Origin of the sequence: Shewanella colwelliana ATCC 39565, assembly GCF_000518705.1 — a bacterium.
GTDB lineage: Bacteria > Pseudomonadota > Gammaproteobacteria > Enterobacterales > Shewanellaceae > Shewanella > Shewanella colwelliana.
The window spans coordinates 115,344-226,472 of sequence record NZ_JAEC01000007.1 but is presented as its reverse complement, the minus strand read 5'-3'; the positions used below and the strand labels follow the sequence as shown (position 1 = coordinate 226,472).

Genomic DNA, 111,129 nt, shown 5'->3' with positions numbered 1-111,129 from the left:
CAGAGCACTTAGCAATCTAACGCCACTGTTTAAGCGGTAAGATAACAGGATTTTGAAATTTTAGATCGCTAGAAGTGAAACGCAGGAGGTGATTAAGCTTTTGAAACTATAGGCTTACTTATTGGCTGTCAGTGCTAAGGGATAGCTATGGCTAGCCAAAAGTGTAAATTAAGCTCCCCGACCTAAACCAGCGTGAGCTCTCACGCCGCTATTTACTATATAAAGGTATCACTTCCTACAAACCCGGGCTTGTTCAACACTCGGGATAAGGACGCGGCTACGCGCGGCCTATCCTTATTTGTTATGTTTTTTTGCTAAGCCCATTTAGAAAACCTTGTGGATTAAGAACGAACTTAGCCGCATTTGACTCTCTAATAGCCTTTTTTATTTCAAATTCATTCGCATCAACAATTGACTTAAACTCTGGAAAGAAAAATGAGCAACTGAGGGATTGAGCAGCATTAACTATTTTGTCGATAATATCATTTAAATTCTGATTTAAATCTAAACGAATATGTATGCCATCAATCTCATCATTTTCAAACCAAACTTGAATATCATTACCCTTCTCATTTCCCCAAATCAGTAAGTCATCGTCCCATGATTCTGATGGAGAGAGAATATCATCAAGAAAAGACTTAAATCCTGATTCAGGCTGTCTATCTTTCCAAGCAATCTCAGCATCATAGCCATCCTCATCATAAAGTAATGAAGAATTATAACTATTTCCCTTAACCCAAGAAGTTGGAATTAATACTACTGAAAATTGCCAGGTAGCCATACCTCTCCTTAAACATAACGCCGCAAACATAGGCGAGCGCAGCGAGTCCTAATGCTTTGCCTTTTTATACGTTTTTTATTGAACCACATAGGATGCCGCTGCCTCTGCCCACAGCCCTTGCCTTCTATCTTGCCACCTAATGTCATCAGGCATGAAATCACATAACTCTAAATGGACTATACCTTCTTCAACCCATTTAGCTCCTTCATGGCGTAACTCTAATACCAATATATTACCAGTAGTTGAATCTACAGTTATAGATTTAGGCAATTTAATAACAGCAGCAAGTTCTGAGTTTTGGCCAGGAATAAATTTAATTACCTCACCAATAACATGCTCGTCATAAGGAAGCCATTTAGGTTCGTAATCATATCCTCCTGATAGCTTGACTGAGTTACCTATTTTCATAGCTCTCTATCTTTTTCGTATAACGCCGGCAACAGCGGTGAGTTAAACTGGCGGTTTTTGTGCGGCTCCATGCACAAAAAGTGACAGTTTGACGAGTCCGTTGCTTGCCCTTGTTAAGTGCCACCCTTTTTATAATTGTAAACATCTAATTCGAATCCATTTGCATGAAGAAACCACTCGTACCATGGAGTTGTATTTTTGAAACCATCGAAATGAAAAACACCATTTTCAAAAGAAGCATTCATAATTTCATCGAGTGGATAATCTGGTTCAGGGTGACTTATTGGAGCAACATCATTCTCCCAGAATTTCGCGACTTCAGATGAGACTCCTACAATTTTTAGCTTACAATCTTCAATGAACAGGTTATCGCCTTGTGACATAGGGTGATCTTTGAGGACAAGTACACCTCTTATGCTCAATATAACATCATCACCTAGCCGCTCAACCTTTTCGATTGATGCATCATGTAAATCTAATTTTTCGAAATATTCTCTAATTATCATTAGCACTTAACATTTTATTAGTGCGCATGCGCGTTTACCTCGTTGGACCAGTGAAAACGCGCACAGTTAACTATCTGTATATAATGAACTTATCAGCATTTTGCTAAATATACCATCTGGAAAAACGCGCATGCGCGTTTTCCAAACCTATTATCTACTTAACAAATAGTATAAGTGATTAATTCTAATGCCATTTATTAAAATCAACATGAGAAAACGCGCACGAATACAGGATGAAAATCGTTCAAAATCCTGATAATTTGAATATGACTGTATAGTTATCCAGTTTTTGGTTGGGAAGTAGTGAATTACATCTCGCTGGTGTAGCGATGAAAATGTCTAGGCCAGAAAGCCCGTTAGGTACTGATCCACCGACAACGTGTTAACTCATTTTGGGGCAAAAGCACGTTAGCTTTTAATGCGTTATTAGTCCCAAATGAAGTTAAATCGAAGAGATAAAATAACCCAGTGTAAGCGCGGTTTTGGCCCTTGGTGGCAGGGATGCCACCGTGGAGCGTATAGGGACATATTCACAGCGAGCCAAAAGAGCGCTTGCACATAAAGCCTGCGGCAGGCAATTAACAGTCATCAAGGTGCGTTTTCAAAGCCAATCAATAAGTGAGAATTCAGCATAACGCTACTCAAGCAAACTTAAAAAAATGCCAAACCTTCATTCCAAGGCCACCCAACTTTGGGGAAAAAAACCTGTTAACTTTTATCAAAAAAAAGCGGATTAGCTTGTGATTGCTCACTTAACCCGCGTTCAGGTTACCTAGTCACAACGCTAATCGGCCTCAACATAAACGAGTCATTAACCGACACTAAGCTACTCGATGAAGTGCACAAATTTTATTTCCTGAAGGATCTCTTAGATAAGCCAAATACAACTGACCTACCGCTCCTTCTCTAAGGCCTGGAGGCTGTTCACAAGCAGTACCACCATTTGCCAAGCCAGCAGCATGCCAAGCATCGACTAAATCGGTATCTTTTGCATTGAAGCCCATAGTGCTTCCATTTCCGTGAGTCGCGGGTTCGCCATCAATAGGTTTTGTTAACGCAAACACCCCACTTGCAGAAAAATAAAAACAGCGACCTTTCTCATCAAAAACACCAGCGTCATAACCTAGCGCACCGAGTATCGCATCATAAAATAGTTTTGATTTTTCAATATCATTAGCACCGAGCATTACATGGCTAAACATTACATCTCCTTATGAAATTATTCATTGTGCTAGCCACACTAATGGATTTCAGATCTATCAACAATCTAATTTTTCGTAAAAAATCAAACACACTAATGCTTTCAGCTTATGTTCATCTTCACTCATCTACTATCGAGGTAAATCAAATGACAGTGAAGAGTTGGAGACGATATGAACAGTATCAAACAAGGAACTTTAATCCTGCTTGTCGCCCTATCGCAGCTACTGCTGGCACCTTCAGCATTAGCACTGAACGACCCAGCAGAGCGTATCGAAGAGATACAATTTAGTGAAGCGGAACTTGCGCAGGTATTAGCACCGATCGCGCTCTACCCAGATAGCCTACTGACGCACATACTGATCGCCTCGACCTACCCTTTAGAGGTGGTACAAGCCAACCGCTGGCGCAATAAATATCAAGCCCTCGAAGCTGAAGCCGCGGTTAAACGCGCCGAAGATAAGGGCTGGGACCCGAGCATTCTAGCGCTATTGGCCTTCCCCACGGTACTTGAAAAACTCAGTGACGATTTAGATTGGACACAGAAATTAGGTGATGCCTTCTTACAAGATGAAGCGCGTGTACTGGCCAGTATTCAAACCCTGCGTCAGCAAGCTGATAACGCCAACACCTTTGATGATATGGACAATATGAAGGTGACTAAGGTGAATCAGCAGATCATCATAGAACCGGTGCAAAAAGAGATTGTTTACGTACCTGTGTATGATACACGTGTGGTTTATGGTCATTGGCGCTGGTATAACTATCCACCAGTGTATTGGGTCTACCCACCGCGATATCCTGTGCACTACCCTAGCCATTACTCAAGCCGCTTTTATTGGCATAGTGGTATTCACATCAGCTTTAACTATTACTTCAGTGCGTTCCATTGGCACAAACGCCATATCGTGGTCACTCACCACCATAGCGCTAATCGCTATCGCTCACATAAACGTATTGTGACCAGCAGTGGCGCACAGCGTTGGAACCATAAACCGGCTCATCGCCGCGGTGTGGCTTATCGCTCAACCAGCGTAAAACAGCGCTATCACAGCCATAGACCCTCAACACTACAAACTAAGCAATTAAGAAGTGTCGAGCGTCACGGAAACAGTGCTAAACCTAAGCACTACAGCACAGCACAAGTAAAACAAAGCCGTGAGCAAAGATTCAGCCAAAAACTGGCTAAGGCACAGCACAGTAATATTAATAACAGTCAGCATAAAGGTGTTAAGCAAGGTGCTAAAGAGAGCCGCCAACAGCGGAATAACAATCACCAGCGAGATATGAGGCACCAGCCAGATAAGAGCCATCAGCAGTATAAAAGTACTCAGCGAGAGAGGAGCCAGCAGCCATACAAAAGTACTCAGCGAGAGAGGAGCCAGCAGCAATACAAAAGTACTCAGCGAGAGAAGAGCCAGCAGCCATACAAAAGTACTCAGCGAGAGAGGAGCCAGCAGCCAGAAAGGAGCAAGCAGAAGAGTAAAAATACTCAGCAATCGCGTCAACGAGCTTCTGATCAGAAAAAAGATTATCGTCAACAGCAAGCCAAAAGCCAGCAGCGCAGCCAGTCGGCACAGGCTCGCTCACCACAGCGAAGCCAACCCTCTCGCACTAAACAGCGCGATCATTAAGGCTGAAGCTTGCCATAAAAAATAGGCTCAAACCAATGTTTGAGCCGATGTTCATTATTGATACACAGTGATAGTCAACGACGCCAGTGAGTATGCCAAGCTCAAGCCATCTGACTCTGATTATCTAACTCACAGATTATCTAACTCACAGGTTATCTAAATCTGGCCATCTAGCTCACTTAACGGAGAAAAGCCAAAGCCTGTCACCTCATCATCGCTCAAGTAGCGCCACGCACCGCTGGCCACATCGCACTGAATATTACCAACTCGCTCTCGGTGTAACGCCTTGACTCGGTTACCCACGGAGGCAAACATCCGCTTGACCTGATGATAACGCCCCTCACCAATCGTCAGTAACACTTCGTGGTCACTGACATAAACCAGCGTAGCCGGCAAGGTAGGCTTTGTCTCACCGGGTAACTGTAACCCCTGTTCAAACCTAGCCACCAGCTGGCGATCAATCTCACCTTTGCGCTCACCTTCTATGCTATTTCTCAATCTTACCCGGTACACTTTTTGGCAATGATACTTGGGGTTAAATACATTAAACGACCATCGGCCATCATCGGTGATTAGCACCAATCCAGTGGTGTCGGCATCCAGCCTGCCAGCGATATGCAGTTCATGAGGATTAGGCACATCAATTAAATTAAAGATGGAGGGGTAATCACCGTCAACATTAGAGCAGAGCGTATCCATTGGCTTATTGAGCAGTAGATAACGAAACGGCCTCAATACCAGTAACCGACCACCTAACTCAATACAATTACTTTCGTGCACCTGCATGCCTGCATCAAATGCAACCTTACCATTAACGGTTAACTCTCCTGCTGTAATCGCCAATAGCGCCTGCTGGCGATTAAGCGCGGTACTCTTGCACACAAATTTGTCTAATCGCATTGAATCTGCCACTCAGCCTTGGGTGATTAAGCTCTGCATTATGAGTATTGTTGGTCTGATATCCAAGCATTAATCTAGCGCTAACCGTGTGCCATAAAACCGGTAATAGCCCACCAAGTTACTAGCAATAAACAGTAACTCCATCAGTACAGCTGTTGGTGATCCAACGAGAGTATTGTTGAGTAACCAAAGGCTAGTACCTATGATCATTAGCTGGCGTAAACGTTGATCGCTTTGGCTAAATGCCGCGACGGTTTGCGTGGCACTGCCAGCAAAACTAATCAGGCTAAGTGGGCCTGCAAAGGTCACTAAAGTCACAAAGCTACTAATGGCCAAGAATAGTGACATCAATAACTTTGAATGGCTAAAAATAGTGACAACATAACGTATCGCTGCCACCAGCATTAAACCTGCAGCGGTCCATTGCTGCAGCAGAGCAAAGTGGCTACTAATGAGCACACCCGACACAGCTAGACACGCGACAATATGGCGCTTTTGTTTAAACTGAAATGACACTAGGTCAAAGATAATTGCAATGCCTATAAGCCATTGCGATACCATAAATTCTGACATAAACCACCTGTTGAAAACATCGCCCTAACTCAGTTGAGACAATGGTAAAAGAAGTGGTCAAAGTATGATTATTACACCAAGTCTAAGCATTAACTTAAGTTAATAACGACAGGCTACGCCCGGTTTTAACAGTAAATAGTTCAACGGTAACGATTGAGATGAAGTTGAGTGATAAAACATCGCCGCTGATAGCAAACCTCCCGCCAATATTGGTTACAGAACAAAGACAATAACGGTGCAGGCGTATTAGCTAGCAGACGGCGACATTAGATTCGCCAGCAAGCCGCGCTTTTAGTCGAGACAAGCTCACAGGGCTAATCCCGATATAATAAGCCAGTTGCTGATTATTCAATCTATCAAGCCATATCGGCCTATGTTCAAGCAAGTGGAGATAGCGCTGCTCAGGCGTATGCAGTAACAAAAAGGCTTCTTTTTGCTCTTTGTAGATCAGTTGTTGACTCAGTAAGCTGATTTTAACCTTGTGCAAACGGGGATCATCAAGCAGCGCTAATGGAAGCCTGACAACATTGGCTTCTTGCATCACCTCAATCTGATACTGCGCAAGCTCGCCTGTTAACCAACTGCCATATAAAAAGCATAACTCCTGTTCAAAATAATACTCCTTGACCAAGGGGGCACCTTTGTCATTGTAGTGACAGGCCTTAAGCAAACCTTCACTAATAAAATAGGCAAACTCTTGGCGACGCCCTTGATGTAACAGTACCTCGTCAGCAACCAGTCGCAGCGGCTTCGCCTGCCCTGTAACCGTTGCCATTAAGCTGTCGTCTAGCCCGTTCTGTTTTAGATAGCGCTTAAAATCCTCTAATTGACACACTAACGTCATTCCTTAGGCCCTTGAGGGAATCGCTGCATTAAAGTTTGAACTCTATCATTACTTGTATCGATGACCAATATATCAACCCTAGAGCGCTGACCCATCTTGGTTTACACTCTTGGCTTACAATCTCGCTTTTACCAAAGAAAAGGCCACGCTATGTCATCACGTGTTTTTGTTATTGCTCAATTTCGTCCCAAAGCAGGTAAAGAAGCGCAACTGTTTGAAGTACTTAAAGCTTTAGAGCCCGACGCACTGCGAGAGCAGGGTTGCATTCAGTACATTTTGACTCGTCAAATTGACCACCCAAGTGCCACACGTACCGACTACCCTATCGTGTTTAATGAGATCTGGAATGACGGTGAGAGTTGGGCGGCCCATGGACGCCGTAAACAGATACAGCACTTTTTTGACACCCAAGTTGCTGCCGCTGACGGCTTAGTTGACGATGCGATTGTTACCGCTTATACAGACGAGGGTTATGACTACGACGCTCCCGTTTTTCTTTAACGGCGCCCGCTTAAGATAAAGAAACGCAGCCATTGGCTGCGTTTTTTATTGGACCACCGATTAAACCACCAGCATGGCCGATGTGTGATTAATCAGGATTAATTAGCTACACCCGTTGCCGCTAAGTTGGATGCAGACCAAAGCGTCACTCGCGCCCCGCTATTGAGACCGTTCTGCATACGAGCAACTTGATCTTGGGTAAAGTTGGCATATTGATCTGAGTAGGCCATAAAGTTCTGCCAGTTAATGGTCTGTCCCATACAGTTGAGAATACCACCGTCACCAGGGTTCATTTGCCAGCTATTTTGCTGTGGCGTATCACAGTTCTCATCACCCGTTATCGCACAGCGACGTTCAAAGCCACGCTTACAGCCTCCTTCGAAGGTATGAATTAGATCGAGGAAATGACCAAACTCATGGGTCAGCACAGAACGAAAGTTTTCATCAGTATTGGTACCAAGGTAGGCCCCATTATATGCCACACGTGCCAAGCCTTCATCAGACATGCCTGAGTCAGGGTACCAAGCGACGCCTGAGTTATTAGTTACGCCATCGGCATAGAGATCATTTTGGATATACACATTCATGTACTTGTAGTTATCCCAATGATCGCGTTTTACATCAGAGCTAGAATAGTTACCAGCCCCAGAGGATTCGGGATGGTAAATAATACCAGAGGTTGGATTACCATTTGGATCTATGCTGACTAAGCGGAACTCAATATTAAGTGCGTCTTTTACGTTTTCAAACTCAGGGTCAATATCGGCAAAGTCCGCAGTACGGCCTTGAAAATCTTCATTCGTCTTGTTCAGTGCATCAATGATCACGGCATCGTTAACCGTATCACCATTGTGTACCGTACCATAAACGTGGAAAACCACAGGAATAATAAAAGTTGGATTGTCAATAATCGCTAACGCATCAGGCGTTGTGCCATCTGATACCAGGTCACCACTACCAGGCTTAGCTTGGGCTTGATTAGCATCTTTGAGCTTAGCATGACGCGCTTTGGCTTCGGTCAGTGCAGCGGGAAAATTACGATAATGCTGAGCATTGGTCTCTGCGGCTTTACAATGGTTAGCAGCAAATTCAGGCTGCTTCGCCTCAACTGCGCTAGAGGTAGCCATGAGTGCGGCTAAGATCGAAAGGCTTAGTTTACTAATCATATTATATATCTCTCTAATTATTCGTTTCAGGGTACGTGGGCGGTTAATCGCCCTCCTGCGATCTCACCCTTTTTGAATAACAACATTACCAAACCGATAAAGTATTCTTTATACAATATACGTAACTTTTGAATGATGTAAACCCCAAATGTAAACAGAATGTAAATAGCGGGCTGACGTTAATAATAGAATCTCAGCTAAAACAAAGCGTGGTCAATGCCATATTGCTGCTTTTTAAGACTAGGATGGTTGGCCGATAACGATTTTAATTCCTTTAATGAACAAAGAATTATCCGCTTACAAATCCTTTGACGACTCACCTCTGTTCAAGCACTGCCCCCACCATTAAATAACCTGTAGGCACTACACTTAATGAGTCAAACAGGTACAGCGTAAGCATCAATAGGAGATAAGATAATGACTAGCCTTTATGAACGCCTAGGCGGCGAACCCCAAATTGCCAGCATGGCAGCTGACATTTTTGATACCCACGCCGCTAACCCAACCATTGCAAGCCGTTATATTGATTCAGACCGAAGCAAAGTCGTCAGACGCGTCACTGAATTTCTTTGTATGGCAACGGGTGGACCGCAGGAGTACAAAGGCAAAAACATGAGTGATACCCACAAAGGCATGAATATCAACGAGCGAGAGTATATGGCGGTGATTGATGATATTTTAGCAGTACTCGACAAACATGATGTCGGCCAACAGGAGCAGCAGGAACTCTTAATGGCGGCCTACTCATTAAGAAGTGAGATCTTAGGTAAATAGCTTCCCAAAAACTAGCTTAACATTTAGCGGGTCCATTATGGCAGTACGCGGCTCGCTCCCCAATTAGGGCCATTGCACATCATGGTTAATAGCCAGTCTGCTGACCCGCCCTCGCCCGCAGTAATTTAAACTTATGGAACCCCAAACCACTGAGCCTAGCTATATCAAAATCTATCATTCCTTGCATCTCACGCACTTTGAGATCTTGCGAACACTTAAACTCCCCCCCTCACCTTTGTTCAACTTGGAGATTGATTTGTAGCAGATCTTAGCTGGGCAGGTATACGCGCACCCCGCATTAGCAAACAGGCGTATTCTATCTTTTTGCTTAAGATGAGTGAGTAACTCGTCATCATCATTGAGCACCATGGGCAATACCACGGTGTCGTAGAGAGCCAATGCTTCTTCAATCTGCTCCGCTTTAGTCAGGTTCTTAATCACACTGGCCTCGATATCGTAGTCAGGAAACTCCTGTTTTATCCAGTATGCTAAATCATCATTGGTACAGATGATGGAGTTTCGGCGATGGTGATATTTTGCTAATAGGCCACGGTTGTCTTCAAACTCAGCCTTGGTGGCAAAATGATTGGTCAGTGGAATACGTAAACCTAACCCATTGTCGCGCAGTTGCCCTACATCTCGGTCGGACAGCTGACGCATCAGATAAAACCGCCCCCCGTAAAGGGTCGACCGCTCCACAAAACCAAATACACTCTCAACTTGTTTAAGTGGCACTGAACCAAAGTTTTGTCTGAGAAACTTCATCACAGATTGATGATCGGGCTTACCTCGCACGGAAATCGTGTAGGTATTTAATGGTGGCTGGCACTGCGCCGCAAGATTAACTTGGCTAATGGGTAGAGTCATAATGGTCGCTGTTAGTTTTTTTTAACCTTTAAGTAACAATCCACTATAAAGCGCACGCTTTCTAAGCTCCATGACATGGATCAAGCATAAGTGGTCATAACAAATGAAAGACAAAAATTAAATATTGCTTTGATAGGTAAGCATTTATTCTTTAAGACCAAAACGATATGATTGGAAAGTTTTACAACTATGTTAAAGGAATAGTATGTATCGCCCGATCCCACTGCTCGTATGCATAAGCCTTTTGGCCGCTTGTACATCTACAAACGAAAATAAAAATTCCCATATTGATCTAAACACACCCTCAACAGAACGACTTGCTATGACAAGTCAAGAAAAGCTATTGCTAGCGGAAGATTACTACAACAATAACATGCCACAGCAAGCCCTCGAACTATATCAACAAGCAGCTAATGAAGGACATCCTAGAGCCCAAAGTGAGCTAGGGCTGATATATGATGTAGGCGCGCTGGGTACCACTGAGAATAATGAACTCGCTTTCCAATGGTATCAACGCGCAGCTAAGCAAAATGATCCTCAAGCTTTCGTAAATCTCGCGGCTTTCTATCGAGAAGGTGAATTCGTCGAACAAAATCTCGACCAAGCAATCGACTACTATCGACAAGCAATAGCGCAAGACTATTCCATGGCAGCGTGTGAACTCGGTTTTATCTATTTAGATGAGCCAAGCCATAAAGATCTTACACAAGCCAAACAGACATTTTTACGCGGTGCAAATGAACAGCAAGCTTCCTGTTATTTAGGCTTAGCTTATCTCTATGATTTCGAACTGCAACAAAATGAACAGGCATTTAAATGGTACAAACTCGCTGCAGAGGGTGGTGAACCAGGAGCGCAATATAATCTCGCCAATATGTACTTAGAAGGCAGAGGCACAAACATTGACATTAAGTTAGGTCATCATTATCTAGACTTAGCTGCTGAACAAGCGTACCTCCCTGCAATCAGCTATTTAGCAAGTATGTATGACTTCGGGTGGAATGTCCCTGTAAATAAAGGGTTTGCTATAGAACTCTACCATCAAACAGCAACGCTAGGTGATGCTGATGCCCAAGTCAATTTAGGTACTTTTTACGAATCTGGTGAATATATTAACCAGAACATTGAGACTGCCCTACAACTTTATACTTTGGCAGCCAAGCAAGGAAATGCGCTAGCTATTAATAATATTGCCTCAATCTTTTTTTATGGCGAGCAAGTCAAAAAAGACACGAAAACGGGGTTAGCACTCTTTTATAAAGCGGCATCGCTTAACAACCCAAATGCAATGAATAACTTAGGTATAATCTATCGAGATGGCAACGCAGTAGAGCAAGACCATGAAAAGGCTTTGACCTTTTTCACGCAAGCAGCCGACTTAGGTTATGAAAAAGCATATCGAAGCGTTGGCAGAGCCTACCATTTAGGGATAGGTACAGAAAAAGATGACCAAGCAGCACTCCCTTACCTATTAAAAGCAGACAATTCGAGCTCCCGCTCAGCACACTATCTAGGGGAGATCTACTTTAAAAGCCCAGTCATCGAGCATGACATTGATAAAGCCATTAGCTATTTCGAGAAAGCTTATGCTCAAGGAGAAGGAGATTCAGCAGCTTACTTAGGTCTTATTTATGAGTCAGGCAGTAAACCTCACCACAATATCGCGCTGGCAATAGATTGGTACAACAAGGCTATCGAAAAAAATAATGGGTTTGCCTATAGCCGTTTAGCTAAGCTCTATCTCACCGGCAATGGTGTCCCCAAAAACATTGAGCATGGTTTAAGCTTATATCGAAAGTTCTCTCTAATTCGAAACCAAAATGCTGACCAGATGATTGGAAACTTATACTTTTTTGGCAATTACGTGACACAAGATTACCAAAAAGCCCGTCACTACTTTGAGATAGCCATCGAGAAAAAAAGTTCTATTGCAGCAAACAATTTGGGTGAAATGTATCGTTTAGGCACAGGTGTAGAGCAAGATATTCAACAAGCGATTGGACGCTATATCTCAGCAGCAAACTGGGGGTCAACGACTGCGATGCTAAACCTGAGTGAAATATATTTAAACGGTGAAGGCGTGCCTGTCGATGATGTTAAAGGATTAGAGTGGTTGAAAAATGCGGCCGAAAACAATGACAGTGAAGCACAATTTATACTGGGTAAACGGTTACTCTCAACTGAAAACCGAACGCTCGGCGAGAGCTGGATAAACAAAAGTGCAAAAGCCGGTAATGAAAACGCCTTAAAATATCAAAGTACAAACCTTTAGATACAAAAACGCAGCCATTGGCTGCGTTTTTTCATTGAGCTAGATGTGACTCAATTGAGTCTAATCACCAAAGTCATCGAGTAAGATATTCTCTTGCTCAACACCTAGGCTTTCCAGCATGCTGATCACTGAAGAGTTCATGATTGGAGGGCCACACATGTAGAACTCACAATCCTCTGGCGCTTTATGATTCTTCAAGTAGTTCTCATAAAGCACATTATGAATAAAGCCTGTGTAGCCATCCCAATTATCTTCTGGGAGCGGATCTGACAGGGCAACATGCCATTCAAAATTGTCATTCTCTGCAGCTAGGGTATCGAAATCCTCTTTATAGAAGATCTCACGGCGAGAACGTGCACCGTACCAGAAGGTCATCTTACGTTTAGTCTGCTCACCCTTTAGCTGATTAAAGATATGTGAGCGCATCGGTGCCATACCAGCACCACCACCAACAAACACCATTTCAGCATTGGTTTCTTTGACGAAGAACTCACCAAATGGACCTGAGATAGTCACCTTATCACCCGCTTTAAGGTTAAAGATATACGAGGACATTTTACCAGGTGGTAGACCTTCTGATGGCGGCGTAGCGATACGCACGTTCAGCATGATCAGTCCTTTCTCTTCTGGATAGTTTGCCATTGAGTAAGCACGCAGTACATCTTCATCGCAGGTTGAGACTAAATCAAACAACTGATACTTTTCCCAGTCATCACGATACTCAGCAGGAATATCGAAATTACTGTATTTCACCTCATGAGCAGGTGCTTCAATCTGAATATAACCACCGGCCTTAAACTTAACATCTTCGCCTTCTGGTAGTTTTAAGAGTAACTCTTTAATGAAGGTGGCTTGGTTATCGTTAGAGATCACCTCACATTGCCACTTCTTCACGCCAAAGATCTCCTCTTCAATCTCAAGCTCCATGTCAGTTTTAACCGCCACTTGGCAGGCTAAACGACAGCCCTCTTTAGCCTCTTTTTTAGTGATATGGTCAAGCTCTGTCGGCAGGATATCTCCCCCACCAGATTTAACTGTCACGCGGCACTGACCGCAAGTACCGCCACCACCACATGCCGATGGAATAAAGATATTTTTACCTGCAAGTGCGCCCAGTAGCTTATCGCCAGCGCCAGTGGTAATGCTTTTTTCTGCATCATCGTTGATGCCGATAGTGACATCGCCACTGATCACCAACTTGCTTTTGGCGAGTAGTATCACCATAACCAGCACACACACCACTATGGTGAACATGCCTATGCCTATTGCCATTTCCATCTAATAACCCTTTTCTTTAATGCATCTGAATTAAGTTGGAAAACACACCACTTAAAACGAAATCCCAGAGAAAGACATAAAGCCTAACGCCATCAAGCCCGTAGTTATAAAGGTGATACCTACGCCTTGCAGCCCTGCCGGAATCGCATGAAACTTCATTCGCTCACGCAGACCCGCCAGCATCACAATTGCCATTGCCCAACCTAAACCAGAACCCGCAGCAAAAACGGTTGACTCGGCTAAGGTATAGTCACGGTTTGCCATGAAAATTACCCCTGCAAAAATCGCGCAGTTCACGGTTAACAGTGGCAAGAAGATACCTAGGCTTTGGTAGAGGCTCGGAATGTACTTATCTAAGAACATTTCCAAAATCTGTACCAAGGCAGCAATCACTCCAATAAAGGTGATCAACTGTAGATAGCTCAGATCCAGTTCAGGGTAGCCAGCCCAGGCAAGCGCGCCAGGCGCTAACACGTTGGCATAGATCAACTGGTTTAACGGTACCGCTAACATCATCACCACGATAACGGCGATACCTAGACCAAATGAGGTTGATACCTTTTTCGATACCGCAAGGAAGGTACACATCCCCATAAAGAAGGAGAGCGCCATGTTGTCGATAAAGACAGCTTGAACAAAAAGATTAATATAGTGTTCCATATCCGTTCCTTACCCTCGCTTACGCTGAATGACGTTGATGGCCCAAATCATCAAACCAATCAAGAAGAAAGCGCTCGGTGGCAACTTAAACATCTCGTTAGCCAAATACCAGCCGCCATTTTCAATCGTGGCAAAAATCTCATGGCCAAACAGGGTGCCGCTACCAAGTAGTTCTCGGACAAAAGCCACCCCTAATAAGATCACGCCATACCCCATTGCATTACCCAATGCATCGACCACAGCTAGGTGCGGCGGCATCTTCATGGCATACGCTTCGGCGCGGCCCATGATGATACAGTTGGTGATAATCAACCCAACAAAAACCGATAGCTGACGCGATAGCTCATAGGCCACGTCTTGCAAAATCATGTCGACGATAATCACCAATGAGGCGATAACCGTCATCTGCGCAATAATCCGCACGCTGTTAGGGATAAAGTTACGAATAGTAGAGATGATCAGGTTTGAGAACACCAATACAAACGTCACGGCTAATGTCATCACCAATGCTGTTTGCATTGAGTTACTGACCGCTAGCGCCGAACAGACACCCAGTACCTGCATCGCAACAGGGTTGTTAGCAAAAATAGGACTGGTCAAAATATCCCGAGTCGCTGTCATACTTTTACTCATCTTAAACCTCCGACGCTTTTAGCTTGTGTAGGAAGGTTTCAAAACCTTCGCTGCCAAACCAGAACTGCACCGCACGCTGTACGCCGCGTCCTGTCATGGTTGCACCGCTCACCGCGTCCACCCCGTGAACATCGCCTGCTTTCGCGCCGCCTTTAACCACTTTGAATGAGACTTTACCTTTCTCATCAAATAGCTGCTTACCTTTAAACTTGTCAGTCCATTCGGTATCGTTAAGGAAATCGCCAATACCAGGGGTTTCACCATGCTCATAAAACACCACATTTTCGATGGTATTAAAGTCAGGCTTCACCGCCACATAACCATAAATCATCGACCATAAGCCTTTTCCGTAAATAGGCAGTACCACGGCATGGAGCTGGCCATTGTCGTCAAACACCTTAAATGCACGCGCCTTGTCAGCACGACTACGAATTTTCGCAGTATCTTTTTTCGGCTTGCTTGATGTCTCTGGATTAATCGCCGCCATGCGGTCATCGAAGTCGAGCACGTTGGCTTCGGTATCAACCACACCTGTGTCCAGCTCAACTAACAATGGTGTGACTGACTTTTCAAAAATCTGACGAAAATCTTTGTCACCACTGATGTCGACATCTGCAGCCATCAAGACGTAACGTTTTAATTCATCACGTTTTTTCGCCAGCTTACGTTCTTTAAGTACCTCGGCTGTCCCGGTGATCATGAAAGAACAAGACAAGCAAAGGATAATAGTGAAGATCATGGTCCCCACAACGGTATCTTTCTTAAATGCCATTACGATTTATTCTCCGTATTGACGCGCTCAGAGCGGCTAGAAAGGCGAAACAAAAAGGATGCGAATATTGATGACCACAAGTTTGCGGTTTGCACCCTAAGCATATGTTCTGATTTATAAGGCATTACGTTTTAGCCTCCGCTTCATGTTGCTGCGTGCAACCACGTAGTCAAACAGCGGTGCCCAAAGGTTGGCAAATAGGATGGCGAGCATTATGCCTTCTGGCATTTTCAGGTTAAGTACCCGAATCAGCACTGTCATAAAGCCGATCATGATGCCGTAAATAAACTTACCTTTGCGGGTATAAGCTGTAGTAACCGGGTCTGTTGCCATAAACATCATACCCAGCGCAAAACCGCCCGTGACTAGGTGCCACGTCCAAGGCATAGCAAACATCTCATTTTTTGCCGAGCCAATCAGATTAAACATCACAGCGGTCAAAATCATACCGAGCATGACACCCGCAACAATGCGCCAATCTGCTAAACGCGTCAGAATCAGCATCAGGCCACCCAGTAAAATGGCAAGCGTACTGGTTTCTGCCATCGTACCTACGGTGAAACCAAAGAAAGCATTCCACCAAGTTGGGTCACTAAACGCCTGGTACCAGCTATAGTCAGCAAAGCTCAAGTTACCTGCTGCAGCTTGCGTTAACGTTGTTGCGCCAGCAAATCCGTCAACCGCCACAAACTGAGATAATGCGGCCACTTCTGTTGGGTAAGCAAAATAGATAAAGGCATAACCAGCCAGTGCAGGGTTGAGGAAGTTATACCCCATACCACCAAACACCTCTTTGGCCATGATCACCCCAAAGGTGATACCTAATGCCACAATCCAAAGCGGCGTCGACACAGGTAAAATCAGGGTAAACAGCAATGCGGTAACAAAGAAGCCCTCATGGAGTTCTTGGCGGCGCACTTTTGCAAACACCACTTCCCAGAACAGACTCACCACCAGCGCGGTAAAATAGATAGGAAGGTAAAAACTTAAGCCGTAGCCAAACAAACCAATCAAACCTGATTGCTCTGTTAATCCACCCGTTAAGCCGTTAAAGACAAACAGCTGCCATACATCTGGCGTGCTAAGCCCAGAAGTCAACGCCACTTGTGCTTGTACGCCTAAATTGTAGATACCAAATAAAATAGCTGGCAGCAGGCATAAGCCGACCAAGGTCATGGTGCGCTTTACATCAATTGCGTCGCGTACATGCACCTTCCCCTTGGTGCTGCGGCCATGCAAATAGAGTAGTGAACGGAAGAAGCTGCGCATCGACTGACCATGTGCATAGTAGTCAGATTGAACGTCAGGCTTTTTATCTTGCTTACTCATTAACCTTCCCTCTCAATAATATCTAGGCAGATACGTAGTTCTTGTCCGTAGTCATATTTACCAGGAGAAACAAACGTACATAACGCCAAATCTTCTTCATCTAACTCTAATGCGCCAAGCAGTTGCGCCTCATCGGTATCTCTTACCACAAGGTCACGCATCAATAGCATAGGTAAGATATCGAGCGGCATGACACGGTCTAGTTGACCAAATGCGATCATCGCGCGTACCGAACCGCCAGCATGAGTAGTTAAATTAAATAATCGCTTGGTACCGCGAAAACGCGATGTCACCGCACGTGTAATAGAGAATTTATTGGACCCACCACGCACCCACGACAGGAACTGGTGCTGAGAGTCTTCTTCTAACACAGAGATCTGCTGATGGAAGCGACCAAGGTAATCATGGGGGCCAGTGGCAGTATGACCCGCTAATATTGAACCCGATACCACACGGTTATCACCCGGTTTCACTTCACCTTCGACAATACCGCTAAGCTGAGCACCAAGCTGTGTTCTTAACAAACGAGGATTTACGGTGGTAGGCCCACCGAGAGCGACAACACGGTCAGTATAAAGCTCACCAGTCTGGAAAAGTTTACCGTAGGCGATAACATCCTGATAGTTAAGGTGCCACACTGGGCGTTCTAAACTAGCAGGTTGAATAAAGTGAATATGAGTACCCACTAAGCCTGCTGGATGAACCCCTGCAAAACGATGGCTTTTCACCTGCGTAATATCGCTACCAGGCAGTGCGTCACCCGCATCATGACACAGATGGATTTTGCCTTCGGTGAGATGAGATAAGACTTGCAGACCCGCCGCAAACGCATCAGGTTGCTCGGCAATAATAATCCGAGGATCTGCCGCCAGTGGATTACTGTCCATGGCATTAACAAAAATGGCTGCTGGTTGCGTGTTTAACTCAGGTACACGAGAGAAAGGACGCGTCCGTAATGCAGTCCACAGACCGCTGTTGACTAAGTTCTCTTGTACCGATTCACGATTAAGTTGGGTGAAATCATTATAAGCATCAAATAAAATCTGCTCGTCACCCGCCACCGCAATCACAACCGACTGCAAAACACGACGTTCACCACGGTTGATTTCGACAATTTCACCACTGGCTGGTGCAGTAAATTGCACACCAGGGGTTTTCTTATCTTCGAAAAGTGTTTGCCCTTTGACGACTTTGTCACCAACCTCCACTAATAAGGTGGGCTTTAGGCCAACATACTCTTCGCCAAGCAGCGCTACTTTGGCTGGGCTAGGAGCAATATCAATAACTTGCCTAGGCTCACCGGCGATGGGCACATCAAGGCCCTTCTTAATCGTTTTAATCTTGTCTGAGAAATCTGCCATCACAAACATCAACCGTTAAAAATTGGGGATGGTTAATAGTAATAGATTATTAACTAAAATACCGATATTAAGGTCACATTCCGACACCGCATTGTAACTAAGCAACGTTTTTTTCCGCTGCAACGTGATATTGATCACCCCAAAATAATTAATACTGTTAACAATGTAGTTTTATAACAATAAAAAATGTAAAGCTCGGCCAGCTTAATTAGGTTTTAGTTAAGTGATACTATAGCGAACATAAGAAACTTTGATGACAAGTTGGATAGAATGCTGAACAAGGGTAAGGTCGAGCCGCTGTAGACGAGTCGTCGAGCATTAACGCCAAACAAAAAAGGACTCAATAGATAACCTAGATTGAGCCCTAGCCAAGCTTTACTCACTACTGATAAATACGACCATTATGTTTAAGCCAGCCACCTTGATGGCGTCCATTCGGATCGAGATGTGTCCAATGCAGCACACCTCCGCGGTTGTTCCACTCATATTGACCCGCAAAGCTCACCTGATCGCCCACATTTAAACTATCGATACGTGGCGCCAAATCGATATTGTGCGCGACTAGCAGGGTCTGGCCGCTCGACAAACGCAAGATAAACTTTTGGTGACGACTACCGTCATTGTCATCGGCTAACAGCTTGCTTACCCGGCCTTGGCTTTGCACCATCACACCACTTTGTTGCAGCTCAAACGCACGAGCAATAACCCTATCAGCGTTAGTCTCAACATCCACTTGCCTTGTATCGGGTAAGGCGCTGCTAGTCGTTTGGCTCGGCTCTCCTGCCCCCAACCAAAAACCTTGATATAACTGACTACCGAGTGCGAGCAATAACATCATTATCACGATACGCAGCATGATCCCCATCAAGGGAGAGTCAGCTTTACGCTTACGCTTTATCGGCCGCTTGGGGGGAACATTATGGTGAGCCACTTGCTTGACTGTCACTCCATCGATACGGGCATTTACTGCGGCACGCTTACCATTGGCTTGGGTTTCAATTTGAAAAAAGAGCCTATCGCCAACTTGCGGACGCCGACTCATATGACGCAAAGTCTGCGCGTGGATAAAGAGCTCCTGAGACGAGGTTGTATCACCGCCCTCCACGGCAATAAAGCCATAGCCTTTATCATCTTTCCAGCGTACTAATGTTCCTTTACAAATTGGGCTTATCATTGTCTATCCAGTGATGAGGTTTATTAACTACTGGCTCACGATATCACAAAGATATACAAGCTGTTAGCGCTACATCTTTCAGTTACCACAACAACATTCACCGCCTAATAATCAAACCATAACCTTAAGCATAACGAGTCTATCATCATACAGTAGAAAAACACTTAGACATCTAGATGGCCAGATGTTATGGTCAGATTTTACTCAATGGTTAGGAATGGAATAACAATGAAACTTGAATCATTAGCACTGCATCATGGATATGAATCTGAAGCGACCACCAAGGCCGCTGCCGTCCCGATTTACCAAACCACCTCCTATACCTTTGATGATACACAGCACGGTGCAGACCTTTTCGATCTAAAAGTCGCGGGCAATATCTATACCCGTATTATGAACCCCACCACCCATGTATTAGAGCAACGTCTCGCAGCGATTGAGGGCGGTATCGGTGCGCTGGCGGTGGCTTCTGGCATGGCTGCTATCACCTATGCGATTCAGGCGCTGACTCAAGTAGGCGATAACATTGTTAGCACCAGTCAGCTATATGGCGGCACTTACAACCTCTTTGCTCACACCTTACCCCGCCAAGGTGTCGACGTGCGGATGGCGGCCTTTGATGACTTCGCAGGTCTCGAAGCCTTGATTGACGACAAGACCAAAGCGCTGTTTTGTGAATCCATTGGTAACCCTGCGGGCAATATTGTCGATATTCAGCGCCTCGCTGAAATTGCCCATAAACATGGCGTTCCCCTTATGGTCGATAATACGGTGGCAACCCCGGTATTGTGCCGCCCCTTTGAACATGGCGCCGACATCGTTATCCACTCATTGACTAAATATATTGGTGGTCATGGCACGACTATAGGTGGTGCAATAATCGATTCAGGCAAGTTTGACTGGGCGGCTCAATCTAAACGCTTTGCCCTACTCAATGAGCCAGATGCCTCCTATCATGGCGTTGTTTATACAGAAGCCTTTGGACCAGCGGCCTTTATTGGTCGGTGCCGCGTGGTACCGCTGCGCAACACCGGCGCGGCGCTGGCACCACAAAGTGCTTTTCTACTGCTGCAAGGGTTAGAAACCTTGGCTTTAAGAATGGAGCGCCATTGCAGCAATGCCCTAGCGCTGGCACAATACCTTGAACAACACCCCAATGTCAGCTGGGTCAATTATGGCGCATTAGCCAACAGCCCCTATCAAGACAACTGTCATAAAATCACTGGCGGTAAAGCCAGTGGCATCATCAGTTTTGGAATCAAAGCCAACTCTAGCGATGAAGCAAAAGAAGCTGGCGGGCGCTTTATCGATGCACTGCAAATGATTTTACGCTTAGTGAACATTGGTGATGCTAAATCACTGGCTTGCCACCCTGCTACAACCACTCATCGACAGCTAGATGCCAACGAGTTAGCTAAAGCTGGCGTATCAGAAGATCTAGTTCGTATTTCTGTGGGGATTGAACATATCGACGATATTATTGCGGATGTGGCCCAAGCGTTGAATAAAGCGATATAAAATGAGGTAACCGCTTTAGCATAGATAGAAGCACTTTAATCACGCCAAGTGGTGTAACACCACTTGGCGTTTATTGATGTCGGTCATGATGCCATAACTAATTAATCTGCCTTCCCCCCACTTTTGCAATCCCAACCTATACTTGAATAAACATGAGTAAAGCCGCAGTCAAAGCAACAGCTGAGTGTCAATGGAGCGACCTAATGTATGCAAAACCTATGGATCTGAACGATCACCCCTCAGTGATGAGCAAACTGGTATATTTGCACGTGACGACACAGGAAAAGTTTGCCGATATTTCACGTATTGCCGTTGCACTGTATGACAAAAACACAGACAAGATTAAAACCTTTATCTACAGCGGAAAACCATCGCCTTTAAATCACTACGAGGCAAAACTCAGTGACTGTTACTCACTGAGAAACATAGCAACGTCTCACAACGGTCGTATCGAACAGGATTTACGCGTTTTTAACGGCAGTAAGCACCAACATGCACAGCTTATTTACCAAGCAGGTTATCGCAGCAGCTATACCTTACCGATACGTTATGGCGATGAACTGATTGGGTTCATCTTTTTTAATGCAGAAAGAGAAGGCGTGTTTGACAGTGCATGTATTCAGCACTTAAACCTTATTGGTAATCTCGTTGCCCTGTTGATCATTAACGAGCTATCCGACATAACAACCTTAGCGTCAACCATGAAAACCGCCATTGATGTGACCCATTTTCGTGACCCAGAAACCGCCGAACACCTTGCCAGAATGGCGCACTATTCTCGCCTTATCTGTTTAAACGTCGCTGACCGTCATCAGCTAAATGACAATTTTGTCGAACACCTCTTTCTGTTTGCACCTTTACATGACATTGGAAAAATTACCGTCTCCAACAACATTCTCTTTAAGCAAGGGCCTTTAAATAAAGTTGAGCGTAAAGCGATGCAAGAGCATTGTGAGTCAGGCCTACACCTGATTGACAAAATGCTCGATAACTACCATTTGACGAATTTAGATCATGTGCAAATCTTGCGTAATGTAGTGGTATATCATCATGAAACCTTGGATGGTAAAGGCTACCCAAAAGGCTTGTTGGATAAACAGATCCCTATTGAAGCCAAAATCGTTGCCGTTGCCGACATTTTTGACGCACTCACAAGCGAAAGACCCTATAAGAGTGCTTGGAGCAACGATGTCGCATTTGCCGAACTAAGAAAACTGGCAGGCACAAAGCTTGATACCGATTGCGTTACGGCATTGATCGACGGCGCAGATGAGATATCGACAATACAACAAACCTTTCAACAACTGCCATCTGCAGCAAGTCCCTACTGACACATAGCCAGTTTTAATTCTTACTTAACTTCTGCCGTTCTTCATTGAGTAATTGCATCCCTGCCGTAATGGCCATCACAGCTTTAGATTTAAATTCACGGCGATACAAGGTGTATACCACGACCAAGCTGGCCACGATAAACAGTAGTGGATGGAAAAACCAACACAGCACAGCCATCGCAAAATAGTAGGAGCGCAAACCATAATTATAGGAGTGAGCCGCTTGATCTTGCACCACGGCCATCTGATTGGCGTAATCCCTAAGGTGACTGTTAGTGCCACTTTTGTCGATAGGGGCTGCGCCTATCATCACATTTAAAAATCCATACTGGCGCATCGACCAAGTAAACTGAAAAAACGCCATCACAAAGATAAAGGTTAACAGACCGAGTTTTAGCTGAATCAACAGGTGCACAGGGGGCGCTGTCAGTGGAATGGAAGCGATCACCGCTTCGAGACGCTCAACTTGAGCAAATAGCGTTAACACACCCGCTAGCACCAGCATGGTGGTACTGGCAAAAAAGGTAATATTCCGCTCTAAGTTAGCCAGTAACGCCGCTTCTGCCACCCGTACTTCACGACCAATGAGTTGCTCCATCCAATGGATTCGGTGTTGATGCAAACACCTAGCAATACAATTGGTGGTTTTCGCCTTTTGCCGCGCAAAACGAGCATAGCCAACCCAACAACAAAAAAAGCACAACACAGCAGTAAGATCGAGCAGTGAATAACCCATAAGATAAAACGGTACTCCGCACCTAGTGACGCTGACTAAATAGCAATATGCCATTAAATCATAACCTGATCCGCTTGAGAACATCTGGGACAAGGGTTATATCCATAATTGCCTTAGAATATTTCATCATTAGTAAAGATCTTGCCTGACACAGCCCAAGTTAATGTTATACACTTGTTTTGGACGAAAAAAGCTCACTACTAGCACTTAAAAATAAAATTAAGAGTTTAATAATAAAGGATTATTTATGAAGTTACTCTCAACGACTCTGTTAACCACTGTCATCGCCTCAGGACTACTCCTTTGTGGATGTAGCGGTGGAGGCCCTGGCAGCGAAACCAATTCAGGCAATACAAGCGGCTCTATCGGCACTGGATCTGGCGGTAGCACCATAAAGTGGGTGGCAGGCGAGTTTACCCCTTACCCTCAATTGGCCAATCAATGCGATGCCGCTCTAAAAGAAAAGCTGTGGCTGCGCTCATGGAGCAATGACACTTACCTTTGGTACAGCGAAATACCCGACAGAGACCCAGCGCCCTACAGCGTTGGCGATTACTTCGATACCTTAAAAACTACTGAGCTTTCAGAGACAGGTAATGAGAAAGACAAGTTCCACTTCTCCATGTCAACAGCCGAGTGGGAACAACTTAATCAATCTGGTGCCTCGGTCAGTTACGGCCTTAACTTCCACCTGCAACAAGCCAGTGCCAGTACTGACAGAAAGGTCACAGTCACCTACACAGAACCAAACTCTCCAGCGACCTCTGCCAATATTGCCCGTGGCGCAGTTATCGTCAGTATCAATGGTGTCAGCGTTAAAGATGCCAATGACACAGCCAGCATTAGCGTGCTTAACCAAGGCTTGTTCCCCAGCAGCAGTGGGCAACAAACCCGCTTCACGTTGTTGGACCTAGGCGAAAGCCAAACCCGTGATGTCACCCTGAGTGCGCAAACAGTGGTCTCAACCCCGGTGCAAAACGTCAATCTAATTGCTACCGACACAGGCACCGTCGGTTATATCCAGTTCAACTCACATATCGCCACTGCAGAGCGCGGTCTCGTTGACGCCATCAATAGCCTGCGCAGTAGCGGTGTTAACGACCTAGTACTTGATCTGCGTTACAACGGCGGTGGTCTTCTCGCTCTCGCCAGTCAGCTGGGCTACATGGTTGCTGGCGAACAAGCGACTCAAAACCGTATTTTTGAGCGCAGTAGTTTTAACAGTAAATACCCGACCACAGATCCCGTCACTGGTGCAGCACTCACACCTATGCCTTTTATTGACGAGAGTATTGGGTTTAACGCAGGTCTATTAGGCGCAGGACAGGCACTGCCATCGCTTAACCTTAATCGACTCTTCGTTCTAACCACAGATAACACCTGCTCGGCCAGTGAAGCGCTAATGAATAGTTTACGCGGCATCGATATTGAGGTGATCCAAATAGGCGGCACCACCTGTGGTAAGCCTTACGGTTTCTACCCAACCCCCAACTGCGGCACCACCTATTTCACTATTCAGTTTAAGGGGGAAAATGATAAAGGATTTGGCGACTACTCTGATGGCTTTATCCCGAGTACCAGTCCAACCTTGGCCAGCGAAATCCCAGGCTGTGACATGGCTGATGATTTTTCAAAGCCTTTAGGTGATAAAAACGAAGCCATGCTGTCAGCAGCGCTTTATTATCGCGACAATAATCGCTGCCCTGCTGTCAGTGCATCGATGGCCAAAAGCGCGCCTAAGCCGCAATTTATCGACCACGGCTTTACGCTAGAAGACACACGTATGCAGAATGTGTTACTCAATAACCGCATCTTAACCCAGGTGAAATAGTACTTATGATGACACTGCATCGAGTAAAGACACTGCTAAGCCTGACCCCATTACTGATAATGGGGTGTAGCCTGCAAGCCGACGATAGCCAGCAGTCTGCACCGTTACCGGCATTGGTCAGTGAACCGAGCGCAGCGAGTATTGCAGAGCTAGAAACGGCAATTGCAGACTTACTGAAGATGGATCGCGTAACCATTGCCGATGATGCGTTTACCCGCAGCAGCCGTCTCTCACTTGAACGCGCGCCCCATACAGACCCTAACGGCCAGTTGCTCATGGGGCGTAATTTTGAGCTACCACAAACGGTGCAGCTATGGATAAGTGATAAGACCTGCTTTATCGCCACTGCTGACAACCAGCGCAGCGCGCCGCTCGCCCATACCCAATGTGAGCAAGAGTAGTACACACTGGCACAGACTCATTTGGCGATGAGTCTGATGCCATCTAGCCGCCATGGCAGACTTCGCTGTCCACCAGGCTAACCACTCTGAGAGTTAACTGCACTGGGCTTCACTGGCCAGCTAAAGCTCAATTGATTTTGAACAAAAATAAGTTGACCTTCGAATGAAGGTGTTGGCATTTTTGGCTTATAACATTTGACGAAGTTGTTTTTATTTATTGATGGTAGCGTTAACCTTCATGGCAACCAATTGCCTGCAGCATGCCTTTCGTGTAGGTATTTCGGTGGAACGCTGCAAGTATATCCCTATACGCACGACGGTGGCATCTGACGTGAATGGATTCACAAATGCCGCGATGATATGGATGTCAGAGAGCGGCCATGCGGTAATCCCCACCGCCATACCTACACCGACTTATATTTCTCTCCGATTTAGCCTTGTTCGTATCACTTGGCAATCAAAAGTTAAATCGTTTTTGGACAAAAACACGTTAGAGTATCGAGTCTCTGGCGAGTAACTTAGTGGCGATTCAAAGTGAGCAAGTCACTTGTTCATGCTGGTGAGCTGTGTAAAAATCGACGCGATAGAAATAGAGGACGATATGACACAGCAATCAGATAACAGCGAAACCGCGGATAGTGGTCTTAATCAAGCAAGCGATGAAGTTAAGTTAGCCGTTGATCTCATTTACCTGCTAGAAACCCACGGTATAGCCCCCGCCGTCGCACTGGCAGCATTAGAGATTGTTGAACGCGATCTACAATCGAAATTAAGCAAAGGCTGACGACGAACACTTTAACAGCTCCTATGAACCGCGAAGTTCACACGCATAAGCATTAAAAAACGCAGCCTAGGCTGCGTTTTTTCATTTGCCACTCAACATAAGTGTGCGGCTAACCATCTTGATTTAGAAGACAACAGTCACATCAGCAGTACAGGTCGAAGTCCCAGCATCACACGCTTTGTAAGTGTAAGTTCCGCCGCCTTTACCGCTAATGGTATCGGTATAGGTGGTGCTCGCTGAAGTCGTGGCAATCTTACTGCTGTTGCGGTAAACATCAACACTTGCACCCGCTGCGCCAGAGAAGGTTAAATCAACCATCTTCACACCCTTACTTTTATACCCATTAGCAGAAATAGAGAAATCACCACCGGTTCCACCGCCATTGTCGCCACCCGCACAACCATTGGCCGTTAGGTACGCATCAGCCGCAGCCGCCTGAACAATGCCGTAACCGAAGTAGACATCATTACCTGCTGCACCGCCATCAAGAGCGGTTGCTTTAAGCGCTTCACAGATCTCGCTACCTGTACATTCGTTATGGTTAGACCAAACTAAGGCTGCAATACCCGATACCGCTGGGGTTGCCATTGAAGTACCGCTCATAAAGCCATAATCAGATGCACCAATATCAATAGTCGCACTTGATGCTGCAAGCAGTGTTGCTTGATCTTCCTGCGCGGCGCCCACAGCTGGAATACTCGTTGCATTGGTATCGCCTAAGGTGCCATACAACATGCCTGGCTCATTATTAACTATGATAGCCCCGATACCGCCAGAGTTTTCACAGTTAGCCACTTTGTCATGGAAAGAGATAACGCCGCGGTCGATTAAACACACATTGCCATTAGCACCAGCATCTGTGCCCTCGGCTGTGCCCATGTAATACAGAGTCCCACTTACCGTACCTGCGTTTTCCATAGCGCTGCTGGCAAAGTATGCCCCATCTGCAACTAAGCTCGATGAAGTCGCCATACCTGCTGGATAGGTCGATAACGTATCAACACCACCCGCTGTCACCTCAACACAGCTATACTCATCTGCTGTCGCACGCTTACCACGGCCTGAAATACAAGATGGGAACTGTGAGAAGTCTGCAATGTTGTTGTTCGCATCGTTTGCACCAACCATCATGACTGATGGATAGCCTGCTGGGTAAGAGCGTACGTTGTTACCGTCGTTACCTGCTGCGGCAACCACTAAGCCACCCGCATCAACAAATGATTGAAATGCATTAGATTCAATAGAGTTTGAACCGCCGCCACCTAAACTCATGCTAATGATGTTAGCACCAGCAGCACTACATAAGTTTGTCGCATGGGCTAAATCAGACGAGTAACCCCAGCCTTCGGCATTGAATACTTTAATAATATGCATATCGACGCCAGGCGCCATACCCACAACACCTATATTGTTGTCAGCAGCGCCAATCGTACCCGCAACGTGAGTGCCGTGTGGACCACCGTTCTCGTTCCAGTTACCGGTACCCGAATCGTTGTCGCCAGTAATGTTATTCCATACAAAATCTTGGTTTGAAGCATCTAAGCCTGAATCGATCACACAAACTTTCATGCCTGCAGCGCTATTAAAGTTAACTTGATCAGCTTGTGATTGAAATACAGCGTAAGGTGTTATCTGATTGCTTGGGTCTGCATCTTTAGTATCGCTAAAGCCCATTAGATGACGACGCTGGTCAGCTTCGACTAGCTTAACGTGAGGATTGTTAAGTAAGCCCTTAACTGTTGCTAGGTCCTTACCACTAAAAGTTGCGGCGATAAACCCATTGCCATCAACATGAACTTGAGCACCTAATTTTTTGGCCAGTGCTTTAACCACACCTTTTTTGCCATTTTCAACCTGAATGACATAACGATCATCGTCAGCAAAAGCTTGTGTTGAGATGCCAACGCTTAACGCCATTACTGCACTTGCCAATTTGGTTAACTTCATAAAAGTCTCTCCATTATATTTTTTATGTTTAGAGTTATTTATTTTGATTTTCATCTGCAAATGCCACGATACATCTAACTTCCTTTGCGACCATTTTTGGCGTTTGCGACTACACAACAAGAGAAAACCTACCACAGCAACCATAAGGCAACAAGCATTTAACAAAAATTAAACATATGTTGCACAGGCGTACATATTAAGCCTAGATTGAAAATGAGGTTGGATTAGATGACACTGAGTCGAGCACTATGGCACGTCAGGTTGATAAAAGCGTCGCTGAACCTACAGGGCAATTACTGGATGCCCTGTCCTCGTTGGGTAAGCACTTGGTGAGCTTTTAAAGCTTGCTCACAAGAAAGATTCAGCCAAATTCCCATGGGGAGTGCGCGAAACAGATTCTGTGAAAATTGATAATCATTGGTATCTAAGCCAAGCTCATTAAGTATGATGGCTCCCGATACATTATCGGCAAACGCATAATCGACTCTCCCTTTAGCCAAGAGTTGCAAGCCCTGCCTTACCGATTCAACATTAAAGATAACCAACCCTGCGTTGGTCATATCTAACCCAATACCATCTCTCGCAACTGCGCGCAGATAGGCCACTTGCGATCCACTTAGCTCCCTTAAGTCATCCCAACGAAACGGGCCTTCTTGACGCTTACGATATAACCCAAGCTTAATAGGTTGCTCTGCTAATGGAATATTGACCAATTGCTCGGAGGCTTCTTTCGGCGGGTAAAAACTGGCACACCAGTGCCCGGTACGGATTAATTTGTGCGCTCTTGCTGTTGAGTAGATGTCGGGGTTTACCCTTAACTCACTGTCGGACAGTGCCTGTTGTAACAGTCTAAAAGCAATACCGTTGTCCCCCTCGATGTTCTCTGTAGTAAATGGCGGATAGTCAATGGCAATAACCTTTAGTTCCGCCTTAGCAGCCACGAGCGCGGAAGGCGCGATTAACGCACCAAGGCAAATAAATGCGGCAACATAGCCCATTGGATGACCCATGGTATTAAACGTCCATTGATTATTGATATTCATCTTTGTAAAGCATAGCAGCAGTTATGCCGTCTGTGGCAAAACGGAAATTGGGGCTACCTCCCCCCTAAAGCTCCACTTGCTGATGAATTAATAAGCAACTCGGGTGGAAATTATTGATCTCCCCTTAGAATCCCTGTTGCCTGCCAGCAACACTGATATACTAACGACATCATGTGTATTACAGCGACCTAAACAATGACAGATAGCGCAGCCAACAAAACCCAAAAACTAGACTTTTCCGCCATCAATAAAACCACAGCTAAATCATTTAATGATCAGAAAAACCTGATTAAGCGCTTATTCAAAGGTAACACCGTCATGTGTGAGACATGTCACCAACCCCTGCATTTGGTTGTGCCCACAGAAAAAGCACAAACAGGCCAATATGGAGTATTTTGCAAAAAAGGGTGTACTGATATCCAACTTGAAATGGATCTGATTATTTAACGAGTACGTGAGATGAATGCTGCCATCATTGGCGCAACCGGACTGGTTGGCCAACACTTATTGCAAAAACTGATTGATTGCGGTCGCTACCGTCATATTTGGGTGCTTGGCAGAACGCCGCCAGCACTGATCCACCCAAGCCTAGTATTTACCGCGACTAGGCTAAATCAATTACCTCTGTTAACGCCGCCCTTTGCTATTGACCATAGCTTTTGCACGTTAGGCACCACCATTAAACAAGCGGGCAGCCAAGCAGCTTTTGTTGCAGTCGATCAGCGGGGCGCAATCGACTTCGTCACCTTGTGCGACGCAAAATACAGCGCCGTGGTAACCGCCTTAGGTGCCGATGCCAATAGCAAGGTGTTCTATAACCGCGTTAAAGGAGAGACTGAAGTTGCACTGCAGCAGTGGGCCCATGACGGCCAAAAACAGCTGCAGTGCTTTCAGCCAAGTTTATTGTTAGGTAAACGCAAGCAGAGTCGCTTGGCCGAAGATATAGGCCAAACACTCCTGCCGCTACTCGCCCCTTTTATGTTTGGTCAGTGGGCAAAGTATCGCCCTATTCATGCTGTTCAAGTCGCCGAGGCCATTGTGCACTTTAGTGCTAATATCCATACCGGTAGCGGCTCCTACGCAACAACCATAGATAACGCTGCCATGCTGGCATTAGCCAACGCAAACACCTGCAAGCCTACCCAGTAATTTTAGTGCCACACAGATTAACCAGAGTCCACACGATTGAAATTAAGTCAACGCTTACAGACTATCGCCAGCATGATAGAAGGCCGCTATAGCCATATTTGGGATTGCTGTTGCGATCATGGCTTGCTAGGTGCCACCTTGCTTAAACAAGGGCGATGCGATGCCATACATTTTGTCGATATTGTGCCATCTATCACCAATACCTTGATTGCAAAGCTTGAGCAGTTCTATCCCTTGACCGCTTTATCACAGCAAACATGGCATGTTCACTGTCACGACGTTCACAAGCTGCCTTTGGCACAATACCGCAGTCAGTCTCCTCAATTAGTGATTATTGCAGGAGTGGGTGGTGAACTCACTGCAAGCTTTGTTAAGGCGATACAGCAACACGCCTTGGCTATCGGCCAAAGTGTGGAGTTTATTCTCTGCCCTGTTCACCATACCTATCAGTTAAGGGAAGCGCTCTCGTCGCTAACGCTAGGCTTAGTTAATGAGCACTTAATCACTGAAAACAAACGTTTCTACGAAGTACTGCACCTGTCGAGTGACGCCACAACGCCTGTTTCACTCGTGGGCGACAAAATATGGTCACACCACAATACCGACATCAACCAACACTACCTTACTCGGCTGCTGAACCATTATTGTCTCGCGATTAAAGGCGCTACAGATGAGACACACGCTGCCATACTTCGCGAGGCGATTAGTGCTTACCAAGCATTAACCCCTCAACAATAATTTACTTTTTGCGTATACTTGCGCCCTTTACCAAGCGATAGACTTCATGCGCCTATTAAAATCGACCATCCACCCTGCGCTCAATGCTGAGCACCGCCAAGCTCTTGTAGGGAGAGGGTTTCATCGCCAAGCTGCACGCGGCATTATTATTAAAGGCGAAGCGATCCTCATACTCTACACCGAGCGCTACCATGATTACAGTATTCCTGGCGGCGGAGTGGATGAAGGCGAAGATATTCGCCAAGGATTAATCCGTGAACTCGAAGAGGAAACTGGCGCGCACAATATTAATATTGTGGCAGAGTTTGGGCGCTATGAAGAGTTTCGTCCTTGGTACAAAGACAATTTTGACTTTGTACATATGGAGTCATTTTGCTTTGTGTGCACCATAGATGAAACACTCAAAGAGACGCGACTTGAAGCCCACGAGATTCAAAACGGCATGCGCCCTGTGTGGATAAATATCCATGATGCGATCCGTCACAATGAGCACACCATGGCCCATAGCGAGAAGAAAGGGATGTCGATAGAGCGCGAAACTTACTTGTTAAAGCAGATCATCCAACAACTATTATGATGTCAATAAGAGGGAGATGACTCTCCCTCTTAACGCCGCCCGTAAAAAACCTTAGAAATTAACAAACAGATTGATGATCATCGCGTTGATGATATCAATAAAGAACCCACACACCAGTGGCACAATAATAAAGGCTCGGTGCGCGGCGCCATATTGCTGTGTCACCGCCGTCATGTTGACAATCGCCGTGGCCGTTGAGCCTAATGTGACACCGCCAAAACCTGAACAGATCACTGCAGATTCATAATCTTTACCCATGGCACGAAACACCACAAAGATGGTAAAAACCACTGATATGACTACCTGTAAGCCCATTACCGTAGAGATATACAGCAAACTGCCTTCGAGCTCCCAGATTTTCAAGCTCATCAACGCCATGGTTAAAAACATCCCCAAACAGATATCTTGGATCAGCGTTAAGCCGCGACTCGCTTCAATAACATAGGCGCTTTTCTCTCGGCCTTTGTGCTCAAGATATAAGCGCCCAAGGTTACCAATGATAATACCCGCCAGCAAACAGCTCACAAACATGGGTAACTTAAGCCCTAGTTCGGCTAATCCAATATCAATGAAATAGCCCATAATAAGCGTAACATTGAGCCACAACCAGGCCCGCAATACACCAAAGTAATCAACCTGTAGATGCTGGCTACTCTCTTGATGACTGGTACCGATATCGAGCTCATCATTACCGCTGGCTTTAAGGTTGTGACGTTTCATTAAATACGCTGCAATGGGACCACCAATCACACACGCCGCAATTAAACCTAGGGTGTTGGATGCAATCCCCAACTCGGCCGCATTGGCAATCCCCAACTCCTCAACAAATGTAGGCGTCCAGGCCATTGCGGTTCCCACACCTCCAATGAGCGCTATTGACCCAGACATTAATCCCGCCTTGGGATCGAGGCCAAACAGGGTTGCAACACTAACGCCCATAACGTTTTGAATAAAGATAAAGCTTGAAGAGAGCAACAATAGAATCAATAAAGGCTTACCGCCCTTTAATAGGGTAGCTATATCAGCTTTAAGCCCAATACCGGCAAAAAAGTACAACAGCAAAATATCACGAACATCGAGATTAAATTCGACCTGCAGGTCAAACCCGTAGTAAAGGATGCCGACTATCGCCGCACAGGCAAAGCCACCCACGACGGGCTCAGGAATACTGTACTTACGCAGCAATTCATAACGAGAAATAATATGCTTACCGATAAATAGCGCAATAATCGCTAAGGTAAAAGAGACGAAATCTTTAATTTCAATGACTTGGGGATCCATATTGAGTCCTGGCACAACAATTTACAAAATGATAACAAAATTACAGAAAAATAACGACCAAAGACTTGATTAGATTACTAATTTTAAAGGTTAGTTTAAAAAAGTGCTTACGATAAACAAAAATAGCGCCCTGAGGCGCTATTTTAGAAAGCAATTAAACATTAATCTCGTTAACTATGGTATTCACAGGCGATTTGCGCGGCCAACTTGGCATTATTAAATACCAGCTCAATGTTCGCAGCTAAGCTACTACCTTCGGTTTTTTCAGCCACTTTGGCTAACAGGAATGGCGTTGAGGCTTTACCAGAAATCCCATTACTGTCCATCTCGGCAACCGCATCTTTAATCACCTGATCGATCATCGCTTTGTCCAATGCGAACTGAGCAGGAATAGGATTGGCAACCACCACACCGCCTTTCAAGCCCATCTGCCATTTTGCCGCCATTGCCGCCGCAATCTGCTTTGGCTCATCCAAACGGTAATCAACACCAAAGTCACTCTCACACGTGTAGAACGCGGGCAAGGTATCAGTTCGATAACCGACCACTGGCACGCCTTGGGTTTCTAAATACTCAAGGGTTAAACCAATATCCAATATCGATTTAGCACCAGCGCACACTACGGCAACATCTGTATTAGCCAGCTCTTGTAGATCAGCTGAGATATCAAAGGTTTGCTGCGCTCCACGGTGCACACCACCAATACCACCAGTAGCAAACACTTTAATACCTGCCATGTCCGCTAAAATCATGGTCGAGGCCACTGTGGTTGCGCCATCGGCTTGCTTGGCCACAATAAACGGAATATCACGGCGGCTAGTTTTAATGACCGCTTGGCCCGCTTTACCTAAATACTCAATCTCGTCATGGGTCATGCCCACCTTGAGTCGACCTTTTAAGATAGCAATCGTCGCAGGAATGGCGCCATTGTCACGGATGATCTGTTCAACTTTACGTGCCGTTTCAACATTTTGTGGGTACGGCATGCCGTGGGAAATAATGGTTGATTCCAATGCCACAACAGGTTGTCCGGCATCCAGCGCCGCTTTAACTTCAGGGTTGATATCTAGGTACTGCGCTAACATAGAGACTCCTTGATAACTCGATTAACAGATATTTCAGACATATTTGGATTGATAGTCGCCAGATCAGACAAGGCAACAACAGCCGCCGCCATGGCAAACTCGGTTGACTTTCTGGTCGGCCAATCTTGAATAAAACCGTGTGCAAGCCCAGCAAGAAAAGCATCCCCTGCACCATTGGCATTTACCATGGCAACTGGCATTGCAGGAATTAAGGCTTGTTCATTGGGTTCGCTATAGAAGACACCGTCGGCACCTAAGCTTAAAAAGATCCGCTCAACCCCTTGGTTATGAAACCAGTTGGCTAAACCCGGAAGCTCGCTGTAGTTTTCGATAACCATGCCTGAGAGCTGTTCAGCTTCTTTAAGGTTGGGCTTTAGCGTATGGATAGCGTTGAGGTAAGGTTTTAGCTTGGTGGCTTTAGCGCAAGAAACGGTATCAACAAACAGAGGGATCTCGGCGTAATTACTTAAGAGATACGCTAACGCGGCTTCTGAAAGATTGGCATCAACAATAATCAACTCGGCACGCTTTAACATCGCTTGTTGAGATTTCAGCACGTCGACACTGAGTCGCTCTAAAATCGCCATGTCATTAATTGCGACATGCATATCACTGTCACCGTCTAGCACTGACAGGTAGGTTGAGGTTAACGCATCGTTAAGTTGTAACGTGTTCTTCATATCGATGCCAGCACGTTGGCAATGCTCGATAATTTGTTGCCCGTAAGCATCTTTACCCACTGCCGTGACCAAACGGGTATCGGAACCTAATCTAGCGAGGTTTTCAGCAATGTTGCGTCCGACACCGCCAGGTGAACAACTGACGCTACCAGGGTTTGAGTCACCAACTCTAAGATTTGCCGCAGGTCTACCGAGAATATCCATGTTGGCGCCGCCAATAACCACCGCATAACGGTTTTCCGCTAAGATATAGCCCTTGCCGCGAATTACGCCTTTGTTGGTTAAGTTCATGATATGTCCCGCTACCGCAGAGCGACTAATACCTAGCTTGTCGGCTAAGTCTTGCTGAGCGATTAACGGGTCTTGCTTGAGTAGTGCTAAGATTTCTAATTCACGTTCAGTCATTTGAGCGATCTCTATAAGAATTAAACAAACAAATGTTTGCACACCAAACTTTTGTTCAAACTAATCCAGATTATCTAAACGCGCAACCCAAACTGCCCCCTCGACAGCTCATTATGTGATCGCGATCGCCATCGAGCTAAAAGAAGTTGTGCTAGATCACAAAAAATCTCGCAGTCAAAATGATGAAACACAAAAGTGTTGAGGTGATAAGCAGGCTAATAGACTGCTTAGAATAGAAAAATGACATACAGTTACTGAAATGATGAAGCGAGTGCAGGAACGCAAAAAGGTGCAATGCGCTCCTTTTTGCTTAGACTATCTAAAACTGGTACTGCAGCATGTAATGGCCGCAAGTGACTAACGCCTAGAATTAGCGTTTGTGATGTTTAGTGATGAACCTGTCTAATTGGTTACCAAAGGCTTGCTTCTCACTTTGACCTATCGCTGCGGGCCCACCCGTTTGCACGCCGCTGGCTCGCATAGTGTCCATGAAATCACGCATATTAAGAATCGATTTAATATTTTGCGTGGTATATAACTCACCCCTTGGGTTGAGTGCAAAACCGCCTTTGTCGATAACCTCTGATGCCAATGGGATATCAGCGGTTATCACTAAATCTCCCACATCAAGACGTTTAACGATCTCATCATCGGCCACATCAAAGCCAGATGGCACTGTGACTAAATTGATAAAACGAGAGGGGGGAATGCGCATCACATGATTCGCCACCAAAGTGACCTCAACCTCAGCACGATCGGCAGCACGAAATAACATCTCTTTAATTACACCAGGACAGGCATCAGCATCGACCCAAATTTTCATTTTTCTTTCCTCTTACGGGCAACTATTGGCACTTAAGCGCGCCCTCATTATTGATGCACGGCTATGATATCAATAATAAAAATGCCAACGACTATAGCATTAAACACCATTTGACGATAGCCACCATCAGCCCTCCCCTTGTGCATAATGTACTCTTGTAAGCCAACAACAAAGATAGATTAGCAATGATTAACAATCTTCCCACAGGTATGATAGTTTTAGCCAACAATACTGGTTTCAATATTACGTCGATTATGAGCAAAAAAACCGCTAGTCAATCAGCTTTTAATGTCGATTGCCTGACTTTTTTACAGCAATTACAAGCCAACAACAGTCGCGATTGGTTTAAAGCAAATCAAGCCGAATATGAAGCTAAGGTACGCGCTCCTGCATTAGCGTTTATCGAAACGATGACCCCTTATATTCATCAGCTATCGCCAAGATTAACCTGCGTGGCCAAAAAGGTGGGGGGTAGCCTCATGCGCCCTCAACGTGATGCGCGTTTTAGCAAAGACAAAACACCCTACAAAATAAATGTTGGCATTCAGTTTCGCCACTTTCAGGGCAAAGATGTGCATGCGCCAGGTTTATATTTACATATCGCCAATGATGGTTGTTTCTTAGGGGCTGGGATTTGGCACCCCGACAGCCAAGCACTTAATCAAATTCGCACTTGCATCGATGACAACCCCAATGCCTATAAACAGGCATTAGCGCAACTCGCAGATGCGGGGTTTGCCATGGAGGGGGACTGTTTAATCAGGCCACCAAAAGGGTTCGATAAAGAACACCCTATGATTGATGAACTGAAACGCAAAGATTTTATCGCCATTAAACCGATCACCACAGAGCAATTGCTCGGTCAACATTTCGATACTTGGTGTGCCGAGCAATTTAAGGAGACCAACAAACTGATGGCCTACCTGTGCTTTGCCTTATCGCTCGACTATTAATAGAAAATAGGGATATTTTGTGAATAAACCACTAACACTTAAAACCATAATTAAACCTTTAGCGACTATCGTCACACTAACCATTACCAGTGCGGTTCTCACTGGCTGCACCAACCCAAACACTCCAGCGGGTGAAGAGGGCTATGTTTTTGAACAACCTCGCATTTTTGGTGTTGGAGGCTACCGTGGCAGCTTGATTGGGCCGAGTAATTACGGCGTTTCATTGTGGCGTAACGAGATCATTAACATAGATATGCGTCCAAATACCTATACTGAGAACTTTAAAATTTTGGCCAATGATGACCTTAACATTAGCTTTAACTTTCATGCAGTCCTCGCCATAAAATCAGGCTCAGTAAAAGAGGTGGTAGAAAAGTATGGCGCAGAAAACTGGTATATCCGCTTTGTTCGCGAAACCTTTAGAACCTTTGTGCGTGATGAAGTACAGCGCTACGACAGTGTCGCATTGAAGGAGAATCGCTCTAAAATTGCCGAATCAGTTGAAGTGAAGCTTAAAGAATACCTTAAAAGTTCGCCGTTTCAGTTAAGAAACGTGGTGATCGGCAACATCAACTATCCTGAAATTGTTGCCATTGCGGTAGAGAAGAAACTCGCCGCGCAGCAGCTGCTATCGGAGAAGGAAACCCAAAAAGAGATCGCGCAAAAAGATGCGGAGATCCGTATTGAAGAGGCCAAAGGTATTGCCGAGGCGCAAAAGATCATCAACACTACCCTCACACCAAACTACCTGCAGCATGAAGCAATTAATGCGCAGTTAAAAATGGCCGATTCGCCCAACCACACCACAGTGTATATTCCTGTTGGCACCAATGGTATTCCGCTGATTAAGGGGACCAAATAAAACGCTTAGCGTCTTATCTGCGTAGCCCGTCCAAGTAGCTCATCAGCACACGGCGGGCCTGCTCGATAAGTTGATATTGTTCAGCCTTACCCAGCACACGAATGCCCTGCAATTGCATGACTAAAAAGCTCGCCACCTCTTGCGTATTCAGGGCGCTAGATAACCGCCCACGGCGCTGTGCATCTGCCAACACCTGAGTAAAGGCTTGATGCAGACCATCAAATAACCGACCGCAAAGCTGCTGCACCACCTCATCTTTCAGGTATTTTTCCAGTATCGCATTTTGTAAAAAACAACCATAAGGCTGATCAACCTGCTGCGCAATAAACGCCGTAATATAATCCTTGATCGTATCCAAGTCTGCGTCATCAACAAGTAGTGGCGCTAATTTTGGCTGTGAGTAATGCGCTAAATAGTAGCTTAAAGACTCGCGGTACAGGCTCAACTTATCACCGAAACTGTTATACAAACTAAAACGATTAATCTTAAGGTGCGCCACAAGATCTGACACAGAGGTGTCGGCGTAGCCTTTTTGCCAAAATAGCTCCATCGCCGCTATTAGCTTGTCCTGTCTATCAAAATTACAACTTCTTGCCATAGATGATTTTACTCTTAGCTATTAAAAACCGATCAATACAAGGTTCTTGACCGAACGTTCCGATATGATTTAGATTCTATTCTAACCGAACGTTCAGATAAAGAAAAAGACACTATCTGAACCCAAATACTACAACTTTAACGAGAGCCAAAGAGGGATAGATGAAACTCTACGAATTAGCCATGACCCCCAGCGCCAGACGAGTCAATATCTTCCTTAATGAAATGGGAATAGAACTCGACCGCCAAAGCCTCAACCTGCGTGCAGGTGACAACCTCAGTGATGAGTTTAAAGCACTGAGCGTCAATGGTCGCATTCCAGTACTTGAGCTCGATGATGGTCAAACCCTTTGCGAATCCATCGCGATCTGCCGTTATTTCGATGAACTAATCCCAAGCGATCACTCGCTGTTTGGTCGCTCACCATTAGAGAAAGCGCAAGTAGAGATGTGGCAGCGCATCTGTGAGTTACAAGGCTTATTTATCGCGTTTCAAGCCTTTAGAAATATCACCAAAGTCTACCAAGACCGCGAGCGCTGTGTCGAAGCGTGGGGCGAAGAGTCGCGCCAACGTGTAATTGAGTTTTTACCCACACTTGAGAAACAGTTGAGTGAACACCCTTTCGTCGCGGGCCAGCATTTCTCCGTCGCCGACATCACCGCTTATGTGATGATGAGCTTTATTAAACACCTTGAGATCAGCCCTGATGATACCCAAATCAATTTAAGTAAGTGGCTGGCAACCATGGAGCAACGCCCCTCGGTACTAGCGGTCAACGGTTAACCCTCACCTTTGGCCATGATGTGAACTTATTGGAAAGCCTGAGAAATCGGCTTTCCCTTGGCTATTGGAAACTTTCCCGTTAGTCGGTTTCCTTTTTCCACGCTTCAATCGCTTCATTCGCAGCCCTAAAAGCCTCTACGCCTGATGGCATACCGCAATAAACCGTTGAATGCAGCAACACCTCTTGGATCTCTTCAATTGTGCAACCATTACGAAGTGCGCCCCTAACATGCCCTTTTAGCTCATTTGATGCCTTTAGCGCTGCCAAGGTAGCGATCGTGATCAGGCTGCGCGTTTGCTTTGAAATGCCCTCACGCACCCAAACCTCGCCCCAAGCATTTCTACTGACCAGTTCTTGCAGTGGTTGCGTGAAGTCAGTCGCCGATGCTAATGCTCTATCGACAAATTCATCCCCCATCACCTCGCGTCGTTTTGCGATACCGCGCTGAAACTTTTCGCTATCCATTACTGACTCCTTTCTAAAAACGACCAAAACTCAACCAATTCAGTTCACTGCATCAAATTTAAAGTAAACGCACTTATTTTACAAGGTGATAACAAATTAGATAATTAAACGAGTTGAAGGATGCCAAATGCGAAGAAGCGGGGGAAAAGTATCTAATCAATGAACGCCAAGAGTTGAGGGATAAATGCTCTTCCCTCTATGACACCACGATGATAAACCGCTTCAACTTTGGACACATCACGTTCTAAGCGCGATAAACCGAGTGGCGTCTGTGGCTGCAACACTAATGCACTGCCATCGGCTTGGGCGGCTAATAAGTCAGCAAGTGCTTGGTTGTATACCCGATGACGCTCAAGCAAGGCTGCTGCAACATGGGGATATTGGCGGTAAACACGATTCGCTAACCATTTAAATTTAAATGCAGACTTACGGTAGGCAGGTTCTTGGGTCAGAATCACTACTTGGCGCGGGTAACCATCACTGCGCGCCTGCGCCAAAGGGATAGGTGCGCCGATGCCGCCATCTAAATAGGGGACGCCATCAATGGTGGTCGGCTGAGAGATAAAAGGCAAACTGCTTGATGCGATCAAGACGGCTAAAAATCGGTCGTGGTTAGCAAAGTCGGCGCGACTGAAAAAATTAGTCTCTCCAGTTTCGCAATTAAAGGCACCGACCTTAAACTCTGCGCCACTTTGAGTAAACGCATCAAAATCATAAGGAATCAGTTCATTAGCCATACGTCGATAGGTAAAATCAGTGTTGACATAATTGCCATCACGTAAAAAATGACTGAATCCCATGTAGCGTTTATCGGCTAAAAAACCTTGCTGAATTTTGAGGTTACGTCCGTATTGGCGTGATAAGTATGATGCGGGATAGATAGCGCCGGCGGAGACGCCAACAAGGTAATCGAAGTGAACATCAACCTCAAGAAAGGCATCGAGTACGCCAGCGGTATAGATGGCACGCAGACCACCGCCCTCAAGCACTAACGCCGTATTGCCTGTTAAACTATCCGCCCTGACATCCATATTACGACAACATCCACTGCACATTAGCGCTGAACAATTCGACGAAGTAACTTGCCCGCCATTTGCCACAACCATCGAGGTGTAAATATCACCGACATTTAAGCGTTGCCTTTTACGTTAAATCGCTGCGTTAAGTAACCAATCATACGGATTACTACTCTTCAGCTTGGATTTGGCCCACTAAGAGCACTGGCGCAGCGTCAAGTTCATTTGCATCCATCATTGAGGCAATACGTTCTACCGCCGATAGAAGCTGACTCTGCTCCCATTCTTCAAGATTTTGATAACGTTTGATAAAGTGATCTTGTAACGGCTTAGGTGCAGCACTTAATATTGCGACCCCGGCTTCACTCAGTGATAAATGCCATTTCCGCTTATCAGTTTCACTTCGGGTGCGCACCACAAGGTCTCGCGCTTCGAGTCGATCAATAATTGTCGCGACTGTCGCAGGACTTAATGCAACCTCTTGTGCGACCTCTTTAGCAAGCGGTCTATCTGGGTTGGCGATGGTTTGAATCACCATCAACTGCGGCCCCGTTAAGCCCGATTGCTTATTGAGTTGCCGAGAATGTATATCGATGGCTCTGATCACACGGCGCAACGATATTAATAGTTGTTCGTACTTTTCCATAATCCCCTCTCATTTGAGCTGCACCATAACAGAAATACGCAACCAACTCATGCTTCAAATGCAAAAAAGCAGAACAACACGCTCGGTTGTTCTGCTTTTTGTGTGTTTAACATTCAGATGTTAAACAGTGAAAGTTAAGTCACACTTAAAATTCAAAGGTACGTGACACAGACAACACGGCGCGAGTATCGCTGCTGTCAGTATCCATACTGGTATCTTCTGCAGCAAGGTTAAAGTCAAAGCCTTTCCAGCTAGTCATATATTCAACACGGTAGTGATTATAAGCGTCTTTACCATTCCAAGACCATTTGTCTTCATCTTGCGAAGTTGAACGATCGAAGCTCACACGTATATCATGTCCCTCTGCCACTGTAAAAGTGTGCGCAGCCATCATGATGTAGTGCCCTGCATCTAAACCAAAATAGTCCCACGAGTACCAAAAGTTCAGCTCAGTTTGACCCAATGATGAGCCATAACCAAATTTGGTATACGCTTCTGGATATTTGTACTCATCAGAGTATGAATCACCATGATAGGTATAGTAAGCAATACCGGCATCAAGCGAAAAGCGGTCGGTCAGCTCGAAATACTTACCACCATAAAAATCTAACTCTAACCAAGTATCATCACCTGATCCAAAATCCACATTTGACGCCCAAGAACCCACGTACCAACCACTGTCGAAGCCATAATCTAAACTCGCTTGCAGTGCTGGGCCGTTGTCTGTTTGACTGACACCATTGAATGTATAATCAGAGGTTAAGTTAACGGTTGAACTTAATCCTGCCATAGCTGTAGATGGTAATGCTAGTAGGCCTGCAAATGCGATGCGTTTAATTGTTGTATTCATCATTTTCCTTCATTTTTATTAGACCTGAACTCAAAACCATGAGTTCAGGGTGTTTAATATCAATCAGTATAATTTTGTTGAACAGGTCGCTAATTAGCTAGCCAGCTCAATTTTGCCGAAGTCGATTTTATTCTCTTTAGGCGAACGCTCAATTTCTGCCACACGTCGATACTTGGTCGCCATGATATAGCCAAAACAACCTAAAATGAGTGCAATGGCTAATGCGCCCACCCACTGAATTTGTAGGAAATCTAAGCTAAATAACAAGGTGAGACCGCACATCAAGACTAGGTTGCCTGTGATGTACTTAACCTTGCCAAATCGTTGCACAGTCAAGTTTAGGTTATCGGTATACAAACGGATCAATGAGTCGAGCGAGTTGATCACAAAGGTAATACCAACCACTACCATGGCTAAGTTATAAAAACCTGCCGTCGGTATGGCATTGGCACTGTAGTAATAGAGCACGCTAAACCAGATAGCGATTGGGATAGATGGAAACACCATCATTGCCACTAATACCTGATAGGTTTTCATACCGCCAACGAAACGAGAGGTAAATTGACCAATCATAATGCTCCATGCAAACCACCAGAATAGATAGAACTCATGATAGTCATTGAGCGGCAATACAAAGTGGTGCAAATTACCAAAGTAATCACCAATCAAGGCAAACGTGGTGACAAACTCACCCACACCTGACTCTGCAGACATAAACGCACCAGCCCACATCAGTGCAATAAGGCCTAGAAACAACCAAGTACTTGCAAGGCTTAACGTACGCACATAGCGAATACTGGTGCTCGAATACACAGCGGCCGCAATCACAACAAATACAATTAAGTAAAAGCTGCTAACGATGGTTTCACCATCACCTAATTCAGGCAGATACCAAGGCAAATTAGTCAGTAACAAATAGGCAGTAAACGCACAGGTACCTATGATGACTAAGTTATTGATGAACTTAATCACGGGAATTTCAAAAAATTTCACCCTTGGTTCAATCACACAGAAATAGAAACAAGTTAAGAAATAGAATGCCCAAATCAGAAAGGCCCAGAAGCCGAACTCAATCGCGAGAGGGTTAGAAAAACCATACTCAGGATTGGCCGCCAGATCGGCGTAACCTGCAAACTCAGTCAACGGGAACATAATCAACCCCACATCGAGACCCGAGGTAAAGAGAATCGCGATAAAGGTAAAGGTACGCACTGGTGTCACCCCGACACACTCTATATTTCCCCAGCGATAGATGACAAAAGCGATAGCCGCAAAGGTAAATAAAATCCCTATAGTTAACCACGTGGTCATTTGTTCCCCCTTGAACAAAATATTAATGCAAACATACTGTTAGCTCCATTTTATTGATTTTATATTACGTCAAGGTGCCATTTTTAGGCTGCAACAACCCCTCAAGCCTTAAATATCGTTTCTGCGATATTTAAACCCTGATACAAACCGTTATAGTTTTACCCTGACAATTAAGGCCTTTTAGTCAATGTGACTTAGGTAGGCCGTCAACCTAGAAAGTGCTAATCCAACAAGGATTAAACACTGTGTCTCTTTGGAGACTGCTGGCGCTGATGGACTTGCCACTCATCGGCAATAACCACAGGAGCGTCACTTGCCGCCAGCGGCATCTTACCTAAAATCAGATCAGCGGCACGCTCTGCGACCATAATGGTCGGTGAATTTAAGTTACCGTTTGGAATGGTTGGAAAAATAGATGAATCAACCACTCGCAATCCCATCATGCCATGTACCTTAGTTTGACTGTCTACCACCGCCATTGAGTCTTCACCCATCTTGCAAGAGCATGATGGATGATAGGCACTCTCTACTGATTGCCTAACAAAGCGATCGATCGCCTCATCACTTTGCACTTGGATTCCGGGTTGGATCTCTTCACCGCGATATTCATCTAGTGCCGGCTGATTAATTATTTCGCGAGTCAAACGCACACAGGCACGAAACCCTTCAATATCATCCTGATGCGACAGATAGTTAAACTGAATTTTAGGAGCGGCCTTGGGATCACTCGATACCACAGTGACAGCGCCACGGCTCTTGGGTTTGTTATGCCCAATATGTACCTGAAAACCATGACCGGCAAACGCCTCCTTACCGTCGTAGCGCATCGCCGCGGGTAAAAAATGGTATTGTAAATCCGGCCACTCAAGCCCTGGTTTGGAACGAATAAATCCACAGGACTCAAAGTGATTGGTTGCGCCTAATCCCGACTTGTTGAGGATCCAACGCGTACCGATAAATAACTTATTGAGTGGGTCAAGTTTGCCATTGAGGGAAATAGGCTTTAAGCACTTAAATTGAAAGTAGAACTCAAGATGATCTTGTAAGTTTTGCCCAACACCCGGTAACTCATGTAGGGGTTCGATGCCGGCAGCACCAAGGGTTTTCGCCGCGCCGATACCTGACAGTTGCAAGATATGTGGCGAACCAATTGACCCAGCCGATAACACAACCTCTTTACTACAACCCACATCAAGAATTTTGCCTTTACGCTCATAGCGCACGCCAACAGCACGTTTACCATCGAGCAATACTTTGTGCACAAGTGCATGAGTAATAACCGTTAAGTTACTACGCTGCATTGCTGGCCTTAGGTAAGCGTTAGACGTTGACCAACGCACCCCATTTTTGACCGTCATATGCATAGGACCAAAACCCTCTTGCTGCGCACCATTGTAATCAGCGGTTGCTAGGTAACCCGCATCAACGCCAGCATCAACAAACGCTTGATACAGGGGATTCTTCATCTGATTGCCATTATTGACGCCAAGTGGTCCGCTATCACCACGGTAGTCGTCTGCACCAAACGCCCAAGTCTCAGCCTTTTTAAAATAGGGTAAACAGTGTGCGTAATCCCAATCTTTGGCCCCCGATTGCTGCCACTCATCAAAGTCACGCGCATGGCCTCTCACGTATACCATGCCATTGATCGATGACGAACCGCCCAACACTTTGCCCCGCGGGCAATGCATACGGCGATTATCTAAAGATGGCTCAGCTTCTGTCTCAAACTGCCAGGCATACTTCTTAGTGTTCATGGGAATCGATAGCGCTGTTGGCATCTGGATAAAGATGCTCTTATCGCTGCCCCCTGTCTCTAACAGCAACACTTTATTGGCAGAGTCTGCCGACAAGCGGTTGGCTAATACACAACCCGCACTGCCAGCGCCGACTATGATGTAATCGTATTCCTGTTTTGGATTAATCTGGTCCATGGGCACTCCTTAAAATGGGCTTTCAAGCGTTGTCATGCCGACATAGACCGCTTTAATTTGGGTATATGCTTTTAAGGTTTCACTGCCATTCTCACGACCAATCCCTGACATTTTATAACCGCCAACAGGCATCTCCGAAGGCGAAGCTCCGTAGGCATTTATCCAGCAAATACCTGCTTGCATTTGGTGGATAACACGATGAGCACGAGTGATATCTTGGGTAAAGACCCCAGCCGCTAGCCCAAGATGAGTATCATTAGCTCGCGCTATCACTTCCGCTTCATCATCAAACGTCAACACGGACATCACAGGACCAAAGATCTCCTCTTTCACTATGCTCATCTCATCGCTGCAATCAGTAAAAATGGTGGGGGCGACGAAATAACCATTCGGTGCGTTTTCAGGTGTTAGCGCATGGCCACCAGCCACCAAGGTTGCGCCTTGTGATTTGCCTTGCTCAATATACTCAAGCACTTTTTGTTGATGAGCCTGTGAAATGAGCGCGCCAAAATTGGTTGCCTCATCCATAGGATCACCGCATACAATATTATTCTGGGTTCGCTCAACGAGCTTTTGAATAAAACGAGGATAGATCCCTTTCTGCACAAATACGCGCGTACCGTTTGTGCAAATTTCACCTTGGGTATAAAAGTTGGCTAACATCGCCGCAGAGACAGCGTTGTCGACATCGGCATCATCGAAAATAATCAAAGGTGATTTTCCACCTAGCTCCATGGTGACCTCTTTGAGCGTTGTCGCAGCAGCAGCCATCACCTTAGTGCCGGTTCCAACTTCGCCGGTGAATGACACTTTGGCTATCTCATCATGTAAGGTTAACCAAGCCCCCACTCGACCATCACCTTGCACCACATTAAATACCCCATCAGGGACACCTGCTTGGGTAAAGATTTCAGCCAGTTTTAGCGCCCCTAGAGGTGTCTCTTCTGAAGGTTTAAATACCATCACGTTGCCGCAAGCTAACGCTGGCGCGGCTTTCCAACATGCTATTTGTAGTGGGTAGTTCCATGCGCCAATTCCAGCGCAAATACCAAGTGGCTCACGACGAGTATAATAAAAGTCATCCCCTACTGGCTGCTGGTTGCCCTCAATACTGGGGGCAAGCCCTGCAAAAAATTCTATGGCATCGGCACCCGTTACCACATCCACTACAGAGGCTTCTTGCCAAGGTTTACCAGTATCGAGCACTTCAATGGCGGCTAACACATCATTTTGCTCACGCAACAAGGCTACCGCTTTTTGCAAAATACGGCTGCGCTCCATGGCTGTCATTTTTGACCAGACAGCAAAACCCTGTTTAGCGCTTGCTATTGCCGCTTGCTTAATCTCGTCGTTTGCCACTTCAACAAGGTAGCTAATCTGACCGGTAGCAGGGTTAATAACTTCAAAAGTCTCGCCTGTGCCATTGGAAAGATATTGACCATGAATATAATTTTGATGAACAACTAGTGACATTGATTTTCTCCGTGCTGCACGATCACAGCCTCTATAAAGCTCTTACATAAATATTGCGCTTGCTCGAACTCTTTTTCGGGCGAAACACTTAACGCACTGCGTAACCAAAAACCATCAATCATTGCTGCAGTCTGTTTTGCAGCTTCAATTGCCGCAGGTTTGCCGATGAGCGGCTTAAAAGAGAACAGTAAATTGCTATATAGACGTTGACAGTTGATATGTTGAAGTCTGGCAAGACCGGGATCATGCATCGCTTGAGACCAGAAACTTAACCAGGTTTTGGTTGCAGCATTTGAACGTTGTAACTCTGTGAAATTGGCATCAACGATAAGCGACAGTCGCTGTGCTGGCGTCAGAACCTTACCTTGTGTGCGACGAAGCAGGGCTTGTTTAAGTTCATCGAGCAAATATTTAAGCGTTGCTTCGATTAACCCTTGTTTCCCACCAAAGTAGTGGCTGATAATGCCAGAGGACATACCCGCTAACCCGCTGATAGTATTGATTGTAGTGTGATGTAAACCGTGACGTTCAACAGAAACTAAGGTCGCATCAATTAACTGCTGCTGTCTGACTGTTTTCATTGGCGGTCTAGGCATAAACACTGCTCTCTTGTTGTTCTAAAATAGTTAATTGAACGTTCAATCAACGCAATCATAATAGTTAGGGCTATAACTATCAACCCCGCCGCGCGTTTTGCGACACAAGTCACAGATTTTCCCACAACAAAATGCAAGGAGACGCTCTCTCGCAAATCGTTGATTTCATTAAACTAAAAATCAACCTTCACCCATAACCTGTTGCTACAAATAAAAAATCAAATAATTTCCGACTAAACATTAGTTTTAGCTGCAACTTACCTCTGCACGTAAAAAACCATAAGTAGTTACAGCCATAACTTTTGTTGTCACATCTTGGTAATAAAAAACTGGATTTAAACGCGAGGAGATTTAGGCTGGCGCGACTCAATCGCTTGCCAAAGCTATGCGTTGTACCGATAAAGGCAGATCTGCCTGTGCTGTGAGTGAGTAGGCAAAGCCGATGGCTGAAATATACACTCAAATAGGGATTAATCTATCAAGCGGAGATACCAAAGGCAGTCACATCTGTTAAACTTGCCGCTTCAAAAATTGATATAACGCTAGGCAACTATTCATGGGCGATTCCACACCATCTCAATCAACGCAAGCTTCACCGTCTGAGGCAAGCGCAGCGACACACCATATTCATCAATCAGTCGTCGTGGAAACGCCAGCCCAAAAGCGTGCCCTTAGCTATAGCAATACAATTCATCAATTGTTCACACAAGTCATGGACGCAAAACAGCCCGCTGATCGTATCTTAGCTGACTATTTTCGTAGCCATAAAAAACATGGTTCTAAAGATAGACGAGTCATACGTGAGTCTCTATTTGGCTTATTTCGTTGGCATGGTTGGCTTAAGCAGCTAACGACGGCATACACTGCGCCTCAAGCCTGGTTTGCTTCACTGGCTTTAACCGCTAAAATTGAAGACCATCGCTGGCAAGATATCAGCGCTGCATGGCAGGCTTTTTCAACATTAACAGAGCTTAAAGCGTTAGACAGTATTGACGATCTCGATAGTTTGCATGCTAAACAGCAGCTACTACAGCGCTGTTTCAACCAATTTAACTTTGCAGTCACCGAGCTCGCTCCTGAATGGTACTGGCGTCATTCCCAGCAGCTCACTGACAATGAGCAATATGCACTCGTTGACGCGCTCTCTTGTCGTCCACCCATTTGGGGGCGTCTACAGGGTATCTCAGCAGCCAACGCAATCGATAAGCTGTCTAAGCTAGATATCGAGGCAAAAATGAGTGAGTTTTTTGTCGATGCCATTAACCTTGGCCATAAAAGTATCAACCTTAACGCTTTAGGGCTTTATAACCAGGGGGAGTTAGAGATACAAGACTTAGGCTCTCAGGTCATTGGCAATATATGTGCCCCAAAACCGAACGAATCGTGGTGGGATGCTTGTAGCGGCGCCGGCGGTAAAACGCTGCAACTGCGCTCACATATGCTTTTGCAAGATAAGCACAGCAAAGGCAGTATCCTTGCATCAGATATCCGCAAGAGACCATTAGAAGAGCTAATGAAACGCGCAAAACGGGCAAAGTTCAAGCAGATCACTGTTGCACCTTGGTTGTCGGATGCCTTGCCTGTGACTGGCGATCATTTTGACGGTGTGTTGGTCGATGCCCCTTGCAGCTGCACAGGCACTTGGCGACGGAACCCTGACATGCGTTGGCTCGATGATGAACATGCGATCACCGACAAACCCGCATTGCAACTCGATATCTTAAGCCGTGCGTCTGCCGCTGTGCGATCAGGAGGCACCTTGGTATACGCGACTTGCTCAATCAGCCCAAGTGAAAATGAAGCGGTCGTTAATGCTTTTTTGGCCAACTATCCGCAGTTTGAACTGCAACCTCTGGTCCACCCCTTTACTGGACTCACCACCACTATGTTGACAGTAATGCCTTATCAGGCAAACAGTGACGGCATGTTTGTCGCTAAGATGATTAAAAAACCAGGTTAATAACAGAACCACAATAATCGCGGGGTTCTATTATCACCTTTATTGTGAACTCCCGATGTGACTTTCTCAGTGACTTTATTAGTGACTTTCACAAGTCACTTGCGGGGTTAAGCTTCATCTATATTACCGCCAACTCCTTCTCGTCTTTCAGACACCCAATTGTCTTGTTACTGTCACACCCCTGTCATACAAAATTTTTAGCATGCCCAAACAGACACAATGTTAGAGAGACAGCCCCAATGTCACAGTTTTATGACCATGAAATGCACACAGATGAGATGCCCCATCGGGAGTTTGAAAGTGATGATAAGCTTAGAAGCAAACGCAGTAAGCAGCGCAAGCGCCAGAGAACATCTCAGCAAAAGCACAGTGAATTTGATGAAGACCACCAAACGTTACTATGGCGTTAGACACCACTTTATACAAATAAAAAAGGCAGCGAATGCTGCCTTGTTAGTTGATACCGTTAGGTATCATTAAAATGTTGCTGAGCCACCAATATAAAAGCCAGTATCGAAGGTATTATTACGGCTATCATCATATTGCAAACGAATATTGCGGTAACCGACAAATAGACCCAGAGCGGGGTTTAGTTGAAACTGGACCTTGCTATCAATCTCATACTGCCCATCTAAACTGCCAAAACTTAATACTGATGGTGCGTAATATGCGGACGTTTTAAATGCCACGTTAGAACCAAGATCTATGCTATAACGCCCGCCTACCGCGACGGCACCGCCATTAGAACTGATGTTCGCCCAATAATGAGTAAACTTTGGGCCAATCTCAAAATGGTGAATACCCGCATCATGGCTAATGTGAGCAGCTGCGGATAGCGCATGTCCCTCATCGTCAGAATAGATATACCCCATTACAAGGTTACTCTGCTTGTTTAAATCGAATCCAATTTCGGTAGAGAGGACATCGTCATTCAATCCTAAATTGAAATCGTTCGCTGTGGCGGTGACAGCCACAGAACTTAGTAGCAGCGCAGCAAATTTTAGTTTCATAGTTACCCCTTAAGATGTTGGTATTAGGGTAGCAACAAACAATCCTAACAGCTATAAAACGATATATATCACAGGGTTAAATAAGAAATGTTCTACATAAACCTTACCCACACCCAACAAAGATAACAAACCCAATACAAGAGTCACCGTAAGCAAACGCACAAGCCTTGCACATGCAGACGGATCCCCTTTCTCAATTTAAATTGCGCGCAACCTAAATTCAGGTTATTCTGATGCCATCAATAGCAATGGGAGAACAATATGTCTATTTATGATTTTTTAGTGACCGACATTCAAGGCAATGAGCAGTCGATGAGCCAATATGCGGGCAAGGTACTGCTTATTGTCAACACGGCGAGTAAATGCGGCTTTACGCCACAATATAAAGCGCTGCAGGCGCTCTATGATAGATACGGTGCCGATAAATTTGCGGTGCTGGGGTTTCCCTGTAATCAATTTGGTAAACAAGAGCAAGGTGATGAAACTGAGATCAGTGAGTTTTGCGAACTCAATTTTGGGGTTAACTTCCCCATGTTTGCCAAAATTGAGGTTAATGGTGAGCAAACTCCTGCGCTATACCGGCATTTGAAACAGCAGGCCAAAGGTTTGCTCGGCAGTGAATCAATTAAGTGGAACTTCACCAAATTCTTAGTGGATGCCCAAGGTAATGTCGTTGAACGGTTTGCGCCGACAACGACTCCAGAGTCATTAACGCAAAAGATTGACACTTTAATCAATAAATCCAAATAGATATAAATTGACTAGAAATAAAGCAAAAAATAATTGCTTAAATTTTGAACTTAACCCTGCTTTTAAGCTCCAAATATTGAACACGAATTGCTTTTTCATGTTCATCATTCTCCCAGGGACTTCTAGCGCGGTCCCCTTGATCGCACTCGATCAATAGGCAACCTTAGGGGTTGCCTTTTTTTATGCTTAAATCGTCAAAATTAATCTCTGCGCCGACCATAGCAAGGTCGACAGATAAAATGCTAACATGTTGCAAAAGCGTAAAAAATTCAAGGAAGTGACGTGAGCTTAACGCCATCAACTCAGTCCCAAACAGAGCAGCAAGCACCAACTAAGAAAGCCTTCTTAAACAGTATCAATCACTTTCGTGGTATTGCGATTATCTTTATCGTCATGGCGCACTGTTATCGGCCGGCGGGTTGGCAAGTTGAAACCTTAAGTGATAAAACTTGGTTTAACCTGATGATGAATGGCACGGTTTTTTTTGTCTTTATCTCGGGGTTTCTTTTTCATCACGTTTTCTCACATCGCTGGGATTACAAGAAATACATGAAAAACAAAACCAAATTTGTTTTTCTTCCCTATCTTTTGTTATCGCTGCCGTGGATTATTTGGCACATCACCGCGGGTACCAATCCACTGATGCATCTTAACTACACCGAATTAACCGACCCCATTCAAATAGCCAGTTGGTACGTGATCACTGGGCGCACCTTAACCGCATATTGGTATATTCCCATGGGTATGATGCTGTTTGCCTTATCGCCTTGGGTAATGCACTTACTAAGAAATCATCGTTTAATGCATTATGCACTGCCCTTGTTAATCATCGCTATGGTGATCCACCGCCCTGAATCCAATCTTAATGCCATTCAATCTCTAGTGTATTTTTTACCAGTTTATCTTTTTGGTGTATGGAGCTCAGAGCACAGAGATAGGCTGTTTCCATTTATTGAAAAATACTGGCTAGTGATGTTACTTGCAGCGATAGCTCTGGCATTTGGCCAAGCCCACTACTTTGGCGCTGGCGTACTCAATAAGCAAGCGTTTGACTTGACGGTTCCCGATCTGATGTTGCCACAAAAACTGCTGTTGACCCTAGTGCTATTAGCCTTACTCAACAAAATTGAACATATCAATATTAAGCCATTACAAAAACTGGCCGAAGTGAGTTTTGCTATCTATTTCATTCATCCATGGCTGACAACACCGTGGTGGATGCTGTATGGCAGCCCTGATCTCTTTAACCTTCAGGGACAAGGCAACGTCATCACGACCCTATTGGTCACCCTCGCTGTGATAGCTATCTCTTACGCTATTGCCGTCACAGTTAAAGCATTATTTAAGCAGCGCAGTCGATACTTAATCGGTTGGTAAGCCTTTATCTGTCAAACGTAAGCACGTGACCGAATTGATGAAAATAGAGATAACACATTGAGAATATTAAATTTACTTCCAGTAGCCTTTAGCCTGTTTGCCCTAAGTGTATCGGCTAACGGGCCAAGCATTAATGATGGCCCTTATCTAATACAAAGTTCACCTAGCCAGCAAAGCGCTTATTGGATCTGTGACAGCCAACTCAAGCAAAGCTCTGCGGCCCCCCATAACAATCAGGTCAAATTTAACCGACCTAAAACCTGTACCGAACTACCTGAGCCGGTGCTCAACCCAGTGGCTAGGCAGGTACTTGCCGATACTTATCAAGGGGTTAAGAAGATTGTCGCCCTAAGCGATGTACATGGCCAATATGACGTACTCATCACCTTGCTGCGTAATCATCAAATTATCGACGAGCACAACAATTGGTCTTTCGGTGATGGACATATGGTGATAACGGGTGACATGTTTGACAGAGGCCACCAGGTTAACGAAGTGCTTTGGTTTATCTATCAGCTCGATAAACAGGCCAGCGAAGCCGGTGGACAGCTGCACCTGTTAATGGGTAATCATGAGCAGATGGTTATGCGTGGTGACCTGCGCTATGTCCACCCAAGGTACGATACTGCTGTTAAGCTCCTTGAGCGCAGTTATGACAAGCTCTATGGCGATGACACCGAGATTGGCCAGTGGCTTCGCAGCAAACACACCATAGTGAAAATCAACGATATGCTATTTCTTCACGGCGGTATCAGTAAAGAGTGGGTTGAGCGCCAACTCACGCTTGAGCAAGCCAATGCCCTCTACCGTCAAAATATCGATAAGAGTAAAGCCGAATTAAAGGAAAATGAACTGCTTAACTTCCTGTTTTTTGGCAATGGTCCCACTTGGTATAGAGGCTATTTTAAGGCGGAATTTACCCAAGCTGAACTCGACACCATCTTGGCCTATTTCAAGGTGAACCGGGTCGTCGTTGGCCACACCTCTCAAGAGCGAGTGCTCGGCTTGTTTAATAACCGAGTGATCGCGATTGATAGCAGCATCAAACTGGGCCACTCTGGGGAGCTGCTATTGATAAACGAGAACGGCTTAATTCGCGGTAAATATGATGGTCAACAAGTGCCACTATAATCGTTAAACATCCAGACCAAGTCACGACGACTTGGTCTGGTTAATCGGCTAACCACCCACAAAGTTTTCCCGCTCAAACTGACGTGCTTTACTGCTTTTGAACGCTTCAATACCCTTAATACATTCATAAACCTGCTTTACGTACAAAGGCATTCCATTGGAGTGAGGCTGAGCAGGCATTTTAGTGCCCACCAATTGGTGTTGATACTGTTTCGCTAAACTAGGTTGCCAAGAGAAGTTCAAAACACGCTCCCCCTGAGTGGTCAGCAAAAAGCACTTATAATCTTCACGGGGCTCGGCCCATGCAGATATGGAGCAAAACACAGCAAACAGTAAAACAATGCTAGATTTCATTCGTCAATCATCCTTTTTCAACAGCAAAAACCGCTTAATTGCCACTGTAGTAGTAAATTTTATTCGTGCGCAATCGTCCACCTATACAACGCTGATCGCCTGCTGGGCAATCTTCATCGCTCTCTTTTTTTACCATTTTATTTGCGGCATCCCCAATTCCTATCAAATACATATAGGCATCACCATCTTTACCCGCACTACCACTATTAGCCGATGGGATAACAAGCTGCGGTGTATCTAACACCAAATCACCCGCTTCTAGATAGGTGTGTGTGTATGTCCGCCCGCCCATGTGCAGGTCAAAGCTATATAAATAACCTTTACCCGAGGCTAAGCACTGATCGCCTTATGGGGTACTAAAGCAAAATGCTAAAGGTAAATCATTACATAATGCTGCCAATCAAATCATTGAGCCCGGTAATCACCTAGGCTCATCAATATTAGCAAGAAGAGTCAACCGGTATAAAGAACCATAACGATTAACTCGCCTTGCTCATTAACGCTTTTTGCGCCGCGATCGCTCTGTCGAGCTCTGCTTCGACAAAACCTGGCGAGCGAGTGTGCCCCGAAATCAAACGATACATAGCTGGGATCACAAACAATGTCACTAAGGTCGCAAACGCCATACCGAAAAACACCACAGTCCCCACGGCAATGCGACTCTCAGCGCCGGCACCTGATGACATGATCAACGGCACCGCTCCCACTAACGTCGTAAAGGCTGTCATTAAAATTGGGCGTAAACGTCTCGCCGACGCATCGATAATAGCTTGTTCAATAGCGAGGCCTTTGTCGCGCAGTTGGTTGGCAAACTCAACAATTAGAATGCCATTCTTGGTCACCATGCCGATTAACATGATCATCCCAATCTGGCTGTAGATATTCAGCCCTTGCCCCGTCAAATAGAGCCCCAAGAAACCACCAAAAACCCCCATGGGAACAGTAAACATCACCACCATAGGATTGATAAAGCTTTCAAATTGCGCAGCCAAAACCAGGTAGGCCACCAGCAAAGCCAAACCAAACACCACTAATACACTGCTTTGATTCTCTTTAAAATCTTTAGACTCGCCAGTGTAACTGACAGAGATATCGCTGGGTAAGACCTCTATCGCTTTGGCATCAAGAAAGTCCAGCGCCTCACCTAAGGTATAACCTTCGCCTAAGTTGGCTTTAAGGGTGATCGATTTTTGCTTATTCGTGTGGCTCAGTTTATGGGCCGAAGCCACCTCTTCAATTTGGGTAATGGCATCTAAGGTGACCAACTCACCATTATTGGCGCGCATATAGATCTGGCTGAGATCCGCCATACTATTAAAACTATTCTCATTACCACGCAGGTAAACATCATATTCTTCACCGCGCTCGATAAAGGTGGTTTCGCTGCGGCCACCTAGCATCACCTCTAGGGTTTCAGACACCGCAGCCACACTAATCCCAAGCTCTGCAGCCCTCACTCTGTCGACGGTGACAACCAGTTCCGGTGTTGTTTCAGCATAATCTAAATCGGCCCCCTCAAGCATGGGAGAAAGGTGGGCCTCTTCTTGTAGAACTTGCGCCCACTTAAACAGTTCATCGTAATCTGAGCCGCCCAATACAAACTGCACAGGTTCGCTCGACTGCCCCCTAAAGCCAGGCAACATGGGACGAACCATCACGTCGGGTATCCCTTTTAGCGCCTGGGCGACAATACCAAGTGCCTGCTGGGCATTAATATCTCTGTCTTGCCAATCTTCCAGTTGCATGATGACAAAGCCAGTTTGATCCCCTGCTCGTCCACCAAAAGCGGGGGCTTGGATACTAAAAGATTTAATCACACCTTGACCAAGCAATGGCATTAAGCGTGCCTCTACGATATCCATATTGCCGGTCATGCGGTTATAGCTAGTCCCTTCAGCCCCTTTAACGAAGGCAAAAATGACACCACGATCTTCCTGAGGAGCAAGTTGAGCAGGTACTTGTTGCAGTAACACACCACTGCCCACTACGCAGGCAACAATAATAAATGGCGCTGCAATACGATATTTGACCGCGTTGGCGACGCCGCGGCGATACGTTATCTCTAGGTGAGCAAAGATGCGCTCCATCATCCGATTAAAGCCATTAGGTTTTACATTTGCCTTAAGGATTTTGCTCCCCAACACCGGGGTTAATGTTAACGCCACAATAGATGAGAAGATCACCGACATTGCCAGCATCACTGAAAACTCGGTAAATAGGCGTCCCACCATGCCATCCATAAAGGAGATAGGCAGGAATACCATCACCAAAACAGCTGTGGTCGCAACCACGGCAAAGCCAACCTCCTGTGCACCTTTGTATGCAGCAAGCAGCGGGGACTCGCCTTTCTCTATGTGGTGGAAAATATTCTCCACCACGACAATGGCATCATCGACCACCAAACCGATAGACAAAATCAGTGCCATCAAGGTCAGTAAGTTAATCGAAAATCCAAAGTAATTAGCCGCAATAAAGGCTGAAATGAGCGACACTGGTACAGTCACGGCGGGGATCAATGTGGCACGTCCCTGACCGATAAAGATATAGAGCACAAGCACCACTAAGGCCCCGGTAATATACAGGGTGTTGTAGACCTCGGTGATAGAGCGATCAATAAACACTGTCGAGTCATAGTCAACAGTCAGCTGAGTTCCTTCGGGCAGGAATTTTTGGATCTGGTCTACCTCAAGGTGTACTTTTTTAGCCACTTCAAGAGGATTAGCATCTGACTGCGCCACAATCCCAAGGCTCAGATTGGGAACCCCGTCGCTTTTAAAGGTAGAGTTTTCATTTTCGGCACCAATAAATACCGACGCAACATCTTTAAGGTAAATCGGCGTGCCATCACTGGCCGTGCGGACCACTAAATAATCAAAGTCCTCGGGGTGATGATACAGCCTTGCGGTACGCACTGTCATGACCGTGGTGTCATTGCGCACTTCACCACCTGGCGTTTCGACATTTTCGCTGCGCAATGCCGCTGTGATATCGGCGGTCGTTACGCTACGACCGGCCATCAACTCAGGCTTAAGCTGCACATACATCACCTTATACAGGCCACCCGAAATATTGACAGAACTCACGCCCGTGATCAGGCTGAATCTGTCTTCAAGTACGCGTTGGGCATAGTCAGTTAACTGAGTTCTGTCCATGGTTGACGAGCTTAAATTGATATAAACGGAAGGCTCTCCCGAGCCATTATCTTTCGATACGATAGGATCATTTGCTTCATCGGGCAGACGACGTTGGGCACGTGCTACAGCGTCGCGCACATCACTCACTCCTTCGGTGAGATCCCAATCCATATCAAAGGTGACTGTAATACGCGACATACCATTGCGGGTCACAGAGGTGATCTCATCAATACCACTAATGCCTGTAAGTTCATCTTCCAATGCCGTGGTGATTTGGCTCTCCATAATGGTTGCCGATGCGCCGTCATAGGTCGTCATAACAGTGACTACAGGACTCTCTACGTCGGGCATCTCACGCACGGCCAACTTAGAAAATGACACCACACCGAACACACATAACAGCAAACTTAAAACGATGGCGACTACCGGACGTTTTACCGAGATATCAGACAACACCATTAACTGCGCCCTCTCTCATCGACCTTACCACCCTCGGCAAGCTGTGAAGAGAGATCGTCCACTTGCAGGCCATCACGCATATTAACTAGACCTTGCACCACAATCCGCTCACCAACCTTTACACCTTGGCTAATCAACACCTCATCGCCAATACGAGCACCGAGACTGACCTCGGTACGCTTCGCCCTGTTGTCTGCATCAATCACATAAACAAAGCGTTTAGTGCCAGAATATTCTAAGGCCTGCACCGGAATGACCGGCTCAGAGATTGGCGCAAACCCCACATTAGCCGACATCAACATGCCCGGCTTGAGTTTATGCTCGCTGTTATCAAAATTAACGCGCACCTTCAGATTTAAGGTTTCTGGATTGATCCTAGGGTCGATAGCGATCACTTGGCCTGTAAAGATCTCCCCTTGCCATGCACGATTGGTCGCGGTGACTTGCATGCCAATAGTCAAACGAGAGAGATACACTTCTGGGACTTGAATGTCGAGGCGCATCGACGACAGATCATCAAGACTCAACAGCTCAGTGCCAGCACTGACCATCTTGCCTAAACTAAAATCCACTAAGCCTGCAGTCCCGCCAAATGGGGCTTTAATGGTATGAAAATCCAATTGTGCTTGTGCCGCTTGCAGACGTGCTTGAGCGATGTCAACACTGGCTTTTTGTGCATCAATTTCAGTTTGGGTAATGGCATTTTTAGTAATTAGTTTTGAAAATTCAGCCAGCTTACGCTGCTCGTCACTCAGGTACGCCTTTGCTTCTGCCACGTTCGCTTTAGACTTAGTGTCTTTAATCACCACTAACGTCTGGTTAGCGCTGATCGCTTGATTCGCCTCGACGCCAATATGTTTGATTTTACCCGCAACCTCTGCGGCAATAAGCACTGAGCGAGAAGCCTCAAGTTTGCCAATTAGCGAGATGTGTTGTGACAGCTGATGCGCTGACACAAGGCCACTGACGATGGGAACAACCCGAGCTGGTACGGGTTTGTCACTGGATTTACGCGCCTCACCTAGCTGGCTGTATGCCAATAAACTAAGCACCACGATGAGCAGTACGGTAACACACAGAGTCTTTTTCATAGGTAGGGTTGAGCCATTCAAATCAATAATTTGGTTGAGGGATATTTTAAAGAATAAAATCCGCTTATAGCGTAAAGCTGTGTAAAGCAGCGCAAATCAACACTGAAAAATCACTTTGAAATTGCAACAAAACATGAGTTGTTACCATTAGCAAACAAGTACGCAACCCCAGGCGACTGAAGCGACACATAACCGCAACACATAAGGCGACAAACAAATCCATCACATCAAGCTGAGCCTCTTGGATGAATGAGCCACCACAACTATTTAGCCCTGCGTCAAATTTTGCTACCCTAGCCTATAATATCCACAGTCCAAGCCATTATGATCCTCACCTGGTTAGACCCAAACTCACGTGCAGAGGTGTATCGGTTTTATCGCCAATTTATGCCCTATGCCCGACTAACTAAAAAAGAACTAGTCGCTGTTGGTTATCGGTTAACAACACTTCGACAACCAAGTGTGGCAAGTGACACCATTACAGCGGCCGTTCGACTGAGGCCTATAGGGCCTTACCAGCTATTAACAGGCATGTTAGTTCACCCAGATTATCGCCAACAAGGACTTGGACATAGCTTGATGCAAGCGATTGATAAACCACTTCAAACCACACCGAGCTTTCTATTTTCACTGCCTGAACTCACCCACTTTTACGCCCAACATGGGTTTGTTGAGCATGGTGTTATGCCAGCGGAGATAACTCAGCTGTATCAAGGTTATATCAATCAGGGAAAGCAACTGGTATTAATGCGTTATGAACTACAGACGTTAACTAAATCGTAACACCTTGGTTGAGTTTTTTTGTAATAGCATTAAAGTAGGCGCTAATAACAATAAAAAAACGCCCAAAATTAGGTGATCTCCGTTGACCTCAAACTGCTTCGATAGACCCATCATCATCTTGTCAGCACCGCGCTCTGGTAGCACGCTGTTATTTGAAATTTTATCTAAAAGTAAACACTTATGGACCATAGGTGGTGAAAGCCATGGCGTCATTGAAAAACATCGCCAGCTAAACATTACCCATAAACAATTTGAATCCAACGCACTGGACGAATCTGATTGGAGCCAGCCCTTAAACAATGTCCTACAAGATGACTTTCGGGCCGCGCTGCGAAACAGTCAGGGCGAACCCTATACACCCGATGTCGGCTCGATACGCTTTCTAGAAAAAACCCCAAAAAACAGCTTACGTATCGACTTTCTTAACAAGGTTTTTCCCGATGCACGTTTTATCTTTTTAGTCAGAGATCCCAAGGAAAATGTCAGCAGTATTATGCAAGCCTGGCGCAGTCAACGTTTTAGAACCTATCCCGGTCTGCCAGGTTGGAATGGTGACTGGTCACTCTTGCTACCAAAAGGGTGGCAAAAGCTCAAAGGTGCCCCACTCGAATCTGTTGCCACGTTTCAGTGGCAACAGGCCAACGAAACAATCATGCAATCATTGACCAAACTCGCCCCTGAACGTTGGCAGCTAATGAGTTATCACGAACTCATCGCATCCCCCCAAACAGCGATTGCAAAATTAACCCAATTTTGTGACATTCCATTCGATGATGCACTGCAAGATTTATGTCGTGGTCCACTGCCCTTTTCACGCTATACCGTATCAAAACCAGCCCCTAACAAATGGGTTAGCAACTTTGGTGAGATACAATCAATGTGGCCACAAATGCAAAGCACGCTAAAACAGATAAATACCTGGTTAACTCGCAGTGGGCAAACACCACTGAGCGAACATTGGCCTGCCGAATTAGCGCCAACTGTCGATGACTCACGCAGTCAGCTAAGTGCCGAGCTAAATTCCCCCAATTACGCTGATGTGGGACGCAATGCACCATGCCCTTGTGGATCAACAAAACGCTTTAAGCATTGTCATGGCAAACTGAGTTAATCTGCGCTGTGACCAATAAACCTATAGCAACAAATCGGGTACCCTAAATGAAGTTGGATCATGAGTTTTACCAGTTACCGCTGACCTTTGATATTGAGCAGTTACAGACAGAGATAGCCCAATTTGATGAAACTGATTGGGTGGCTCACCACGAGAGCTTTAAAGGCAACTCGGCGATAGCCTTAATCTCGGTAGATGGTACCTTTAATAATGAATTTAAAGGGCCGATGAAGCCAACACCAGCGCTCGATAAATGCCAATACATTCAGCAGGTCATTGCCTCCTTCGGTGAAGTTATCGGCCGCTCGCGCTTAATGCGCCTCGCCCCAGGTTGTGAAGTACCTCTGCATAGTGACATCAATTACCACTGGCATAAGCGAGTCAGGATTCATATACCTATCACCACCAACGAGGATGTCATTTTCCATTGCGCCGATAAGCAGGTACACATGGCACAGGGTGACTGCTGGATCTTCGACTCGTGGAAATATCACAAAGTAGTTAACGATAGTAACGAGATGCGAGTACATTTAGTCATCGACACCATCGGCTCTAGCCGTTTCTGGCGCATGATACGCGAGCAGTCATTAGTGTTAGGTGAAGGCACCCACCTGCCTCGAAAACACCTGATGTTTGATACCCGTGCTCAACCGACTATCCGCACCGAACATGTTAACTTCCCCATCATCATGCATCCGAGTGAAGTATCGGCCTTAACCCAGACACTCACAGAGCAAATTGTCAGCTATCAAGGTAACAATGCCGACAACAGCAAAGCATTTATTCAATTGCTTGAAGATTTCAGCTTAGATTGGCAGGAGCTCTGGTCATTATTTGGTGAGGACAGAGCGGGGTGGAGTCATTATCACCAACTACGCCAACACACCTTATCCTCTGCAGCGCCTTTTGAGCCGCTGGTCATGGTTGACTCGCTCACCTCGGCAATGAAGATATTAGTGCACCTAATCATGGGACCTTGTATGAGCACAGAGCTGGCTCAGCAGCAGGCAACAAAAAACAGTGCGCCACCAACAAACCAAGCAGCTAATGCTGTGAATATTGCCACTGAGCAACTGCCCGCAGGGCTCACTCGCAATAGTCCATGTCCTTGTGGATCAGGCAAAAAATATAAACAGTGTCACGGGCAATTAGTGTGACCACAAAAACGAGGCTGTACTTAATACCAATCGGTATAAGGTACAGCCCAGCCATCAATACAGCTAAGTAAGGAAAAGTTGGTGTGCTTTGGCAGTGATATCTTTAAGTGTTTGATACTCATCGGCCATATAGGGCTGGTAATGCTCACTCTGCCCTATCGCCTTTTTATTCATTGGGCGCCTGACTTGGCTAGCACTCGGCGTTAACACTGTGCGTGTAGATTCATAAAAACGCAGACAACTTTCTTCAAAGCCTAAACCACAATAATCAAGCATCGCTGGAATTTGCACATCTGGATCATGCACTAAGCTCTCAAAACAAAGATGATAAATATCCCCAGCGAAACAGTTTTGCCAATGACTCATCAGCTGTAAATACGCTTGCCAGTACAGGCAAATATGCTCAAGGCTGTATGAGTAATCGTGACCGCGACTAAAGTGCTGCTTATAAACCCCTAAGCCATTATCAGCCGCGTCGCGGATGACATTGATGATCTTGGCTTCAGGAAACAGCACCTTAATTAAGCCAATATGCATAAAGTTATTAGGGTTTTTATCGATAATATAACGGGCGCTAGCTTGCTGTTCTTTTGGCAAATATTGCGAGGCCTGCGCTAAATAGCTAGCACGCATCGCAGCTATCTTCTCTGGCGGTAGTTGCGATAGCATCCTGCTATAGCCCCCTGCCATCTCTAGCTCAAGTGCCAAACGTTCCATATAGGGCAGCTCATCGGTAGCTTCAACCAAACTATGGCTCGCCAGGATCTGCTCAGACAGCGTGGTACCAGAGCGCGGCATACCAACAATAAAAATGGGGATTAAGCTTTTTTGTGGTGAGGTTGTTTGAATCGGTGACAATGGTTTGCTTGCTAATAAGCGCTGAACCAGATCGGTAAAAGGCTGAACTTTAAACGGACGCAAGGGCTGCATCAATTGATTTGCGCGTTTAGCGGCATCGAACGCTTTGCCATAGTCCTGATGCTGCTCATAAATTCGATTAAGCGCAAAGTGAAACAGTGACTGACTCGCTGCAGAAAATTGCGCCGATGCGACATTAGTGGTCAATGCCTGTTCATCCGACTCGGTAAATCGATAATTTTTTAAATCGGCAAGACTCCAATAGCCCGTCGCCTGATTTTGTGGGTCGAGGGCGATATAGTCATGGTACAGCTGAGCGGCTTTAGCTGTATTGCCTTTAGCTTTGTATACGTGACCTAAATTAAGCGATGCCTGTGCCGTTTGCTCTCCCCCTGCCAAGGCTATACTTAATGCTTGCTCTGCTTCATCCATCTTGCCAATGCGGCTTGCATTTAGGCCCAGTCTAAACTGCAGTTTTATCTCTTGTGGTGCTTTGGCGACTAACCGCGCAAGCGTTTGATAAGCTGTGAAATAATCTTCACGGTTTTCAGACAAAACCACTAAATTATTCAATACCTCATCGTTCTCAAAACCGTTAGCTAAGGCTTGGCAGTAATGATTTTTTGCTTCGACAACATCTCGACTTCTAAAGGCAAGATGCCCAAGAATGGCTAGCGCCTCGCCGTTGTCAGGGGCCCTACGCACCACCTTTCGCGCATAGATGCCTGCCGATGAATATTTGCCTTGAGAATAAAATGCTCTGGCTTCCTCTAAGTTACGTACTTCTCTACTCAATGATGACTCCGGCTATTATTGTTGTTATACCGATCAACTGAAATAGGTGATCTACTGAATTAGTTTCAATGCACCTACGTAAAGCAATGCATTATTAACAATATGTCTTTATTGACAATTTACACTTACGCCCAGCTATGTTTGCTAAAAAAATCAGCGCCATAAATGCGATTACTTGGCTTTATCAAGCACTGATAGCAAAGCTATTTTACTGGTCGAGTGTCGAAATGCAACGAAGTGATAACACAGGCAATGACCATAAGATACTTCACAGTCGGCAAACACTCAGGTATGGTTTTTGAGCCTCCTCATTAACCCTTAAGGTTCAAGTGAAAAAACTCGCCATCTTTGTCGATGTCCAAAACATCTACTACACCTGTAAAGAAGCCTATGGTCGCCAATTCAACTACCGAAAACTATGGCAACACTTAGGTTATGAGGGAGAGATAGATAAAGCCTATGCCTATGCCATTCATCGAGGTGACGATGGGCAGCTCAAGTTTCAGGACGCACTGAAACATATTGGTTTCGAAGTAAAGCTCAAACCGTTTATCCAACGCAGTGACGGCAGCGCGAAAGGTGATTGGGATGTGGGTATCACCATAGATATTATGGAAGCTGCCGCAGAGGTTGACGCCATTATCTTACTCTCTGGCGATGGCGATTTTGGTTTGCTACTTGGGCATGTTCACCATAAATATGGCGTCGAAGCCCAAGTGTATGGTGTACCACAACTCACGGCTAAATCCCTGATTGACGCTGCGACGCAGTTTCATCCCATCGACACAGCCTTGCTCCTATAATGACGACGGTTAAGTCGCAAACTGATAGAGCTGCTCACAATACGCCTTCGCTGAGCGTGACCAATCGAAACGCTTGGCCTTAGCATTATCACAGATGGCTTGCCACTCAGCGGTTGCCATCTTAGGTAGTAGAGCATCAAATCGGCGCAGCATCTCACTTGCCTGCTCGGCGATGCTATCGCCGAAAAACACAAAGCCATTCTCCTCATCGTTGACGGTATCTAGCAAGCCACCCACTCCATGCACTAAACAGGGCTGGCCCGCCCTCATCGCTAACATCTGACTAATACCACAAGGTTCAAACGAGCTCGGCATGATAAACAGTGACCCTTCATCATACAGAGCCTGCGACAAAGATAGGTCAAAGCCATTAAGAAACAGAAAATTATGATTACAACTGGCGAGTTTGGCCAGCGCTTGCTCAATCTCACTGTCGCCACTGCCTAACAACACCAACACCCCTCGCGGTGAACATTGTTCCAGTCGCGCTAACAGATGCGCCAATGTACTAATTCCCTTGTCATCTTGATGAAGTAGAATCTTCACCTTTTGGTCGGTTAAGCGCCCCACAGAAGTCAGAATCGTTCTTGGTTCAATACTATCGCCCAAAGCTCTGTTGAGCCTTGCAATTGTCACGAGAGCAATTTGGTCGACACTGCGCAAGTAGGGATGATTCACCATCCACCGTTGCAGTGCATTTTCAGCCTGATTAAGTAGCAGCGCCATGGTATCTAAGCCCCCTTGTTCCAAGGCTTTACGCGCTGACAGCTTGCGGCTCGATGGCGAAGTTCTCTCATACTGGCAACCGTTGAGTATGCCAAACAATTGCTGGTGTTGCTGTTTTACTTGCAAGTCTTCCTCTAAGCCTTCACCACCATACAACCCCCGCTGTGCATCAGATGGCTGCAACACCTCTTTGGCATAATTTGGAGAGACCAGATGGACCTTGTCACTTAATACAATTGCGGCGCGCAAAGGGTTAAAACAGTTAAGGTAACGTCTATCACAGATATGGTTAATAGCTTCATCGCTTAAATGACGATAGAGCTGCGGAAACCATGACTGCAATGATGAGTGCTCATTATTGAGCGGACGTGTCCCCTGTATTGCTAAATTATGAATCGTTATGGTGCTAGGAATGCGTTGCAAAATTTGATGCTCTGGCGAATAAGCTCGCAACAACGCCATCACGCCACAATGCCAATCATGTAGGTGGAGATGATCTGGCAACGCAATTGTTTGTTGTGCCAATGCCGTCGCAACACTGGCACAAAACAGCGCAAACTTATTGGCATCATCTGCAAATGGTCGATCGCTTTGCCCTAGCGTATAGACATTGCCGCCATCATCAAATAGCGGATGGTCAAACAGGTAGAGGTTCACTTCAGGCAACTGCGGATGAACACATTGGTGTAAGGTTACCCAATGAGGCTGTCCATAAAAGCTCACTTTAACCATGGTTTGCTGGTTCACGGTCAGTTCTCGATGCAGAAAACCGTAACTTGGCATGGCAATGTCGGCGCACACACCATAGGGATATAGCGCATGGGGGAGATCACGGATCACATCCGCCATACCACCTACTTTCGCTCCGTTCAGCGCACCATTTTCGGCCGCAAGCATCAATACTCTTTTCATTGCTAGCCTCTACTCATAACCCACAGGTAAACCCAACATATCGCGAGTCACTAAGGTAATACCGCCCTCTGAAACCCTAAACCCACGCGCCCTGTCATGGTCATGATTGTGACCTATCACTGTGCCCTCGGGGATAATGCAGCCTCTATCTAAGATGGCATTTTTTATTTGGCAGTTACGCAGCACCACCACATCAGGCAACACCACAGCGTTCTCCACACTGGAATAGGAACAAACCTGCACTTCATTAAACAACACACTGCGCCTGACGGTTGCTCCTGAGATTATGCAACCACCCGACACAATCGAGTCGAGTGCCATGCCACGACGATCATCATCATCGAAAACAAACTTAGCCGGCGGTAACTGTTCCTGAAAGGTCCAGATAGGCCATTTGGCATCATAGAGATTAAGCGCTGGCGTGGGTGATAACAGTTCCATGTTGGCCAGCCAAAATGAATCTAAGGTCCCCACATCACGCCAATAAGCTTCTTCATCAGTAAAGCCACTCTTAAAAGGGTGAGCATAAACTTGATGGTCTTGAATGATCGACGGAATGATATCTTTACCAAAATCTCGGTCAGAGCTTTCATTCATCGCATCTTTTTTTAGCTGTTCAAACAGAAACTCGGTATTGAACACGTAATTACCCATTGATGCTAAGCAATTTTCTGGGTTATCAGGTAGGTGCTTTGGCAATTCAGGTTTCTCCTCAAAACCTAAAATCTTGTTGTTACCATCGACCTCGACTACACCAAAAGCCCCAGCAGCTTCAGCAACTGGCACCTCTAAGCACGAGACAGTCATGTCAGCCCCAGACTCGGCGTGAGCCGCTAGCAAGCCCGCGTAATCCATGCGATACACATGATCCCCCGAGAGGATCATTACGTATTTAGGCAGTTCATGCCGAATAATATCGATATTTTGAAACACTGCATCGGCAGTCCCCTGATACCAACTTTCGGAATACCTTTGTGAGGCGGGTAAGATCTCAACCGACTCGCCGAGCTCTTTCTTAAAGTGGCCCCAACCTCGCATCACATGCCGAATAAGCGAATGTGATTTGTACTGGGTTACCACACCAATACGGCGAATGCCTGAATTAACACAGTTGGACAATGGGAAGTCGATAATACGAAACTTACCGCCAAAATAGAGTGAAGGTTTAGCACGCCAATCGGTCAACTCATGCAGCCGAGAACCGCGGCCTCCCGCCAAAATCAATGCATAGGTATCTCGGGTCAAATTACTGATATAACGTGGACTAGGGCTTATATTAGGCATAGGTACTCACTCCTTGAGAAGATAGCGAACAGATATTTTTGATGGTCAACAGTGTTGAAGCCCTGCTATTAAAATCGATATTGATGGCATTGTGATGACAGTGATACCCCATACTTAAACTCTCCATATTTCATCGCGGTATTGCCCTATGGTGACATCGCTAGAAAAGCGCCCGCTGGCGGCCGTATTACGCATACTCATCTGCGCCCAATGATGTTGGTCGCGGTAGGCATTAGCCGCCTTCACTTGCGCTACACGATAAGATTCAAAGTCGGCAGCAATCATCCATGGATCATGGGGGTTGCGAATGCTGGCGATAATAGGATCAAAAATATCTGGTTCAAGCAGATTAAAATGGCCACTTTCCAGCAGTGCTAGCACCTCACTGAGCGCGGGAGACTGATCAATAAACGATTGTGGGTCGTAGTGCGGTTTTATCCCTTCAACCTCAGAAGCATTTAAGCCAAAAAGAAAGAAATTATCTTCCCCCACCTCTTCAAGCATCTCTATATTGGCGCCATCGAGCGTCCCTATGGTCAACGCACCATTCATCATAAACTTCATATTGCCTGTGCCTGATGCCTCTTTGCCGGCGGTAGAGATCTGCTCAGACAAATCGGTACCCGGGCAGATAACCTCCATAGCACTGACATTGTAGTTTGGTAGAAAAGCAAACCTCAGGTAAGGCTTTACCCTAGGATCAGAATTGACCATGTGGGCCACATTATTGGCCAGCTTAATAATCAGTTTAGCCATGGCATAACCCGGCGCCGCTTTGCCACCCAGTAGCACACATCTAGGCGTTAACGCTTTGGTGTCGCCACGCTCGGCCTGATGGTACAAATGGATCACATGCAAGATATTAAGCAGTTGACGCTTGTATTCATGGATGCGCTTAACCTGCACATCAAACATCATGGTGGGGTCAAAATTAACACCGCACTCTTGCGTGACAAGCCCTGCTAACCTTTGCTTGTTATGCTGTTTAACCTGCATCCAAACATCCAGCAGTTCAGTGTCATCGGTAAACGCATTAAGGGCATTGAGATGGCTCAGATCCGTCACCCAACCTTCGCCTAATCGTTTGGTCAGTAGTCTCGCCAACTCAGGGTTACTTTGAGCCAACCAGCGCCTTGGCGTCACGCCATTAGTCTTGTTATTAAACTTCTCTGGCCAAAGTTGATAAAAATCTTTAAATAGCCCGCTGGTCAGCAACTGAGTGTGCAACCCTGCCACGCCATTAACCGAGAAGCTGGCCACTATGGCTAAATACGCCATACGGATATTGGGCTCAGGTCCCTCTTCAATGATCGACATCTGCGCCAACTTGGTGACATCTCCCGGCCAGTGATGCGCCACCACGTCCAGATAACGGGCGTTTATCTCATAGATAATATCCAACAACCTTGGCAACATATGGGCAAACAGTCGCACAGGCCAGCGCTCAAGCGCTTCGGGTAACAATGTATGGTTGGTATAGGCCATGGTCTCAGAGGTTATCTGCCACGCACTGTCCCAACTCAAACCATACTTATCCATTAACAGCCGCATTAACTCAGGAATAGCAACGCTGGGGTGGGTGTCATTAAGCTGCATGACATTGAGCTTGGCAAAGTCAGTAAAATCGGCGCCATGGCGAGCAACCCATTTATTCAAAATATCCTGTAAGCTTGCGCTCGAAAGAAAGTACTGCTGGCGCAAACGCAGTTCTTTGCCGTTCTCACTGGCATCGTTGGGATAGAGCACCATAGTGATCTGCTCGGCCAAATTTTTACGTGCTACCGCTTCGGTATAATCCCCCTGATTAAATTCCGCTAAATCAAAGTCATCAGTCGCTTCGGCCTTCCAAAGTCGCAATGTATTGATACGGCCATTATGGTAACCAGGGATTGGCATGTCGTAAGCCACCGCCAACACATCCTGCGTATCTGCCCAGGTAAACTGGCGCAGTCCGTCGCGGTCGACATAAGATTCGCTTCGGCCAAAAAATGGCACAATCACATTATGAGTAGGCACTCTGACCTCCCATGGATTACCATCTCTGAGCCACCGGTCTGGGCGCTCAACCTGATGACCTTCAGATAGCTTTTGTGCGAACATGCCATATTCATAGCGTATTCCATAACCTGTCACAGACAGACCTAAGGTGGCGCAGCTATCAAGAAAACAAGCCGCTAGACGTCCCAATCCCCCATTGCCAAGGCCCGCATCATGTTCTTGCTCCTCTAACGATTCAAGCTGCACAGCATAGGGCTTAAGTACCTTGATACTTTCATCGGTAATATCGAGATTAAGTAGCGCATTACTAAGCGCCCGCCCCATCAAAAACTCCAGCGACAGATACGCCACCTGTTTGGCTTTATATTGGCTGTCTTGCATACGAGTTTGTTGCCAGTTCGGCAACATCTGTTCTTTAACGCTTAACGCTAACGCTGAAAACAGGGTTTGATAGTCGCCTTCCACAGATGAAAGGCCATTACTCACATGCCTTTCGAAACAAGCAGAGAGGGAATCACAAGGCTCACAAGGCGCAACCTTTGCGGACGCGGCGTGTTTACCTTCCTTTTTCGACTTGGCGCTACTACTGCGTTTTTTAGTCGTGGATGCTTTTACCTGACTCATGACTCTCTCCTGTAAATTGGGCGTAAAACACCATTAGACTTCTGTCTTGTAACACTAAGCTCTCACCATTAGAGAGGTGGGAATGAGCATGTATGGGGGTGTCTTGGGTATGAAGTAAACATTGCCAATCGCCAATATTATTGAGGCGTGGCAAGGTAAAGCCTTGTGGCAGCTCATCGGCATTAAACATCAGCAACAAAGCTTGACGGCAGCCTGCTTGCGCCTCAAGTTCGCCACTGATCACTAAGCTTAATGTGCGGGTCTGAGCCTCGCCCCAAAGGGCTTTGGTCATTAATTGCCCTTGGCGGCAGAACCAATCTAATCCGGGGGAACTTAAGTTGGCGCTGTCATGGATATAGTCGCGATGACATAGCATGGGAAAACGGCGTCGCAGCCTAAGAAGCTTGATAGTGAAATCGAGCTGCGCATCACTGTCGATATCTTGTTGCCAATTGATCCAACTATTAGGGTTATCTTGGCAATAGGCGTTATTGTTACCCTGCTGACTGTGCCCAAACTCATCTCCGGCAAGTAACATGGGAACACCTTGGGATAAACATAAAGTCGTCAGCATGTTACGGCATTGACGAGCACGCAATGCGGCGATATTGACATCTTGGCTGTTGCCCTCTACACCATAATTGTCGCTGTAGTTTTCGTTATGGCCGTCGCGATTTTGCTCGCCATTGGCTTGATTATGCTTGTGTCGATAACTCACCAGATCCATTAAGGTAAAACCGTCATGGCTGGCAATAAAATTGATACTGGCCGCGGGTTTTCTGCCAGAATGCTCAAACAGATCGCTAGAGCCGTGAAAGCGCCGCGCAAACTCGGGTAACATCCCCGCATCGCCGCGCCAGAATCGCCGCACCGTATCCCGGTAGCGATCGTTCCACTCACTCCAGGCAATCGGAAACTGCCCCAACTGATAACCACCGGGTCCTATATCCCAAGGCTCAGCAATAAGCCGTACTTGGCTAAGTACCGGGTCTTGACTGATGGCATCGAAAAACCCCGAACCTTTATCAAACCCATGTTCCTCTCGGCCTAATGTGGTAGCCAAATCAAACCTAAAGCCATCAACCCCCATCACCTCAACCCAATAGCGTAGCGAGTCCATGACCATTTGCAGCACATAGGGATTGCTTAGGTTTAACGTGTTTCCGCAACCTGTATCATTGAGGTAATAGCGCGGTTCTGTCGGGTGAAGTCGGTAATAACTGGCATTATCTATCCCTTTAAAGCTGTAGCTTGGACCGAGTCGATTGCCCTCTGCACTGTGGTTATAGACCACATCCAGTATCACCTCGATCCCCGCTTTATGCAGCGCATCCACCATAGTGCGAAACTCATCTATCGCCGCTAAGTTGACGTAACCATTGTGAGGCACAAAGAACCCGATGGTGTTGTAACCCCAGTAGTTAGTCAGCTGTTTCTTTTGCAAGAAAGGCTCACTCACAAACTGTTGTACTGGCAGCAACTCAACGGCGGTGATCCCAAGCTGGGTTAAGTAGTTAATCACCGCGTTATCCGCTAGCCCCAAAAAACAACCTTGAGCGGCTTTGCTCACTTCAGGATGACGTTTAGTAAAGCCTTTTACATGAAGTTCATAGATAACACTACGGCGCAGCGACAGCGATACTTCCTCTTGACTGTAAGGCTTAGCAACCGGCGTGATAGCTGGGAGCATGCGGATATCAAGCACCACACACTTTGGCATACTGCTGGCACTATCTAAGGTAGAAAAGCTAAGATCTTCGGCCATATTGCCAAGCTGGTAACCGTAATGTGAGGGGTGGTCAACAAACTCACCATCGAACGCCTTCGCGTATGGGTCAAGAAGCAGCTTATTGACGTTAAATCGATGGCCTAACTCTGGTTGGTAAGGCCCGTCTACTCGATAGCCGTAACGGCAGCCGGCAGAGAGTCCACTGATATGTCCATGCCAAACCCCTTGCGACTGCCGCGGCAGCTCAAAACGCGCAATCTCATGTGATGCTCTTTTAACGGATATTGAGCCGTCTGCCAGTACAGTATCGTCAGTGGCAGAGTCATCCTCAAACAGACAAAGGTACACTCGGCGCGCATTGGCTGAGTACAACGCAAAGTTAACACCATCATCAATCGTGGCGCCTAAAGGGTAAGGTTTACCATTAGTTAACTGCATGGTATCGCCTTAACATCATCGGCGCTTGGCGCACTTAAGTTACCGTCTAAGGTTAAAACCAAACAAGCTAACGGTGGCACTGTGATGACTGCACTTTGGTTCATCCCTTGATAGGGCTCTTCCTCACTGCTAACCCTTCCTGCGTTGCCCACATTGCTACCACCATAATAATGGCTATCACTGTTTAAGCGCTCTCGATAAGCTCCGGCACAGGGCAAACCAACACGAAACTCACGGTAAACTTCGGGCGTCATGTTAACAATAAAGATCAATTTCTCATCACCACTTTGGCGAATGAAGCTGACAATGCTGGCACTAGCGTTATCACAATCAAGCCAATGGAAACCGTCACAGTCATGATCGCTACCATACAGCGCGGTACTCTGGCTATAGAGCGTGTTGAGATCTCGAACCCAACGCCGAACCCCTTGATGGGGGGCGAACTCGAGCAGATGCCAATCTAAACTCTTATTGTGGTTCCACTCGTCTCGTTGGGCGATATCAGCCCCCATGAACAGCAATTTCTTGCCAGGATGTCCCCACATGAAGCCAAAGTAAGCACGCAAAGTCGCAAACTTTTGCCAATCGTCTCCGGGGATCTTATGCAACAGCGATCCTTTGCCGTGCACCACTTCATCATGACTTAGCGACAAGATAAATTGTTCAGTAAAGCTATAGACCAGACTAAACGTCAGCTCATTATGATGATGACTACGATAGAGAGGGTCACGACTGAGATAACTTAAGCTGTCATTCATCCAGCCCATGTTCCACTTGAAACCAAAGCCGAGTCCGCCCTCTTGCACCGATTTCGTCACACCGGGCCATGCCGTCGACTCTTCAGCTATCATGATGATGCCAGCAAAACTTTGGTACATACGGGTATTTAACGCTTGTAAAAAAGCGATAGCCTCTAGGTTTTCTCGCCCACCATGGGCATTGGGTAACCACTCTTCTGCCGTCCGGCTGTAATCGAGATAGAGCATCGATGAGACTGCATCGAGACGCAGCCCATCAAAATGAAACGCCTCTAACCAATAATTAGCATTACTCAGCAGGTAGCTTTTAACTTCGCCACGGCCATAGTTATAGATAAGCGTATCCCAATCGGGATGTTCACCTTGACGTGGGTCTTCATGCTCATACAAACAGCTGCCATCAAAGCGGGTGAGTCCATGGGGATCTTTAGGAAAATGTGCCGCCACCCAATCGAGCAGCACACCAATCCCCGCCTGATGGCAGGCATCAATAAAGGCTTTAAGCTCATTGGCACTGCCAAACCGATAGCTTGGCGCATACATGCCTACAGGTTGATAGCCCCAAGAACCATCGAATGGGTATTCGGCAATCGGCATCAGTTGCACATGGGTGTAGCCCATCTTTTTTACATAGGGAATTAACTGCTCAATCAATGCTGAATATTGCAGATACTGTTCACCACGCTCTCCTTCTCGGCGCCAAGAACCAAGATGAACCTCATAAATAGAGATTGGAGCTTGATGCCAGGCTGTATTGGCCCGTTTAGCTAACCAAGCATCATCTTGCCACTGATATGTTTCCCAACTTGGTACGCGTGATGCGTTACCTGGGGCGCTTTGCATCATCTGACCATAGGGATCTGATTTCAGTAAGCAGTGACCCTCGCCCGTTTCAATTTCATATTTATAATGGCTCAATGCTTGGATACCGGGAATGAATATATCCCATACGCCATTGGCCACATGTTGACGCATAACATGCTGCGACCCGTCCCAATGATTTTCGTCATTGACCACTGAAACCCGTTTAGCATTGGGAGCCCACACACAAAAATGCACGCCAGCCACACCATCAACTGAGCGATGATTAGCGCCCAAAAAGTGATACGCCTGCAGCTGTGAGCCTTCGCTAAAAAGATAGAGATCCTCTGCGGACAACAAGGAGTCAAATTGATAAGGGTCAACAACCTCCTCTACCGTTAAGGGATAATGCACCCGTAGTCGGTAGCGAAAAGGGTTCACTCTTCGCCCTGCCAACCCAGCAAAAATGCCATCGTCATTAAGCTTTGCCAACTCAGCGACCTTTCGTCCATCAAGCGCATTAATTAACTCGACCCGCTCAGCCCCCTTCAAAAAACAACGCACCACTAAACGGTCGACTAATTTGGGGACCTGATTTGAATCGCTGTCAGCTGGTAGCGCTGACGATGTTTGAGCATTAGCAGTCTTAGCCTTGTTAGTCATCGATACACTTATTCGGTGCATCCCAAGTAATGAGAAGATATCGGTATAGTTAGCGCGCAGCAGTTTCTGCATCGCATAGGCAGGCATTAGCTCAAGGGATGAAGTCATCTTGTTATTATCCATGGCAGTCAATTGTGTCCGTAACAGGTTGCGTGGTGACAGGAGCGTCGCTGCGTGCACACCGAATACGATGCAGTAAGCGATTAATCGCAAGTGATTGAGAAAGTGCTTCTATGGTGTAAGGTAAGCGGCGTTGCCAGTTGGCGTATTCTTGCCACGTGCCAGGAATATTAACGGCGTAACGTTCACTGCATAGGTCGACTAACTGAACGCTAAACAAGCTTGAGGAGGACTGCGCCGCAGTCGTCATCCAGGCTTCGAGTATTTCAGCAAACTCACTATCGATATTGCCAGTAAAACCACTGGTTAATTTGAGCAAACTCAGCAGTTGTTCGCGCTGCACGTCTCGACTCGCCAGGGCGATATCCAGTTGCGCATCGCTATCAATTAGCCACAGTTGTCGCCTAAGATGCAGATCGCTTTGCGACCACCACGCAGCAAGGTTGGGCACGTCATGGTTGGCCAGCATCATTAAGCTGTGGGGTTTGTGCTCGTTAGGCGGCATAAACCCATGCTCATTTCGGCAAAAGTAGAACAACTCATTGGAGTAGATGCCACATTGGGCAAGTGTTGCGCGCAACTCTGGCGGGACGGTACCTAAATCTTCACCAATCACCATACAAGCCGCGCGCTGGCTCTCGATGCACACAATGGCTAACAAGGTGTCCATGGGGTAATAAACGTATGCACCGCCGCTATCCACCTCATCTTGTGGCCACCACCATAACCGCATTAACGCCATGACATGATCGATACGCAGTGCACCGTAATAGCGCATATTGCTGCGGATCAATTGGATAAAGTGCTCGTAACCTCGATGTTTGATCCCTATGGGGTCAAACGGTGTCAGCCCCCAGTTTTGCCCTTGGGCAGCAAACTCATCGGCAGGGGCTCCGATGCTGGCTCCTTGGCAATAGCTCGCTAAATTGAAATTGACTTCGGCACCGCAGCCACTCGCCCCCACCGCCATATCACCGATAAGACCAATGCGCATCCCGGCTTGGTGAGCCTGTTGCTGGCAACCTAACAACTGCTCGTGGGCGACAAATTGCAAATACTGATGAAATCTTTCATCTGCTAACACACCACTTGTGGCCCGATTCGCCTCAAATTGACAGTACTGGATGAGGGCAAGCCCTTCCTGCTCGACAAATGCGCTGAACTGATTGTATCTCAGGGTGTTTTTTTGATATTCATCGCCCACAAATGTCATATACAGGTCGCTAAACAGTGCGTACTTGGTGGTAATAATCCCTGGGTAATCAAGCCAATTATCGCGATTCAACCTCATCTGGTTTATAGCAAGAGCGGCCACTCTGTCACTGATTTTTGGGTATTCAGCAACCTCGCTCACATCGATATAAAGTGGGTTAATCCGCCGTCTATCGCTTGGGCTATAGGGACTAATATTTAGGCGATTAACATCAAGCTGTGCCTCTGAAAACGGTAACTGCAAGCCATGAAGCGGATTTAGCTGAATAAAGTCGCAACCACTTGCTGCCGACCAGTTGATCAACTGCCGCAGATCACCAAAATCACCTATGCCCCACTGCTCTTGGCTGCGCAGACTATAGAGTTGAATACTGACACCCCAAGGCCGCTTAGCTTGCGTGTTTGACTGGGGTTCAGTTTGAAATTGATAGGCCTGTCTAGGCGCTAGCAGTAACGTGCCTTCGGCGATACACGCTGTAGATTCACATTCATCGGCTAGTGAAATGACGACAGTGTGATAGCCCAGTTGCCAGAGACAATCGCTTGTTTGCCAATCATGCAGTGACAATTGATAACGATAGAAGCGCTGGCCGTGACTCACATAATCGCCCGTGCAATGCAACGTATCCCGAGTCAACAAACCGCGATGGCTAGCACCTTTCTCGGTAGTTAGGGTCAGCATCAGCGCCCGGTTATCCCCTTCAGCAAGCATGATGGTTAGCTTGGGGTTGTCGATAAATCCGTGTTGAAATTCGGGTAAGATCTGTCGCCAAGGTGCAGCATCAAGCAACTCAATACGCTTAGCGATGGCTTCATGGTTAGTCGCTTCAAATTGATCAGGCGCTAATTGCCCTAATGCAAACTCCTGCTCTGGCTCATTAGCTAGCATGCAAGACAATATGCCGACTCTGGCAGACTCCGGCGTCTGACTATAGTGGCCAGTGTTATCAACAAAGCCGGCTCCAACACCTTGCAAATAGAGCAGTTTCTCTAACCCCATCACCATTATCCTTGCCTACAGCAGTTATGCTATGTGGAGCATTTAGCATGCCAAGGAAAAATAACAGCTTGAAGACAGAGATGTGTCAAACAGATGACAAATATATATGATTTAAAATTAGTAACTTATATATTTTAGAGAGAGAAGGTGATTGGAAGCCAGTGGTGAGTTAAACCTTTGTAGGGTTAAGATGGTGCACAATAATTGTGCACCTGAACCAGATGGAGGCAGGATCAGTTGCCAAGGCGACGCCAGTAAGGCCATCAAGAAAGCACAGTGACACCTTGGTTAGAATTGCCAATCTTTTGCAAAATCACAGCGAAAACCGACAGACCAAGAGTCGAAGTCATCGAGGTAGTCATAATTACGAGTCAAGTATTCGATATGAAAGCGGAGGTTATCGTCAGGTAACCACTCCAAGGTCGTGTTGTAACCATCGTAACCCTGACTCAAAAACGCGCGATGACCATCGTCAAAATCGAAATAGCCAAGCTTGAGCCTAAACTGTTCGCTGAGCCTATAGGCACCTGAAATATCTAGTGTATGGCCAGTTCGCTGCTCGGGTACAAGGTCGCGATTGTAGCGCTTATCTTGGTAGGCCGCCGCCAAATATAAACCATTACCGAAATCATTGGCCAACACAGCTGCCCAAACTTCGTCGTCGCCATCGACTTGATTTGCTGTGATACTATCTTGTTGCAAATAGGTAATGGCACTATGAAAACCATTAATGTCGTAGCTCACCCCTAGGTTAACTAAATCGGCGCGATCACTGCCACCATCACCATCAAACTGACCCGCGGCGAGCCAATTGAAGCCTCCTGTTTGTAAGCGATAAGTCACCATATTGTCAACGAAAAATATCCCTTCTGCATCATAAGAGAAGGGACTGTTGGCATGATTGAAAATATCAACATATTCAGCGATTAACAGATACTGAGGTGGCCTCTGCTTACCTATACCAACCCGACCAACGGGGCTTTCTACGGCAACATAAGCCCTTCTGGCTTTACCAAAGTCACCATTATTTGAGATGTCGATCCCCCACTCACCATGCAATACCGCAGTCCATCCTGGCATAAATTCGTTGCTCGCCTTAATCCCCGCATGGGATAGCGCATCACGGACGTCCCAGAAACTTTCACCCTTTTCATCAAAGTAACCGTAAGTGGGTCTCATCGTCGCGTAGACCCTCACATTATTCTGTGGTGCCTTGCTCACTTTTTCACTTGGCTTGTTTGCAGTTGGACTCGTAGAGGTCGTCTCACTAATCACTGCCGCAGTGGTGACCATGTCGGCCGCCTTATCTTGCTCTGTCAGACGACGTTGCTCCTCCCGTTCATTGAATGTTTGCTGTGCCTTTTCAAGTGCAACGACTTGCTTTTGGAGTTGTTCAATCTGCTGTTTAAGTAACTCAATCGTTGCATCAGGCTCGGCGGCTATCGCTCCTAAACTGACACAACAACACCAACAAAAACAAACTCCCAGAGACAATAGTTTGCGCATAATGATTCACCAAGATTGCTAGCAGTGAGCAAAGTATAGACTATACTTTTGAACTAGCAGTCGTTGATACAACACAACCCAATTACCATCAACTCATCACCCCTTGGCAGCCGTGGACGAGAAATTATGAAGATCAGAACCAAGTTTTCAGTTGCATCTGGCATTGTCATTTTAATCGTACTTTCTTTACTGGCGCTATCCACTCACCTTGCCATCAACACCACAGTTGAAGATAAGACCCGCGCATACATCGAAGATAATGCCACTTTAATGTCCACAGGGATTGGGAATTGGTTACAAGGAAAAAGTGCGCAAATTAACCTGCTAAAAAGTGTGATTGAAAGTGATTTTTCTGCAGATAACTTTCAAAAGGGCTTAGAGTTTGCTGCCGTCAAAAATGACTTTCTGTTGATATTTGGCACTTTAAACACTGAGACGGGCCTGCGCTCGAATAACCCCAACAGACAAAACCCGCCAAATGTCGATTTTAGAGATAAGCCTTGGTACAAACTAGCCAAGAACCAATCTGAAACCGTCTTTACCGCCCCCTATCAAGATGCGGCCACACAGGAACTGCTGCTATCAATAGTCAGCAACATCGAATATCAAGGGCAATTTCAGGGGGTGATAGGTGGCGACCTTAGTCTCAATACCATTGCTGAAACCGTGAACACCATAAACTTCGACGGGACGGGTATCGCCTTCATCGTTGATGAACAAGGTAATATCATTACCCATCCAACGGCGGATCTTAACGGTAAGAACAGCAACAATATTTACCAGCAAGCACCCACGAACAGCAAACAGATCCTAGAGATAGAACACGATAATCTAGACAAGCTACTCTACTTTTATCCGCTGCCAGCGGCACAGGGCATGAACTGGTATCTCGGTGTGTTATTAGAGAAAGACAAGGTTTATCAGTCGCTAACGGATCTGACTCAGCGTACGGCTCTATTTTCAATTATCAGTATTATTATCTGTATTTTTCTATTACGAAAATTGGCAAAACACCTACTCACCCCTCTTAACCATCTAGATGCCGCCATCGCCAATATTGCCATGGGTGGCGGCGACTTAACCCAAAGGTTAGCCATCAAGAGTGAAGATGAATGCGGAGCTGTGGCTAAAAATTTCAATCAGTTTCTCGATTCGATGCAAACCTTAATTATTGAGATAAAAAATAAAGCCAGTGGGGTGGTCGACAATAGCAATGCGTCAACGCAGTTGGCGATTCAATCAGGTGAGCAGCTAAATCAGCAGAAATCACTCATTGAAGGGTTAGCCACCGCGATGAATGAGATGACAGCAACCTCTGCAGATATCGCCAGTAGTGCGCAAGAAGCCGCCAGTTCAATTACCTCCGTTAACGATGAAACAGAGCAAAGCCGTGTAACCTTCACCGAAACCTCAAATTATATCAATCAGTTATCAGATACCATCACAGACTCGCAAACTGTCAGTGATAAACTGGCTCAATACAGCACCAATATTGAACAAGTCCTTTCGGTAATCAATGGTATTGCTGAGCAAACCAACTTACCCGCCCTTAACGCCGCGATTGAAGCCGCCCGCGCTGGTGAGCAGGGACGAGGTTTTGCAGTCGTTGCTGATGAAGTGAGAACATTAGCCTTGCGCACTCAAGAATCAACCACCGAAATAAAAAGCACCATCGAACAGATACAATCGGCGTCGGCATCGGTGCAACAAGCGATGCAAGAGAGCAAGGAGAAAGCGACGGTTTGTGTGAATCATGCGGCAACGGCAAACAGTGCACTCAAAGTCATTTCAGAATCCGTCAAAGAGATCATGGACAGAAATATCCAAATCGCGGCAGCTATTGAGCAGCAAAGCGTTGTTGCAGAAGAGATAAACCTCAATACCAACCATATTAATGATATCAGTACAACGGTCGGTGAATTTTCTACTAACCAGCTGCAAGCAAATAGCCAGCTTATCGATGAAGTCACCCAGCAACAGGGACTATTGAATAAGTTTACCGTTTAACTAAAGCAGCGATATACGGTATTAAACACAAGGTTGAAAAGGTATCTTCTCCTATCTAACAAAATTTTTTAGTCAGTTTCACTACTGTTGTCATAAATTTACATTTTTAGTCGTACAGATCTAACTTTTCATCATTCCTTCCGCTAGTAGCCACTGTTATTTGAATTGGATCACACCTTTAGGCTTACGAGGTTGGTACTTTAGTTACCAGAAAAGATAACAACTTTTAACATTTGAGCATAAAGGTGATTTTATGGCTGCTAAATTTTTTATTCCATCTGTCAACGTATTAGGACAAAATGCTGTTGATGACGCCATCGGCGATATTAAAACGCTTGGCTTTCAGCGCGCGCTGATTGTTACCGACAAGCCTTTAGTTGAAATTGGCTTAGTAGGCCAAGTAGTAGAGAAGCTTGGCGCTGCTGGCATCACCTCTACCGTATTCGACGGCGTACAGCCCAACCCAACGGTAGGCAATGTTGAAGCAGGGCTTGAACTACTCAAAGCCAATGACTGTGATTTTGTCGTTTCACTCGGTGGTGGTTCTCCACATGATTGCGCTAAAGGTATCGCCTTGGTCGCAACCAACGGTGGAAGCATCAAAGATTACGAAGGTTTAGATATGTCAGCTAAACCACAACTACCTTTAGTTGCTATCAATACTACCGCAGGTACAGCCAGTGAAATGACCCGCTTCTGCATCATTACAGATGAAGCGCGTCACATCAAAATGGCTATCGTTGATAAACACACAACCCCTATTTTATCGGTTAATGATCCTGAATTGATGCTATTAAAGCCTGCAGGCCTTACCGCAGCAACAGGTATGGACGCATTAACTCATGCTGTTGAAGCTTATGTATCAATCGCTGCTAACCCAATTACTGACGCGTGTGCGATTAAAGCGATCGAATTGATTAAGGGCAACTTAGTTGAAGCCGTTGATAATGGTCAAAATATTGATGCTCGTGATCAGATGGCCTATGCACAGTTCCTTGCAGGTATGGCATTTAACAACGCTAGCCTAGGTTATGTACATGCCATGGCTCACCAGCTAGGTGGATTCTACGACCTACCACATGGTGTGTGTAACGCACTGCTATTACCACATGTTCAATCTTACAACGCACAAGTTGCTGCACCACGTCTAAAAGATGTTGCCAGAGCAATGGGTGTTGATGTATCAGCTATGAGCGACGAGCAAGGTGCTCAGGCAGCAATTGATGCCATTAAGTCACTCTCTGTTGCTGTTAAGATCCCTGAGAACTTAACTAAATTGGGTGTTAAAGCTGAAGATATTCCGACGCTAGCAGATAACGCTCTTAAAGATGCTTGTGGTTTTACCAACCCTAAGCAAGCGACGCATGAAGAGATCTGTCAGATCTTTACCAACGCTTTATAAAAGTGACCAGTGACTTGAAGTACCGCTTCGAGTCACTCTGAGAAATTCTCCCTGCAGAAGAGTTTGCTCTGATGAAGGCCTATTAGTTAGCTAATAGGCCTTTTTTATTCCAAGTGAGTAATAATGACAGCACTAATATCTAAATATTCTTTGCTCGTCACACTTATCGACTGGTACGCATGGTTACATCTGTTATAAAATAGTGTCAGCTCGCTTTTTCCCTGCAAAGATTCAGCTAGCTAAAAGGCTCGTTGTTCATACTAGAACAACGAGCCTTTTTCGTGAGCAATCTTTTCTTAAGCACTTCATAAATAACAGGGTTTCATGTCGTATCCTATTTAATTGTTATTAAGATGTGATACCCTGCCATTATCTATGGAAGGAGTATTATCACGTGAAATCTATAAAACTACTCATCATGCTTTGCGCAGCGCTGCTCGCTCACCAGGTCAATGCACAAGTCATTACCTCAGGTGATTATCAAATCACATTGGCGCCAGCCAATGAATGGGTGATCCCTCAGGCGTTAGCCCCCCAGCGTATCAATAGAGAGAAAAGTCCTGTTCATTACCGTCTTATTGGTCGTCAAGAAAGGTTTACTGAACTTGACAATGAGTACTATCAAGATTTTGCCGCGACCGCATTAAACCAAGAGGGGGTGAAGGAGCTGTCTAAAATTGAGCTGACCTTCAACCCTGAATTTGAAAAACTCACCTTGCATAAAGTGGAAGTTGAACGAAAATCGGCTTGGCATGACAGATTAGATAGCGCCAGAATCAATGTTATCAACCAAGAGCAAGAGTTAAGTAATGATCTATTTAATGGTCTAGCGACGGCTGTAATTGTATTAAAAGATGTGCGCGTAGGTGACACCATTCGCTATCAATACACGGTAGAAGGGCGCAACCCTGTGTACGGCAAAGAGTTTGGTAGTAACTACCCAATGGGTTGGGAAGTTAGCGTCGATAAATTACACCTAAAACTCGTCAATGCCAGTAACAAACCGCTTAATATTCAAGACAACCAAAAGCGTCAGCCCAAGGTGAGCAGCTCGCCTTTTGGTAAGACCTATGAGTGGCAATTAACCGATGTACCTAAATATCGTTATGAAGAGGGCGTCCCTGCTGGATACCTTTGGGCCCCTGTCATTTTTGTGAGTAGTACAACTAATTGGACAGATGTCAGTGCGTGGGCAAAGCCTCACTATCAATTCAAAGAGTCTCATTCAAACGCACTCACAGCGTATATCAAAGAGGTCAAGCAGAGCCATCAACATAAAGCTGATCAGATAACTGAGTTTATTCGTTTCGTACAGCAAGATGTGCGCTATTTCGGCATAGAGATAGGTCAAAACAGTCATATTCCTCACAGCCCTAATACCGTTTTTGAACGTCGATATGGTGACTGTAAAGATAAGGCAAGTTTACTGATTGCATTGCTAAATTCGATAGATGTTCCCAGCTCACCCGCCTTGGTTAATAGCCAGTTTGGCGCGACACTGAATGAACGCACCCCTTCTCCAATTTTGTTTGACCATGTTATCAATCAGCTGACATTTGAAGGTAGGCACTATTTTATCGATGCGACCAACAATCACCAAGCGATAGGACTGGCATCGATATCACAGCCCGACTTTGGCTATGCGTTAGTGCTTAGCGATAACATCAATGAGCTGACACCAATGCCGCAAGCCACAGCGAACGTCGACAAAGTCTCAATCGAACAGCACTACATCTCTTCCAATTACATGGCGCCCGTCGATCTGTATATCACCACTAAGTATCACGGGCGTGAAGCCGATTACATGAGATATCAGTTATCAAGCGTATCCTTAAGTGAGATAGAGCAACATTACCTCAATTACTACGCGAAATTTTACCGTGATATCTCTCTTGCAGCGCCCGTTTTATTAGTCGACACCACCGCTGGCGAGAATGAATTATTAATGACTGAGCATTACCAAATTGGCGATTTTTGGCAGGGAAATAACCAGAGTTTAGATTTCTCGTTATTTGCAAGCTACATCAAAAACTACGTTGAGCTGCCTAAAGTGATTAACCGTACTCAGCCACTGGCATTGCCGAGTCAGGTCGCCATAGAACAAACGTTAAAGGTCACCTTACCAGAAAACATTAACTACCAAGTACGCGATATTGATACTCACATTAAAGCCAAAGGCATCAGTTACAATGCGGCAGAAGCCTATATTAATGGGCAATTTGTGCGTCGTCATCAGTTGGTCATCAATCAGAAAACCGTCACTACCGAAGAGAGTCGCGATTATATCAATGCGCTAAGAGAGATAGATGACAACCTATATTACAGTGGAGGCATAACTGGAGACTTTAGTAAGGTGATCAATCACGGTATTGACTTCCTCAACAAGAAGGTCAGTGCAGAGGGAGCTCGCTAATGAAGAACCACACCTTAACGGCTATGCTTATCATCCTTTTCGCTCTGCTTAGTGGCTGTCAGTCAACGGCCAAGAAACAGGCGATACCACTCAATAAAAGTGAGCATACAGGTCAACTATCATCGCTGGCATTTATCCACCAACAGGGTCAGTTGATCGCCGAAAGCCTAGAGAAAGACAGCACCAGTGCCGCCTTTGATTGGTGGAATAGAGCCACATTACTCACCTACGCTCATAATACCTACCCTGATTTAACTGACGCCGAGGAGGAATCTTTTTATCGTTTCGTCAGAACAAAATTCAAAAACCAAGTTAAACAAGCTCAATACTGGCGTTTTGACGGCGTCCAAGGTGATAACTTAGTATTAAGCACCTACATCTCAGATATGCCAGCCGCCATCTTGCTTAATTACCAATACAGTGAGGTTGCCGGCCATCAACAACTCAGGATAGTCGATTGGCAACTAGTTCATCACCTCACCTCTGGTTTAGATGCCTACTTTGCCTATCTTCACAATGCTGATGCTATCGCCAATTCAGGTTTCATCAAAGTGATTCAATCAGCCCGAGCAGGGCAAGCGATGGACGAGCAGCAAGTCGCGGCTATTTTCGACAAACTTCCCGACTCAATAAAAACCGAACCGACCTTACTGACAGACTTTATCTGGTCAAGCTTCGTCACTATTGATGAGCCGTCGACAGCGATTATTGACACCATGTATCAATTCGCACCAATGTTAACCCCAAAAAACAGCGCTTTCTGGGGATATAGTTACATGTACAAAAATGAGATGTCTCAATATCAATACACACGAGAGCTCGCCATGGCCAACCTGAATAATTTGCAAACCAACTATGCCATGGTCGGTGTGTTATATGCCTTACAACAAAATGAGGTTGAATACGCTCAACAGGAATTTATGCGTTATATTCAGTCACAACCTCACGATGCGATGGCCTATGCTATCTATCTCAACAACTTGATCGATCTTGGCTTGCATCAACAAGCCAGTGATATCTTTCAAGCCTTTAACCTGCAGTTTGATGTCAAACTCAACCAACAGGACTTTGCAGAGAGTGATCAGCAAAAAGTGGCGGCATTCTTCAATAGTCCCGCTTTCAAGCAAATATCCCAGCTGTAAACACTATGCTCTCGGCGTCCCATCAAGTCGCTGAGAGCATTATAGATAGATACTGATACAGAGAGATAGGCGTTGGCTACTCAGCCAAATTCGGTAATTAAAAGCCGACAAAAGTAAAAATAGTTAGTTACTTTATGAATAAGTGTGCTATTGTGACGTCGCTCTGTTGTTCAGAGTTATTAATGAAAAGAATCAAGTAAAAGTAAAACTCGGCGTCAAATCTGCACCATTTTTGTCTTCATGTTTCCCTTAGCTTCATCGTAATACTTTAATAATTCAGCTACTCAGCACATCGCAATTTCGCGATAATTTTTTATGAATTTAAAATAAGGGACACAACATGTCTAATACAACTACTGGTATCGTAAAATGGTTTAACGAAGAGAAAGGTTTTGGTTTTATTTCTCAAGAAAATGGCGGTGCTGACGTATTCGTACATTTCCGCGCTATCGCTTCTGACGGTTTCAAAACCTTAGCAGAAGGCCAAAAAGTATCTTTCGAAGTTGAGCAAGGTCAAAAAGGTTTACAAGCTGCGAACGTAGTTCCTGCTTAATCTTTGACAGCTTAATTTGAAAAGGCGACCTTAGGTCGCCTTTTTTGTACCTAGCGCTACGACAATGGAACTGTAGCCAACCCCATGTTGAACGTACCTTCAAAACCATCATCGCCCTACCGCTCACAAAACCACCAAATAGAAACAACTCACAGAGCGGGATAAAGTCGATTAGCTGTTGCTTTATTAAGCACTGGTTATACAAATCCAATAACACTATAAAAAATGAGAGCTAGCACATAGTTATCGGTCTTTAACTCGTGCTACAACAAGTAAACAGCAACGATGAAACGCCACCTGCTAATCTATTTTTCATGTCAGCAAAGGCGAATAAACGTTGACCGAACAGAAATGCAGTGCCTATGATGGCCACTGTATCCAACAATTAGGTAGGTAATCTATGACAGCAATCTCTCATGTCTATAACTATACAGTTCGATGCCCACAAGTTAAGGACCCAGCACATCCAACAACATGGCAAAATCATGTTGAATTTAACCAATCCTGTGAAATCGGCCTAAATCGCATCACTAAATGGCATGATCGCTCTGGTCACCGTATTTTCGAACAAGATGGCTTTACCGTTAGAGAAGCTGACTCAGAAAGCTCTTACTTCGCGATGCAAAATAGTCGTTTGCTGAACAACGGTCACGTATTAGTCACCTTTAAAATTTTCATGGATGACTCGACTAAAGACACATCGGTTCAAGAAATTATGCAATATCTTATTAAAGACTATCAGCACCGATTAGAAAAACTTAACGAACAAGCGATTGCCTAATCAGGCTCTGTGTGACTGTCTCCACACGGAGGCAGCTCACATTTTATCAAATAGAAAACAATCAAGTTCACACTTTAAGCCACCAAAAAACACCAATAAACCCCCACTTAACATTCATGGTAAAAAATTAAACCATTATCAAACAACAAACTAAAACAATAACACCTACTTTCAAAAGCTAACCACATCAAAACTTCACTCATTGCCGTTTATCCTACTCGCTGTTAGAGTTTTGCCACACTCACAGGCATTGTTTCAATTTACAAAAAATGTAACTTGCACGCCCAGTTAATAGACTCTCGCTAACGGCATGAGTAACTTAAACATGGCACAACCATCAGTGGAGCTAAAAAAAGTGGATAGAAAGCAGAATATTGTCATCGTCGGCGGTGGTGCGGGTGGAATGGAGATCGCAACCAAATTAGGCCGTAAACTTGGGCGCAAAGCAAAAGCTAAAATCACTCTAATTGATTGTGCAGAGAGCCACATCTGGAAACCACTATTGCATGAGGTTGCCACTGGTGCACTAGACATTGGTATTGATGCGATTAGCTATCGCAGCCATGCCGCTGCACATGGCTATCACTTCCAGCAAGGCGCCATGACAGATTTAGACAGGAACAAGCGCCAGGTTATTCTCGCACCAATCAAGGATAAATCGGGTGAGGAACTGCTGCCAGCAAGACGGATTGACTACGACTACCTTGTGATTGCTATTGGTAGTATTGCTAATGACTTCAATATCCCAGGGGTGCGTGAACACTGCGTATTTTTAGACAACACTGAACAGGCCATGCAAATTCGCAGCATGTTACTTAATAAATTTATGCGTTACGCCAGTCATCACCAACTTAACGATAAGATAAAAATCTCTGTGGTTGGCGCTGGTGCCACCGGCGTTGAGATGTCAGCCGAGATGCACCATGCGGTTGAGCAGCTCAGCGGATTTGGTTATAAAATCGATAGCAGCCTGCTTGAAGTAACCTTGATTGAAGCGGACAGCCGCATCCTACCTAAAGTCGAAAAGAGTGAGATTTCTGAGTCAGTGACTCGAGAACTCAAACAAATCGGCGTGAATGTTCGCACTAGTACTCGTATTGATAACGTCACCGATAGTGGGCTACATACCACTGATGATGAGTTTATCGCCGCCGATATGGTGATCTGGTCAACCGGTGTTAAGGCACCTGATTTCATGAAAAACATCGGTGGTTTAGCCAGTAACGCCATCAATCAAGTGATGGTAAAACCCACAATGCAAAGCCTCACCGATACACATGTTTTCGCTATCGGTGATTGCGCCGCCTGCCCCCAAACTGACGGTTCATGGGTACCTCCGCGGGGACAAGCAGCAAGACAGATGGCATTGATGACCGCTGATAACATCTGTTTAATGCTGGCTCAGAAAACACCCCAGCATGAATATGTTTATAAAGATCTCGGCTCCTTGGTGAATCTGTCTAAATTTCATACGGTCGGTAATCTGATGTCATTCATGGGGGGAGGCGTCTTGGTCGAAGGTAAAATTGCTAGATTCGTTTATACGTCACTTTATCGCCGTCATCTCATCGAGCTTCATGGTGTCTTTAAGGGGACCTTATTAATGTTTGCCAAGGGGATAAGTCGAATTATTCACCCCCATCTAAAATTGCATTAAGCACTAATTTAAGCCAGCCGCAATTAAAGTCGTCCAGCGTTAAGTGATTTTAACCTCCGCGCTTTACAGCTAGTGATAACGCGTTAAAATGGCCGCTATATCGACTTAGGAGTGCAACAACAATGCGAACAACCTTAGCCCTAGTGCTCACACTTAGCCTATTGAGTGGCTGCGCCGAGTTAAAAGATGCTGGGCGCACCATAGGTGACACCACTAAAGAGGTCACCACTGAAATTGGTCATGCCACACGCGACACAACCAAAGCTATCGGCCATGCTTCTCGAGATGCCGTTAACTCAGTGAAAAACGATCTAAGTAAAGAAGATTAACTCTACCGATGATGCACACAACTAAAGTGCATCATCCAGTTTGATTAAGCCGCATTGGCCTTAATGCCATGGGGCTTAGGTAAACCACTTTCGTCCACATTGACAAAAATTAGCTTATCTATCGTCACCACAGGTAATCGGCTCACCTTATTACGGACCTCACAGCGTACGGTTATCGAACTTAATCCCGCACTAATTAATTCAAGGCCAAACTCAATCACATCTCCTTGTCTTGCTGGCGTCATAAAGTTAATTTCTGAAATAATCTTGGTCACAATACTTTGACTGTTCATTTGGCATGCAGCAAAAATTGCAGCCTCCTCATCAATCCAACTTAACAACTGCCCACCAAAAAGTGCATTGGCAGGGTTTAGGTGCTCAGGTTTAATAAAACGTCGACTGTAATACTTCATAATTGGCCTCCAGCTAAAATCAAAAAGCACAACTCAAGAATCAAGCCAAATTTAAATTGCTATTAAATCAATAAAATAGGGGTATTTAGTTTTTATCCAAAGCACCTTATTGGTGCTTTGTGCACCAAATCTAGTCATCAAACAAGGTCCTGTCTCGACGGTATTCATATAACTGAAACCCTAATGACCCATTTCCGTCACATGAATAACAGACAATCAGGCCGCTTTATCTCAATTGAAAACCAATTTTCCACCCTACATACGGATGATGAAAGTGATGATGATAAAAAGATTAGCTGCATTAATCTCTTGCAGCCTAGTATCCATGGTGGCCAACAGCGCCGCACTACCAAGTGTTCAATCGGATAGCCCTTGGTTTAAAGACAGCGCACAACTGGTCGCAAGCAAAGCCAACTTAGAAAACAAAACTAAAGCTAAAAATGTAATTTTATTCGTTGGTGATGGGATGGGTATTTCAACCCTCACTGCCGCACGGATCTATCAAGGTCAACAGATCAACGGTAACCAAGGTGGTGAAGAGAATTTCTTAAGTTTTGAGCAGTTTAATCACACTGCCCTAGTGAAAACCTACAACACCAATCAACAAACACCTGACAGCGCAGGCACCATGACCGCTATCGCAACAGGCGTTAAGTCAAAGGCTGGCGTACTTTCAGTTTCTGACACAGCGCTGCGCGGCAACTGCTTATCATCCAAAGGTAACGAATTGGTGACTTTGGTCGATTTAGCCAATGCTAAAGGCCTATCAACAGGTGTCGTTAGTACAGCCCGTATCACTCACGCAACCCCTGCTGCTACTTATGCCAACAGCCCAGAACGCAACTGGGAAGCCGACAGCAACCTCACCGCTGAAGCTGTAGCCAATGAGTGTAAAGATATCGCTTATCAAATGGTGATGCGTGACCAAGACAATGCACTTAGCGTTGCACTGGGGGGCGGCCGCCGAGCATTCCTACCTAACACAGTGACAGATGGTGAAAACAAGACTGGTCGCCGTAAAGATGGTATGGACCTAACTCAAGCTTGGGTCGAAAACTATGAAAATGCCGCATACGTTTGGAATAAAGAAGCCTTTGACGCCATTGACGTGGCGAGTACTGACCACCTTCTGGGCCTGTTCAACTCATCACACATGGAGTATGAAGCGGACCGCGCCGACGATGTAGGCGGCGAACCTTCATTAACAGAGATGACTGCAAAGTCTATCGAACTGCTCAAGAAAAATGATAACGGTTACCTGCTGATTGTCGAATCGGGCCGTATCGATCATGCACACCATGCGGGTAATGCTAAACGTGCCTTAATGGATGCTGTTGAACTCTCTAATGCGGTTAAAGCCGCCTATGAAACTACCGACCCGGACGAAACCTTAATCCTTGTCACCGCCGATCACAGCCATGTATTTACGATTGCTGGTTACCCCAAGCGCGGTAACCCGATTTTAGGCTTAGTCCATGGTGTCGATGGCAACCTTTCGACAGCGATAGATGGTAAACCCTACACCACTCTGGGTTATACCAATGGCCCTGGTGCAGTAGTTGGCACACGTGATGACTTAAGCTCTGTAGACACTCAAGACAGAGACTTCATGCAACAAGCACTCGTGCCAATGGGCAGCGAAACCCATGCTGGTGAAGATATTAGCCTGCATGCGACAGGACCTGGTGCCAACTTGGCGCAAGGCGTTATTGAACAAAATGTCATTTTTCATATTATCAACCAAGCCCAGTCGCTTGGCGGTACTAAGTATTAATAGGGAGTAGAAACGATGAATAAGAAATTACTTGTACTGTCTTTAGCAGCCATTTTAGGTCTCGCGGCATGTGGTAGTGATGGTGAAAACGGCACAGATGGCTCAGCGGGTACACCAGGTACTGACGGCACTAATGGTCAAAATGGTAAAGATTGGAGTGCAGTAAACCAGTGGTTTATTGATGGGCAAAACCGTGTCGCAACAGCTCAATCGCTGACGCCAAATAATCAAGCGGGCGCGGCAAAGAATATCATTCTATTTGTTGGCGATGGTATGGGTGTATCAACCGTAACTGCCGCAAGAATCTTAGAGGGTCAGCTTAAAGGTCACACGGGAGAGGAAAACTCACTCTCCTTTGAAACCCTGCCACACCTTGGATTAGCTAAGACCTATAACGTCGATGGGCAAACCCCTGACTCAGCTGGCACCATGACGGCCATGGTCACTGGGGTAAAGACAGATGTGGGCGTGATCTCACAGGCAGAAGGTGTCACCCGTGGCAACTGCGCCTCAACCTCGGGGCAGAATTTGGTAACGTCCTTAGAATTGGCCGCCATGGCAGGTCTTTCAACAGGCGTCGTATCGACCGCCCGTATCACCCACGCGACGCCAGCAGCGGCTTATGCTCACGCACCAGAGCGTAACTGGGAAGCTGACAGCAACTTGCCAGCCGAAGCCGTCACTAACGGTTGTAAAGATATCGCTGCACAACTGCTAGATTTCAACCAAGGAAAAGGTATTAACGTAGTAATGGGTGGCGGGCGCCGCGCATTTATTCCTAATACCACTGTCGATCCAGAAGGTAAGTTTGGTAAACGTGCAGATGGTCGAGACTTAACGGCTGAATGGTTAAGCCAATACAGCAATGCTGCATATGTGACAGACCGAGATAGCTTCTTAGCGCTCGATACGGCCAACACAGATCATGCCCTAGGACTGTTTAACTCATCACATATGGAATATGACTATGACCGTGTCACTTCAGGGGTAGAAGGTGAACCCTCACTAGCAGAGATGACCGCGAAGAGTATCGACATACTGCGTAAAAACAACAAGGGTTTTGTGCTCATTGTTGAAGCTGGTCGTATCGATCATGCACATCATGCGGGTAATGCAGCTAGAGCACTCCATGACACCATCGCTCTGTCAGAAGCCGTTCGTGTTGCTATGGAGAAAACATCAGCAAGCGATACTTTACTGATGGTGACAGCGGATCACAGTCACGTGTTTACCATCGCTGGATACCCCACTCGTGGCAACCCTATCCTTGGCCTTGTTAAGAGTAACGATGCTAATGGTGTCCCAACAGTCACCAACTCAACGGATGCCAATGGTATGCCATATACCACTGTAGGTTATGCAAATGGTTTAGGCTTTGCGTCACTGGAAACAGGTGGTGATGAGCGTTACAACTACGCCGCAATAGCTGGACGGGTTGATCTTAACTATACGAATACACAAAGTGCAGGCTTCCACCAAGAGGCGCTTGTGCCACTGGGTAGCGAAACCCATGCAGGTGAAGATGTCGCTATTTTCGCCCGCGGCCCAGGTGCTAGCCTAATTCAAGGTACGGTTGAGCAAAACCACATTTTCCATGTGATGAACTACGCAGCAGATCTGGTTAACAAGGCCACTGGCGCGCAGTGAACCATGGTTAACTTAACGCCGCAATAACCTTCAGCAGCCTAGCAGATGGTAACGCCTAAGTATCAATACTAAAGGTGACACTATCGCTAGGCTGCTAGTTTAAGCAATACCATAATCCACCATAGATTAAACTAAGGAGCTTGCATGTCTTGCAACAAAGAACAGACAAAAAGAATAACGCACAAGCTAATAGTGAAGCGCTTAACAAACATACTTTTTCTTGGCTTTAGCGCTTTGTTGGTGAGCCCCCTAGCTCATGCAGCGCAGCCGAATATTACCTCTTACATAGCGACAAATTCGGGCGCTCAATGCGACAGCAATATTACCTCGACGCAGTATCAAGCAACTTACCAGATAACGACAACAGATCATCACTCGAATGCACAGCAGCATGTGACACTGACCCTAACTCGCTTAAATGACCGCATCCTCTATCAACATAACGAGGTAAGTTTTGAAGCCTGGAATAAAAATGGTGAGTACGTACGTTACTTCCCAGCTCAAAAGCGCTCAATTAGCTATCGTCGCGGCGATCTTCTTGCACTCAACATCGATACAGACCTTGATAGACAGTTCCATATTATCTCCAAGCATGGGCTATCCCAGCTAAGTCAAGGCAGCACGATGACTGGCAAGTGTCTCAATCAGCAGCAGTTTGTTAGCCGAGACGCTGAGCAAAACGTCGCGGTCACCTGGCTACCTCAAATGGCATTGCCGAACGTCTTAACAGTCGATAATCGCTACCAATCGATCCATTATAAGTTGACTGAACTTAAAGCGATTTCTAAGGACCTCTTTAATCAGCGTATTGGCGGGTATCAAGATCTTGATTTTGCTGATGTGGGTGATAGTGAATCAGATCCATTTATCGCCAAAATGATCACGCAAGGGTTTATTCAACATGGTAGTTCAGGGTTTTATAATGCCGACGGGCAGATGATTGATGGAGGCCACGGCGGCCACCAGCATTAACCTCCTAACAAAAAGCCATCCTACTTAGGATGGCTTTAGCGTTGACAATCTAGCCGCGATTATAACAGCGCTTTAAGTGCCTTGATGAAAGTATCAACATCAGCGCGATTAATATCTGCATGAGTCACCAATCGCACTGTTGTACCAGGGCTAATTAAGATCCCTTGCTGCTTTAGAGCCGTGGCTATAGCCTTGATATCGACATTATCAGCCACTTTAGCAAACAACATATTGGTCTGAACGGCCGTCAAATCAACCTCGAACTCCGCTAACAGGCTTAGTTGCTCAGCAAGGTATCTTGCATTGTCATGGTCAACCGCTAAACGCTCAACTTGCTCGGTTAACGCAATTTCCGCGGCTGCAGCTAACATGCCAGCTTGACGCATCCCGCCACCCAGCATCTTACGCCAGCGACGTGCACGATGAATCAGGCGTTCATCACCTAATAGCAGTGAACCGACTGGCGCACAAAGCCCCTTAGATAAACAGATAGAAACCGAATCGAAGTATTGGGTTATATCACTAACCTCTATACTCTGCGCGACAGCGGCATTAGCGACTCGCGCACCATCTAAGTGGATTTTTAGGCCCCGATTAAAAGCAAGCGATTGCGCCTCTGCAAGATACTGCTGCGATAATACCTTGCCACCTATGGTGTTTTCTAAACTCAATAGTCGAGTCCTCGCAAAATGAATATCATCGGGCTTTATTGCCGCTTCAATATCGCTAAGCAATATTGAGCCATCATTTTGATTACTTAAGGGTTGTGGTTGAATACTGCCTAACACGGCTGCCCCACCACCTTCGAACTTATAATTATGTGCTTGTTGCCCACAAATATACTCGTCACCCCGCTCACAATGAGACATTAATGCCAATAGATTAGCTTGTGTGCCAGAAGAGGTGAACAGCGCGCCATCAAAACCAAAACGTTCAGCAGCCATCGCTTCTAAACGATTCACAGTGGGATCGTCACCATATACATCATCGCCAACGACAGCATTTGCTATCGCACTGCGCATAGCCGCTGTGGGCTGAGTTACTGTATCACTTCGAAAATCTATCATTACGCAGAGATCCTGTTACCTATCAAATTAACCTATGCAGGCATAGTAACCTCAGGCCAAACGTGTAGCTAGAGGCTTTTGCGCTTTCAGCCTTGTTTTTAACTCCATTTAGCAAAAATGTGCCGATACAATAAAAGTATCACTGTCATGATAAGTCACTAACCAACTTCTGCGACTCTATGTAGGCTAAAGAGATGCACCCTCACTAAAACCACCATTGACAACAACGGTGAAAATCTCGCTATCAAAGCGAAATATCAATTAGATTTTATTAATCAAACATTCAAAAAAAACCATAAACACTGCTATTAACAATAAATAAACAGATAATATTAAGTTAGAAATTCTAATGCTAAAAAAGCAAAAAATCTCGTTGTAATCATCACTAAATCTAAGGCAAAATTCGCTCCCTTTTTTGACGTTAGAGCTTCACATGCAGGAAGTACAATTTATTACTTTGCTTTGGCTAATAGGCATCATAGCCGAAGCAATGACTGGCGCGCTTTGCGCCGGCAGAAAGCAGATGGATCTGTTTGGCGTTGTCATCGTCGGCTGTGCCACGGCGATTGGTGGCGGTACCCTCAGAGATATGTTATTGGGAAACTATCCGCTTATTTGGATTGAGAATGTGCACTACTTGCTAGCCATCGCATTTGCCTCACTACTAACCGTGATTATCGCACCAGTGATGCGCTATTTGTCTAAGCTATTTTTGGCGATCGATGCACTAGGCTTGGCTGTATTTTCTATTGTCGGCGCACAGAAAACCTTACTACTTGGCTTTAGCCCAGTGGTTGCTGTGGTCATGGGGGTTGTCACGGGGGTGTTTGGTGGTGTGATCCGCGATATTTTGTGTAATCAAGTGCCGCTGATTTTTAAAAAAGAGCTCTATGCCTTAGTCTCCCTGCTCACCGCATTACTCTATATATTGCTGAAGATGTATGGCGTTACTGAATGGGTTAATTTAGCAATTAGCCTAACATTCGGGTTTGGTTTAAGAATGCTGGCCATTCGCTATCATTGGGGAATGCCCAAGTTTGATTATCAATATAATCAAGACGGTCAAATTCACTGATACGATAGCCCTAAAGAAAAGGTCGGCATAAGCCGACCTTTTCATTAACACGCATATTGCATTATGCAGCAGGTGTTTCTTTTACGTACACATCCATTTGTGGATATGGAATGCCGATGTTTGCTTCATCCAGTGCAAGTTTAATCTGCTCTAAGATCTCGAAACGCGCTGGCCAGTAATCAGAACCTTTCACCCATGGACGAACCACAAAGTTAATTGAAGAGTCGGCCAATTCAACGAGCGCAACCGTATAAGCTGGGTCTTTAAGTACGTAGTTATTGTTGTCTAGCACTTGCTTAAGTACGTTCTTTGTCTCTTGTAGGTTCGCGTCATAAGAGACGCCAATCACTAGGTCGATACGACGAGTATCCATTGCTGAATAGTTAGTAATGGTGCCATTCATGACTGCTGAGTTTGGTGCAACTATTACTTTGTTATCAGGAGTACGAAGCTTAGTTGAGAAGATAGTGATCTCATCGACTGTACCTGCGATACCCGCAGCCTCAATATAATCACCGACACGGCAAGGACGGAAAATAACCATCAATACACCAGAGGCAAAATTAGAGAGAGAACCTTGTAGCGCTAGACCAACCGCTAAGCCAGCGGCACCAATCACAGCAACTAACGATGCCGTTTGTACGCCAACTTGTCCCAGTGTCGCAATGACAGTAAACACAAATACAAGTGCCCATGCCATATTCGCGACGAACGAAACGACTGTAGGATCAATATTGCGCTTAGTCATCAATTTAGACGTTAATTTCTTTGCGACATTAGCAAAGTACTTACCGACAATAAAAATAACCAGAGCAAAGATAACTTTCATACCGTAAGTCACAATCAACTCAGGTGCTTGCTCAATATAACCTTCCAAACTTTCCATTTAACGCTCCCTTTAAAATATCGACTAATTAGTCTCTAACAAAAACTCTACTCTTCTATTTAACGCCCTACCGGCTTCGACTTGATTGTCGGCAATAGGTTGCTCACTACCATGCCCAACGATACTGAATCTTGTGGGGCTAAAGCCATAATCCTCGACTAAAATTTTTTCTACACTCAAGGCTCGATCTACCGAAAGCTGTTGATTAAACCCGACTTCGCCAATCGCGTCCGTATGTCCCTCTAAGCAAATCTTCCCATTATTCTCACTGAGAAAGCGCTTAATATCCGCCAAACTTTGCCATTGAGAAAAACTAACCTCACTACTTGAAAATGCAAAATAAACCGCTAAGCGAGTGGCTCTTTGGCATTGTTCTGGATAAAAACTCCCATCAACTGTCTGCAAACACACAGACACTGCCGGGTTCTTGTTACATCCAACCGCATCGACAACACTTCCCACTACCGTATTAGGGCAAGCATCTTTGAGATCCGGCACACCGTCCTTATCCATGTCACTCCAGCCTAATGTGACAGGGCTATATAAGGCCCAAACAGTAAGTAAAATGAATGAACATAGGTTTTTCATCACGGTTACCAACCAATCTTGCTCAACGGCTAAACCATATATAGTCCACAATTACATTTGCAGCAATTAAACCTTACTGGGCAGGAGTCTGCTATTTTATATCCTTCTTACGAATTAACCAATATGCAAAATAATTATCTTATTACCAACAAGTGTAATAGATATCTTACTAACTTTGACTCGCTTGACAGATAAACTGCGAGGATGAATGTTAACCCGTAATGGTGACCTTAATGGGTAGCAAACATCAATAGCATTTCGCCTTATGCACGATGCGAGTTCGAATGCTGTCAAAACACCAGTTAAATAAGACGGCATAAAAAAAGAATATCACGAGAAAAACCGCCTCTAACATTAACGCCCCCCATAAACTTAATCCTAAAAACCATGCTATCACCGGGACAGTGACAAAGATTAAGCCCGCCTCGAAACCGATGGAATGGCCAATCCGCAGCCATATATTGCGTTCAGCACGATCAGTACCAAAATGGCCATCAAACCAGATGTTATAGAAGTAATTCCACACCACCGTATATAGGCTTAACCCCACTCCTACCGCAGCTAGCGCGCTGACGTCTTTCTCGGTTAGCAACATTGCAATGGGCACCACTAACACTAATGCAAAGATCTCAAACAATATGGCATGAATAATTCTTTCTTTCGTCGACATCATAAACACTCAGCAAATTAACTTGCGACCATTATCATCTACAAATAAGATGACAAGTAGTTAGATACCATCTGGTTTAAAGATATGTTTAGCCTCGAACAACTTAATGTTTTTGTTACCACAGTAGAAACAGGATCATTTTCAGCCGCTGCCAGAAAGTTGGGGAAAGTTCAATCCGCGGTCAGTCAACAGATTATCAACATGGAAGTTGACTGCAATAAGGCACTATTTGATCGTACTGGGCGCTACCCAGTACTCACCCATGCTGGCGAAGCTATTTTGCAACAAGCAAAAGCAGTTATTACCCAGCACCAACGGCTGAACTTACAAATCGCCGCCCTGGACAGCTGTGATCCCGTAAAATTCACTTTAGCCATCGATGAAGGCGTTCCTTACGCCGGTCTCACTAAACAGTTACACACTTTCACAGAACTATATCCACTGATACAACTGGAACTATTGACTGCCACCAGCCCTGAAATTATCAAACTAGTTAAAGATAAACGTGCAGATATGGGGGTTGTTTTTAGTGAGGAGGTCTACCCACAACAACTTGATTTTGAATCCTTAGGTGCTGTAGCGTTCGATCCTTTTGTCAGCGCTGGCCATCCTCTAGCTAAAACCACTGCTGCGCATCTCGATATGCTTAAGCTACACAGACAATTGGTGATTGGTGCTAAAGATAGTCTTCATGGCGGTTATAAAACCGCATTTTCGCCAGATGTTTGGTACGCAGATAACTACTATGTGCTGCTAGAATTAGCCAAATCAGGGTTTGGTTGGACCTTACTGCCAAGCCATATTGCGCAAGATGCGCTTTCCCAGGGAACCCTGCATATTCTGCCTACCAATGTTGAACAGTTTGGTTGGCTGGTCAATGTCGATGTCGTTCAGCACATAGAGGTAAGTGATAACTTAAGCCGATTGCTAAGAAAGCTCCTTAGAGAGATGATGGATCAGCAAGCGGTCACTCATCCATCAATTAAGCAGCCTAGTAGTGTGTAAACAACTAGTATAAAGCCAACGGCAGCCATTAACCTTTACTGTAACGTTATGGCAGCTTGTTTATACCATGCAGACCAAGCGGGTTTACTGTCGGACTCTAACTGAGACTGCATCCCTTGCAACAACCTTAGCAGCAGGGCCTTATCATCGGCTTTGTTGGAATAAAACAGAGGATCGTAAAAGCAACGTCGCTGGATTGGTTCTAACTGCGTGTCGAAACCACGCTCAACCCCCGATACACATAGCTCGCGGGCAGTGGTTTGTAATGTTAACGCAGTGTCATCGTCCAACAGGTGTGCAATCGGTCCCATGAGTAGAATTAACCCTAATCGTCCTGGCGGAGTCTTTTTCCAGCTTTCAAGCTGACCTTGCTTCGCTTGCGATAATAATTGCTGCCAGCTAGTTAAAGTGTCAGGTTTTAACGCAGTAATATCAACGCCATCACCTTTTTCATAATGATAAAACCACTGCTGTAAAAACTGTTCCACAATGCCTCCAGTACCACTTGTTTGAATATCCGCAGGGTAACATTATCAATGTGCGACAAGATGTTGGACTTTGGTCTAAATACTATATACATCACGACGAGACTAAATGATGCGCACAAAAAAGCGGCTTACGCCGCTTTTAAAATTTAGGAACTATAGCGATTGAACACTACTTTGCTTCAGGTTTTGGTGGGTAATGCAGCATCATCTCTGTAATTGCCTTATTAACCACTTCTACCCGCTCTTCAGGGGTGTTTTTGTCGCGGATAGTATCTGCAACTGAACCACGCCAAATCAGCTGGCCCGATTCACGGCTGACTAAATCGACAATAAGCGTGCCTACTTCATATTCTCTAACCGTTGTCTGGGTATGCATATTGCCTCCCCATGCCCAACCAGGACCATAATATGGGTTATAGCCATAGTTGGTATTAAAGGTATCGACATTAATTTTTTTGTCCACTTTAGTGAAGTAGTTAACTAATACATCAGCGGTGTTAGCATCAGCCAAAGTGAGCCCTTTAAACTGTAACTGACTGTTAACGGCAGCGCGAACACGTTGGTCCATTAAGCCATCAAGGTGATAAGTTTTATCATCACTCTTCTGAACGACCCACGCATAGCTCTTAATCTCATTGAAATTAACCTTAGGATCATAATCCGAGCTCGATTTCATCGTACTACAGGCCGACAGTGCTAATGCTGCCGCTAAGACGATTACCTTTTTCATAAATACTCCACCAATAAAGAGGGTCAATACCAACCGATATATAGTTTTAAGCTTACAGAGCAAAATTATGATCTACAACTCTCTTTTTGTTGAAAAAACGATTTAATACACTTGACTTTAATTACCACTCAAATGATAATGATTATCAATTAGATTTAATTAGGGAGTTACTATATGACTTGGTTTATCAGCGCATTTATCATCGCCAGTGCAATATTTATGTTTGCCCCAAAGAAGCTCGCTGTCAACAATGCGACGCCCAGTCATCAAGCCTATGGCCAAAAGGTACTATTGGCTATCCCACTTGTCGCCCTAATAATTTTTAGTCTGAATGTACTCAGCGGTTACAGCTCTCCACAAGCCCTTGTCGCCATCAGCTTTGCCTTAACAGGTTGTAGTGTTGCCATGACGTCGTTGCACAGATTCATTATTCCCTGCGCTGGTGTCACCGCCGTTGCACTCGTCTTTATGGTAATACAGCTATTTTAAAGTTTGTTTCATCAAGATTGCTCACATTTGCACTAATTCGTTAGTTGCTTTCGGATATCAGACGTTAACGTCCTCCCTGCAAATGGGTCGTTAACGTCATCCATGACCACTTCGGTGGTCTTTTTTTTGCCCTTAACATTCCCACTCAATCGCGCAATTTGGTACACTCAAACTAAGAGCCACAACTAGTTTTTTAAGATGAGAATAGATCCTAACATTTCATTGGTGTATAGCACCGATGGCGGAAAAATTGAACCGAATAACGAACCTAAAGCCATTCCTGAAGGTGACGGCATTGTTCGCATACACAAGGATAGCAAGGGTCGAAAAGGCAAAGGAGTTTCGGTGATCAAAGGGCTAGGCCTTGACGAAAAAGCGCTTAAAGCCTTAGCTCAAAAGCTAAAGAAACAGTGCGGCTGCGGCGGTACTGTCAAAGAATTTACGATTGAGGTGCAAACCGACAATCGCGAGCAACTTAAGACAATACTTGAGAAACTCAACTATCAAGTTAAACTGGCAGGTGGCTAATTTGCCAATAGTGGAGTGCTAGATGGACAGTTTGCAAAATCATTTACTTATAGCAATGCCTTCGTTGCACGACACTTTCTTCGAACGTTCAGTCATCTATATCTGTGAACACGATGAGAAAGGCGCCATGGGGCTGATGATTAATCGTCCCATCGGCGTCGATGTCAATGAACTCTTAAAACAGATGTCTCTTGATGAAGCTAACCAAGTCTCCGAGAGTATAGGCAACCAAGTACTGGTTGGCGGCCCCGTTGGGCAAGAGAAAGGTTTTGTCCTCCATACACCACAATCTCAATGGAGTAACAGTCTGCAGATTAGCGATGAGGTAATGCTGACGACTTCAAGAGACGTGCTCACATCGCTGGGCGGCCACCAAGCACCTGAACATTTTATTGTCGCACTGGGTTATGCCGGCTGGGGACGAAATCAATTGGATCAGGAGCTAGCGGAGAATAGCTGGTTAGCGATTCCGGTTACCCATGAGCTCTTATTTGATACTCAACATGATGAACGCTGACAAGCCGCTACAAAGTCACTCGGTTTTGATGTGTGGCAGCTCTCATCACAAACAGGCCACGCCTAATTCTATTGCAGGAAGAAATGACATAATGAGTTTAACAACGGTATTGGGATTTGACTTTGGCACTAAAAGTATCGGCGTTGCCATAGGCCAACAAATTACTGGTAGCGCAACCCCTCTGGCGTCAATAAAAGCCAATGACGGAATCCCTAAGTGGGAAGAGATAGGCATGCTGATTGAAGAGTGGCGACCAGATCTTATCGTCGTTGGTTTACCGCTAAATATGGACGGAACCGAACAAGAGATGACCCAAAGAGCACGTAAGTTTGCCAATCGCATTACCGGGCGATTTGGCGTAAAAACCGCGACTCAAGATGAACGCCTCACGACTGCTGATGCTAAAGCTAGGCTGTTTGAAATGGGGGGGTTTAAAGCACTCTCTAAGGGACAAGTCGACTCCATGTCTGCAGTTTTAATTATTGAGAGCTACTTCGAAAACCAATATTAACCCACACCTGTTTGCACCTTTTTTATCCGTACGACAACACCACCCAATGCGGTGTTAACGAGCTTAAACGCAGAACAACTGCATTCCTGACTCGTCGCAATCAACTGGGACCTTGTGAATGCCCTTAATGCAGGAGCAATTAAGGGCCTTACCTCAGACGCGCTAAACACTCGCTAAGTAATCAGATTTTTTATACTGATTGGTATAAAATCAACAAACAGAAGTAAATCATGATGTAACAAGCAGCATCTCACGTTCTATTTCACAATCATAGGATCCCATTTCAAACTCACGGCAATTCCAAGGACGATTCTCATAAATCGAACACATCATGGTTTCGCGATCTAACGCAGAACACCAACCATCATCGAGACGTCGCATGGTCTCCCCGCCCCACTGATCGACAGCCACATGTTCATCAGGAACCCCTGTGTCGCTGATAATCATCACCTCTAAACGACAGCAGCAAGCCTGGCAGTTCGAACAACTAATTTCTGTTTTTGATAAATCTTTAATATTAATGGTCATGGGGGTTATCAAATCGATACAATCGCCCATTTTAACGTAAAATGCCCCAATCAATATCGATTTAGGGCATTAAAATTGACTAATAATAAAAAACATAGGCTTTGCAGCAAGATAGATAGGACGCTGATTAAGCCACTACCTTATCTCATCTTGCTAGATAGGGTTTAACCAAGTTTGCCATCATATCGATATGCTGCGGCTCATCATTTAGTGCAGCTATGTAGCGATACTTTTTGCCACCAGCCTGTTCAAATATTTCACGATTTTCATGCTCAATCTCTTCCAGTGTTTCAAGGCAATCAGCACTGAACGCAGGACAGATAATGGCAACGTCATCAACGCCATCAGCGGCCAGTTGAGTCAGTGTCGCATCAGTGTAGGGCCCAAGCCACTTAGCCTTACCAAATCGCGATTGGAAAGTAGTGACATACTCACTGTCTTGCAAACCCAGCACTTCTACCACCAATCGTGTCGTCTTCATGCAGAAACAGTAGTAGGGATCGCCAAGATGAAGGTTTCGCTCTGGCATGCCGTGATAGGACAGCACTAATTTCTTTGGTCTACCATGAAGTTCAAAATCTCGCTTGATTGATGCAGCTAGTGCCGATATATAACCAGGATCATCATGATAAGTATTAATAAAGTGTAACGCTGGCAAGTATCGCCAAGTGCTCAGCTCTTTACTCAGCGCATCGAACGCCGACGCGGTTGTTGGTGCAGCATATTGTGGATAGAGAGGTAAAACGACTAACTTATCAGTGCCCTCTTTATGGAGGCGTTTCAAGGTATCACTCACGCTTGGTTCGCCATATCGCATACAAAAATCGACGTTGACCTTTTCGCCATGGGCTTGCAATTGATCTGCTAACTTTTGGGTCTGCTTCTGGGTGATGGCCATCAAAGGTGAACCGGCTTCACTCCATATTTGTTGATACAGTGCCGCCGACTTTGCAGGCCTAACACGTAATATAATCCCATGGAGAATCATCAACCAGATAAGTTTTGGGATTTCAACAACTCTTGGGTCTGCAAGAAACTCAGCAAGATAACGCCTAACCGCGGATGTTGTTGGTTCACTCGGCGTACCTAAGTTCATCAATAAAACAGTGGTGCGAGCTCGTTGTTGATGCCCCTGCTCTTTCGTTAAGCCTTTATAGTTACCCAATTTAACTCCCTACTCACGCAAAATTTTTAATTTTTGGCATGGCGATATTTCCCCCTGCCATCTGTCTTTCTGACTGATTAACCACTTAGCATATATCATGGTTTCATTAAAGCGTTATGAATACGCTATAAGTAAGTGCCTGGATCAATGAGTAAATCAATCTGATAAAAAGCGGACAACACCTAGGTATTGTCCGCTATCTATAACGTCCGATAATCTTAATCTAAATCTAGCGTCACACCTTCCATAAATCCGGTACTGGCAGCTTCTGTACCTTGCAGCTTAATCATCAAACGCAAGTCGTTTGGCGAATCAGCATGATGCAAGGCATCTGCGTAGCTAATTTCGCCATCAACATAGAGTTTCAGCAAGGCTTGGTCAAAAGTCTGCATCCCCTGCTCGTTTGACTTAGCCATGGTTTCTTTTAGAGTATGTAGCTCATTTTTAGCAATAAGACTTGCCACACGAGGCGTGTTAATCAGCACCTCAATTGCTGCACGTCGCCCAGAGCCATCACTCTTGGGTACCAACTGTTGGGCGACAATACCACGTAAATTAAGTGATAAATCGAACAGTAACTGTTGATGCTTACTCTCAGGTACTAAGTGCATAATGCGATCAAGCGCCTGGTTAGCATTGTTGGCGTGCAATGTTGCCATACACAAGTGACCTGTTTCAGCGAATGAAAGCGCAAACTCCATCGTTTCTTGGCTACGGATCTCACCAATCAAAATCACATCAGGGGCCTGGCGTAGCGAGCTTTTTAGTGCGGCATCAAATGACTCGGTATCAATACCCACTTCGCGTTGAGTGATGATACTCTTACGATGGTCGTGAACAAATTCAACCGGGTCCTCAATGGTTAAAATATGACCTCGAGCATGAGCATTTCGATAACCGACAAGCGCCGCTAACGACGTTGATTTACCCGTCCCCGTACCACCCACCATAATGATCAGGCCACGTTTACTCATCACCAAATCTTTCAAAATTGGCGGAAGTTTAAGATCTTCAACCAAAGGAATTTTGGTCTCGATACGACGCATCACACAACCTGGTGATTCTCGTTGCCAAAAAGCACTGACACGAAAACGTCCCAACTCTTTAGCTGCAAATGCAAAGTTACATTCACGGCTCTCATGAAACTCTTTAATTTGCGCTTCGGTCATCAAGGCTTCGACAAACTCTAATGACTGTGCTGGTGTAAACGGATTCTCACCTAAAGGGGTTACTTCACCGTCAATTTTGGCACTTGGTGGAAAACCCGCAGTGATAAATAGATCCGATGCTTTTCGCTCTACCATCACTTTTAAAAATGGACGAACTTCCACAATAAGACCTTACTTAAAAACTAGCATTCTTGTTAGAACTCTTAGACATGGCATCTTCCCGAGTAATTAAGCCTCGGTTGACCAGGTTTTGTAAGCACTGATCTAAGGTTTGCATACCATGGGCCATACCAGTCTGAATAGCTGAATACATCTGAGCAACTTTATCTTCACGGATCAGATTACGAATCGCTGGGGTTCCCATCATGATCTCATGAGCTGCAACTCGGCCGCCTCCTACCTTCTTAATCAAGGTTTGCGAAATAACCGCCTGGAGAGATTCCGACAACATGGTTCTCACCATACCTTTCTCCCCTTCAGGGAATACGTCAACCACACGGTCAATGGTCTTTGCTGCTGAGGTGGTGTGCAAGGTACCAAAAACCAAGTGACCGGTTTCGGCCGCAGTCATCGCAAGTCGAATGGTTTCAAGATCACGCATCTCACCCACTAAGATCACATCTGGATCCTCACGCAGCGCACTTCTTAGTGCAGCATTAAAGCTATGGGTATGGCGATGCACTTCTCGTTGGTTGATCAAACACTGTTTGTTCTGGTGCACAAATTCGATAGGATCTTCGATGGTCAAAATATGATCATGTCTATTCTCGTTCACATAATCGATCATCGCCGCCAAGGTGGTACTCTTACCTGAGCCTGTAGGTCCGGTTACCAATACTAACCCTCGAGGGAAACTTGATATTTTTTTGAAAATATCGGGCGCACCCAATTTTTCTAAACTTAATATTTCACTGGGAATGGTACGAAATACCGCCGCGGCTCCACGGGACTGGTTAAAGGCATTAACACGAAAACGGGCTAAGTTGGGCACTTCGAACGAGAAATCTATCTCTAAATGTTCCTCGTAATCCTTACGCTGTTTATCATTCATGATGTCATAAACGAGACTATGCACACCTTGATGATCCAGCGCTGGCAAATTAATCTTTCTGACTTCACCATCTACACGTATCATTGGAGATACTCCCGCAGAAAGGTGTAGATCTGACGCATTGTGTTTTACACTAAAGGCAAGTAACTCTGTGATTTCCATAGTATGGGATATCCATTCAACCAAAAACTTACATCATGACAACAATAGCAGACAGACTCGCTAACGCCCACCTAAGAATTGCTCAAGCGGCGCAAATTTCATCACGTGATAGCGAAGAGATTAAACTACTCGCCGTCAGTAAAACTAAGCCCATTAGTCAAATACTAGCGGCCTATCATGCTGGCCAACGTCTTTTTGGTGAAAACTATGTTCAAGAGGGCGAGTTAAAGATAATTGAACTACGACCATCATGCCCAGATATTGAGTGGCATTTTATTGGTCCGTTGCAATCAAATAAAACTAAGATCATCGCAGAGCATTTCGATTGGATGCATACCCTGAGTCGTGAAAAAATTGCTAAGCGCCTCAATGACCAACGCCCTGAAGCTCTTATGCCCCTCAAGGTGTGTATTCAAGTTAATATCAGCGCAGAGCAGAGCAAGTCAGGCATCCCCCCCCAAGAGCTAATGAGTTTAGCTCGAGTTATCAATGCATTACCACGTATTGAACTGAGAGGATTAATGGCTATCCCAACGGCGACAGACGACATAGCCATACAGCGTCGGGAATTTGCACAAATGAAAGTGCTATTTGACCAATTGCGTAATGTCTATCCTTCTGTAGATACCCTTTCTATGGGGATGAGCAATGACTTAGAGATCGCCATTGATGCCGGAACCACTATGGTGCGTATCGGTACCGCAATATTCGGCAGTAGAAACTAAGCAAGGTAATCATCAATGACTTGTATTTTGCCGTGTTGGCCCAAATATATTGTCATATATTGATAAGAAATAACCACAACTAGAGACCCTTATGACACAAAAGAAATTATGCTTTATCGGTGCGGGCAACATGACCCGCAGTATCACCTCTGGTTTAGTAAAAAGTGGCTATGATGCAGCGCTTATCCATGCCACCAATCCCAGTGCAGCTAAACTTGACGTCCTTAAAGCTGAGCTTGGCATTAAGGTGTCCCATGATAATTTCGCTGCGGCAACACAAGCAGATGTGATCATATTGGCGGTCAAGCCACAGCTGATGCAACAAGTGTGTGAGGCACTAAGCGCTATAGACCTAAGTGGAAAACTGCTCATCACCATAGCAGCGGGCGTAACGATAAATCGTTACCAGGAATACTTTAGACAGCCAATCAAACTTATCCGCACTATGCCAAACACCCCAACCCAAATTGGATATGGAATGACAGGGCTCTATGCGCAAGCAGGTGTCTGTGATGCCGATAAGCTGTTGTGTGAACAGTTGATGAAAAGCGGTGGCGAAGTCGTATGGGTTGAACAAGAGGATGACTTAAATCAAGTTATTGCCCTAGCCGGCAGTTCACCTGCCTATTTTTTCCTAATGATGGAGGCTATGATTGACGTAGCCAAACAAGATGGAATGGATGAACATATTGCCAGACAACTGGTTCAACAGGCAGCATTAGGCGCTGCAGCAATGGTCAAGCAAAACCCTCAGCTTTCAGCTGCACAACTTAGGGAAAATGTTACCTCTAAAGGTGGCACTACGGCACAAGCCATTGCAGCGTTTGAACAAGCCGATCTGCGAGGGATTGTCAAAACAGCGATGAGCGATTGTGTCGCACGCGCTCAAGAGATGGCGAAACAATTTTAACCTTCTATACACTAAGTAGAGAGACACCATGAACGCATTAAGTTTTTTAGTCAGTACCGTTTTTGATCTATATCTGATGGTGGTGATTATCCGCATCTGGTTACAACTTGCTCGAGCCGACTTTTACAATCCATTTAGCCAATTTGTTGTTAAGGCTACACATCCTATCGTCGCACCAATGCGCAGAGTGCTGCCCGCGATCGGTGGTTTAGATACAGCATCGCTAGTGCTTGCCCTATTAGTCGTTGTGCTGAAATTTGTTGCGCTAAGCCTGATTGCGGGCGCAGCCATCAGCATTCCCACCATACTTTTAGTTTCAGTCGTCTCAGTATTTAAGCAGGCAGGCGTACTGCTGTTCTGGATGCTGATTTTGAGAGCGATTCTGAGCTGGGTGAGCCAAGGGCACAACCCTATAGAGATGGTGATGGGCCAACTAACCGAGCCACTTTTAGCTCCCATTCGTCGTATTCTTCCACCGATGGGCGGGCTCGACCTCTCTTTATTGGTGATGATGGTTATTCTTAACTTTATCAATATTCTCCTCGCGCAATATGTACCATTTTGGGCAAACGTTTAATGGGTTTAGTCATTGAGCAGCATGGAGACCTGCTGCTTAAATTATATATTCAACCTAAAGCCAGCCGGGACCAAATTATTGGTCCCCATGGTGACGAACTCAAAGTCGCTATCACTGCGCCTCCCATTGATGGCAAGGCTAATGCTCACTTGAGTAAATTGCTAGCTAAGATGTTTAAGGTACCTAAAAGCCATATCATTATTGAAAAAGGCGCTTTAGGGCGGCACAAACAGATAAAAGTATTGTCTCCCAAGCTTATTCCAGCTGAAGTTGCCGCGTTAATGACATGAATATTGTAAGAAAATAATCTTCAAAGCGTTATATTAAGCATAACTAACTATACTGAAAACAGTAATCCAGTGACCAGGAGCTCACAATGATCCGTTCCATTTTATGCGCAATACTGTTATCCCTTGTGATGACTGGTATGGCGTCCGCAGAACAAAAACAGAGCGTTGGAATTTACGACATCCACTATGTAGCGATTGGTAGTACTTTTATCACACCTAGCATAGCTAAAACATACGGAATCAAGCGTAGTAGCTACACAGGTATCATCAATGTATCTGTACTTGATACTAGCGTAGACGGTAATCCCGCTATCCCTGTTGAGATTTCAGGCCTTGCCAACAATCTACTGGACGCGCGTATAAACCTTATTTTTAGAGAGATTAGAGAGGGGGACGCTATCTATTATATTGCCGAAGTACCTTATCGCGATGACCAAGAGATCAACTTTCAGCTCGCCATCAAATATGGCAAAAAGCTAAATACTCAGCTGAAGTTTAAACAAAAATTCTATGTCGATTAATATCGAAAATCATGTTTAAACAGGGCGGTTTTATCAAGGTCAACAAAAAGCCTAAGTAAAAACGCCCTCCCCTCTACCGTTTACCATCTTGCTTGGGTATGATTGCGCCCATATTTAGCCCACCCATGGTGAACCCTAATGAATAAAATAGTCTTAGCAAGTGGCAACAAAGGAAAACTCAAAGAGTTCTCAGAGATTTTGGCGCAATTTGGCATTGAAGTACTGCCTCAAAGTCAATTCAATGTCGAAGAGGTACCTGAAACTGGTACAACATTTGTCGAGAATGCGATTATTAAGGCTCGCCATGCTGCCCAAGTGACTGGTCTTGCAGCCATTGCTGATGACTCTGGATTAGAAGTTGATTTATTGGGTGGCGCACCTGGCATCTATTCTGCTCGCTATGCCGGAGAGAATGCCAAAGATAGCGATAACTACAATAAATTACTCGATGCGTTAAAAGAGAGTCCTGAGCCACGCAGCGCACGCTTTCAGTGTATCTTAGTTTATATGCGCCACAGCGATGACCCGACTCCAATTATTTGCCAAGCGGCCTGGGAAGGTTCAATAGGTTTCGCACCTAAAGGCGGTAATGGTCATGGTTACGATCCGATATTTATCCCGGAAGGACACCAATGCAGCGCAGCAGAGCTCAGCAGCGATGAGAAAAATGCACTAAGTCACCGCGGTAAAGCAATGCAACTTCTGTTAAGCGAAATGAAATCTAAAGGTATTTTAGGCTAATGCTCACACTGCCACCACTCAGCCTCTATATCCACATACCTTGGTGCGTTCAAAAATGCCCCTACTGTGACTTTAACTCCCATGGTCAAAATGGTGAGTTGCCTCAGCAGGCTTATGTTGACGCACTATTAGAGGATCTTCGCCAAGATGCCGATTATGTTCAAGGACGTAAACTGCACTCTATTTTTATTGGTGGTGGTACGCCTTCACTTTTCGATGCCAAACAGATCCAAGCGATTCTTGAAGGCGCTAAAGCACAAATTGGTTTTGAGGGTGACATAGAGATCACCATGGAAGCCAACCCAGGCACATTAGAGCATGATGATTTTGCTGCCTATCGCGCTGCAGGGGTCACACGCTTATCGATTGGTGTACAGAGTTTTTCCAGTGATAAGCTCAATTTGCTGGGGCGTATTCACGACAAAAGCGAAGCGGAAATTGCAGCAGCTAAAGCACAAGCGGCAAACTATAACAGCTTCAATCTCGATCTAATGCATGGCTTACCCAACCAAAGCTTTGAAGAGGCGATGGCCGACATTGAAACCGCTGCGGGCTTAGCCCCTCCCCACCTATCTTGGTATCAATTAACGATTGAACCAAACACCCTGTTTCACTCTAAGCCTCCACAATTACCAGATGATGAGGCGCTATGGCATATCTATGAGCAGGGACAACAACGTCTTGCTCAATTGGGTTACCAGCAGTATGAAATCTCTGCGTATGCTAAACCCGGTTATCAATGTCAACACAACCTGAACTACTGGCAATTTGGAGACTACATCGGCATAGGCTGTGGCGCTCACGGTAAAATTACCCTAACAGAAAGCCAACAAATTGTGCGAACCGTCAAGATTAAACATCCAAAAGGCTATTTAGCGGCAGATCAGTATCTGTTCGAAAAAACAGAGGTTTTAGAGGAAGACCGAGCGCTTGAGTATTTGATGAATCGCTTTAGGTTAATGTCACCCATCCCTAAAACTGAATTTGAAGTGCGAACAGGGTTATCCGCTGACATGTTGACCCTTGGCATGGAAAAAGCCGCTGATAGAGGGCTGGTTGCCATTGCCGAAAAACACTGGCAATTGACCCCCAAAGGCACCATGTTTGTTAATGAGCTACTTTCTTACTTTTGTGATTGACCTCCAAAAACTACGCGCCTTAGCAGTGAGATTAGGCGCGCAGAAACATTTTCTAACACTTAGATCAAATAATTAACCGCTAGCTTTATTAGGATAACAGGCATTAACAGACGGAAGATCTCATATGCCAATAAAAACAAAAACAACAATACTTGCGCTTACCTTCTCAACACTCATCAGCAGCTCCATTTTCGCAACCCCACTCTCTACATCTGTGATGAGTCCGACTGAGCCAACGATGCAAGTTAGCGCTAAAGAATCAGAGAAAGCAAACCAACTATTTGAAGCCATATTCATGGAAAACGTGATGGCAAGCCCTATTCGCCAAACTCACTTAGGCATTAAGACTGATTATGGCAAATGGGATGAGCGTGGGGCCGCCGCTGATAAAGCTTCGCAGCAAAGAGAGCAAAAGCATTTACAACTTCTGGCAGAGATAAACCGCGATAAGTTAGATGTTCAAACCAAACTGAGTTATGACCTGCTCACTCAAAAAATCGAGCAGAGCCTAGAA

The 111,129-nt window shown here is 45.5% G+C and carries 105 protein-coding genes and 1 pseudogene (1 of these 106 cut by a window edge); 50 read left to right on the top strand and 56 right to left on the bottom strand.

All coding sequences use genetic code 11. The features are described 5' to 3' along the window. Nucleotides 1-301 precede the first annotated feature (301 nt). The 4 genes from L876_RS0105675 to L876_RS0105660 all read right to left on the bottom strand — a co-directional run bounded on the left by L876_RS0105675 (nt 302) and on the right by L876_RS0105660 (nt 2,897). Nucleotides 302-781 (bottom strand): hypothetical protein, encoded by a 480-nt coding sequence (locus tag L876_RS0105675; protein WP_028762910.1) that lies wholly within the window; start codon nt 779-781, stop codon nt 302-304. 75 nt (nt 782-856) lie between these two features. Beyond that, complete coding sequence (locus L876_RS0105670; protein ID WP_028762909.1) at nt 857-1,189, bottom strand: hypothetical protein; 333 nt, start codon at nt 1,187-1,189, stop codon at nt 857-859. Between the two features lie 113 nt (nt 1,190-1,302). Then, the gene (locus L876_RS0105665; protein WP_028762908.1) at nt 1,303-1,695 is read right to left on the bottom strand and encodes a hypothetical protein; all 393 of its coding nucleotides are present in this window, start codon (nt 1,693-1,695) and stop codon (nt 1,303-1,305) included. An 821-nt stretch (nt 1,696-2,516) separates the two neighbouring features. Further along, nucleotides 2,517-2,897 (bottom strand): VOC family protein, encoded by a 381-nt coding sequence (locus L876_RS0105660; RefSeq protein WP_028762907.1) that lies wholly within the window; start codon nt 2,895-2,897, stop codon nt 2,517-2,519. Nucleotides 2,898-3,068: 171 nt separating this feature from the next. Between L876_RS0105660 and L876_RS21185 the strand changes: the two genes are divergently transcribed. Beyond that, entirely contained in the window at nt 3,069-4,529 is a 1,461-nt protein-coding gene (locus L876_RS21185; RefSeq protein WP_037428055.1) for a DUF3300 domain-containing protein, read from the top strand. Nucleotides 4,530-4,685: 156 nt separating this feature from the next. On the opposite strand, the gene L876_RS21180 is transcribed toward L876_RS21185, so the two are convergent. The 3 genes from L876_RS21180 to L876_RS0105640 all read right to left on the bottom strand — a co-directional run bounded on the left by L876_RS21180 (nt 4,686) and on the right by L876_RS0105640 (nt 6,846). Further along, nucleotides 4,686-5,429, bottom strand: coding sequence for a pseudouridine synthase (locus L876_RS21180; protein ID WP_051412947.1), 744 nt, complete (start codon nt 5,427-5,429; stop codon nt 4,686-4,688). Between the two features lie 69 nt (nt 5,430-5,498). Beyond that, nucleotides 5,499-6,002, bottom strand: coding sequence for a YgjV family protein (locus L876_RS0105645; protein ID WP_028762906.1), 504 nt, complete (start codon nt 6,000-6,002; stop codon nt 5,499-5,501). Nucleotides 6,003-6,252: 250 nt separating this feature from the next. After that, complete coding sequence (locus tag L876_RS0105640) at nt 6,253-6,846, bottom strand: Crp/Fnr family transcriptional regulator (protein ID WP_028762905.1); 594 nt, start codon at nt 6,844-6,846, stop codon at nt 6,253-6,255. A gap of 150 nt (nt 6,847-6,996) precedes the next feature. On the opposite strand from L876_RS0105640, the gene L876_RS0105635 reads away from it, so the two are divergent. Then, nucleotides 6,997-7,347: a putative quinol monooxygenase gene (locus L876_RS0105635; RefSeq protein ID WP_028762904.1), complete on the top strand. Its 351-nt coding sequence runs from the start codon at nt 6,997-6,999 to the stop codon at nt 7,345-7,347. 98 nt (nt 7,348-7,445) lie between these two features. On the opposite strand, the gene L876_RS0105630 is transcribed toward L876_RS0105635, so the two are convergent. Then, nucleotides 7,446-8,513 carry a M43 family zinc metalloprotease gene (locus tag L876_RS0105630; protein WP_028762903.1) on the bottom strand — a complete coding sequence of 356 codons (1,068 nt, stop codon included), beginning with the start codon at nt 8,511-8,513 and terminating at the stop codon, nt 7,446-7,448. A gap of 417 nt (nt 8,514-8,930) precedes the next feature. On the opposite strand from L876_RS0105630, the gene L876_RS0105625 reads away from it, so the two are divergent. Then, the gene (locus tag L876_RS0105625) at nt 8,931-9,287 is read left to right on the top strand and encodes a group I truncated hemoglobin (protein WP_028762902.1); all 357 of its coding nucleotides are present in this window, start codon (nt 8,931-8,933) and stop codon (nt 9,285-9,287) included. Nucleotides 9,288-9,461: 174 nt separating this feature from the next. Here L876_RS0105625 and L876_RS21175 read toward each other — a convergent pair whose 3' ends face one another. Beyond that, a complete protein-coding gene (locus L876_RS21175) occupies nt 9,462-10,154 on the bottom strand; it encodes a hypothetical protein (protein ID WP_248674485.1) in 693 nt (230 codons plus the stop codon). A gap of 322 nt (nt 10,155-10,476) precedes the next feature. Here L876_RS21175 and L876_RS0105615 point away from each other — a divergent pair, with 322 nt between their 5' ends. Next, nucleotides 10,477-12,426 (top strand): tetratricopeptide repeat protein, encoded by a 1,950-nt coding sequence (locus L876_RS0105615; RefSeq protein WP_028762901.1) that lies wholly within the window; start codon nt 10,477-10,479, stop codon nt 12,424-12,426. 60 nt (nt 12,427-12,486) lie between these two features. Here L876_RS0105615 and nqrF read toward each other — a convergent pair whose 3' ends face one another. The 7 genes from nqrF to L876_RS22390 all read right to left on the bottom strand — a co-directional run bounded on the left by nqrF (nt 12,487) and on the right by L876_RS22390 (nt 19,633). Then, complete coding sequence (gene nqrF / locus L876_RS0105610) at nt 12,487-13,704, bottom strand: NADH:ubiquinone reductase (Na(+)-transporting) subunit F (RefSeq protein WP_028762900.1); 1,218 nt, start codon at nt 13,702-13,704, stop codon at nt 12,487-12,489. 51 nt (nt 13,705-13,755) lie between these two features. Further along, nucleotides 13,756-14,364 (bottom strand): NADH:ubiquinone reductase (Na(+)-transporting) subunit E, encoded by a 609-nt coding sequence (gene nqrE, locus L876_RS0105605; protein ID WP_028762899.1) that lies wholly within the window; start codon nt 14,362-14,364, stop codon nt 13,756-13,758. Between the two features lie 9 nt (nt 14,365-14,373). Further along, nucleotides 14,374-14,997: an NADH:ubiquinone reductase (Na(+)-transporting) subunit D gene (locus tag L876_RS0105600; RefSeq protein WP_028762898.1), complete on the bottom strand. Its 624-nt coding sequence runs from the start codon at nt 14,995-14,997 to the stop codon at nt 14,374-14,376. A gap of 1 nt (nt 14,998) precedes the next feature. After that, complete coding sequence (locus L876_RS0105595; protein ID WP_028762897.1) at nt 14,999-15,769, bottom strand: Na(+)-translocating NADH-quinone reductase subunit C; 771 nt, start codon at nt 15,767-15,769, stop codon at nt 14,999-15,001. 114 nt (nt 15,770-15,883) lie between these two features. Next, nucleotides 15,884-17,098 (bottom strand): NADH:ubiquinone reductase (Na(+)-transporting) subunit B, encoded by a 1,215-nt coding sequence (locus tag L876_RS0105590; RefSeq protein WP_028762896.1) that lies wholly within the window; start codon nt 17,096-17,098, stop codon nt 15,884-15,886. Beyond that, a complete protein-coding gene (locus tag L876_RS0105585) occupies nt 17,098-18,459 on the bottom strand; it encodes a Na(+)-translocating NADH-quinone reductase subunit A (protein WP_028762895.1) in 1,362 nt (453 codons plus the stop codon). Before L876_RS0105585 ends, L876_RS0105590 begins: the two co-directional genes overlap by 1 nt. A gap of 382 nt (nt 18,460-18,841) precedes the next feature. Further along, a complete protein-coding gene (locus tag L876_RS22390) occupies nt 18,842-19,633 on the bottom strand; it encodes a DUF3465 domain-containing protein (RefSeq protein ID WP_028762894.1) in 792 nt (263 codons plus the stop codon). A 228-nt stretch (nt 19,634-19,861) separates the two neighbouring features. Here L876_RS22390 and L876_RS0105575 point away from each other — a divergent pair, with 228 nt between their 5' ends. Next, the gene (locus tag L876_RS0105575; RefSeq protein WP_028762893.1) at nt 19,862-21,151 is read left to right on the top strand and encodes an O-acetylhomoserine aminocarboxypropyltransferase/cysteine synthase family protein; all 1,290 of its coding nucleotides are present in this window, start codon (nt 19,862-19,864) and stop codon (nt 21,149-21,151) included. 152 nt (nt 21,152-21,303) lie between these two features. Then, entirely contained in the window at nt 21,304-22,482 is a 1,179-nt protein-coding gene (locus L876_RS0105570) for an HD domain-containing phosphohydrolase (protein WP_248674484.1), read from the top strand. A gap of 13 nt (nt 22,483-22,495) precedes the next feature. On the opposite strand, the gene L876_RS0105565 is transcribed toward L876_RS0105570, so the two are convergent. Further along, nucleotides 22,496-23,218 carry a DUF599 domain-containing protein gene (locus L876_RS0105565; RefSeq protein ID WP_028762891.1) on the bottom strand — a complete coding sequence of 241 codons (723 nt, stop codon included), beginning with the start codon at nt 23,216-23,218 and terminating at the stop codon, nt 22,496-22,498. A 247-nt stretch (nt 23,219-23,465) separates the two neighbouring features. On the opposite strand from L876_RS0105565, the gene L876_RS0105560 reads away from it, so the two are divergent. From L876_RS0105560 to rsmS, 3 genes are all read left to right on the top strand, one after another. Further along, on the top strand, nt 23,466-25,049 hold the full coding sequence (locus L876_RS0105560; protein ID WP_028762890.1) for a S41 family peptidase: 1,584 nt from the start codon (nt 23,466-23,468) through the stop codon (nt 25,047-25,049). Nucleotides 25,050-25,054: 5 nt separating this feature from the next. Further along, nucleotides 25,055-25,450, top strand: coding sequence for a hypothetical protein (locus tag L876_RS0105555; protein ID WP_028762889.1), 396 nt, complete (start codon nt 25,055-25,057; stop codon nt 25,448-25,450). Nucleotides 25,451-26,051: 601 nt separating this feature from the next. Next, nucleotides 26,052-26,234: a pleiotropic regulatory protein RsmS gene (rsmS, locus tag L876_RS21165; protein ID WP_037428052.1), complete on the top strand. Its 183-nt coding sequence runs from the start codon at nt 26,052-26,054 to the stop codon at nt 26,232-26,234. 123 nt (nt 26,235-26,357) lie between these two features. Here rsmS and L876_RS0105545 read toward each other — a convergent pair whose 3' ends face one another. Beyond that, the gene (locus tag L876_RS0105545; RefSeq protein ID WP_028762888.1) at nt 26,358-28,181 is read right to left on the bottom strand and encodes a S8 family serine peptidase; all 1,824 of its coding nucleotides are present in this window, start codon (nt 28,179-28,181) and stop codon (nt 26,358-26,360) included. Nucleotides 28,182-28,474: 293 nt separating this feature from the next. Continuing rightward, a complete protein-coding gene (locus tag L876_RS0105540) occupies nt 28,475-29,224 on the bottom strand; it encodes a type 2 periplasmic-binding domain-containing protein (protein WP_028762887.1) in 750 nt (249 codons plus the stop codon). Between the two features lie 195 nt (nt 29,225-29,419). Here L876_RS0105540 and L876_RS0105535 point away from each other — a divergent pair, with 195 nt between their 5' ends. From L876_RS0105535 to L876_RS0105520, 4 genes are read left to right on the top strand one after another with little or no spacing between them, the layout of a single operon-like run. Next, on the top strand, nt 29,420-29,671 hold the full coding sequence (locus tag L876_RS0105535) for a hypothetical protein (protein WP_028762886.1): 252 nt from the start codon (nt 29,420-29,422) through the stop codon (nt 29,669-29,671). A 12-nt stretch (nt 29,672-29,683) separates the two neighbouring features. Then, the gene (locus tag L876_RS21160; RefSeq protein ID WP_051412945.1) at nt 29,684-30,373 is read left to right on the top strand and encodes a Rossmann-fold NAD(P)-binding domain-containing protein; all 690 of its coding nucleotides are present in this window, start codon (nt 29,684-29,686) and stop codon (nt 30,371-30,373) included. Between the two features lie 36 nt (nt 30,374-30,409). Then, on the top strand, nt 30,410-31,111 hold the full coding sequence (locus tag L876_RS0105525) for a tRNA (adenine(22)-N(1))-methyltransferase (RefSeq protein WP_028762885.1): 702 nt from the start codon (nt 30,410-30,412) through the stop codon (nt 31,109-31,111). Nucleotides 31,112-31,157: 46 nt separating this feature from the next. After that, nucleotides 31,158-31,688: an NUDIX hydrolase gene (locus L876_RS0105520; protein WP_028762884.1), complete on the top strand. Its 531-nt coding sequence runs from the start codon at nt 31,158-31,160 to the stop codon at nt 31,686-31,688. Nucleotides 31,689-31,739: 51 nt separating this feature from the next. Here the strand turns inward: L876_RS0105520 and gltS are convergent, their stop codons facing one another. The 4 genes from gltS to L876_RS0105500 form a co-directional block, all read right to left on the bottom strand. Then, nucleotides 31,740-32,969: a sodium/glutamate symporter gene (gene gltS / locus L876_RS0105515; RefSeq protein ID WP_028762883.1), complete on the bottom strand. Its 1,230-nt coding sequence runs from the start codon at nt 32,967-32,969 to the stop codon at nt 31,740-31,742. A gap of 170 nt (nt 32,970-33,139) precedes the next feature. Then, a complete protein-coding gene (locus tag L876_RS0105510) occupies nt 33,140-34,054 on the bottom strand; it encodes a pseudouridine-5'-phosphate glycosidase (RefSeq protein ID WP_028762882.1) in 915 nt (304 codons plus the stop codon). Then, on the bottom strand, nt 34,048-35,139 hold the full coding sequence (locus L876_RS0105505) for a PfkB family carbohydrate kinase (protein ID WP_028762881.1): 1,092 nt from the start codon (nt 35,137-35,139) through the stop codon (nt 34,048-34,050). The genes L876_RS0105510 and L876_RS0105505 overlap by 7 nt, the downstream gene beginning before the upstream one ends. 370 nt (nt 35,140-35,509) lie before the next feature. After that, entirely contained in the window at nt 35,510-35,962 is a 453-nt protein-coding gene (locus L876_RS0105500) for a YaiI/YqxD family protein (protein ID WP_028762880.1), read from the bottom strand. A 254-nt stretch (nt 35,963-36,216) separates the two neighbouring features. On the opposite strand from L876_RS0105500, the gene L876_RS0105490 reads away from it, so the two are divergent. Continuing rightward, entirely contained in the window at nt 36,217-36,915 is a 699-nt protein-coding gene (locus tag L876_RS0105490; protein ID WP_037428072.1) for a DUF2461 domain-containing protein, read from the top strand. A 46-nt stretch (nt 36,916-36,961) separates the two neighbouring features. Beyond that, nucleotides 36,962-37,777 (top strand): SPFH domain-containing protein, encoded by an 816-nt coding sequence (locus L876_RS0105485; protein ID WP_051412953.1) that lies wholly within the window; start codon nt 36,962-36,964, stop codon nt 37,775-37,777. Between the two features lie 13 nt (nt 37,778-37,790). Here the strand turns inward: L876_RS0105485 and L876_RS0105480 are convergent, their stop codons facing one another. Further along, the gene (locus L876_RS0105480; protein ID WP_028762877.1) at nt 37,791-38,375 is read right to left on the bottom strand and encodes a TetR/AcrR family transcriptional regulator; all 585 of its coding nucleotides are present in this window, start codon (nt 38,373-38,375) and stop codon (nt 37,791-37,793) included. Nucleotides 38,376-38,536: 161 nt separating this feature from the next. Here L876_RS0105480 and L876_RS0105475 point away from each other — a divergent pair, with 161 nt between their 5' ends. After that, nucleotides 38,537-39,157, top strand: coding sequence for a glutathione S-transferase (locus L876_RS0105475; protein WP_028762876.1), 621 nt, complete (start codon nt 38,537-38,539; stop codon nt 39,155-39,157). Nucleotides 39,158-39,236: 79 nt separating this feature from the next. Here L876_RS0105475 and L876_RS0105470 read toward each other — a convergent pair whose 3' ends face one another. The 8 genes from L876_RS0105470 to betI form a co-directional block, all read right to left on the bottom strand. Beyond that, nucleotides 39,237-39,623 carry a carboxymuconolactone decarboxylase family protein gene (locus tag L876_RS0105470; protein ID WP_028762875.1) on the bottom strand — a complete coding sequence of 129 codons (387 nt, stop codon included), beginning with the start codon at nt 39,621-39,623 and terminating at the stop codon, nt 39,237-39,239. A gap of 152 nt (nt 39,624-39,775) precedes the next feature. Then, nucleotides 39,776-40,654 (bottom strand): patatin-like phospholipase family protein, encoded by an 879-nt coding sequence (locus L876_RS0105465; RefSeq protein ID WP_037428049.1) that lies wholly within the window; start codon nt 40,652-40,654, stop codon nt 39,776-39,778. A gap of 154 nt (nt 40,655-40,808) precedes the next feature. Beyond that, the gene (locus L876_RS0105460; RefSeq protein ID WP_028762873.1) at nt 40,809-41,285 is read right to left on the bottom strand and encodes a MarR family winged helix-turn-helix transcriptional regulator; all 477 of its coding nucleotides are present in this window, start codon (nt 41,283-41,285) and stop codon (nt 40,809-40,811) included. 145 nt (nt 41,286-41,430) lie between these two features. Next, nucleotides 41,431-42,135, bottom strand: coding sequence for a TorF family putative porin (locus L876_RS0105455; RefSeq protein ID WP_028762872.1), 705 nt, complete (start codon nt 42,133-42,135; stop codon nt 41,431-41,433). A gap of 93 nt (nt 42,136-42,228) precedes the next feature. Beyond that, on the bottom strand, nt 42,229-43,446 hold the full coding sequence (locus tag L876_RS0105450) for a choline transporter (protein WP_028762871.1): 1,218 nt from the start codon (nt 43,444-43,446) through the stop codon (nt 42,229-42,231). Nucleotides 43,447-43,682: 236 nt separating this feature from the next. Then, entirely contained in the window at nt 43,683-45,380 is a 1,698-nt protein-coding gene (betA, locus tag L876_RS0105445; RefSeq protein WP_028762870.1) for a choline dehydrogenase, read from the bottom strand. Between the two features lie 9 nt (nt 45,381-45,389). After that, nucleotides 45,390-46,853 carry a betaine-aldehyde dehydrogenase gene (betB, locus tag L876_RS0105440; protein ID WP_028762869.1) on the bottom strand — a complete coding sequence of 488 codons (1,464 nt, stop codon included), beginning with the start codon at nt 46,851-46,853 and terminating at the stop codon, nt 45,390-45,392. Then, nucleotides 46,844-47,449 carry a transcriptional regulator BetI gene (betI, locus tag L876_RS0105435; protein WP_028762868.1) on the bottom strand — a complete coding sequence of 202 codons (606 nt, stop codon included), beginning with the start codon at nt 47,447-47,449 and terminating at the stop codon, nt 46,844-46,846. Before betI ends, betB begins: the two co-directional genes overlap by 10 nt. Before the next feature lie 556 nt (nt 47,450-48,005). On the opposite strand from betI, the gene L876_RS0105430 reads away from it, so the two are divergent. Both L876_RS0105430 and L876_RS22690 read left to right on the top strand, forming a co-directional pair. Further along, complete coding sequence (locus L876_RS0105430) at nt 48,006-49,409, top strand: RsmB/NOP family class I SAM-dependent RNA methyltransferase (RefSeq protein WP_028762867.1); 1,404 nt, start codon at nt 48,006-48,008, stop codon at nt 49,407-49,409. A 239-nt stretch (nt 49,410-49,648) separates the two neighbouring features. After that, nucleotides 49,649-49,819: a hypothetical protein gene (locus L876_RS22690; protein WP_156029379.1), complete on the top strand. Its 171-nt coding sequence runs from the start codon at nt 49,649-49,651 to the stop codon at nt 49,817-49,819. 66 nt (nt 49,820-49,885) lie between these two features. Here L876_RS22690 and L876_RS0105420 read toward each other — a convergent pair whose 3' ends face one another. Beyond that, complete coding sequence (locus L876_RS0105420) at nt 49,886-50,419, bottom strand: YfaZ family outer membrane protein (RefSeq protein ID WP_028762866.1); 534 nt, start codon at nt 50,417-50,419, stop codon at nt 49,886-49,888. Between the two features lie 261 nt (nt 50,420-50,680). Here L876_RS0105420 and L876_RS0105415 point away from each other — a divergent pair, with 261 nt between their 5' ends. From L876_RS0105415 to L876_RS0105395, 3 genes are all read left to right on the top strand, one after another. After that, on the top strand, nt 50,681-51,169 hold the full coding sequence (locus tag L876_RS0105415) for a glutathione peroxidase (RefSeq protein ID WP_028762865.1): 489 nt from the start codon (nt 50,681-50,683) through the stop codon (nt 51,167-51,169). Between the two features lie 282 nt (nt 51,170-51,451). After that, the gene (locus tag L876_RS0105400; protein ID WP_028762864.1) at nt 51,452-52,546 is read left to right on the top strand and encodes an acyltransferase family protein; all 1,095 of its coding nucleotides are present in this window, start codon (nt 51,452-51,454) and stop codon (nt 52,544-52,546) included. Nucleotides 52,547-52,603: 57 nt separating this feature from the next. After that, nucleotides 52,604-53,677 carry a metallophosphoesterase gene (locus L876_RS0105395; RefSeq protein ID WP_028762863.1) on the top strand — a complete coding sequence of 358 codons (1,074 nt, stop codon included), beginning with the start codon at nt 52,604-52,606 and terminating at the stop codon, nt 53,675-53,677. A gap of 48 nt (nt 53,678-53,725) precedes the next feature. Here the strand turns inward: L876_RS0105395 and L876_RS21155 are convergent, their stop codons facing one another. From L876_RS21155 to L876_RS0105375, 4 genes are all read right to left on the bottom strand, one after another. Beyond that, the gene (locus tag L876_RS21155) at nt 53,726-54,031 is read right to left on the bottom strand and encodes a TapY2 family type IVa secretion system protein (protein ID WP_051412943.1); all 306 of its coding nucleotides are present in this window, start codon (nt 54,029-54,031) and stop codon (nt 53,726-53,728) included. Nucleotides 54,032-54,065: 34 nt separating this feature from the next. Beyond that, a complete protein-coding gene (locus L876_RS0105385) occupies nt 54,066-54,323 on the bottom strand; it encodes a hypothetical protein (protein WP_028762862.1) in 258 nt (85 codons plus the stop codon). Between the two features lie 187 nt (nt 54,324-54,510). Beyond that, nucleotides 54,511-57,624, bottom strand: a complete 3,114-nt coding sequence (locus L876_RS0105380) for a multidrug efflux RND transporter permease subunit (RefSeq protein ID WP_028762861.1) — start codon at nt 57,622-57,624, stop codon at nt 54,511-54,513. Further along, nucleotides 57,624-58,715 (bottom strand): efflux RND transporter periplasmic adaptor subunit, encoded by a 1,092-nt coding sequence (locus L876_RS0105375; protein WP_028762860.1) that lies wholly within the window; start codon nt 58,713-58,715, stop codon nt 57,624-57,626. Before L876_RS0105375 ends, L876_RS0105380 begins: the two co-directional genes overlap by 1 nt. Nucleotides 58,716-59,039: 324 nt before the next feature. On the opposite strand from L876_RS0105375, the gene L876_RS21150 reads away from it, so the two are divergent. The 3 genes from L876_RS21150 to L876_RS0105360 all read left to right on the top strand — a co-directional run bounded on the left by L876_RS21150 (nt 59,040) and on the right by L876_RS0105360 (nt 61,766). Further along, on the top strand, nt 59,040-59,498 hold the full coding sequence (locus L876_RS21150; RefSeq protein WP_037428045.1) for a GNAT family N-acetyltransferase: 459 nt from the start codon (nt 59,040-59,042) through the stop codon (nt 59,496-59,498). 82 nt (nt 59,499-59,580) lie between these two features. Next, nucleotides 59,581-60,609 carry a sulfotransferase gene (locus tag L876_RS0105365; RefSeq protein WP_028762859.1) on the top strand — a complete coding sequence of 343 codons (1,029 nt, stop codon included), beginning with the start codon at nt 59,581-59,583 and terminating at the stop codon, nt 60,607-60,609. Between the two features lie 47 nt (nt 60,610-60,656). Beyond that, the gene (locus L876_RS0105360) at nt 60,657-61,766 is read left to right on the top strand and encodes an aspartyl/asparaginyl beta-hydroxylase domain-containing protein (RefSeq protein WP_028762858.1); all 1,110 of its coding nucleotides are present in this window, start codon (nt 60,657-60,659) and stop codon (nt 61,764-61,766) included. A gap of 63 nt (nt 61,767-61,829) precedes the next feature. On the opposite strand, the gene L876_RS0105355 is transcribed toward L876_RS0105360, so the two are convergent. Further along, nucleotides 61,830-63,419 (bottom strand): tetratricopeptide repeat-containing sulfotransferase family protein, encoded by a 1,590-nt coding sequence (locus L876_RS0105355; RefSeq protein WP_028762857.1) that lies wholly within the window; start codon nt 63,417-63,419, stop codon nt 61,830-61,832. Between the two features lie 329 nt (nt 63,420-63,748). On the opposite strand from L876_RS0105355, the gene L876_RS0105350 reads away from it, so the two are divergent. Then, a complete protein-coding gene (locus tag L876_RS0105350; RefSeq protein ID WP_028762856.1) occupies nt 63,749-64,222 on the top strand; it encodes a LabA-like NYN domain-containing protein in 474 nt (157 codons plus the stop codon). A gap of 9 nt (nt 64,223-64,231) precedes the next feature. Here the strand turns inward: L876_RS0105350 and L876_RS0105345 are convergent, their stop codons facing one another. The 7 genes from L876_RS0105345 to L876_RS21135 all read right to left on the bottom strand — a co-directional run bounded on the left by L876_RS0105345 (nt 64,232) and on the right by L876_RS21135 (nt 77,993). Continuing rightward, complete coding sequence (locus tag L876_RS0105345; RefSeq protein ID WP_156029378.1) at nt 64,232-65,860, bottom strand: glycogen synthase; 1,629 nt, start codon at nt 65,858-65,860, stop codon at nt 64,232-64,234. Between the two features lie 9 nt (nt 65,861-65,869). Beyond that, on the bottom strand, nt 65,870-67,144 hold the full coding sequence (gene glgC / locus L876_RS0105340; RefSeq protein ID WP_028762854.1) for a glucose-1-phosphate adenylyltransferase: 1,275 nt from the start codon (nt 67,142-67,144) through the stop codon (nt 65,870-65,872). A gap of 114 nt (nt 67,145-67,258) precedes the next feature. Continuing rightward, a complete protein-coding gene (locus L876_RS0105335; RefSeq protein WP_028762853.1) occupies nt 67,259-69,766 on the bottom strand; it encodes a glycogen/starch/alpha-glucan phosphorylase in 2,508 nt (835 codons plus the stop codon). Beyond that, nucleotides 69,738-71,933, bottom strand: coding sequence for a glycogen debranching protein GlgX (glgX, locus tag L876_RS21145; RefSeq protein WP_051412940.1), 2,196 nt, complete (start codon nt 71,931-71,933; stop codon nt 69,738-69,740). The genes L876_RS0105335 and glgX overlap by 29 nt, the downstream gene beginning before the upstream one ends. Beyond that, entirely contained in the window at nt 71,924-74,263 is a 2,340-nt protein-coding gene (glgB, locus tag L876_RS21140; protein WP_051412952.1) for a 1,4-alpha-glucan branching protein GlgB, read from the bottom strand. The genes glgX and glgB overlap by 10 nt, the downstream gene beginning before the upstream one ends. Before the next feature lie 7 nt (nt 74,264-74,270). Beyond that, nucleotides 74,271-76,487, bottom strand: a complete 2,217-nt coding sequence (gene malQ / locus L876_RS0105320) for a 4-alpha-glucanotransferase (RefSeq protein WP_028762852.1) — start codon at nt 76,485-76,487, stop codon at nt 74,271-74,273. Between the two features lie 288 nt (nt 76,488-76,775). Beyond that, on the bottom strand, nt 76,776-77,993 hold the full coding sequence (locus tag L876_RS21135) for a porin (protein ID WP_081730631.1): 1,218 nt from the start codon (nt 77,991-77,993) through the stop codon (nt 76,776-76,778). 126 nt (nt 77,994-78,119) lie between these two features. On the opposite strand from L876_RS21135, the gene L876_RS0105305 reads away from it, so the two are divergent. From L876_RS0105305 to L876_RS0105270, 8 genes are all read left to right on the top strand, one after another. Next, nucleotides 78,120-80,000, top strand: a complete 1,881-nt coding sequence (locus L876_RS0105305) for a methyl-accepting chemotaxis protein (RefSeq protein ID WP_028762850.1) — start codon at nt 78,120-78,122, stop codon at nt 79,998-80,000. A 253-nt stretch (nt 80,001-80,253) separates the two neighbouring features. Then, nucleotides 80,254-81,402: an L-threonine dehydrogenase gene (yiaY, locus tag L876_RS0105300; protein WP_028762849.1), complete on the top strand. Its 1,149-nt coding sequence runs from the start codon at nt 80,254-80,256 to the stop codon at nt 81,400-81,402. Between the two features lie 394 nt (nt 81,403-81,796). Further along, complete coding sequence (locus tag L876_RS0105295; protein WP_028762848.1) at nt 81,797-83,815, top strand: DUF3857 domain-containing transglutaminase family protein; 2,019 nt, start codon at nt 81,797-81,799, stop codon at nt 83,813-83,815. Next, nucleotides 83,815-84,957 (top strand): hypothetical protein, encoded by a 1,143-nt coding sequence (locus L876_RS0105290; protein WP_028762847.1) that lies wholly within the window; start codon nt 83,815-83,817, stop codon nt 84,955-84,957. Before L876_RS0105295 ends, L876_RS0105290 begins: the two co-directional genes overlap by 1 nt. Before the next feature lie 340 nt (nt 84,958-85,297). Beyond that, nucleotides 85,298-85,510, top strand: coding sequence for a transcription antiterminator/RNA stability regulator CspE (gene cspE / locus L876_RS0105285; RefSeq protein WP_028762846.1), 213 nt, complete (start codon nt 85,298-85,300; stop codon nt 85,508-85,510). Between the two features lie 400 nt (nt 85,511-85,910). Beyond that, nucleotides 85,911-86,291, top strand: a complete 381-nt coding sequence (locus L876_RS0105280) for a hypothetical protein (protein ID WP_028762845.1) — start codon at nt 85,911-85,913, stop codon at nt 86,289-86,291. A gap of 325 nt (nt 86,292-86,616) precedes the next feature. Beyond that, nucleotides 86,617-87,948: an NAD(P)/FAD-dependent oxidoreductase gene (locus L876_RS0105275; protein ID WP_051412937.1), complete on the top strand. Its 1,332-nt coding sequence runs from the start codon at nt 86,617-86,619 to the stop codon at nt 87,946-87,948. Nucleotides 87,949-88,070: 122 nt separating this feature from the next. Then, nucleotides 88,071-88,277 (top strand): hypothetical protein, encoded by a 207-nt coding sequence (locus tag L876_RS0105270; RefSeq protein WP_028762843.1) that lies wholly within the window; start codon nt 88,071-88,073, stop codon nt 88,275-88,277. Nucleotides 88,278-88,321: 44 nt separating this feature from the next. Here L876_RS0105270 and L876_RS0105265 read toward each other — a convergent pair whose 3' ends face one another. Then, nucleotides 88,322-88,690, bottom strand: coding sequence for an acyl-CoA thioesterase (locus tag L876_RS0105265; protein ID WP_028762842.1), 369 nt, complete (start codon nt 88,688-88,690; stop codon nt 88,322-88,324). 277 nt (nt 88,691-88,967) lie between these two features. Here L876_RS0105265 and L876_RS0105260 point away from each other — a divergent pair, with 277 nt between their 5' ends. From L876_RS0105260 to L876_RS0105250, 3 genes are all read left to right on the top strand, one after another. Next, nucleotides 88,968-90,464: an alkaline phosphatase gene (locus tag L876_RS0105260; RefSeq protein ID WP_028762841.1), complete on the top strand. Its 1,497-nt coding sequence runs from the start codon at nt 88,968-88,970 to the stop codon at nt 90,462-90,464. Nucleotides 90,465-90,479: 15 nt separating this feature from the next. Next, nucleotides 90,480-92,111, top strand: coding sequence for an alkaline phosphatase (locus L876_RS0105255; protein ID WP_028762840.1), 1,632 nt, complete (start codon nt 90,480-90,482; stop codon nt 92,109-92,111). A gap of 240 nt (nt 92,112-92,351) precedes the next feature. After that, nucleotides 92,352-93,083 carry a hypothetical protein gene (locus L876_RS0105250; protein WP_139151910.1) on the top strand — a complete coding sequence of 244 codons (732 nt, stop codon included), beginning with the start codon at nt 92,352-92,354 and terminating at the stop codon, nt 93,081-93,083. A gap of 59 nt (nt 93,084-93,142) precedes the next feature. Here the strand turns inward: L876_RS0105250 and ltaE are convergent, their stop codons facing one another. Beyond that, the gene (gene ltaE, locus L876_RS0105245; RefSeq protein WP_028762838.1) at nt 93,143-94,150 is read right to left on the bottom strand and encodes a low-specificity L-threonine aldolase; all 1,008 of its coding nucleotides are present in this window, start codon (nt 94,148-94,150) and stop codon (nt 93,143-93,145) included. Between the two features lie 433 nt (nt 94,151-94,583). Between ltaE and L876_RS0105240 the strand changes: the two genes are divergently transcribed. Continuing rightward, nucleotides 94,584-95,225 (top strand): trimeric intracellular cation channel family protein, encoded by a 642-nt coding sequence (locus L876_RS0105240; protein ID WP_028762837.1) that lies wholly within the window; start codon nt 94,584-94,586, stop codon nt 95,223-95,225. 61 nt (nt 95,226-95,286) lie between these two features. Here the strand turns inward: L876_RS0105240 and L876_RS0105235 are convergent, their stop codons facing one another. The 3 genes from L876_RS0105235 to L876_RS0105225 form a co-directional block, all read right to left on the bottom strand. Continuing rightward, a complete protein-coding gene (locus tag L876_RS0105235) occupies nt 95,287-96,111 on the bottom strand; it encodes a mechanosensitive ion channel family protein (RefSeq protein WP_028762836.1) in 825 nt (274 codons plus the stop codon). 24 nt (nt 96,112-96,135) lie between these two features. Beyond that, nucleotides 96,136-96,699: an OmpA family protein gene (locus L876_RS0105230; RefSeq protein WP_028762835.1), complete on the bottom strand. Its 564-nt coding sequence runs from the start codon at nt 96,697-96,699 to the stop codon at nt 96,136-96,138. Between the two features lie 247 nt (nt 96,700-96,946). Continuing rightward, nucleotides 96,947-97,369, bottom strand: a complete 423-nt coding sequence (locus L876_RS0105225) for a PACE efflux transporter (protein WP_028762834.1) — start codon at nt 97,367-97,369, stop codon at nt 96,947-96,949. 84 nt (nt 97,370-97,453) lie between these two features. On the opposite strand from L876_RS0105225, the gene L876_RS21130 reads away from it, so the two are divergent. Continuing rightward, entirely contained in the window at nt 97,454-98,374 is a 921-nt protein-coding gene (locus L876_RS21130; RefSeq protein ID WP_051412933.1) for a LysR family transcriptional regulator, read from the top strand. A gap of 35 nt (nt 98,375-98,409) precedes the next feature. Here the strand turns inward: L876_RS21130 and L876_RS0105215 are convergent, their stop codons facing one another. Continuing rightward, nucleotides 98,410-98,862 (bottom strand): DUF924 family protein, encoded by a 453-nt coding sequence (locus L876_RS0105215; protein WP_037428041.1) that lies wholly within the window; start codon nt 98,860-98,862, stop codon nt 98,410-98,412. Nucleotides 98,863-99,031: 169 nt separating this feature from the next. Beyond that, complete coding sequence (locus tag L876_RS0105210) at nt 99,032-99,592, bottom strand: DUF4136 domain-containing protein (protein ID WP_028762832.1); 561 nt, start codon at nt 99,590-99,592, stop codon at nt 99,032-99,034. Between the two features lie 174 nt (nt 99,593-99,766). Between L876_RS0105210 and L876_RS0105205 the strand changes: the two genes are divergently transcribed. The 4 genes and pseudogenes from L876_RS0105205 to ruvX all read left to right on the top strand — a co-directional run bounded on the left by L876_RS0105205 (nt 99,767) and on the right by ruvX (nt 101,637). Beyond that, a complete protein-coding gene (locus L876_RS0105205) occupies nt 99,767-100,081 on the top strand; it encodes a hypothetical protein (RefSeq protein WP_028762831.1) in 315 nt (104 codons plus the stop codon). Between the two features lie 198 nt (nt 100,082-100,279). Further along, nucleotides 100,280-100,609 carry a stress response translation initiation inhibitor YciH gene (gene yciH / locus L876_RS0105200; RefSeq protein WP_028762830.1) on the top strand — a complete coding sequence of 110 codons (330 nt, stop codon included), beginning with the start codon at nt 100,280-100,282 and terminating at the stop codon, nt 100,607-100,609. A 22-nt stretch (nt 100,610-100,631) separates the two neighbouring features. Beyond that, a pseudogene (locus tag L876_RS21125) lies at nt 100,632-101,192 on the top strand (YqgE/AlgH family protein). 25 nt (nt 101,193-101,217) lie between these two features. Continuing rightward, the gene (gene ruvX, locus L876_RS0105190) at nt 101,218-101,637 is read left to right on the top strand and encodes a Holliday junction resolvase RuvX (RefSeq protein ID WP_028762829.1); all 420 of its coding nucleotides are present in this window, start codon (nt 101,218-101,220) and stop codon (nt 101,635-101,637) included. A 228-nt stretch (nt 101,638-101,865) separates the two neighbouring features. Here the strand turns inward: ruvX and L876_RS0105185 are convergent, their stop codons facing one another. The 4 genes from L876_RS0105185 to L876_RS0105170 all read right to left on the bottom strand — a co-directional run bounded on the left by L876_RS0105185 (nt 101,866) and on the right by L876_RS0105170 (nt 105,712). Then, nucleotides 101,866-102,165, bottom strand: a complete 300-nt coding sequence (locus L876_RS0105185) for a YkgJ family cysteine cluster protein (RefSeq protein ID WP_028762828.1) — start codon at nt 102,163-102,165, stop codon at nt 101,866-101,868. 145 nt (nt 102,166-102,310) lie between these two features. Further along, nucleotides 102,311-103,330: a ferrochelatase gene (gene hemH / locus L876_RS0105180; RefSeq protein ID WP_028762827.1), complete on the bottom strand. Its 1,020-nt coding sequence runs from the start codon at nt 103,328-103,330 to the stop codon at nt 102,311-102,313. 218 nt (nt 103,331-103,548) lie between these two features. Continuing rightward, entirely contained in the window at nt 103,549-104,661 is a 1,113-nt protein-coding gene (locus L876_RS0105175; RefSeq protein ID WP_028762826.1) for a PilT/PilU family type 4a pilus ATPase, read from the bottom strand. A 13-nt stretch (nt 104,662-104,674) separates the two neighbouring features. Next, nucleotides 104,675-105,712, bottom strand: a complete 1,038-nt coding sequence (locus L876_RS0105170; protein WP_028762825.1) for a type IV pilus twitching motility protein PilT — start codon at nt 105,710-105,712, stop codon at nt 104,675-104,677. Nucleotides 105,713-105,747: 35 nt separating this feature from the next. Here L876_RS0105170 and L876_RS0105165 point away from each other — a divergent pair, with 35 nt between their 5' ends. The 8 genes from L876_RS0105165 to L876_RS0105130 form a co-directional block, all read left to right on the top strand. Continuing rightward, nucleotides 105,748-106,437 (top strand): YggS family pyridoxal phosphate-dependent enzyme, encoded by a 690-nt coding sequence (locus L876_RS0105165; protein WP_028762824.1) that lies wholly within the window; start codon nt 105,748-105,750, stop codon nt 106,435-106,437. 91 nt (nt 106,438-106,528) lie between these two features. Continuing rightward, nucleotides 106,529-107,347 (top strand): pyrroline-5-carboxylate reductase, encoded by an 819-nt coding sequence (proC, locus tag L876_RS0105160; protein ID WP_028762823.1) that lies wholly within the window; start codon nt 106,529-106,531, stop codon nt 107,345-107,347. 28 nt (nt 107,348-107,375) lie between these two features. Beyond that, nucleotides 107,376-107,924: a YggT family protein gene (locus L876_RS0105155; RefSeq protein WP_028762822.1), complete on the top strand. Its 549-nt coding sequence runs from the start codon at nt 107,376-107,378 to the stop codon at nt 107,922-107,924. Then, a complete protein-coding gene (yggU, locus tag L876_RS0105150) occupies nt 107,924-108,214 on the top strand; it encodes a DUF167 family protein YggU (RefSeq protein ID WP_028762821.1) in 291 nt (96 codons plus the stop codon). Before L876_RS0105155 ends, yggU begins: the two co-directional genes overlap by 1 nt. An 86-nt stretch (nt 108,215-108,300) precedes the next feature. Continuing rightward, nucleotides 108,301-108,735, top strand: a complete 435-nt coding sequence (locus tag L876_RS0105145; protein WP_028762820.1) for a DUF4426 domain-containing protein — start codon at nt 108,301-108,303, stop codon at nt 108,733-108,735. A 138-nt stretch (nt 108,736-108,873) separates the two neighbouring features. After that, nucleotides 108,874-109,476 (top strand): RdgB/HAM1 family non-canonical purine NTP pyrophosphatase, encoded by a 603-nt coding sequence (rdgB, locus tag L876_RS0105140; RefSeq protein WP_028762819.1) that lies wholly within the window; start codon nt 108,874-108,876, stop codon nt 109,474-109,476. Next, nucleotides 109,476-110,615 carry a radical SAM family heme chaperone HemW gene (gene hemW, locus L876_RS0105135; RefSeq protein WP_028762818.1) on the top strand — a complete coding sequence of 380 codons (1,140 nt, stop codon included), beginning with the start codon at nt 109,476-109,478 and terminating at the stop codon, nt 110,613-110,615. Before rdgB ends, hemW begins: the two co-directional genes overlap by 1 nt. 124 nt (nt 110,616-110,739) lie before the next feature. After that, on the top strand, nt 110,740-111,129 hold the 5' portion of the coding sequence (locus L876_RS0105130; protein WP_028762817.1) for a DUF885 domain-containing protein. The gene runs 1,461 nt beyond the window's last position; only the first 390 of its 1,851 coding nucleotides appear in the window; it begins with the start codon at nt 110,740-110,742; its stop codon lies beyond the right edge, outside the window.

Coding starts and splice junctions, on each gene's coding strand:
- L876_RS0105465 (WP_037428049.1), bottom strand. CDS start 40,654: ATGGATGTCAGGGCGGATAGTTTAACAGGCAATACGGCGTTAGTGCTT.
- L876_RS0105660 (WP_028762907.1), bottom strand. CDS start 2,897: ATGTTTAGCCATGTAATGCTCGGTGCTAATGATATTGAAAAATCAAAA.
- L876_RS0105225 (WP_028762834.1), bottom strand. CDS start 97,369: ATGTCGACGAAAGAAAGAATTATTCATGCCATATTGTTTGAGATCTTT.
- gltS (WP_028762883.1), bottom strand. CDS start 32,969: ATGGATCCCCAAGTCATTGAAATTAAAGATTTCGTCTCTTTTACCTTA.
- L876_RS0105155 (WP_028762822.1), top strand. CDS start 107,376: ATGAACGCATTAAGTTTTTTAGTCAGTACCGTTTTTGATCTATATCTG.
- betI (WP_028762868.1), bottom strand. CDS start 47,449: ATGCCTAGACCGCCAATGAAAACAGTCAGACAGCAGCAGTTAATTGAT.
- L876_RS21130 (WP_051412933.1), top strand. CDS start 97,454: ATGTTTAGCCTCGAACAACTTAATGTTTTTGTTACCACAGTAGAAACA.
- L876_RS0105385 (WP_028762862.1), bottom strand. CDS start 54,323: ATGGGCGGGCGGACATACACACACACCTATCTAGAAGCGGGTGATTTG.
- L876_RS0105275 (WP_051412937.1), top strand. CDS start 86,617: ATGGCACAACCATCAGTGGAGCTAAAAAAAGTGGATAGAAAGCAGAAT.
- L876_RS0105455 (WP_028762872.1), bottom strand. CDS start 42,135: ATGAATACAACAATTAAACGCATCGCATTTGCAGGCCTACTAGCATTA.
- L876_RS0105430 (WP_028762867.1), top strand. CDS start 48,006: ATGGGCGATTCCACACCATCTCAATCAACGCAAGCTTCACCGTCTGAG.
- L876_RS0105545 (WP_028762888.1), bottom strand. CDS start 28,181: ATGAAGTTAACCAAATTGGCAAGTGCAGTAATGGCGTTAAGCGTTGGC.
- nqrF (WP_028762900.1), bottom strand. CDS start 13,704: ATGGAAATGGCAATAGGCATAGGCATGTTCACCATAGTGGTGTGTGTG.
- L876_RS0105665 (WP_028762908.1), bottom strand. CDS start 1,695: ATGATAATTAGAGAATATTTCGAAAAATTAGATTTACATGATGCATCA.
- L876_RS0105345 (WP_156029378.1), bottom strand. CDS start 65,860: ATGAAAAGAGTATTGATGCTTGCGGCCGAAAATGGTGCGCTGAACGGA.
- glgX (WP_051412940.1), bottom strand. CDS start 71,933: ATGCAGTTAACTAATGGTAAACCTTACCCTTTAGGCGCCACGATTGAT.
- L876_RS0105210 (WP_028762832.1), bottom strand. CDS start 99,592: ATGAAAAAGGTAATCGTCTTAGCGGCAGCATTAGCACTGTCGGCCTGT.
- L876_RS0105560 (WP_028762890.1), top strand. CDS start 23,466: ATGAAGTTACTCTCAACGACTCTGTTAACCACTGTCATCGCCTCAGGA.
- L876_RS0105450 (WP_028762871.1), bottom strand. CDS start 43,446: ATGACCACGTGGTTAACTATAGGGATTTTATTTACCTTTGCGGCTATC.
- hemW (WP_028762818.1), top strand. CDS start 109,476: ATGCTCACACTGCCACCACTCAGCCTCTATATCCACATACCTTGGTGC.
- L876_RS0105145 (WP_028762820.1), top strand. CDS start 108,301: ATGATCCGTTCCATTTTATGCGCAATACTGTTATCCCTTGTGATGACT.
- L876_RS0105575 (WP_028762893.1), top strand. CDS start 19,862: ATGAAACTTGAATCATTAGCACTGCATCATGGATATGAATCTGAAGCG.
- L876_RS0105235 (WP_028762836.1), bottom strand. CDS start 96,111: ATGGAAAGTTTGGAAGGTTATATTGAGCAAGCACCTGAGTTGATTGTG.
- L876_RS0105335 (WP_028762853.1), bottom strand. CDS start 69,766: ATGAGTCAGGTAAAAGCATCCACGACTAAAAAACGCAGTAGTAGCGCC.
- L876_RS0105360 (WP_028762858.1), top strand. CDS start 60,657: ATGAAGTTGGATCATGAGTTTTACCAGTTACCGCTGACCTTTGATATT.
- L876_RS0105415 (WP_028762865.1), top strand. CDS start 50,681: ATGTCTATTTATGATTTTTTAGTGACCGACATTCAAGGCAATGAGCAG.
- L876_RS0105600 (WP_028762898.1), bottom strand. CDS start 14,997: ATGAGTAAAAGTATGACAGCGACTCGGGATATTTTGACCAGTCCTATT.
- L876_RS0105185 (WP_028762828.1), bottom strand. CDS start 102,165: ATGACCATTAATATTAAAGATTTATCAAAAACAGAAATTAGTTGTTCG.
- L876_RS0105470 (WP_028762875.1), bottom strand. CDS start 39,623: ATGGATAGCGAAAAGTTTCAGCGCGGTATCGCAAAACGACGCGAGGTG.
- L876_RS21185 (WP_037428055.1), top strand. CDS start 3,069: ATGAACAGTATCAAACAAGGAACTTTAATCCTGCTTGTCGCCCTATCG.
- L876_RS0105500 (WP_028762880.1), bottom strand. CDS start 35,962: ATGAAAATTTGGGTCGATGCTGATGCCTGTCCTGGTGTAATTAAAGAG.
- L876_RS0105490 (WP_037428072.1), top strand. CDS start 36,217: ATGAGCAAAAAAACCGCTAGTCAATCAGCTTTTAATGTCGATTGCCTG.
- L876_RS0105480 (WP_028762877.1), bottom strand. CDS start 38,375: ATGGCAAGAAGTTGTAATTTTGATAGACAGGACAAGCTAATAGCGGCG.
- L876_RS0105675 (WP_028762910.1), bottom strand. CDS start 781: ATGGCTACCTGGCAATTTTCAGTAGTATTAATTCCAACTTCTTGGGTT.
- yiaY (WP_028762849.1), top strand. CDS start 80,254: ATGGCTGCTAAATTTTTTATTCCATCTGTCAACGTATTAGGACAAAAT.
- L876_RS0105375 (WP_028762860.1), bottom strand. CDS start 58,715: ATGAAAAAGACTCTGTGTGTTACCGTACTGCTCATCGTGGTGCTTAGT.
- L876_RS0105460 (WP_028762873.1), bottom strand. CDS start 41,285: ATGGAAAAGTACGAACAACTATTAATATCGTTGCGCCGTGTGATCAGA.
- L876_RS0105640 (WP_028762905.1), bottom strand. CDS start 6,846: ATGACGTTAGTGTGTCAATTAGAGGATTTTAAGCGCTATCTAAAACAG.
- cspE (WP_028762846.1), top strand. CDS start 85,298: ATGTCTAATACAACTACTGGTATCGTAAAATGGTTTAACGAAGAGAAA.
- L876_RS0105510 (WP_028762882.1), bottom strand. CDS start 34,054: ATGTTAGCGCAGTACCTAGATATCAACCCTGAAGTTAAAGCGGCGCTG.
- L876_RS0105595 (WP_028762897.1), bottom strand. CDS start 15,769: ATGGCATTTAAGAAAGATACCGTTGTGGGGACCATGATCTTCACTATT.
- L876_RS0105630 (WP_028762903.1), bottom strand. CDS start 8,513: ATGATTAGTAAACTAAGCCTTTCGATCTTAGCCGCACTCATGGCTACC.
- L876_RS0105255 (WP_028762840.1), top strand. CDS start 90,480: ATGAATAAGAAATTACTTGTACTGTCTTTAGCAGCCATTTTAGGTCTC.
- L876_RS0105260 (WP_028762841.1), top strand. CDS start 88,968: ATGATGATAAAAAGATTAGCTGCATTAATCTCTTGCAGCCTAGTATCC.
- L876_RS0105165 (WP_028762824.1), top strand. CDS start 105,748: ATGACAACAATAGCAGACAGACTCGCTAACGCCCACCTAAGAATTGCT.
- L876_RS21175 (WP_248674485.1), bottom strand. CDS start 10,154: ATGACTCTACCCATTAGCCAAGTTAATCTTGCGGCGCAGTGCCAGCCA.
- L876_RS21155 (WP_051412943.1), bottom strand. CDS start 54,031: ATGAAATCTAGCATTGTTTTACTGTTTGCTGTGTTTTGCTCCATATCT.
- L876_RS0105540 (WP_028762887.1), bottom strand. CDS start 29,224: ATGAATATCAATAATCAATGGACGTTTAATACCATGGGTCATCCAATG.
- proC (WP_028762823.1), top strand. CDS start 106,529: ATGACACAAAAGAAATTATGCTTTATCGGTGCGGGCAACATGACCCGC.
- L876_RS21160 (WP_051412945.1), top strand. CDS start 29,684: ATGAATGCTGCCATCATTGGCGCAACCGGACTGGTTGGCCAACACTTA.
- L876_RS0105565 (WP_028762891.1), bottom strand. CDS start 23,218: ATGGGTTATTCACTGCTCGATCTTACTGCTGTGTTGTGCTTTTTTTGT.
- L876_RS21150 (WP_037428045.1), top strand. CDS start 59,040: ATGATCCTCACCTGGTTAGACCCAAACTCACGTGCAGAGGTGTATCGG.
- L876_RS22690 (WP_156029379.1), top strand. CDS start 49,649: ATGTCACAGTTTTATGACCATGAAATGCACACAGATGAGATGCCCCAT.
- L876_RS0105520 (WP_028762884.1), top strand. CDS start 31,158: ATGCGCCTATTAAAATCGACCATCCACCCTGCGCTCAATGCTGAGCAC.
- L876_RS0105265 (WP_028762842.1), bottom strand. CDS start 88,690: ATGAAGTATTACAGTCGACGTTTTATTAAACCTGAGCACCTAAACCCT.
- malQ (WP_028762852.1), bottom strand. CDS start 76,487: ATGGGGTTAGAGAAACTGCTCTATTTGCAAGGTGTTGGAGCCGGCTTT.
- L876_RS0105645 (WP_028762906.1), bottom strand. CDS start 6,002: ATGTCAGAATTTATGGTATCGCAATGGCTTATAGGCATTGCAATTATC.
- yggU (WP_028762821.1), top strand. CDS start 107,924: ATGGGTTTAGTCATTGAGCAGCATGGAGACCTGCTGCTTAAATTATAT.
- ltaE (WP_028762838.1), bottom strand. CDS start 94,150: ATGATAGATTTTCGAAGTGATACAGTAACTCAGCCCACAGCGGCTATG.
- L876_RS0105475 (WP_028762876.1), top strand. CDS start 38,537: ATGAAACTCTACGAATTAGCCATGACCCCCAGCGCCAGACGAGTCAAT.
- L876_RS0105420 (WP_028762866.1), bottom strand. CDS start 50,419: ATGAAACTAAAATTTGCTGCGCTGCTACTAAGTTCTGTGGCTGTCACC.
- nqrE (WP_028762899.1), bottom strand. CDS start 14,364: ATGGAACACTATATTAATCTTTTTGTTCAAGCTGTCTTTATCGACAAC.
- L876_RS0105270 (WP_028762843.1), top strand. CDS start 88,071: ATGCGAACAACCTTAGCCCTAGTGCTCACACTTAGCCTATTGAGTGGC.
- L876_RS0105170 (WP_028762825.1), bottom strand. CDS start 105,712: ATGGAAATCACAGAGTTACTTGCCTTTAGTGTAAAACACAATGCGTCA.
- L876_RS0105585 (WP_028762895.1), bottom strand. CDS start 18,459: ATGGCAGATTTCTCAGACAAGATTAAAACGATTAAGAAGGGCCTTGAT.
- L876_RS0105290 (WP_028762847.1), top strand. CDS start 83,815: ATGAAGAACCACACCTTAACGGCTATGCTTATCATCCTTTTCGCTCTG.
- betA (WP_028762870.1), bottom strand. CDS start 45,380: ATGGACCAGATTAATCCAAAACAGGAATACGATTACATCATAGTCGGC.
- glgC (WP_028762854.1), bottom strand. CDS start 67,144: ATGCCTAATATAAGCCCTAGTCCACGTTATATCAGTAATTTGACCCGA.
- L876_RS0105205 (WP_028762831.1), top strand. CDS start 99,767: ATGACTTGGTTTATCAGCGCATTTATCATCGCCAGTGCAATATTTATG.
- L876_RS0105555 (WP_028762889.1), top strand. CDS start 25,055: ATGATGACACTGCATCGAGTAAAGACACTGCTAAGCCTGACCCCATTA.
- L876_RS0105590 (WP_028762896.1), bottom strand. CDS start 17,098: ATGAGTAAGCAAGATAAAAAGCCTGACGTTCAATCTGACTACTATGCA.
- L876_RS21180 (WP_051412947.1), bottom strand. CDS start 5,429: ATGCGATTAGACAAATTTGTGTGCAAGAGTACCGCGCTTAATCGCCAG.
- L876_RS22390 (WP_028762894.1), bottom strand. CDS start 19,633: ATGATAAGCCCAATTTGTAAAGGAACATTAGTACGCTGGAAAGATGAT.
- rsmS (WP_037428052.1), top strand. CDS start 26,052: ATGACACAGCAATCAGATAACAGCGAAACCGCGGATAGTGGTCTTAAT.
- yciH (WP_028762830.1), top strand. CDS start 100,280: ATGAGAATAGATCCTAACATTTCATTGGTGTATAGCACCGATGGCGGA.
- betB (WP_028762869.1), bottom strand. CDS start 46,853: ATGTCACTAGTTGTTCATCAAAATTATATTCATGGTCAATATCTTTCC.
- L876_RS0105615 (WP_028762901.1), top strand. CDS start 10,477: ATGACAAGTCAAGAAAAGCTATTGCTAGCGGAAGATTACTACAACAAT.
- L876_RS0105670 (WP_028762909.1), bottom strand. CDS start 1,189: ATGAAAATAGGTAACTCAGTCAAGCTATCAGGAGGATATGATTACGAA.
- rdgB (WP_028762819.1), top strand. CDS start 108,874: ATGAATAAAATAGTCTTAGCAAGTGGCAACAAAGGAAAACTCAAAGAG.
- L876_RS0105625 (WP_028762902.1), top strand. CDS start 8,931: ATGACTAGCCTTTATGAACGCCTAGGCGGCGAACCCCAAATTGCCAGC.
- L876_RS0105230 (WP_028762835.1), bottom strand. CDS start 96,699: ATGAAAAACCTATGTTCATTCATTTTACTTACTGTTTGGGCCTTATAT.
- L876_RS0105505 (WP_028762881.1), bottom strand. CDS start 35,139: ATGACTGAACGTGAATTAGAAATCTTAGCACTACTCAAGCAAGACCCG.
- L876_RS0105305 (WP_028762850.1), top strand. CDS start 78,120: ATGAAGATCAGAACCAAGTTTTCAGTTGCATCTGGCATTGTCATTTTA.
- L876_RS0105535 (WP_028762886.1), top strand. CDS start 29,420: ATGACAGATAGCGCAGCCAACAAAACCCAAAAACTAGACTTTTCCGCC.
- L876_RS21135 (WP_081730631.1), bottom strand. CDS start 77,993: ATGCGCAAACTATTGTCTCTGGGAGTTTGTTTTTGTTGGTGTTGTTGT.
- glgB (WP_051412952.1), bottom strand. CDS start 74,263: ATGACTTCATCCCTTGAGCTAATGCCTGCCTATGCGATGCAGAAACTG.
- ruvX (WP_028762829.1), top strand. CDS start 101,218: ATGAGTTTAACAACGGTATTGGGATTTGACTTTGGCACTAAAAGTATC.
- L876_RS0105280 (WP_028762845.1), top strand. CDS start 85,911: ATGACAGCAATCTCTCATGTCTATAACTATACAGTTCGATGCCCACAA.
- L876_RS0105570 (WP_248674484.1), top strand. CDS start 21,304: ATGAGTAAAGCCGCAGTCAAAGCAACAGCTGAGTGTCAATGGAGCGAC.
- L876_RS0105240 (WP_028762837.1), top strand. CDS start 94,584: ATGCAGGAAGTACAATTTATTACTTTGCTTTGGCTAATAGGCATCATA.
- L876_RS0105635 (WP_028762904.1), top strand. CDS start 6,997: ATGTCATCACGTGTTTTTGTTATTGCTCAATTTCGTCCCAAAGCAGGT.
- L876_RS0105380 (WP_028762861.1), bottom strand. CDS start 57,624: ATGGTGTTGTCTGATATCTCGGTAAAACGTCCGGTAGTCGCCATCGTT.